94 protein-coding genes and 4 tRNA genes (1 of these 98 cut by a window edge) are annotated in these 103,185 nt (G+C 64.7%); 36 read left to right on the plus strand and 62 right to left on the minus strand.

Going from position 1 to position 103,185, the window contains the following annotated elements; genetic code table 11:
- The 8 genes from ngcE to QRN52_RS17550 all read right to left on the minus strand — a co-directional run.
- Positions 1-511, minus strand: partial view of an N-acetylglucosamine/diacetylchitobiose ABC transporter substrate-binding protein gene (ngcE, locus tag QRN52_RS17515; RefSeq protein ID WP_284754614.1) — the 5' end (the start) only. Its footprint begins 899 nt before the window's first position; the window shows 511 of its 1,410 coding nt (coding positions 1-511); it begins with the start codon at positions 509-511; its stop codon lies off the left edge, out of view.
- Positions 512-721: 210 nt separating this feature from the next.
- Positions 722-1,351, minus strand: coding sequence for a hypothetical protein (locus QRN52_RS17520; protein WP_284754615.1), 630 nt, complete (start codon positions 1,349-1,351; stop codon positions 722-724).
- 81 nt (positions 1,352-1,432) lie between these two features.
- Entirely contained in the window at positions 1,433-1,834 is a 402-nt protein-coding gene (locus QRN52_RS17525; protein WP_284754616.1) for an MmcQ/YjbR family DNA-binding protein, read from the minus strand.
- A 59-nt stretch (positions 1,835-1,893) separates the two neighbouring features.
- Positions 1,894-2,736 carry a polysaccharide deacetylase family protein gene (locus QRN52_RS17530; protein ID WP_284754617.1) on the minus strand — a complete coding sequence of 281 codons (843 nt, stop codon included), beginning with the start codon at positions 2,734-2,736 and terminating at the stop codon, positions 1,894-1,896.
- Positions 2,737-2,844: 108 nt separating this feature from the next.
- On the minus strand, positions 2,845-3,270 hold the full coding sequence (locus QRN52_RS17535; RefSeq protein ID WP_236814520.1) for a CoA-binding protein: 426 nt from the start codon (positions 3,268-3,270) through the stop codon (positions 2,845-2,847).
- 12 nt (positions 3,271-3,282) lie between these two features.
- Positions 3,283-4,083 carry a hypothetical protein gene (locus QRN52_RS17540; protein WP_284754619.1) on the minus strand — a complete coding sequence of 267 codons (801 nt, stop codon included), beginning with the start codon at positions 4,081-4,083 and terminating at the stop codon, positions 3,283-3,285.
- A complete protein-coding gene (locus QRN52_RS17545) occupies positions 4,080-4,634 on the minus strand; it encodes an RNA polymerase sigma factor (RefSeq protein WP_284754732.1) in 555 nt (184 codons plus the stop codon). The genes QRN52_RS17540 and QRN52_RS17545 overlap by 4 nt, the downstream gene beginning before the upstream one ends.
- Positions 4,635-5,028: 394 nt before the next feature.
- Complete coding sequence (locus QRN52_RS17550) at positions 5,029-6,318, minus strand: adenylosuccinate synthase (RefSeq protein ID WP_059388506.1); 1,290 nt, start codon at positions 6,316-6,318, stop codon at positions 5,029-5,031.
- 444 nt (positions 6,319-6,762) lie between these two features.
- Here QRN52_RS17550 and QRN52_RS17555 point away from each other — a divergent pair, with 444 nt between their 5' ends.
- Positions 6,763-8,454 carry a phospholipase C gene (locus tag QRN52_RS17555; RefSeq protein ID WP_284754620.1) on the plus strand — a complete coding sequence of 564 codons (1,692 nt, stop codon included), beginning with the start codon at positions 6,763-6,765 and terminating at the stop codon, positions 8,452-8,454.
- 254 nt (positions 8,455-8,708) lie between these two features.
- Complete coding sequence (locus QRN52_RS17560) at positions 8,709-9,341, plus strand: uracil-DNA glycosylase family protein (RefSeq protein ID WP_284754621.1); 633 nt, start codon at positions 8,709-8,711, stop codon at positions 9,339-9,341.
- Between the two features lie 153 nt (positions 9,342-9,494).
- Here the strand turns inward: QRN52_RS17560 and QRN52_RS17565 are convergent, their stop codons facing one another.
- The 3 genes from QRN52_RS17565 to QRN52_RS17575 are packed head-to-tail and all read right to left on the minus strand — an operon-like array spanning position 9,495 to position 11,786.
- Positions 9,495-9,914, minus strand: coding sequence for a DUF3151 domain-containing protein (locus QRN52_RS17565; RefSeq protein ID WP_284754622.1), 420 nt, complete (start codon positions 9,912-9,914; stop codon positions 9,495-9,497).
- Positions 9,914-11,029, minus strand: coding sequence for a class II fructose-bisphosphate aldolase (gene fbaA, locus QRN52_RS17570; RefSeq protein WP_350225161.1), 1,116 nt, complete (start codon positions 11,027-11,029; stop codon positions 9,914-9,916). The genes QRN52_RS17565 and fbaA overlap by 1 nt, the downstream gene beginning before the upstream one ends.
- Positions 11,030-11,081: 52 nt before the next feature.
- Positions 11,082-11,786, minus strand: a complete 705-nt coding sequence (locus QRN52_RS17575; RefSeq protein ID WP_284754624.1) for a TrmH family RNA methyltransferase — start codon at positions 11,784-11,786, stop codon at positions 11,082-11,084.
- 133 nt (positions 11,787-11,919) lie between these two features.
- Between QRN52_RS17575 and QRN52_RS17580 the strand changes: the two genes are divergently transcribed.
- Entirely contained in the window at positions 11,920-12,750 is an 831-nt protein-coding gene (locus QRN52_RS17580; RefSeq protein ID WP_284754626.1) for an HAD-IIA family hydrolase, read from the plus strand.
- An 18-nt stretch (positions 12,751-12,768) separates the two neighbouring features.
- Entirely contained in the window at positions 12,769-13,446 is a 678-nt protein-coding gene (locus QRN52_RS17585; protein WP_284754627.1) for a tyrosine-protein phosphatase, read from the plus strand.
- Positions 13,447-13,468: 22 nt separating this feature from the next.
- On the opposite strand, the gene QRN52_RS17590 is transcribed toward QRN52_RS17585, so the two are convergent.
- The gene (locus QRN52_RS17590; protein ID WP_284754629.1) at positions 13,469-14,521 is read right to left on the minus strand and encodes a thioesterase domain-containing protein; all 1,053 of its coding nucleotides are present in this window, start codon (positions 14,519-14,521) and stop codon (positions 13,469-13,471) included.
- Between the two features lie 68 nt (positions 14,522-14,589).
- Positions 14,590-15,162: an orotate phosphoribosyltransferase gene (pyrE, locus tag QRN52_RS17595; protein WP_268023778.1), complete on the minus strand. Its 573-nt coding sequence runs from the start codon at positions 15,160-15,162 to the stop codon at positions 14,590-14,592.
- A 235-nt stretch (positions 15,163-15,397) separates the two neighbouring features.
- Between pyrE and QRN52_RS17600 the strand changes: the two genes are divergently transcribed.
- Positions 15,398-16,039 carry an NADPH-dependent F420 reductase gene (locus QRN52_RS17600; RefSeq protein WP_284754630.1) on the plus strand — a complete coding sequence of 214 codons (642 nt, stop codon included), beginning with the start codon at positions 15,398-15,400 and terminating at the stop codon, positions 16,037-16,039.
- A 75-nt stretch (positions 16,040-16,114) separates the two neighbouring features.
- Here the strand turns inward: QRN52_RS17600 and QRN52_RS17605 are convergent, their stop codons facing one another.
- From QRN52_RS17605 to QRN52_RS17630, 6 genes are all read right to left on the minus strand, one after another.
- Positions 16,115-17,026: a sugar phosphate isomerase/epimerase family protein gene (locus QRN52_RS17605; protein WP_284754631.1), complete on the minus strand. Its 912-nt coding sequence runs from the start codon at positions 17,024-17,026 to the stop codon at positions 16,115-16,117.
- Positions 17,023-18,246, minus strand: coding sequence for a Gfo/Idh/MocA family protein (locus tag QRN52_RS17610; RefSeq protein ID WP_284754632.1), 1,224 nt, complete (start codon positions 18,244-18,246; stop codon positions 17,023-17,025). The genes QRN52_RS17605 and QRN52_RS17610 overlap by 4 nt, the downstream gene beginning before the upstream one ends.
- Entirely contained in the window at positions 18,243-19,088 is an 846-nt protein-coding gene (locus tag QRN52_RS17615; protein ID WP_284754633.1) for a sugar phosphate isomerase/epimerase family protein, read from the minus strand. Before QRN52_RS17615 ends, QRN52_RS17610 begins: the two co-directional genes overlap by 4 nt.
- 3 nt (positions 19,089-19,091) lie before the next feature.
- Positions 19,092-19,913 (minus strand): carbohydrate ABC transporter permease, encoded by an 822-nt coding sequence (locus QRN52_RS17620; protein ID WP_284754733.1) that lies wholly within the window; start codon positions 19,911-19,913, stop codon positions 19,092-19,094.
- Between the two features lie 95 nt (positions 19,914-20,008).
- On the minus strand, positions 20,009-21,004 hold the full coding sequence (locus QRN52_RS17625) for a carbohydrate ABC transporter permease (RefSeq protein ID WP_284754634.1): 996 nt from the start codon (positions 21,002-21,004) through the stop codon (positions 20,009-20,011).
- 12 nt (positions 21,005-21,016) lie between these two features.
- Positions 21,017-22,372 carry an ABC transporter substrate-binding protein gene (locus QRN52_RS17630; protein ID WP_284754635.1) on the minus strand — a complete coding sequence of 452 codons (1,356 nt, stop codon included), beginning with the start codon at positions 22,370-22,372 and terminating at the stop codon, positions 21,017-21,019.
- 184 nt (positions 22,373-22,556) lie between these two features.
- On the opposite strand from QRN52_RS17630, the gene QRN52_RS17635 reads away from it, so the two are divergent.
- The 4 genes from QRN52_RS17635 to QRN52_RS17650 all read left to right on the plus strand — a co-directional run bounded on the left by QRN52_RS17635 (position 22,557) and on the right by QRN52_RS17650 (position 27,261).
- Complete coding sequence (locus QRN52_RS17635; protein WP_284754636.1) at positions 22,557-23,576, plus strand: LacI family DNA-binding transcriptional regulator; 1,020 nt, start codon at positions 22,557-22,559, stop codon at positions 23,574-23,576.
- 361 nt (positions 23,577-23,937) lie between these two features.
- Positions 23,938-24,759: an NAD(+) synthase gene (nadE, locus tag QRN52_RS17640; RefSeq protein ID WP_284754637.1), complete on the plus strand. Its 822-nt coding sequence runs from the start codon at positions 23,938-23,940 to the stop codon at positions 24,757-24,759.
- 253 nt (positions 24,760-25,012) lie between these two features.
- Entirely contained in the window at positions 25,013-26,728 is a 1,716-nt protein-coding gene (locus tag QRN52_RS17645) for an AMP-binding protein (protein ID WP_284754638.1), read from the plus strand.
- Positions 26,729-26,754: 26 nt separating this feature from the next.
- On the plus strand, positions 26,755-27,261 hold the full coding sequence (locus QRN52_RS17650) for a MarR family winged helix-turn-helix transcriptional regulator (protein ID WP_284754639.1): 507 nt from the start codon (positions 26,755-26,757) through the stop codon (positions 27,259-27,261).
- On the opposite strand, the gene QRN52_RS17655 is transcribed toward QRN52_RS17650, so the two are convergent.
- Entirely contained in the window at positions 27,262-27,837 is a 576-nt protein-coding gene (locus tag QRN52_RS17655) for a dihydrofolate reductase family protein (RefSeq protein ID WP_284754640.1), read from the minus strand. It lies immediately after the preceding gene.
- 135 nt (positions 27,838-27,972) lie between these two features.
- Here QRN52_RS17655 and QRN52_RS17660 point away from each other — a divergent pair, with 135 nt between their 5' ends.
- A complete protein-coding gene (locus tag QRN52_RS17660; RefSeq protein ID WP_284754641.1) occupies positions 27,973-28,851 on the plus strand; it encodes a sulfurtransferase in 879 nt (292 codons plus the stop codon).
- A gap of 42 nt (positions 28,852-28,893) precedes the next feature.
- On the opposite strand, the gene QRN52_RS17665 is transcribed toward QRN52_RS17660, so the two are convergent.
- The 7 genes from QRN52_RS17665 to QRN52_RS17695 form a co-directional block, all read right to left on the minus strand.
- Entirely contained in the window at positions 28,894-29,673 is a 780-nt protein-coding gene (locus QRN52_RS17665) for an enoyl-CoA hydratase (RefSeq protein ID WP_284754642.1), read from the minus strand.
- A 65-nt stretch (positions 29,674-29,738) separates the two neighbouring features.
- Positions 29,739-30,662, minus strand: a complete 924-nt coding sequence (gene mmsB, locus QRN52_RS17670; protein WP_284754643.1) for a 3-hydroxyisobutyrate dehydrogenase — start codon at positions 30,660-30,662, stop codon at positions 29,739-29,741.
- Positions 30,655-31,701, minus strand: coding sequence for an enoyl-CoA hydratase/isomerase family protein (locus QRN52_RS17675; protein ID WP_284754644.1), 1,047 nt, complete (start codon positions 31,699-31,701; stop codon positions 30,655-30,657). Before QRN52_RS17675 ends, mmsB begins: the two co-directional genes overlap by 8 nt.
- Positions 31,701-33,200 (minus strand): CoA-acylating methylmalonate-semialdehyde dehydrogenase, encoded by a 1,500-nt coding sequence (locus tag QRN52_RS17680; RefSeq protein WP_284754645.1) that lies wholly within the window; start codon positions 33,198-33,200, stop codon positions 31,701-31,703. Before QRN52_RS17680 ends, QRN52_RS17675 begins: the two co-directional genes overlap by 1 nt.
- Before the next feature lie 146 nt (positions 33,201-33,346).
- Positions 33,347-34,738 (minus strand): cryptochrome/photolyase family protein, encoded by a 1,392-nt coding sequence (locus QRN52_RS17685; protein ID WP_284754646.1) that lies wholly within the window; start codon positions 34,736-34,738, stop codon positions 33,347-33,349.
- A 74-nt stretch (positions 34,739-34,812) separates the two neighbouring features.
- The gene (locus QRN52_RS17690) at positions 34,813-35,484 is read right to left on the minus strand and encodes a fasciclin domain-containing protein (RefSeq protein ID WP_284754647.1); all 672 of its coding nucleotides are present in this window, start codon (positions 35,482-35,484) and stop codon (positions 34,813-34,815) included.
- Between the two features lie 149 nt (positions 35,485-35,633).
- Complete coding sequence (locus QRN52_RS17695; RefSeq protein WP_284754649.1) at positions 35,634-36,410, minus strand: IclR family transcriptional regulator; 777 nt, start codon at positions 36,408-36,410, stop codon at positions 35,634-35,636.
- Positions 36,411-36,630: 220 nt separating this feature from the next.
- Between QRN52_RS17695 and QRN52_RS17700 the strand changes: the two genes are divergently transcribed.
- Genes QRN52_RS17700 through QRN52_RS17710 form a run of 3 tightly spaced genes read left to right on the plus strand, consistent with a single transcriptional unit; the run spans position 36,631 to position 39,278 of the window.
- On the plus strand, positions 36,631-37,344 hold the full coding sequence (locus QRN52_RS17700; protein ID WP_284754734.1) for a CoA transferase subunit A: 714 nt from the start codon (positions 36,631-36,633) through the stop codon (positions 37,342-37,344).
- 30 nt (positions 37,345-37,374) lie between these two features.
- Positions 37,375-38,064 (plus strand): CoA transferase subunit B, encoded by a 690-nt coding sequence (locus QRN52_RS17705; protein WP_284754651.1) that lies wholly within the window; start codon positions 37,375-37,377, stop codon positions 38,062-38,064.
- The gene (locus QRN52_RS17710; RefSeq protein ID WP_284754653.1) at positions 38,061-39,278 is read left to right on the plus strand and encodes an acetyl-CoA acetyltransferase; all 1,218 of its coding nucleotides are present in this window, start codon (positions 38,061-38,063) and stop codon (positions 39,276-39,278) included. Before QRN52_RS17705 ends, QRN52_RS17710 begins: the two co-directional genes overlap by 4 nt.
- 183 nt (positions 39,279-39,461) lie before the next feature.
- Here QRN52_RS17710 and QRN52_RS17715 read toward each other — a convergent pair whose 3' ends face one another.
- Positions 39,462-40,022, minus strand: coding sequence for a GlcG/HbpS family heme-binding protein (locus tag QRN52_RS17715; RefSeq protein ID WP_284754655.1), 561 nt, complete (start codon positions 40,020-40,022; stop codon positions 39,462-39,464).
- 161 nt (positions 40,023-40,183) lie between these two features.
- Between QRN52_RS17715 and QRN52_RS17720 the strand changes: the two genes are divergently transcribed.
- The 6 genes from QRN52_RS17720 (at position 40,184) to QRN52_RS17745 (ending at position 45,130) form a co-directional block, all read left to right on the plus strand.
- Positions 40,184-41,407 carry a histidine kinase gene (locus QRN52_RS17720; protein ID WP_284754657.1) on the plus strand — a complete coding sequence of 408 codons (1,224 nt, stop codon included), beginning with the start codon at positions 40,184-40,186 and terminating at the stop codon, positions 41,405-41,407.
- Entirely contained in the window at positions 41,404-42,030 is a 627-nt protein-coding gene (locus QRN52_RS17725; RefSeq protein ID WP_284754658.1) for a response regulator, read from the plus strand. Before QRN52_RS17720 ends, QRN52_RS17725 begins: the two co-directional genes overlap by 4 nt.
- A 98-nt stretch (positions 42,031-42,128) precedes the next feature.
- Positions 42,129-42,713: a dihydrofolate reductase family protein gene (locus QRN52_RS17730; RefSeq protein ID WP_284754660.1), complete on the plus strand. Its 585-nt coding sequence runs from the start codon at positions 42,129-42,131 to the stop codon at positions 42,711-42,713.
- Positions 42,714-42,790: 77 nt separating this feature from the next.
- On the plus strand, positions 42,791-43,357 hold the full coding sequence (locus QRN52_RS17735; RefSeq protein ID WP_284754662.1) for an HdeD family acid-resistance protein: 567 nt from the start codon (positions 42,791-42,793) through the stop codon (positions 43,355-43,357).
- Positions 43,358-43,421: 64 nt separating this feature from the next.
- Positions 43,422-44,228, plus strand: coding sequence for an exodeoxyribonuclease III (locus tag QRN52_RS17740; RefSeq protein ID WP_234752737.1), 807 nt, complete (start codon positions 43,422-43,424; stop codon positions 44,226-44,228).
- Between the two features lie 32 nt (positions 44,229-44,260).
- A complete protein-coding gene (locus QRN52_RS17745) occupies positions 44,261-45,130 on the plus strand; it encodes a DUF8083 family protein (RefSeq protein WP_284754665.1) in 870 nt (289 codons plus the stop codon).
- Positions 45,131-45,163: 33 nt separating this feature from the next.
- Here QRN52_RS17745 and QRN52_RS17750 read toward each other — a convergent pair whose 3' ends face one another.
- The 5 genes from QRN52_RS17750 to QRN52_RS17770 form a co-directional block, all read right to left on the minus strand.
- Positions 45,164-46,222, minus strand: coding sequence for a LacI family DNA-binding transcriptional regulator (locus QRN52_RS17750; RefSeq protein WP_284754667.1), 1,059 nt, complete (start codon positions 46,220-46,222; stop codon positions 45,164-45,166).
- Positions 46,223-46,341: 119 nt separating this feature from the next.
- Entirely contained in the window at positions 46,342-46,548 is a 207-nt protein-coding gene (locus QRN52_RS17755) for a hypothetical protein (RefSeq protein WP_502869725.1), read from the minus strand.
- 62 nt (positions 46,549-46,610) lie between these two features.
- Positions 46,611-47,486, minus strand: coding sequence for a carbohydrate ABC transporter permease (locus tag QRN52_RS17760; protein ID WP_284754671.1), 876 nt, complete (start codon positions 47,484-47,486; stop codon positions 46,611-46,613).
- Positions 47,483-48,505: a carbohydrate ABC transporter permease gene (locus tag QRN52_RS17765; RefSeq protein WP_284754673.1), complete on the minus strand. Its 1,023-nt coding sequence runs from the start codon at positions 48,503-48,505 to the stop codon at positions 47,483-47,485. Before QRN52_RS17765 ends, QRN52_RS17760 begins: the two co-directional genes overlap by 4 nt.
- 87 nt (positions 48,506-48,592) lie before the next feature.
- A complete protein-coding gene (locus QRN52_RS17770) occupies positions 48,593-49,873 on the minus strand; it encodes an ABC transporter substrate-binding protein (protein WP_284754675.1) in 1,281 nt (426 codons plus the stop codon).
- Positions 49,874-49,959: 86 nt separating this feature from the next.
- Between QRN52_RS17770 and QRN52_RS17775 the strand changes: the two genes are divergently transcribed.
- On the plus strand, positions 49,960-51,861 hold the full coding sequence (locus QRN52_RS17775) for a glycoside hydrolase family 13 protein (protein ID WP_502869726.1): 1,902 nt from the start codon (positions 49,960-49,962) through the stop codon (positions 51,859-51,861).
- Between the two features lie 123 nt (positions 51,862-51,984).
- Here QRN52_RS17775 and QRN52_RS17780 read toward each other — a convergent pair whose 3' ends face one another.
- From QRN52_RS17780 to QRN52_RS17820, 9 genes are all read right to left on the minus strand, one after another.
- Complete coding sequence (locus tag QRN52_RS17780) at positions 51,985-52,290, minus strand: hypothetical protein (RefSeq protein WP_284754677.1); 306 nt, start codon at positions 52,288-52,290, stop codon at positions 51,985-51,987.
- A gap of 201 nt (positions 52,291-52,491) precedes the next feature.
- A complete protein-coding gene (locus QRN52_RS17785) occupies positions 52,492-53,103 on the minus strand; it encodes a hypothetical protein (RefSeq protein WP_284754679.1) in 612 nt (203 codons plus the stop codon).
- A complete protein-coding gene (locus tag QRN52_RS17790; protein ID WP_284754680.1) occupies positions 53,100-53,795 on the minus strand; it encodes a DUF6286 domain-containing protein in 696 nt (231 codons plus the stop codon). The genes QRN52_RS17785 and QRN52_RS17790 overlap by 4 nt, the downstream gene beginning before the upstream one ends.
- A complete protein-coding gene (locus QRN52_RS17795; protein ID WP_284754682.1) occupies positions 53,792-54,175 on the minus strand; it encodes a hypothetical protein in 384 nt (127 codons plus the stop codon). Before QRN52_RS17795 ends, QRN52_RS17790 begins: the two co-directional genes overlap by 4 nt.
- Positions 54,172-54,363, minus strand: coding sequence for a DUF2273 domain-containing protein (locus QRN52_RS17800; RefSeq protein ID WP_284754683.1), 192 nt, complete (start codon positions 54,361-54,363; stop codon positions 54,172-54,174). The genes QRN52_RS17795 and QRN52_RS17800 overlap by 4 nt, the downstream gene beginning before the upstream one ends.
- Complete coding sequence (locus tag QRN52_RS17805; RefSeq protein ID WP_284754684.1) at positions 54,360-54,833, minus strand: Asp23/Gls24 family envelope stress response protein; 474 nt, start codon at positions 54,831-54,833, stop codon at positions 54,360-54,362. Before QRN52_RS17805 ends, QRN52_RS17800 begins: the two co-directional genes overlap by 4 nt.
- A 303-nt stretch (positions 54,834-55,136) precedes the next feature.
- Positions 55,137-55,212, minus strand: a tRNA-Phe gene (locus tag QRN52_RS17810).
- 50 nt (positions 55,213-55,262) lie between these two features.
- Positions 55,263-55,336: transfer RNA gene (locus QRN52_RS17815), tRNA-Asp, on the minus strand.
- A 100-nt stretch (positions 55,337-55,436) separates the two neighbouring features.
- Positions 55,437-55,509 (minus strand) — tRNA-Glu (locus QRN52_RS17820).
- Positions 55,510-55,772: 263 nt separating this feature from the next.
- On the opposite strand from QRN52_RS17820, the gene QRN52_RS17825 reads away from it, so the two are divergent.
- Positions 55,773-56,699 carry a DMT family transporter gene (locus tag QRN52_RS17825; RefSeq protein ID WP_284754686.1) on the plus strand — a complete coding sequence of 309 codons (927 nt, stop codon included), beginning with the start codon at positions 55,773-55,775 and terminating at the stop codon, positions 56,697-56,699.
- A 68-nt stretch (positions 56,700-56,767) separates the two neighbouring features.
- Here the strand turns inward: QRN52_RS17825 and QRN52_RS17830 are convergent, their stop codons facing one another.
- Positions 56,768-57,688: a carbohydrate kinase family protein gene (locus QRN52_RS17830; RefSeq protein ID WP_284754687.1), complete on the minus strand. Its 921-nt coding sequence runs from the start codon at positions 57,686-57,688 to the stop codon at positions 56,768-56,770.
- A gap of 28 nt (positions 57,689-57,716) precedes the next feature.
- On the minus strand, positions 57,717-58,769 hold the full coding sequence (locus QRN52_RS17835; RefSeq protein ID WP_284754688.1) for a LacI family DNA-binding transcriptional regulator: 1,053 nt from the start codon (positions 58,767-58,769) through the stop codon (positions 57,717-57,719).
- Positions 58,770-58,929: 160 nt separating this feature from the next.
- Between QRN52_RS17835 and QRN52_RS17840 the strand changes: the two genes are divergently transcribed.
- Together QRN52_RS17840 and QRN52_RS17845 are read left to right on the plus strand one after the other, a co-directional pair.
- Positions 58,930-59,412 carry a metallopeptidase family protein gene (locus QRN52_RS17840; protein ID WP_284754690.1) on the plus strand — a complete coding sequence of 161 codons (483 nt, stop codon included), beginning with the start codon at positions 58,930-58,932 and terminating at the stop codon, positions 59,410-59,412.
- 10 nt (positions 59,413-59,422) lie between these two features.
- Positions 59,423-60,343 carry a cation diffusion facilitator family transporter gene (locus tag QRN52_RS17845; RefSeq protein ID WP_284754692.1) on the plus strand — a complete coding sequence of 307 codons (921 nt, stop codon included), beginning with the start codon at positions 59,423-59,425 and terminating at the stop codon, positions 60,341-60,343.
- 9 nt (positions 60,344-60,352) lie between these two features.
- Here QRN52_RS17845 and QRN52_RS17850 read toward each other — a convergent pair whose 3' ends face one another.
- Positions 60,353-63,151 carry a PEP/pyruvate-binding domain-containing protein gene (locus QRN52_RS17850; RefSeq protein ID WP_284754695.1) on the minus strand — a complete coding sequence of 933 codons (2,799 nt, stop codon included), beginning with the start codon at positions 63,149-63,151 and terminating at the stop codon, positions 60,353-60,355.
- A 39-nt stretch (positions 63,152-63,190) separates the two neighbouring features.
- Positions 63,191-64,243 carry a universal stress protein gene (locus QRN52_RS17855; protein WP_284754696.1) on the minus strand — a complete coding sequence of 351 codons (1,053 nt, stop codon included), beginning with the start codon at positions 64,241-64,243 and terminating at the stop codon, positions 63,191-63,193.
- Between the two features lie 396 nt (positions 64,244-64,639).
- Between QRN52_RS17855 and QRN52_RS17860 the strand changes: the two genes are divergently transcribed.
- The gene (locus QRN52_RS17860; RefSeq protein WP_284754736.1) at positions 64,640-65,308 is read left to right on the plus strand and encodes an NAD(P)/FAD-dependent oxidoreductase; all 669 of its coding nucleotides are present in this window, start codon (positions 64,640-64,642) and stop codon (positions 65,306-65,308) included.
- A 38-nt stretch (positions 65,309-65,346) separates the two neighbouring features.
- Here the strand turns inward: QRN52_RS17860 and QRN52_RS17865 are convergent, their stop codons facing one another.
- The gene (locus QRN52_RS17865) at positions 65,347-66,009 is read right to left on the minus strand and encodes a copper resistance CopC family protein (RefSeq protein ID WP_284754698.1); all 663 of its coding nucleotides are present in this window, start codon (positions 66,007-66,009) and stop codon (positions 65,347-65,349) included.
- Between the two features lie 114 nt (positions 66,010-66,123).
- Between QRN52_RS17865 and QRN52_RS17870 the strand changes: the two genes are divergently transcribed.
- Positions 66,124-67,566 (plus strand): NCS2 family permease, encoded by a 1,443-nt coding sequence (locus QRN52_RS17870; protein ID WP_284754700.1) that lies wholly within the window; start codon positions 66,124-66,126, stop codon positions 67,564-67,566.
- 74 nt (positions 67,567-67,640) lie between these two features.
- Positions 67,641-68,606 carry a formimidoylglutamase gene (hutG, locus tag QRN52_RS17875; RefSeq protein ID WP_284754702.1) on the plus strand — a complete coding sequence of 322 codons (966 nt, stop codon included), beginning with the start codon at positions 67,641-67,643 and terminating at the stop codon, positions 68,604-68,606.
- 142 nt (positions 68,607-68,748) lie between these two features.
- On the opposite strand, the gene QRN52_RS17880 is transcribed toward hutG, so the two are convergent.
- The 9 genes from QRN52_RS17880 to QRN52_RS17920 form a co-directional block, all read right to left on the minus strand.
- Positions 68,749-70,521, minus strand: a complete 1,773-nt coding sequence (locus QRN52_RS17880) for a DUF5605 domain-containing protein (RefSeq protein WP_284754703.1) — start codon at positions 70,519-70,521, stop codon at positions 68,749-68,751.
- 29 nt (positions 70,522-70,550) lie between these two features.
- A complete protein-coding gene (locus QRN52_RS17885; protein WP_284754705.1) occupies positions 70,551-73,469 on the minus strand; it encodes a family 78 glycoside hydrolase catalytic domain in 2,919 nt (972 codons plus the stop codon).
- A 45-nt stretch (positions 73,470-73,514) separates the two neighbouring features.
- Positions 73,515-75,059, minus strand: a complete 1,545-nt coding sequence (locus QRN52_RS17890) for a glycoside hydrolase family 43 protein (RefSeq protein ID WP_284754706.1) — start codon at positions 75,057-75,059, stop codon at positions 73,515-73,517.
- A complete protein-coding gene (locus QRN52_RS17895; protein ID WP_284754737.1) occupies positions 75,056-77,557 on the minus strand; it encodes a glycoside hydrolase family 3 C-terminal domain-containing protein in 2,502 nt (833 codons plus the stop codon). Before QRN52_RS17895 ends, QRN52_RS17890 begins: the two co-directional genes overlap by 4 nt.
- A 41-nt stretch (positions 77,558-77,598) precedes the next feature.
- Positions 77,599-79,035: a GH1 family beta-glucosidase gene (locus tag QRN52_RS17900; protein ID WP_284754707.1), complete on the minus strand. Its 1,437-nt coding sequence runs from the start codon at positions 79,033-79,035 to the stop codon at positions 77,599-77,601.
- Between the two features lie 52 nt (positions 79,036-79,087).
- The gene (locus QRN52_RS17905; RefSeq protein ID WP_269994194.1) at positions 79,088-79,948 is read right to left on the minus strand and encodes an ATP-binding cassette domain-containing protein; all 861 of its coding nucleotides are present in this window, start codon (positions 79,946-79,948) and stop codon (positions 79,088-79,090) included.
- Positions 79,945-81,795 (minus strand): dipeptide/oligopeptide/nickel ABC transporter permease/ATP-binding protein, encoded by a 1,851-nt coding sequence (locus QRN52_RS17910; protein WP_284754709.1) that lies wholly within the window; start codon positions 81,793-81,795, stop codon positions 79,945-79,947. The genes QRN52_RS17905 and QRN52_RS17910 overlap by 4 nt, the downstream gene beginning before the upstream one ends.
- Positions 81,792-82,733, minus strand: coding sequence for an ABC transporter permease (locus tag QRN52_RS17915; protein ID WP_284754710.1), 942 nt, complete (start codon positions 82,731-82,733; stop codon positions 81,792-81,794). The genes QRN52_RS17910 and QRN52_RS17915 overlap by 4 nt, the downstream gene beginning before the upstream one ends.
- An 84-nt stretch (positions 82,734-82,817) precedes the next feature.
- Positions 82,818-84,341, minus strand: coding sequence for an ABC transporter substrate-binding protein (locus QRN52_RS17920; RefSeq protein WP_059388462.1), 1,524 nt, complete (start codon positions 84,339-84,341; stop codon positions 82,818-82,820).
- A gap of 185 nt (positions 84,342-84,526) precedes the next feature.
- Between QRN52_RS17920 and QRN52_RS17925 the strand changes: the two genes are divergently transcribed.
- Positions 84,527-85,162, plus strand: coding sequence for a TetR/AcrR family transcriptional regulator (locus QRN52_RS17925; protein ID WP_284754712.1), 636 nt, complete (start codon positions 84,527-84,529; stop codon positions 85,160-85,162).
- A 113-nt stretch (positions 85,163-85,275) separates the two neighbouring features.
- Here the strand turns inward: QRN52_RS17925 and QRN52_RS17930 are convergent, their stop codons facing one another.
- Both QRN52_RS17930 and QRN52_RS17935 read right to left on the minus strand, forming a co-directional pair.
- Positions 85,276-86,031 (minus strand): SDR family NAD(P)-dependent oxidoreductase, encoded by a 756-nt coding sequence (locus QRN52_RS17930; RefSeq protein ID WP_284754714.1) that lies wholly within the window; start codon positions 86,029-86,031, stop codon positions 85,276-85,278.
- Between the two features lie 18 nt (positions 86,032-86,049).
- Positions 86,050-87,774, minus strand: a complete 1,725-nt coding sequence (locus QRN52_RS17935; protein ID WP_284754716.1) for a D-apionate lactonase family protein — start codon at positions 87,772-87,774, stop codon at positions 86,050-86,052.
- Positions 87,775-87,986: 212 nt separating this feature from the next.
- Here QRN52_RS17935 and QRN52_RS17940 point away from each other — a divergent pair.
- Positions 87,987-88,057: transfer RNA gene (locus QRN52_RS17940), tRNA-Cys, on the plus strand.
- 38 nt (positions 88,058-88,095) lie between these two features.
- Here the strand turns inward: QRN52_RS17940 and QRN52_RS17945 are convergent.
- Positions 88,096-88,839, minus strand: coding sequence for a FadR/GntR family transcriptional regulator (locus tag QRN52_RS17945; protein ID WP_284754718.1), 744 nt, complete (start codon positions 88,837-88,839; stop codon positions 88,096-88,098).
- 247 nt (positions 88,840-89,086) lie between these two features.
- Between QRN52_RS17945 and QRN52_RS17950 the strand changes: the two genes are divergently transcribed.
- The 8 genes from QRN52_RS17950 to QRN52_RS17985 all read left to right on the plus strand — a co-directional run bounded on the left by QRN52_RS17950 (position 89,087) and on the right by QRN52_RS17985 (position 100,700).
- Complete coding sequence (locus tag QRN52_RS17950) at positions 89,087-90,454, plus strand: MFS transporter (protein WP_284754720.1); 1,368 nt, start codon at positions 89,087-89,089, stop codon at positions 90,452-90,454.
- A 140-nt stretch (positions 90,455-90,594) separates the two neighbouring features.
- The gene (locus tag QRN52_RS17955) at positions 90,595-92,364 is read left to right on the plus strand and encodes a dihydroxyacetone kinase family protein (RefSeq protein ID WP_284754723.1); all 1,770 of its coding nucleotides are present in this window, start codon (positions 90,595-90,597) and stop codon (positions 92,362-92,364) included.
- Positions 92,361-92,831, plus strand: a complete 471-nt coding sequence (locus QRN52_RS17960; RefSeq protein ID WP_284754724.1) for a ribose-5-phosphate isomerase — start codon at positions 92,361-92,363, stop codon at positions 92,829-92,831. The genes QRN52_RS17955 and QRN52_RS17960 overlap by 4 nt, the downstream gene beginning before the upstream one ends.
- Positions 92,815-93,657 carry a triose-phosphate isomerase family protein gene (locus QRN52_RS17965; protein WP_284754725.1) on the plus strand — a complete coding sequence of 281 codons (843 nt, stop codon included), beginning with the start codon at positions 92,815-92,817 and terminating at the stop codon, positions 93,655-93,657. Before QRN52_RS17960 ends, QRN52_RS17965 begins: the two co-directional genes overlap by 17 nt.
- A complete protein-coding gene (locus QRN52_RS17970; protein WP_284754726.1) occupies positions 93,654-94,454 on the plus strand; it encodes a sugar phosphate isomerase/epimerase family protein in 801 nt (266 codons plus the stop codon). The genes QRN52_RS17965 and QRN52_RS17970 overlap by 4 nt, the downstream gene beginning before the upstream one ends.
- Position 94,455: 1 nt before the next feature.
- The gene (locus QRN52_RS17975; RefSeq protein ID WP_284754727.1) at positions 94,456-95,316 is read left to right on the plus strand and encodes a phosphogluconate dehydrogenase C-terminal domain-containing protein; all 861 of its coding nucleotides are present in this window, start codon (positions 94,456-94,458) and stop codon (positions 95,314-95,316) included.
- A 176-nt stretch (positions 95,317-95,492) separates the two neighbouring features.
- Complete coding sequence (locus QRN52_RS17980; protein ID WP_284754728.1) at positions 95,493-100,379, plus strand: NAD-glutamate dehydrogenase; 4,887 nt, start codon at positions 95,493-95,495, stop codon at positions 100,377-100,379.
- A gap of 99 nt (positions 100,380-100,478) precedes the next feature.
- A complete protein-coding gene (locus tag QRN52_RS17985; RefSeq protein ID WP_284754729.1) occupies positions 100,479-100,700 on the plus strand; it encodes a hypothetical protein in 222 nt (73 codons plus the stop codon).
- A 117-nt stretch (positions 100,701-100,817) separates the two neighbouring features.
- Here the strand turns inward: QRN52_RS17985 and QRN52_RS17990 are convergent, their stop codons facing one another.
- From QRN52_RS17990 to QRN52_RS18000, 3 genes are all read right to left on the minus strand, one after another.
- Complete coding sequence (locus QRN52_RS17990; protein WP_059388455.1) at positions 100,818-101,066, minus strand: hypothetical protein; 249 nt, start codon at positions 101,064-101,066, stop codon at positions 100,818-100,820.
- A gap of 193 nt (positions 101,067-101,259) precedes the next feature.
- A complete protein-coding gene (gene hutH, locus QRN52_RS17995; RefSeq protein WP_284754730.1) occupies positions 101,260-102,852 on the minus strand; it encodes a histidine ammonia-lyase in 1,593 nt (530 codons plus the stop codon).
- A 94-nt stretch (positions 102,853-102,946) separates the two neighbouring features.
- Positions 102,947-103,185: urocanase-related protein (locus QRN52_RS18000; protein ID WP_502869727.1), on the minus strand; the 239-nt coding region annotated here is incomplete at its 5' end.

The following is a 103,185-nucleotide window of genomic DNA, read 5'->3' on the forward strand; positions in this document are numbered from 1 at the left end:
CGGCCAGCTTGCCATTGAAAGTACCCGGGGCGAGCACTCCAGCGTAGAGGGTGTCCTTGATGACCTTGCCTTCGAGGTTCTTGGCCTCGACCACGCTGGTGAGGTCTTCGAGCTGGGCCAGGATGGTGCTGAAGCCGATTGCCTTGGCTCCGGAGTTGTCGATCAGGTCCGGGGGGTTGCCACCGACGAATCGCGGCTGGAGCTCCTGCGCGATATCGGTGGAGGGGGAAATCTTGGCGGTGGAACCTGAATGTGCGTTTTCGAAGGCCTTGCCCGCGAAGTCAACATAGTCGATTCCGTAGCCGCCCTTGAAAATCACGGCGTCAACGGTGGACTTGTCTGCCATGCCGAACGGATTGGTATCTGAAACGGTCCCCGTAGGACCGGTGGATCCTCCGCCGCCACCGGCTGCGCAGGAGGCCATCGAGCCGGCCAACGGCACAAGCACGGCCGCGGCAAGCGCGCCGCGGAGGAAACCGCGCCGTGCAAAGGACTGCTGCTGAACGTTCATCCTAAAACCCTCCAGAGACTCGTAGTACCGAACTCTGACGGCGCCTCGGCCGGCAGTCGATCGGTCCGGGCACCGCCGCTGCGACGCGCCCTTCGTGTGACATACTTCACCACGAGTGATTGAAAAGCAATATTTTGGGGCAGTTTCAATCAACTTTTGTCAAAATGTGATCTGACAATCCTTCCGTTCCAGAGGGGTCATTTGGGCCGTTTAGCCCCGTAAATTCAAGGATTTTGCGCACTGGGCGATGGCCTCGCGCGCCCATTGCTGCTGTTGCTCGGTTCCTACCCGCTCGGCCCACTGCTCAGCGAGCTGGAACTCCACCATCGCCTCGGTGCGCCGCCCGTCGTCGTACATCGCCCAACCGAGGTTGTTGTGCAGTGAAACCATCCACCGTTTGGTGCGGGAATCGTCGACGGCGGAGGCGTACTCAAGCGCGCTGCGCGTCCATGATTCCTGGTGCCCGGAGTCCGCGATGGCCAGCATGTGAAGTGCGTCCACAGCGAGGAAATCTTCACCCAGAAGGTCTCCCATCTCGGCGGCCTGTTCAAAGAGCGGAACGGCCATGGCCGGGTGGCCCGCCGAGTTGAGCAGGCGGCCGCGCTCCAGGAGGATCCGCACCGCAATGGTTGGCTCCTCTTCGGCGTCGAGGGCGTCCAGGAGGGCATCCGCCTCCTCGAAGCGGCCCTGGAGTCCGATGGCCCGGCCCAATTGGGTGGCGAGCTCGGCCCGTTCAAAGGCGTCGTAGGCCGGATCAGTCATGGCTTCGCGGAAGCGGGCTTCCGACAACGCGGGGTCCTCAAAATTCCACAGCTCATCGAGGGTCTTTTGTTCCAGCATCTGGCTCCTCCTGATTGCTTCGAGGGATGGAAGGCGCGGTCCACTCACAATCTAGCCGAAGCAGCAGACAGGGTCCGCGTGTCAGTCCTTGGCCAGCCGGGCCCAGCCCAGTTGCGCCTGCTGCTTGCGGGTCAACGAAGAAACCACCAGGTCGTACGAGTCCTCCACCATGTCCCGGATCATGGCGTCGGGGAGGTCACCGTCCAAGCGCACCCCGTTCCAGTGCGTCTTGTTCATGTGCCAGGCCCCGGTGATTTCAGGATGGGCCGAGCGAAGCTGCGCGGCCAGGGCGGGATCGCATTTGAGGCTTACTGCCAAGTTCTGGTCATCCAAAGCAGACGCGGCGAACATCTTGCCTTCCTGCTTGGATCCGCCGGACACGGCTGATCGGACCTTGAAAACCGACGTTTCCGGGCCGAACGGGAAGTCTTCATAACTCCCTGGGAAGCCAAGGCAGATTTGGCGGAGTGTGGCAGCGTCCATGTAGCGAGACTAGCGGAGTAGGACGATTAGCGGACCGACCGCCTTACGCAACGCCCAGGTCACGCAACGCCCAGGAAGTCCTCGAGAAGCACCACTTCCAGGCCGGCAGCCACTTGTGCCGAGCGGAACGCCTCGAAGTCCGCGGCGAATTCGGGGCGGAAGTGCATCAGGACGATGTCGCCGGGACGGAGGGAATTTCCGTACTGGTAGTCCATGCGCCCGGCATTGGCCTTTGCCTCCCACGTGATGATCGCCTTCAGGCCGGCGGCGGCCACGGCTTGCCGCATAGCCGTCGAATAGGCACCTCCGGGAGGCCTGAACAGGGTGGGCTTGCGGCCGTATTGCTGGACGGCGAAATCCTGCATGCCTGCGATGTCATCAAGCTGCCGTTGGTAACCCCATTGCGTGGTCATGTTGACGTTGTGGCTGACCGTATGGTTTTCAACCAGGCTCCCCTGCGCCATGAACGCCTTGAAGAATGCAGGGTTGTCGCGGACCGTGTTGCTCGTCAGGAACAGGGTCGCCGGGTAGTCGTTCTCCTTGAGGAGCCGGACGCTCTCCGGCGATTTGACCAGTCCGTCGTCGATCGTGAGGAACACCACGGGATGTTTGGTGGGGATCTTGGTAATCACGGGCGCCAGTCCGCCTTGGATCGGCGGCAACGTGAAGTCCGGGTCGAAGGGGTTCCGTAGCCGCCCGGGGCCTGCGGGGCTCGGCGTGGGGCTCATTGCGGTGCTTGCGGACGACGACGGCGACGGGCCCGCCGCGCCGGGGGCCGCCGTCGGGCCTTCTGCCGACGGGGTTCCGGGGGCGGCGCATGCTCCCAGCCCGGCTACGAGGGAAGCCCCGAGGAGCCCGAGCGCGGTGCGTCGGCTGGCGGTGGAGGGGTGGTCGTCACACATGGGGATTCCTGGTCTCGAAGGGTGATTGCACCCGAAACATACCAGCGGCCGGTTAACAGAAAGCGATGCTAACTGGACCTGCGGTGCTGGCGTCGCCGTCGGCTGCCGCTAGATGCCGCTCCGCCAGCCCATCTGTGCTGGACAAGCGTTCATCACTACGTCCAGGCCCGCAGCTTTGGCCCGTTCCGCTGCGTCCTCGTCAATTACTCCGAGCTGGAGCCATACGGCTTTCGCTCCCACGGCAATCGCTTCGTCCACTACCGCACCGACGCGCGAGGAGTTCACAAAGCAGTCGACGACGTCGATGGGCTGCTTCTCGAACGGCACGTCGGCAAGGAATTTGTAGCCGGTCTCGCCGTGGACGTCTTCGCCCTTTTGGTTGATCGGGATGATCTCCATGCCCATGGTGTCGCGAACGTAGAGGGCTACTTCGAACGCTGAGCGCCACTCATTCGTGCTGAGTCCCACGATTGCCCAGCGGCCCTTTGTTCGCATAAGCCGGTCAATGACTGCCGGATCGTTGACATGTGTCATAGCTCAAGCCTACTAGCGGGATAGCAGTCCCAGGAGCCAACGCAGCGAAGCTCCGGCAGGCCTCAGGGACACGTCGTCCTGGGTGCCCTGCACGGCTTGTTGGACCCCGTTTTGGAGATCCTTCGCAGTCGCCGTGGAGGGGATGTTGGACGGCGGGAGGATTCCCTGGGGGTCGTTCTTAGGCTCCGTGTGTGCTGCTGCCTTCGGGGCTTCGGACTGCCCCTCGGCCTGCTGGCGTCCGGGAGCGGGAACGGCTTCTGGCGCTGCTGGCTCGTGCACCGCCTCGCCGGCGCTGGCCGGAGCGGACGCCCCTGGGTCGGCCGAAGGGCCTGCCATCAGGGGTGCCGCCGGCGGCACATCGACGGGAGCCGGGTGCGTCGTGACCTTCGGGGAGTCCTGGGCGGGGGCTGGAGGAACCAGCGACGGCGGAGCACTAGTCCAACCCGGCGCCCAGCCGGAGATCAGCGTCTGCATGAATTCCGGGGTTCCCTTGCTGAATCCGCCACTCGCGGCCGCAACGCCACCAACACCCAAGCCCATGGCGGTCAGGACGGCTGCACCAATGACGACGGGGCGATGCTTGCGCAACTGACGCCGTTTGCCGAGCTCGTCGAGGGGAGGGTTGTCACCCGCTGCCGGGCCAGCCAGCATCGCCGCGAGTGCGGGCCCTGGGACCGGCGCGGGCATGGACGCAAACGATTCCAGCGCTTTCAACGAGTCCGTGAGTTCGGGGGTGTCCGTGAGGCCAGCCTCAAGCATGAGCTCGAGGATGACCGCGTCGCGGTCAATATCCTTGCAATCCCAACGCATCATGGGGCCACGTATTCCTTTACTACCGAGTGCTCGCGGAGTGCTTTCAACGCCCGGCGCTGCAATTGCTTGACTGCGCCTTGGCTTTTCCCCATGATTTCAGCTGCCTGGTCCACGGTCAGACCGGCAACGATACGAAGCGTCAGGACTTCCCGCTGATCTTCTCGAAGGAGATCCAGTAGCGCCAGGACTTCGCCGGGCGCCACACGATCCATCGCTTCGGATTCCGCCGAACTCGACTGGCGCGTGTCACGCTCAGGTTCAAACTCGTGGTGCTCAGGCGCCCTGCTTTGCCGGCGGTGGCCATCCACCATCCGGGCGTGGGCCACCGAGAATACAAAGGTGCGCAGACCGCTGACGCCGCCCGTGATCGTGTCAACGCGCGGCAGGACGGCAAGAAAAACGTCCTGTGTGACAGCTTCGGGATCCGAAACACCTTTTGCTGTCAGGTAGCCGAGCACCTGGCCCGCGAAGGCCTGATAGACGGCGCTGAACAGTTCAACTTCCCGGCCTCGAAGGGCCAGCAATGCTGCATCGGTCAAGGCGTCGGTCACTGAAGCGTGGCTTTCGTTGAGGAGCGATCGTCCGGATCCAAGCGAGATCCTCGGTGCCGCCCAAACGCCGCAGGGCCGGGCAACCCCACCTAGCTTAACCGCTGCTCCCGCTATGCCCAAGGACCAGCCTTCGGTTGCGGAGGCCTGCCTCTCCAAGACATTCTGCACATCCACGAAACCCCCTCAGACATGAAAAAGGGCCGAGCTGAAACATGATGGGGGACAAATTTCAGCTCGGCCTTTCAAAGAGGTAATCGTCGGGGCACCCCAAAGGGTTACGCGGATTCCAAAAGTTTTTTTCACGCCTGTTTTTTGGCTCGTTTGGCGCGGAAACGACGACGGCGGGCCGCCCCTGAAAGGGCGACCCGCCGTCGTCGTGATTCGGCTTTGGTGACTAGTCCTCGATGAGGTCGTGCACCACGATCGTCTGGTCCCGGTCCGGGCCGACGCCGATCGCGGAGAAGCGCGTGCCGGAGAGCTTCTCGAGGGCCAGCACATATCTGCGGGCGTTCTCGGGCAGGTCTTCCAGCGTCTTAGCGCCGGTGATGTCCTCGGTCCAGCCGTCGAAGTACTCGAAAATCGGCACCGCGTGGTGGAATTCGGTCTGGGTCATGGGCATTTCGTCGTGGCGGACGCCGTCGACGTCGTAGGCCACGCAGACCGGAATCTGCTCGATGCCCGTGAGAACGTCCAGCTTGGTGACGAAGTAATCCGTGAAGCCGTTGACGCGGGAGGCGTGGCGGGCCAGGACGGCGTCGTACCAACCGCAGCGGCGCGGGCGGCCGGTGTTGACGCCGAACTCGCCGCCGGTCTTCTGCAGGTACATGCCCATCTCGTCGAAGAGTTCCGTGGGGAACGGACCTGCGCCGACGCGGGTGGTGTAGGCCTTGATGATGCCGATGGAGCGCGAGATGCGGGTAGGTCCGATACCCGAGCCAACAGACGCGCCGCCGGCTGTCGGGTTGGATGACGTCACGAACGGGTAGGTGCCGTGGTCGACGTCCAGGAACGTGGCCTGGCCGCCTTCCATGAGGACCACCTTGCCCTCATCCAGTGCGTTGTTGAGGACCAAGGTGCTGTCAATGACCAGCGGCCGCAGGCGCTCGGCGTAGGACAGGAAATACTCCACGATCTCGTCCACCACCACATTGCGGCGGTTGTAGACCTTGACCAGGAGCTCGTTCTTTTGGCGCAGGGAGCCTTCCACCTTCTGGCGGAGGATCGACTCATCGAAGACATCCTGGACGCGGATACCCAGGCGGGCCACCTTGTCCATGTAGGCCGGGCCAATGCCCCGGCCGGTGGTGCCAATGGCGCGGCTGCCGAGGAAGCGCTCCGTGACCTTGTCCAACACCTGGTGGTACGGCGCTACGAGGTGGGCGTTGGCCGAGACGCGCAAACGGGACGTGTCGGCGCCGCGGGCTTCCAGGCCGTCGATCTCCTGGAACAGCGCCTCAAGGTTCACCACACAGCCGTTGCCGATGATCGGAATCGCGTTCGGGCTCAGAATGCCGGCAGGAAGGAGCTTGAGCTCATACTTCTCACCGCCCACCACAACGGTGTGCCCGGCGTTGTTGCCGCCATTGGGCTTGACCACGTAGTCAACGCGGCCACCGAGCAGGTCGGTTGCTTTGCCTTTGCCTTCGTCGCCCCACTGGGCTCCGACGATCACGATAGCTGGCATGGGATCCTCCCCCATTCTTTCGGGCCGGTCCTGGCGGGATCACCAAGGCTCAGCGCCGTACATGAGAACGCCCCGAATCTTTCGGCCCTGCCCGCAGACTTTCGCAAAAGTTCACCGGCGGGATCAGCAAGAGTTCCGGGGCTCTTACCAGCCAAGTTTAGCCGATGTGGCTCTGGGACCCGTTGTCACACGACCGGAGGGCGACATGAACACAGTGATGGCGCACTCGAAGTTCCCTGTTAGCAGAATATGAACTCTTCCCAAACAGTCCGCTTTGAGCTCCCAAATCGGCCTTCGGGCCCCAGGCGAGCGGCTACATTCTTTGTGAATCCTTACCCCCAACACTCCCAACTGACTCGCATTTGTTGTCGTTATGAGCCCTCTAAACGACAACAAATGCGAGTCAGTTGGGTGGGCACTGCTCGTGAATCCGAAGGGAACCCCTTGAAAACTCGAAACAAGCGCTTTTTGCTGGCCAGCGGGGCGACAGCACTCGCAGCATCCACGATCGCTGCCGGCATGATCGGGTTCGGCATGACGCCGGCCTCTGCCAATAGCGACCAAAAGGGAACCGCGACTCCCATCAAGCACGTCGTCGTAATTTTCGGCGAAAACGTCTCCTTCGACCACTACTTCGCGACATATCCGCAAGCGGCCAACACCCCCGGCGAAGCCCAGCAAGGCACCGGCGCAGCAGCTCCGGCGTTCACGGCGGCCAAGAACACGCCGAAGAACATCGCCACCCTCGCCAACGACAAGCTGTTGGCACCCAACAATCCCAACTCGGTCCAGCCCCAGCGTCTGACGCCCGGCCAGGCAATCACGTGCGACCAGGACCATGAATACACCGCGGAGCAGAAGGCCTACAACGGTGGCCTGATGAACAAGTTCGTCGAGAACACCAGCATGGATACCTGTTCTGGTGGCCAGTTCGGCCGTCCGGGCCTCACCATGGACTATTACGACGGCAACACTGTGACCGGGATCTGGAACTATGCCCAGAACTTCGCCATGAGCGACTCCCACTTCAGCACCGTTTTCGGCCCGTCCAGCCCCGGCGCGCTCAACCTCGTGTCCGGCCAGACCCACGGCGTCACCGAATTCACCGCCGCCGGACAGCCGGTCACACCCGCGAGCAGCGACTACACAGTCAAGTTCCCTGACGCCAACGGCGTCGGCACCATGACGGAAGACCCGGATCCGGTCTATGACGACTGCTCCAACAAGAGCCACGCGAGCAAGAACAACCTTGCCGGCATGCAGGGCAAGAACATCGGCGACCTGCTCAACGACAAGGGCGTCAGCTGGGGCTGGTTCCAGGGCGGCTTCGCCCCGACGACGCCGGCCACGGACACCACCCCTGCAGCCTGCATGACCACCCACACCAACATTGCCGGTGCCACCGTGACGGACTACAACCCGCACCACCAGCCGTTCCAGTACTACAAGTCAACGTCCAACCCGCACCACCTTGCTCCGGCCAGCGTGGACGAGATCGGACACAACGGCCAGGCCAACCACCAGTACGACACCACGGACTTCGCCAAAGTGGTCAACTCGGACAACATGCCTGCCGTCTCCTTCCTGAAGGCGGGAAACTACCAGGACGGCCACGCCGGCTACTCCGATCCCCTGGATGAGCAGAAGTTCATCACGCAGCAGGTGAACGCCATCCAGAACTCGAAGAACTGGGAAAACACTGCCATCGTCCTGGCGTACGATGACTCTGACGGCTGGTACGACCATGTCGCGGCCGGCGTGAAGAACTCCTCCAACACCACCGACGACGCCGCATGGTGCCTCAACGCCTACAACAAAGGTGTCCCGATGGCCGGAGGCTATGCCGACCGTTGCGGCCCCGGCCCCCGCCAGCCGCTCGTGGTGATCTCGCCCTTCGCGAAGAAGAACTTCGTGGACCACACCCAGACGGACCAGTCATCCATCCTTCGCTTCATCGAGGACAACTGGCACACCGGCCAGATCGGCGACTCCTCGGCAGACGCCAAGGCCGGATCCATCAACGCGATGTTCAACTTTGACAACGGGCGGGACGTGAAGCTCATCCTCAACGAATCGAACGGCACCGTGGTCTCCCGGACCAAGGAAAGCGACGACCAGAACGAGAACAAGCAGTAGCAGGCATTTCAGAAACGGCACCGTCCCGAATCCATCGGGACGGTGCCGTTTCAGTTAATGCGGTGCCGCATCATGCCGGAAGCCGGCTCCCGCCGTCGAGAGACCCACCACAGATCTCCCGATTCACCCCACAGGTCATCGCCGTTCCGGTAGAGTTAACCAGCCCCCAACACTGCACCCAATCTGACCGGTCGTGGCCAACCGCTCCCGGCCGGATAAGTGCGCCTTGCTACACGTAGGAGACCCAAGCCCATATGCAAGACCTGGCGACTGAATTACCCGAAGAGCAGCTCTGGAACCGACGTTTCGAACCCCACATTGCCGAGGTCACCGGGCTTTGCGATTCCCTCAAAGAACAGAAGCCGGGCAGCGAAGTCCTCTACGTGGACCCCGCCCACAGCGTTGACGAATGCCGCATCATCAGCCTTTTCTCCAACACCCGCACCACGGAGGGCTCGGGTTTCATCGTCCCGGGTGACGCGGATGCCACGGCCCGCATGCTGGGAATGCAGTGGCAGTTGGGCCTGCGTCCGGAACTCATGATGCCGTGGAACGTTTACCCGTGGATCGAGCCCGACGGCGAACCGGGCAAGCTGACTCCCGCCAACATCACCGAAGGCCTCAAGCCGCTCCTCCGCCTGCTCGCGATCGCGCCGCGCACCTCCGCCCTGGTGGCCCACGGCAATGAAGCCCATCGTTTGGCAGACCAGCTCATGAAGGCCGCGCCGCAGAGCATCCACCGCCGTGGTTTCAAGACATTCAAGGTCCGCTCGCTGGGCGGACGCTCCTTCGCCGGCTCCCCCGCGCGCCAGCAGGAATACCTCGACATCATCCATGGCGCCTACGCCGAGGCCATGGCCCGGACAGGCCTCACCCCGGTCTCCTAGGACCTTTAAAGCCCGACCCAACTACCTCGCATTTGTTGTCGTTTTGACGCCTCATAACGACGTTAACTGCGAGTCAGTTGGGTGGGGAAAGCGCGACGGCGGCCGCCCACCTTCCCGGTGGGCGGCCGCCGTCGGCGTTTAACTCAGTTTGTCCTAGCCTTCGATCGCTGCCTTCGCGGCGGGATCGGAGTCGTTCAGGAACTTCTGGATCCGCTCCGGTTCCTCAGCTTCGCCGATGGCGGCGGATGCCCGGCCGAGGGAATACAGAGCGCGCAGGAATCCCCTGTTGGGCTCGTGCTCCCACGGGATGGGCCCGACGCCGCGCCAACCGTTACGGCGCAGCGAATCCAGTCCGCGGTGGTAACCCACGCGGGAATACGCGTAGGAATCGATGGTCCGGCCTTCAGCCCAGGCTTCCTCGGCCAGGATTGCCCACAGCAACGAAGATGTAGGGTACTTGGCTACGAGGTCCAGGGCCTCCTGCCCCAACGCAAGGTGCTGGTACACCTCGGTCTCGGCAGGAAGAAGCGTGGGCTCCGGGCCCATCAGGTTCTTGCGGAATTCGTCGGACATTAGAAGGTCTTGCCGACCGAACCGAGCTGCTTCGCGGCTTCCACGATGCGGGCAGCCATGCCGGCCTCGGCGGAGGCGCCCCAGACGCGGGGGTCATAGGTCTTCTTGTTGCCCATTTCGCCGTCGACCTTCAGGACGCCGTCGTAGTTCGAGAACATGTGTCCGGCAACCGGGCGGGTGAACGCGTACTGGGTGTCGGTGTCGATGTTCATCTTGATGACACCGTAGGAAACAGCATCCGCGATTTCCTGCTCGGTGGAACCGGAGCCGCCGTGGAAGACGAGGTCGAACGGGTTTTCCTTGCCGATCTTGGCACCGACCTCGGCCTGGATCTGCTTGAGCAGCTCGGGGCGGAGCTTGACGTTGCCCGGCTTGTACACGCCGTGCACGTTGCCGAAGGTGAGGGCGGTCAGGTAGCGGCCGTTCTCGCCGGCACCGAGGGCCTCAATGGTGGCGAGGGCGTCTGCGGTGGTGGTGTAGAGCTTTTCGTTGATCTCGTTCTCGACGCCATCTTCCTCGCCGCCGACCGTGCCGATTTCAACCTCAAGGATGATCTTGGCCGCAGCCGCACGCTCCAGGAGTTCACGGCCGATCCGCAGGTTGTCTTCCAGGGTCTCGTGCGAGCCATCCCACATGTGCGAGTTGAAGATCGGGTCCTTGCCGGCCTTGACGGCTTCCTCGGAAGCAGCCAGCAGCGGCAGTACGAAATCAGCCAGCTTGTCCTGCGGGCAGTGGTCCGTGTGCAGGGCGATGTTCACGTTGTAGTTCTTGGCGACCTCGCGGGCGAAAGCCGCGAAGCCCAGGGAGCCGGCAACCATGTCCTTGACGGAGGCGCCGGACCAGTAAGCCGCACCACCGGTGGAGACCTGGATGATGCCGTCCGACTCGGCCTCGGCAAAGCCGCGGATGGCGGCGTTCAGGGTCTGCGACGAGGTGACGTTCACTGCCGGGAACGCGTATCCACCGGCCTTCGCGCGGTCGATCATCTCGGAGTAAATCTCTGGGGTTGCGATGGGCATGCTGACTCCTATGCTGATTTTCGTCTGTGGGTTTTGTTGACCCTGGAGTAGACCTATACGGCTAGGCACCATCCTAGCGACTGAAGAATCCGACATCGTGTTTCCGGTCACGGAGACGGGTAACACTTGCGGACTGTTGCGGTGCCCCCTAAGAGGTGCCCCCTGAGGAAACCCTCTGGCCGAAGTTATGCCGGCGGATCCAGGCGTGCATGGCAATGGCTGCGGCCGAGGCCGCGTTCATCGACCGCGTGGAGCCGTACTGCTCGATCGAAAGGGTGGCGACGGCGGCGTCGTGCACCTCGGGAGTCAGGCCGGGGCCTTCCTGCCCGAACACGAGCACGCAGTTGCGCGGAAGGTCGTAGGTTTCCAGCGGTACTGAATCCGGGAAGATGTCGATGCCGATGATAGCCAGCCCCTCCCCCTGCGCCCACTCCACGAAGTCCTCCACGGTGGGGTGGTGGCGTACGTGCTGGTAGCGGTCGGTGACCATGGCCCCGCGACGGTTCCACCGGCGTCGTCCGATGATGTGGACCTCCTTGGCGAGGAACGCATTGGCGGTACGCACCACGGTGCCGATGTTCAGGTCGTGCTGCCAGTTCTCAATGGCAATGTGGAAATCGTGCCGGTGGGCGTCCAGGTCCGCGACGATCGCTTCGTGCTTCCAATACCGGTACTTGTCCACCACGTTCCGGCGGTCGCCGTCCGCCAGGAGGTCCGGGTCCCAATGCTCGCCTTCCGGCCAGTCGCCTTCCCAGGGCCCGACGCCGACCTCGGGTTTCGCTTCGGACTCACCCTCGGCAGACGCGACGGGAGTGGAGTCGGTGGGGGCAGGGTTCTGGGGCCGGTCAGTCACTACTCAACCCTAGCCCGGGCAGCACTGCCCGCGGCGCCGAAACCCAGTGCTGTAACGCAGGACACCCGGGTGTCTCGGAGACCGAAAGATGAAAGACTTGGGACGAGAAACAGCCACTACGCGGAGGAAAAGCATGGAGAACGCAACCGAGGCCCCCAAGAGCTCAACCCTTTACCGCAACGGACATGAAATCGAATGCTGGCTCACGGATATGGACGGTGTCCTCGTCCACGAAAACCAGGCGGTCCCCGGAGCGGCTGAACTGATCCAGCGCTGGGTGGACACCTCCAAGCGATTCCTCGTCCTCACGAACAACTCCATCTTCACGCCGCGGGACCTGGCGGCCCGGCTGAGCTCTTCCGGCTTGGAAATCCCGGAGGAGAACATCTGGACGTCGGCCTTGGCCACGGCACAATTCCTCAAGGACCAAGTGCAGGGCTCGGAGTCCGGGAACCGCGCCTACACGATCGGAGAGGCAGGGCTCACGACGGCGCTGCACGAGGCCGGCTTCATCCTCACCGACCAGAACCCGGACTTCGTGGTGCTCGGCGAAACCCGTACTTACTCGTTCGAAGCGATCACCATGGCCATCCGGCTGATCCTCGCCGGGGCGCGTTTCATCGCCACCAACCCGGATGCCACCGGCCCCTCGAAGGACGGACCGATGCCCGCCACCGGCGCCATCGCCGCGCTCATCTCCAAGGCGACCGGCCGCGAGCCATACATTGTGGGCAAGCCGAACCCCATGATGTTCCGTTCCGCGATGAACCAGATCGACGCCCACTCGGAGACAACGGCAATGATCGGTGACCGCATGGACACCGATATCATCGCGGGCATGGAAGCCGGGCTGCACACCGTCCTGGTGCTCAGCGGCATCACCCAGCGCGAGGACATCGCGGCCTTCCCGTTCCGGCCTAACCAGGTCCTGAACTCGGTAGCGGACCTCAAGAACCAAATTTAAGGAAAAGGGGCTGGTGCCATGGCTGTGCTGAACCTCCGGTCCCTGGCCGGTGGCCGTATCCTGAGGGGCAGCCAGCCGTTTGGCATGGACACCGCGGCGACGTCCGACTTCCTGGAACTTCATGGCATCCAGACGGTTGTGGATCTCCGGAGCGAGTACGAGCGCGCCATCGTGCCGTGGCAACTGGCCAACGGCGCGGTGGAGCTCGTGGAGAACCCCCTCGATCCACGGACCGCTTCTGCTGGGCTCCAATCGATCCACACGGCCGAAGACCTTGGCGAGCTCTACCTTGGCTGGGTGCGCACCCGCCCGGATTGGGTGGCCGAATCGCTGCGTCCCGCGGCCCAAGGCAAGAGGACGCTCATCCATTGCTCGCTCGGCAAGGACCGCACCGGCGTCGTATCCGCTTTGGCACTCCTCGCGACGGGCGCTCACCACGCGGCCGTTGTGGCGGACTACGCCGCAAGCACCGCTGCCCTCCCCACGATGCTGGAGACCATGGCGGCGGCGTGGCGGCTGGCAGTCCCGGAGGTTCCGGAGGAGGCATTCAGTCCCTCGCTCATGCTGCTGCAATCCCCCGAAGCTGCGATGGAATACTTCCTGGACCGTTTCGGGCACGAGTTCGGCAGCGCCGCGGACTACCTCCGCGACGCTGGACTCAGCGGTTCCGAGCTGGATGGACTGCGGCCCAGGTAGCGGCGTCTGTAGCGAGCACCGGTCAGTAGAACACCACCCGCGAGCCGGCCCGCGGCAGCGGAAAGAGATCGTTTTCCAGGTCTTCGATGATCGGATTGTAGATAAAGGGATTCCACTGGGGGCTCGCATGGGCGGGTCGGGCGCCGTCGGTCCTGCGGCCCGTGGACGCGATGTTCAGGGGGAAGGTCTTGGCCCACGCTGCCCGGGCCGTCGCGTAGTTCACCGTGTCATCATTCGGGTTTCCAATGAACGCCATGCGGGTATCCCCCAGCCTGTCGACAAACCGCGTGCCGTCGAAATGGTAGATGTAGTCCGATTCGCTCTGGATCAGGACGCTCGACGGCGCGATCGGCGAGAGCTGCTCCAGGGTCTGGTCCCAGATCTGCCCCCAGGTGCGTTCGTGCTTGTTCACCACGCGTTCGCCCAGCTCATAGCCGCCGCGGAGGACCGATGGAACCTGGAAGCCGCTCTCGTACAAGAACACCACGCCGTCGAACCAGCTTTGGTCGAGGATGTCGTATTTACTGAACGGCGAAGAATCCAACAGGATCAGCTTGACGCCGATGCCGTTCCGTTCACGCAGGAGCGCTGCCACTTCGGTGGCCAACATCCCGCCGAAACTGTGGCCATAGAAATAGAGGGTGTTCAGCTTTCGCTCATTGATGTAGGCCAGCACTGTGTCCGCCACCTCAGCGACTTCCAACCCCAGGTTGGAGTATCCGACGGCGGCCATCTGGCCCCGCTGCCGGAGCGAACCGCGGAGCGAGTTGAGGATCCATTGGGCCTCTTCCCAGCTGGTCTTGTAACCCGGAAAGAGAATCCAACTCGAGTTGGGGTAGTACGACTCGGCAAAATCGTCCCCCACCGGAAGGATCTTGGTGGTGCGGCGTTCCGCCTGGACCTGGCGGGTGAACAGCATATCCGCTGCGAGGGCCGTGGAAGCACCCGCTCCGATCAGGAAGGAACGGCGGGAAAAGCTCTTCAGCTCGGCGGCTTGGCGGAGAACCCGGGCAAGGGAGCCCGGGTCCTGCCAGCGCTGCTGATTCCGGGGGAATTTCCCCGCCCGATAGTTCACGCAGCCAGCTTAGGCGCTTCGGACAACGGGCACACGGTCCCCTTGAAACCCGCTCAGGCTTGGGAGAGTTAGTCGAGTCCCAGCTCGTCCTTGCCGAAAGCGAAGAGGTACGGCACGCCGGTTTCGGCCTCGATCTTTTCCTTGGCGCCAGTGTTGCGGTCCACAATGACGGCCACGGCCACCACGTTGCCACCGGCCTTGCGGACGCCTTCGACGGCGGTCAGTGCCGAGCCGCCGGTGGTGGAGGTGTCCTCGAGGACCACGACGTTGCGGCCTTCCACCGAGGGACCCTCAACCTGGCGTCCCATGCCGTAGGACTTTTGGGCTTTGCGCACCACGAAGGCATCGACGGCACGGCCGGCGTCGGCGGCGGCGTGCATCACGGCAGTACCGACCGGGTCCGCACCCATGGTCAGGCCGCCGGCGCACTCAACGGCGATTCCGGCGTCGTCGATCATGGAGAGCATCACCTGGCCGACCAGCTTCGAAGCCTCGTGGTGGAGGGTGATGCGCCGCAAGTCGATGTAGTAGTCCGCCTCGGCACCGCTGGAAAGGATCACCTTGCCGCGGACGACCGCCAGTTCTTTGATCAATTCAAGGAGGCGGGCACGGGCAGCGGCAGTGTCAACAGCGGGAGTCATGGTGCCCATTCTACGTAAAGCCGTTCGACGCAAGGGAATGGCCGGCGTCATGGAAAGTCCGCGACGCGCATCCTGCCCTGCGCCTCGATGAATCCCTGGCGACACCGGAATCCCGGGGGCGTGAGGCTCTTTGGGTGACGCCGAGAAAATTCCGCGTCGCCAGCGCCCCGCGAAGACCCGCGTCACTCGCCGTAACCTGTGAAATATCTGCGCGGGAGGCGGTGTTGCCGGAAATATGACAACAATCGGAATCATCGGTGCAGGACACATTGGCAGCCAAGTCGCCCGCAAAGCGGTCGAACTCGGCTATGACGTAGTGATCAGCAACTCGCGGGGACCGGAAACCCTGGCGGAACTGGTGGCGGAGCTTGGCGAACATGCCCGGGCCGCAACACCGGCCGAGGCAGCAGCGGCGGGCGATTTCGCCGTCGTGACGGTTCCCCTCAGGAGCTACCAGGACATTCCCGTGGAGCCGCTCGCGGGCAAGATTGTGATCGACACCAACAACTATTACTGGGAGCGGGACGGCCGCATCCCGGAGCTGGACAAGGGAGAGGCCACCACGTCCGGCCTGCTCCAGAAGCACTTGCCCACGTCCAAGGTCGCCAAGGGCTTCAACCACATCATGGCGAAGGAGATCGGCACAGACGGAACCCCGTCCGGCACCGAGAACCGCCGCGCATTGGCCACCGCCAGCGACTACCCCGAGGCCGCCGAGCTCGTGGCGAAGCTCTACGACGAGTTCGGCTTCGACACCGTGAACATCGGGCAGCTTGATGAGAGCTGGCGCGTGGAGCGTGACCGCCCGGCCTATGTGGTGCGGCAGAACGCTGCGGAACTGAAGGACAACCTGGCCAAGGCACCGCGCACCATCTAGAAACGCAGCGCAGCAGCCGCTTGCCTCAGAAGGCAAGCGGCTGCTGCTGTGTTTAAGAGCCGAAGACCGGACCCGTCAGGGTGCCGAAGCGGGGTCGACGACGGCGAACCCCGCCAACGCGGCTGCCTTGCGGACGTACGCCAGGTTCGAGGCCGTCCGTTCTTCCAAGGGAAGCTCGGTGGAAAAGTCCTCCAGCGTGACCCACGAGTCGTAGCCGACTTCAGCGAGCGCCCGGAAGTAGGCGAGGACACTTGCTTGGCCTTCGGCCAGGGGAGCCCATTCGTTGACCCACACAGCCGCACCCGATTCGTCCTTCGACCCGGTGCGGACCCAGCGCGCGTTCTTCACATGGACATGTGCCAAATAGGGGCCCAGGAGCTGGAGTGCGGGCAACGGTGATTCCCAGCCCTCGATCAGTAGGTTGCCGAGGTCATGGATAACGCCGACGTGCTGCGGATCCAGACCTTCCAGCAACCGACGGGCCGAGGAGGCCGAGGCCGTCACTGTTCCATGGTGCAGTTCCACGAGGGCTTTGACGCCGTGGTGTGCTGCGCGGGAAGCGACCCACTCGTAGTGTTCCCGGGTTGCCGCAAAGAGCTCCGGGTAGGGCAGACCGGCGGGTTCCTGGCCGCCCATGTTCGAGTTGCCGAGCGGCAGCACGTTCACTCGGACTTGTTTGGCACCCAAGGCTGCGGTCGCCGCGAGGACTCGATCGACGTCGTCGTGGTTGTCGCAGCGGGCGTAGCCGCCGAGGCCGGAGAATTCCAGCCCTGATTCGGCGGTGAGGCGGGCAATCTCCGGGATCGAATCTTCCAGGCCCGTCATGGGCCAGGTAGCACGGTTCCCTGCCCAGAAGCCCGGTTCTGCCGCCTCCGCCTGGTCCGTGACGCGCCATTCGATGCCGTCCCACCCCTGGGCGGCAAGCTTCGTGGCGGCTTCCTGGGGCGACCACTCGGGCGTGGATGCGGTGAAGACGGAGAACTTCATGCCGATACCTCTTCGCGGGCGTCCGGGTGGGAAGCGGTCCCGCCGGTGCGGACCTCCACGTTGTTGTACTTGCCGGCTATGACATCGTCGATCAGCACAGGCTGGCCCAAGGTGGCCGAGACATACAGGGCACGCACGGTAGCCAGGGCGGTCACGGCGTCACGGACGGTGACGCCGGCGGGGCGTCCTGCGCGGATCGCCGCGATGATGTCGCGGTACTGCCGGACATGTCCAGCCGGGTACACCGTGGGATCCAGTGCCTCGACGGTATCGTCCGGGTATTTGGCGAGCTCGACGGCGGCCTGGTTGCCACCGCCGAGGATGCCCATGGCGCTGCTTTCCGATGGATCGGCGGCGTCGGACGCGTGGAAGTACGCGAGGTCGTCGTTGTCGATCACTGCGGATCCCTTGTTGCCCATCACCTGGAGGCGGACCGTCAAGCCCGGGTACGCCGCCGTCGTCGCGTGCAACACGGCAAGGGCACCGGACTCGAAGGCGACCGTCGCTACGGCGGTGTCCTCCACCTCAACGCCTTCGTGGGCGAGGAGCGCGGTTTTGGCGCTGATCTCAACGGGCCGGCCGAGGAACCATAAGAGCAGATCCACGGTGTGGACGCCCTGGTTCATGATGGCGCCACCGCCGTCCATGGCCCAGGTTCCGCGCCACGCGCCCGAATCGTAGTAGCCCTGGCTCCGCCACCAGCTGACCGAGGCCACGGCGGAAGTCAGCGTACCGAAGCGTCCGGCTCGGCGGGCCTCGTCCACCACCCGGCTGGCCGGATCGAAACGGTGCTGGCTGATCACCGTGGCCACCAAACCCTTGGCCTCGGCGGCCTTGGCCGCAGCCAGGATCTCGTCCGCCTTGCTCAAGTCAACGTCAAGGGGCTTTTCGATCACGACGTGCTTGCCGGCGTCGAGCGCTTCCAGCGCTTGCTGGATGTGCAGGCCGCTGGGCGTCGAAATGATGACCAGGTCCACGGGTGCGGCGGCGAGCGCCTCGGCCAGCGTGCGGAAAACTGTCGGCTTCGGGTCGCCCTGGGCTTCGATCTTGGCGGCAAGCGCCTCGGATGCCTCGGCAACTACATCCACAAGGGCCGTGATGACGAGCTCTGGGAACTCGCGGACCGCGGCCGAGTGGGTGCGGCCGATGACGCCGCACCCTACGATTGCGGCGCGGATCTCGGCGCCGGGAGTGCCCGGAGCGTTTGCGACTTCGCTCACTTCGTCTCCACTCCTGCTTCATTGAGGACTTTCGCGAACGCCCTTGCCGCAATGCCAAACGCGGTCGGGCCGGAGAATCCGCCCAGCCCATGGGCGCCGGCCAAGTGCGGCTCGAGGCTAGCGAAGCCGGTGTACCCGTCGGCCTTCAAGGCCTCAACCGTGCGGAGGACATCGCCGTCGCCCTCGCCCGCCGGGACCACCCTGGCATTCGAGAACAAGGCATCCTTCACCTGCAGGTATTCAAGGTGTGGGCGGAGCTTGGCGTAGCCGTCCTCGAAAGGCTTGACGCCCACTTGGACGAAGTTCGCAGCATCCCAGGCCACCTTGAGCGCGGGAGAGGAGACGGTTTCGATGATGTCCAGGACCCGTTCGGGGATGTCCCCATAGATGTCCTTCTCGTTTTCGTGCAGCAGGACGACGCCGGACTCTTCCGCCACGTCCGCGAGGGCACGCATGCGTTCGATGACCGCTTCCCGGATGCTCTCCACCGCCACGTCCTCGCCGTAGTAGAAGGAGAAGATCCGGACGTAGCGGGATTCCAGGACCTGTGCGGCGTTGACTGCGCGGCGGAGCCGTTCCACCTCGTGTTCGACGGGGAGGGACATGTCCACTTTCCCGATCGGCGAGGCGATCGCGGAAACCTTCATGTCCGCGGCATCCAGCAAGGACTTCAGTTCACGGAGCTGCGCCTCATCAAGGTCCACGATGTTGGTGCCCCAGGCGCTGCGGACTTCAATGTGGTTGGCTCCCAGTGCCTGCATCACGGCAATCTGGATCTTGGGGTCGTCGTCGATCTCGTCGCCGAAGCCCGAGAGCTCCCATTCAACAGCTGGCGTGCTCATAAGTTACTTGACTCCTCCGGCGGTCAGGCCGCCCACTAGGTAACGCTGGAAAATCAGATACAGGATGACCACCGGGGCAGCACACACGAGGGAGGCCGCCATCATCTGGCCGTAGAAGGGAATCGCGCCGCCTTCCTGCGAGGCACCGAAGACCTGGAGCGCGACGGCGGCCGTCTGGCTTTCGGGCCGCGTCATGACTGAGGCGAACAAGACGTCGTTCCAACCGAGCAGGAAGGCGAAAATACCGGAAACCACGACGCCGGGCCAGCTCAGCGGGAGGATGATCCGCACCAGCACGCCCAGGTTGCTGGCGCCGTCGATCCTTGCCGCCTCTTCGAGTTCGCGCGGCAGGCCGCGCAGATAGGTGACCATCACCCAGGTGGAGAACGGCATCGCGAACGTCAGGTAGGTGACGAACAAGCCCCATTGCGTGCCAATGACCTGGATGCCCAGGTAGGTCGCGGACGATGAGAACAGCACGAAAACCGGAAGCACCATGAGCGTGCCGGGAACAGACTGGAGTCCCAGCAGCCCGCGAAGGATCGTCAGGCGGCCACGGAACTGGTAGCGGACCAGGACGTAGGCGGTGGCAATCGACATCAGCGCAGAGACCACGGCGGTGGAACCGGCCACGAGAACGCTGTTGGCCAGGCCCGTGGCCAGTCCAACGCTCGTCCAGATTGTGGAGTAGTTCTCAAAGGAGAAGCTGGACGGGAAAAACTCGCCCCGGGCCACGCCGATGTCCGAGTTCACGGACGCCAGGAAGATGTACGCCACCGGAATGAGCACCAGGGCACACAACACCGTCAGGATGATGGCGAGCATCGGCCCTGGCAGGAGCTTGGTGACTTCGTGCTGGCGTTTGGAGCCCGGGCGGAAGTTCTCGCTCGTTCGGCGTCCGACGGCGGTAGGTGCGGTGCTCACTTTTTGCCTCCGGGGGTTTCGGCGTCGTCGAGTTTGACGGCCCGCAGGTAGACGAACAAGGGGATCGCGATCAGGATCAGCGAAATGAACGCCATGGCCGCGCTGAGCCCGAACCTGAAGCTCTGGAAGCTCGTGACGTAGGTGAGGATCGGGAGCAGCTCCACATCGGAAGGAGCAGGTACCCCGAACAGGACGAACGGCAAGGTGAAGTTGTTGATGTGGTGCAGCATGCCGATCAGGAACGCCAAGGAGAGCGGACCCTTGAGGTAGGGGAAGACCACGTAGCGGAGTTTGTTCCACCACAGGGCACCGTCAAGGGCCGAGGCTTCGTGGACCTCATGGTCCACAGACTGGAGCCCGGACAACGCCAGCAGGTAGACAAACGGCCACGATGCCCAGATCTGGACCAGGATCAGCGTCCAATAAGACTGGGGACCGTTGAGCCACAGGCCTGGGTCGATGCCCACCGAATGCAGCACGGAGTCGACGACGCTGCCCGGCTGGAACATGGTCCGCCACACCGTCGCCACCACGAAGGACGGAAGGACGTAGGGGATCAGGAACACGGAGCGGATCACAGCCCGGCCCTTGAACGCGTTCTGGGTGGCGACGGCACCGGCGATGCCGAGCGGGATAGTCACCACCATGGCGAGCAAGGAGTAGCTGACGCTGAGCCAGATGGCGTGCAGCAGAGGCGATGCGGTCAGCGCTTCGACGAAGTTCTGGACTCCGATGAACGGAGCGCTGACCCACTTGCGCAGCGAATACTGGTCCAGGTCCAGCCCCGACATGAAGATGCCGAGCAGGAGGGGCACCACGATGATGATCACCATCAGCAGGCCGCCCGGAATCAGCATCCACAAGGGGCGGTTGCGTTCGCTCAGCCCCTTGCGGCGCCGGGGTGTGTCGTCCGGCGACTGCGGGTCCGGCTTTGCAGCGCGGGACGACTTGCGGCGCGTGGACTTGCCCGCAGTCAATGAATCGGTGGACATGTCAGTTCCTACTTACTTTGATGCCCGGTCAAGTGAGGCCTGGCCCTTGGTTTGTGCGTCCTTGAGGCGCGCCTGGAGGCTCGAGTCGTCCACGGAACCCTTGGAGAGGTCCGGGATCGACTGGACCACTACGTTGACGAGGGCCAACTGAATGTCGCCCCAAGCGCCGGTGAAGGGCGTTGCCTTGGACTTGGCGGCGGTATCGGCAACCGGTTGGAGTATCGGGTTATTCAGAGACTTCAGCGCCTCGGCATTGGCGGGCAGATCTCCGAAGATCTTCTGGTAGTTCAGCTGCTCGTCCTTGGACGTGATGAGGTTGATGTAAGCGAAGGCCAAGTCCTTTTGCTTCGAGTAATCAGCAACAACCACGTTGTCACCGGAGAGGATGCTGGCAGCATTCGCGGCGTCGCCCTGCGGAGACGTCTGGCCCGGGGCCGTCGTCGGCATGGCTGTGTAGGCGTACTTGCCGGCGACAGCCGACTTCTCGAGCGTCGGGACGGAGCTCGACGTCGTCATCATCAGATAGCCGGCCTTGCCGCTCGCGAATGCTGCCAGGGCGTTGCTGTTGCTCCAGCCAACTGAGGCCGGATCGACAACTTTGTCCTTGGTGAGCCATCCGAAGTAGGTTTCGTAGGCCTTCTTGACGGTCGGGTCGTCGAGCTTGAGTGTCTTGCCGTCCACTAGCGGGTTGCCTGCCTGGACGGACATAGCCCAGATGAATTTCCACGGATCAAAGTTGTCCTTGTACCCGGTAGCGAGCCCAAAAGTTCCGGTGGCCGGGTTGGTCATCTTCTTGGCCTGGGCTGCGAGCTCGTCCCAGCTGGTGGCGGGCTTATCGATCCCCGCCGCCTTCAGGATGTCCTTGTTGTAGGCCATCACGAACGGCCGGCTGACGAACGGAATCCCCGCTTGGTGCTGTGCATCCGGGCCGGAGATGCCCAGGGCTGCCTGGTTGAACCGGTCCTTACCGCCCACCTTCTTCCAGTCGTCATCGGACAACGTCACAAAGGCCTTGGTTGCATAGGCCGTGGGCGTGAACGTGGTACCGAGGCTGTAGACGTCCGGGCCTTGACCCGACACCACGGAGGTCTGGATCCGTGTGAGTTCGTCATTTCCCGACGCGAACGTTTCGAATTCAACGTCGGCACCGGTCTGTGCCTTGAACTTGGCGGCAATATCCGTGAACCACTGCTTCTGCTGTGCCGGATAGTTTGCGTTGGAGTTGACCAGGACACTCAGCTTCTTGCCCTTCCCGTCAACGGGACCGGCGCTCCCCCCGGAGCTGGTGCTGCCGCCTCCGCAGGCGGTCAAAGCTAAGGCGGCTGTTAGGGCAACAGCGGCAAATTTGGCGGACGATGCAAACTTCATTGTTTTCCTCCCTGGAGACCCGATGGCCTCGTTGGCGTGGTGCGCGTCACATCGGGTGATTTCTCCGAGTCTAGGCATGCGCAACAAGGATGACAAGCGATTGCCAAAAATTGTCATCGGTGCTGCAATTGTGGGACAAGTCACTCGTTGTTGAGGGGCTGCGGCAGATGAGGAACACCTAGACATGGCAGAACTCCAGCTCCAGTCACCGGGCAGGCAGCCCACGATCCGCGACGTCGCGGAGCTTGCGGGAGTGGCAACATCGACAGTCTCGAGGGCCCTGAGCAATCCCGGGCGGGTGAACCACGTGACGCGCGAGCGGATCGAAGAAGCGGCCGCGCAATTGAACTACATTCCCAGCTCCCAGGCCCGCGGGCTCAGCTCCGGACGCACCCAGACCGTTGCCGTCCTGGTTCCGGACATCACCAATCCGTTCTACTTCGACATCATCCGCGGGACGCAGCACCAGCTGAAGGCTGCCGGCTACACGCAACTCCTCGTGGACACCGAGGAATCCGCGGAAATGGAGGCGGATGCCCTGCAGAAAATGCGGCGTTCAGCAGACGGTTTCATCCTTGCCGCCTCCCGCCTGACGGACGCGCAACTGGCCGAGGCCGCGGCGCAGCAGCCCCTCGTCACCATCAACCGGGCTCCGGCAATCGCACCCACTGTGGTGATCGATACGCCGTCGGCCATCATCCAGGCGCTGGAACACCTGGTCTCGCTGGGGCACACGAGGATTTGCTTCGTCGGGGGCCCGGCCACCTCCTGGTCCAACGCCAAGCGGTGGCAAGCGTTCCAGGAAGAAACCGCCGAACGGAAGCTGACCACGTTCAGCGTGGGGCCGTTCGCGCCCAAGACCACATCCGGCGCAGCCGCAGCGGACGCCGCAGTGCATACGGGCGCCACTGCATGCATCGTCTTCAATGACCTGCTGGCCATCGGGATGCTGCAACGCTTGCGCGAACGCGGTATCCGGGTGCCCGACGACATGAGCATCGTCGGTTGCGACGACATCTTCGGAGCCGATTTCTGCAACCCTCCGTTGACCACCATGGCGTCTCCCATTGAACAAGCCGGGCGGGTAGCCGTCTCCATGCTCCTGTCCCGGCTGAATCCCCAGTACGGCGGCACCAGCCGGCGCCTTGCGGTCATGCCCACGCACCTCACCGTCAGGGCATCGACGGGCGCCGCGCCGTCGTAATCCCCATCGACGCTCGCTCACTTATGGTGCGTTTTGGCGCGACCCTCGCTCACATCATCTGAGCGAGCGATCGTCGATTGGCGCCCATATCTGAGCGAGCGATCGTCGATTAACGCCCATATCTGAGCGAGCGATCGTCGAAGTAGCTCGGGGTGGTGACAAACAGCCCGGACACACGACGGCGCAGCCCCTCCCAGGACGCTCGCTCACTTATAGCGCGTTTTGGCGCGACCCTCGCTCACATCATCTGAGCGAGCGATCGTCGATTGGCGCCCATATCTGAGCGAGCGTTCCTCGATTGGCGTGACACTTGAGGTGACACAGTTGAGTGTTTCAAGCGCTGGTTACTAGTGTTGGGGACATGCGCACACTCCAGGCCACGATCATTGCCGAAATGGGCGTCCAGCCCCGGATCGACGCTGCCGAGGAGGTCCGCAAACGCATTACGTTCCTGAAGGAATACCTCAAGGCAACGCACACCAAGGGTTTTGTCCTGGGCATTTCCGGCGGACTCGATTCTTCCCTCGCCGGACGTCTTGCCCAACTGGCGGTCGAGGAGCTTGAGGCCGAGGGCGTCGAAGCGAACTTCGTGGCGGTCCGGCTCCCCTACGGAGCCCAGCACGACGAGGACGACGCCCAGGCCGCGCTCGACTTTATCCAGGCCAAGACCGAGTGGACATTCAACATCTCCCGCGCAGTAGACGGTTTCGAGGATGAGTTCGAAAAGACCACGGGCGCGCGCATCTCGGATTTCCACAAGGGCAACACCAAGGCCCGGGCCCGCATGACCGCGCAATACGCCCTCGCGGGCGAACACAATTACCTGGTGATCGGCACGGACCACGGAGCCGAATCCGTCACTGGATTCTTCACCAAGTTCGGCGACGGCGGCGCGGACATCCTGCCGCTCTTCGGCCTCAATAAGCGGCAGAACCGTGCACTCCTCGCGGAGTTGGGCGCCCCGTCCCGCATTTGGGACAAGGTCCCCACGGCCGACCTCCTGGACGGCACGCCTGGCCGCACCGACGAGGACGAACTCGGCATCAAGTACGAGCAAATCGACGACTACCTCGAAGGCCGGGAGGTCTCCGACGAGGTGGCGGAGACCATCGAGCAGAAGTACCTGCGCACGCGGCACAAGCGCACTGTTCCGGTCACGATTTTCGACACGTGGTGGAAGTAGCAATCGCCCTAACCGGGGCCCCACCGTCACGCTGAGCGACTTTTTGCAGCGCACGACGGCGGTCTGCCGCACCGTGGCGGGGGCGCCGCCGTCGTAATCCCGCAAGAGTGTGTCCGGCGTGACGGAGCGCGGCCGCACCTCGTCGCCTCTTCCAAACCCTTGGATGTCCTAGTATATTGCAGGTGAGGCGGATCACACGGCCAGCTCGTTCCCGGTCCGCGCTGACCCATCCACGCAGGGCGAAAGGCAGACAATGACAGTCACCGACGACTTCCGTGCAGCCCGCGACCGGCTCCTTGAGCTGCGCACCAACTACGCCCAGGCACACAGCGAATTCCAGTGGCCCCGTTTCACCGAGTTCAACTTCGCCCTCGATTGGTTCGACCAGATCGCGGCCAACCCTGGCACGGCCAATGACCCTGCGCTGGTGATCGTCGAGCAGGACGGCAGCTCCACCCGCCGAAGCTTCGCCGAACTCTCCGCACGGTCCTCGCAGATCGCCAACTGGCTCCGCGGCAAGGGCGTCCGCCGCGGCGACCGCATGATCATCATGCTTGGCAACCAGGTGGAACTGTGGGAACTCATGCTGGCCGGAATCAAACTCGGCGTGGTCCTGATTCCCACCACCACGCTCATGGGCCCACGCGACATCACGGATCGCGTGGAACGCGGCGGCGCCCGCTGGGCCGCCGTCGGGAGCGCCAATATTGCCAAGTTCGCCGGGGTCCCGGGCGATTACACCCTCATTGAAGTGGGCGGCAGGCAGAACACCGGCGCCCTTCAATACGTCGAAGCGGATTCCGCGGAGACCGTTTTCGTCCCGGAAGCCCCCACCGCCGCCGACGAAACCATGCTCCTCTACTTCACCTCGGGCACCACGTCGCGGGCCAAACTGGTGGAGCACACCCACACCTCATACCCGGTGGGGCACCTCTCCACGATGTACTGGATCGGCCTGGAACCCGGAGACGTCCACCTCAATGTGGCTTCCCCCGGCTGGGCCAAGCACGCGTGGTCGAACGTTTTCACGCCGTGGATCGCCGAGGCCTGCGTCTTCGTCTACAACTACGATCGCTTCGATGCCAAGGCCCTCATGGAGCAGATGGGGCGAGAAGGCGTCACGAGTTTCTGCGCCCCGCCCACCGTTTGGCGGATGCTCATCCAGGCTGACCTGACCCTGCTCAAAACCCCGCCCACCAAGGTGGTTTCGGCGGGCGAACCCCTCAACGCCGAGGTCATCGGGCAAGTGGAGAGGGCCTGGGGTCAGACCATCCGCGACGGTTTCGGCCAGACGGAGTCAACCGTCCAGGTCGCCAATACCCCGGGGCAACCGGTCAAGACCGGCTCCATGGGACGGCCGCTGCCTGGTTACGACGTGGTGCTTGTTGATCCGACCACCGGCGAAGAGGCCGACGACGGCGAACTGTGCTTGCGCTTGGACCCCCGCCCCGTGGGGCTCATGAAGTCCTACTTCGGCGACCCGGAAAAGACGGCCGAGGCTTTCCGCGAGGGTTACTACCACACGGGCGACATGGCCAGCCGGGACGGGAACGGCGTCATTACCTACGTGGGCCGCGGAGACGATGTCTTCAAATCCTCCGACTACCGTTTGTCACCTTTCGAACTCGAAAGCGTCCTGATCGAACACCCCGCAGTGGCGGAGGCCGCCGTCGTGCCCTCTCCTGATCCAGTCAAGCTTTCGGTGCCCAAAGCCTTCGTAGTGCTCGCCGCCGGGTACGAGCCCGGCCCGGCCGTGGCGGAGGACATCCTCAGGTACTGCCGGCAGCACCTGGCGCCGTTCAAGCGCATCCGTCGGCTCGAATTCGGCGAGTTGCCCAAGACGATTTCCGGCAAAATCCGGCGTGTCGAACTTCGAGGCACGGAGGTGGCCCGCCACGGCGACGGGCCGCTGCCCGCCGGACTGGGCGTCGAGTACACCGAGGACGAGTTCCCGAGTCTGAAAGAATAGGCAGCCAAGCAATGTCAGGAGGCACCGTGGGCAGCCCGCTCCCCCGCGACCCCATCGCCGACGCCCAGCGAAACTGGGAACGCCACGGCTGGGGCGAAGTCGCCGCGCCCATGGCGGCCATCACCGCGATCATGCGCACGCAGCAGATCCTGCTGGCGCGGATCGAGGGCGTATTGAAGCCGTTCGGCCTGACCTTCGCGCGCTACGAGCTCCTGGCGCTGCTGAGTTTCGCGCGCAGCGGCGCGTTGCCCATGAACAAAGCCAGCGCGCTGCTCCAGGTGCATCCGACGTCGGTGACCAACGCCGTCGACCGCCTCGAAAAGGCGGCACTCGTGGTCCGCTCCCCGCACCCCACTGACGGGCGCACCACGCTGATCGAGCTCACCGCGGAGGGCCGCACCATCGCGAAGCGCGCGACGACGGCACTCAACAGCGAGGTGTTCGGCCAGTCCGGTTTCGGGGACGACGACGTCGAGCACCTGATCCGCGTGCTCGGAGACTTCCGCAAGGCCGCGGGCGACTTTACCGACTGATTACTTGGGGCGGACCCTGTACTCGAGTTCGATCAACCCCTGATCGTAGGTATTCGCGCCCGTCAGGCTCAGCAACGCCGGGGCCTGGCCGGCGGGATACACGCCGCGTCCCGCCCCGATCGCCACAGGCATGACCACGAGGCGCAGGACATCCACTTCGCCGGCCTTGAAGAACGCTTCACTCAAGGTGAGGCTGCCCCAGAGGACAATGGCGCCGTCGGTCTCGCGCTTGATTCTGCGGATCGCCTCCACAGCATCACCGCCTTCAACGGTGGCCTCCGGAAAATCGCCCCATGGCGCCTTCTCAAGGGTCCTTGAAAACACGTATCGGCGCAGCCCGTTCAGCGCAGGTGCGATGATTTCCCCTGCCGATGCCGGCGTCGGCCAGAACTCCGCGAACATGCGGTAGGTCGAGCCGCCAAGCACCATGGCGTCCACGGAGTCCAGCCACTCCAGTTGGTTGCGGTCGAATTCGGCGGTCCCTCCTTCGAGCAATTCGTAGGCTCTGAACTCATTGTTGGCATCGGCTGCAAAACCGTCCGCCGTCACGAATTCCTGAACAACCAGCTGCCCCATGGTCCACTCCTCGCATCGATTGGCAGCTGGACCCTACGCCGGGCTTGCGATGGCCACAAGGCTCTAATTGCACCGGCCGACCACATTATGAGATTCATATATCAAATAGTGAGACTCCGTCCTAGCATTGTGGCTATGCAGAATTCAGCTGTGGAACCCTTTGTCGATCTCGAATGGTTGTCTCAAAACCGTCGCCGCGTGGTGCTGGCCGATGTGCGCTGGTACCTCGACGGACGCTCCGGCCGGGAAGCTTACGACCGCGGGCACATCCCCGGCGCCGTCTTTGTCGACCTGGATCGATGGCTCTCGGTGGAGGGATCGCCACTCGAAGGACGGAACCCGCTGCCCGCGTCGCATGATTTCGCCCTGGGGATGCGGGAATTGGGAATCAGCGACGACAATATCGTGGTGGCTTACGACGACGCCGGCGGGGTCATCGCCGCACGCTTGGTCTGGATGCTGCGCGCCACAGGCCACAGCTCAGCTCTTCTGGATGGTGGGCTGGGCAGCTACGAAGGGCCCCTGGAAACCGAACACCCTTCGAGGCCCGCGGGTGATTTCACTGCCAAACCGTGGCCGAGCAACCGACTGGCGGAGATCCACGAACTCTCGATCGAAACGAACCTCGCGGTGGACGCACGCAACCGTGACCGCTTCGAGGGCAGGCAGGACCCCATCGATCCACGGCCGGGGCATGTGCCCGGCGCGAGGAACGTCCCGTGCAGGGAGAACCTTGGCCCCGCCGGGAAACTGCGCAGCAAGGCCGAGTTGCTGCGCATCTTCGCCAAGGCGGGTATCACGTCTGCAGAGAACGTCATCAGCTATTGCGGCTCCGGGGTGACGGCTTGCCACAATCTCTTGGCCTTGGAGTATGCCGGTCTTGGACACGGCCGGCTCTTCACGGGCGGCTGGTCCCAATACGGCCACGCGCTCGAACTCCCGGTCGAGCTCGGAGCCGCGAATGGGCCATCCACTGCTCCCCACCGGCCCCCCTCGCCTCACAAGTTCGGCTAGGGAACCCTGCCGGCGTGGGCCCAGCGCCGTTTTGGGCGGACCCTAAAGGTGTTTGAACTCCGGCTGACGCTTCTCGTTGAACGCAGCCATGCCCTCTTTTTGGTCCTCGGTGGCGAACAATGAGTGGAAGATCCGACGCTCAAACAAAACGCCCTGGGAGAGGCCGGTTTCGAAGGCGGCATTGACGGCTTCCTTCGCCACCATGGCAACCGGTTTGGACTTGGATGCGATCACTTCGGCGGCCTTCAGTGCCTCTTCCACCACGGAATCGGCCGGCACGACGCGGGAAACAAGTCCGGCCCGTTCCGCTTCCTCGGCGCCCATGAACCGGCCCGTGAGGACCATGTCCATCGCCTTGGCCTTGCCCACGGCATGGGTCAACCGCTGCGAGCCGCCCATGCCGGGAATGACACCGAGGTTGATTTCCGGTTGGCCGAACTTGGCGTTGTCCCCGGCAATGATGAAATCGCACATCATGGCAAGTTCACAACCTCCACCCAAGGCAAAGCCCGACACTGCGGCAATCACGGGAATGCGCAGGCGGGTGAGGTTTTCCCAACCACGGAACCAGTCGGCGGCGTACATTTCCATGTACCCCTTGGATGCCATCTCCTTGATGTCGGCTCCGGCCGCGAAGGCCTTTTCCGAGCCGGTGATCACCACGGCACCCACTCCGGGATCCGCGTCCATGTCCGACACGGCGGCCACGATCTCATTCATGGTGGCCTGGTTCAACGCATTGAGCGCCTTCGGCCGGTTCAGGGTCACCAAACCCACCCGTCCACGGAGTTCCACCAGGATGTTTTCATACTGCTGCGCCAAGCCGTGCCCCTTTTAGTCGGTTGCTCAGTTTTGTCGGTTGCCCAGTTGTGTCCTACCCGCCAAGGCTACTTGGCGGCCTTGTCCCGGATGTCCGTGATGATGCCGGAGAAGTCACGTCCGGCTCCGCCTTCGGCCGCGAAAGCGTCGTAAATCTTCGATGCCAGGTGCCCCATTTGCCCGTCCACTCCGGTGCTCTCAAGCGCGTTGACCGCGAGCCGAAGATCCTTCGCCATGAGCGCTCCGGCGAATCCGGGTTGGTAGTCGCGGTTGGCCGGGCTCGTGGGAACCGGTCCGGGAACCGGGCAGTTGGTGGTCAACGCCCAGCACTGCCCGGAGGCGTTGGAGGCGACATCGAACAACGCTTGGTGCGTCAGGCCCAGCTTCTCGCCCAGGACGAACGCCTCGCTAACGGCGATCATGGACACGCCCAGGATCATGTTGTTGCAGACCTTGGCGGCCTGCCCGGCTCCGTGGTCTCCGCAGTGCACGATCCTCCGGCCCATGAGTTCCAGGATCGGCTTCACCGTTTCGAAGTCCTCGGGCAGCGCCCCCACCATGAAGGTCAGGGTTCCTGCTTCGGCACCCACCACGCCTCCGGAAACGGGCGCGTCCACGGAGCGGTGGCCGGCGTCCAGGGCAATGGCTGCTGCCTCGCGGGCCTCGTCGACGTTGATGGTGGAGCAGTCGAGGAACAGTGTGTCCGGGGCAGCCACGGAGAGCAGGCCGGGCGCCCCGTCCACTCCTCGGTAAGCGTCCAGGACGTGCTTGCCACTGGGCAGCATCGTCAGGACAACGGATGCCCCCACAACGGCTTCGGAAGCGGAATCCACCGTGGCAATGCCGTGTTCACGGGCCGCCTCAAGTGCTGCCGTGACGGGATCGTACGCCACCACTTGATGCCCGGCTTTGACAAGATTCACGGCCATGGGGCCGCCCATGTGGCCAAGGCCGAGGAAAGCGATGGTGTCGGAAGCTGCGTTTTCAGACATGGTCGGACTCCTTTGAATGAAGTTTGAGTTCACGGTCGCCGAGCGATGCGAAGAAGCCCTCGACGGCGGCTGGCGACACCTCCGCCAGGGAGGCTGGCTTCCACTGGGGGTTGCGGTCCTTGTCCACCACTTGGGCGCGGATCCCCTCGCGAAAATCCGGTCCGGTCAGGCATCGCAAGCCAACGCGGTATTCCTGTTCCAAGGCTTCCTCGAGGGAGAGCCCCCGGACGCGCCGCAACGATTCCAGGGTGACTTTCACGGCCGTGGGCGACTTCGTCTCGATCGTGTCTGCGGCGGCAGCGGCATCCCCGTCGGCGTCGCGCAGCCTGGCGATAATTTCCTCAGCGTCGTCGGAGGCATAGGCGGCATCGATCCACTCGCGCTGGCCGGACAGTGCCGAGGCCGGCGGTTCCTGCACAAAGCGCCCGACGGCGGCCTCCGCCGTCGAGCTTTCCAGCGCTTCCGCGAGCGCGGACAGGCTTTCGGACGGGACGAAGTGGTCCGCGAGCCCAAGAAACAGGGCGTCGGCCCCGCTCAAGTGGGCACCCGTGAGGGCTGCGTGGGTGCCAGACTCGCCCGGTGAGCGGGACAACAGAAGGGTTCCGCCGACGTCGGGCACAAAACCGATAGTGGTTTCCGGCATGCCGGTACGGGTCCGCTCGGTGACCACACGGACGGAGCCGTGGGCCGAGATCCCGACCCCGCCACCAAGGACCAGCCCGTCCATGAAAGCCACGTACGGCTTCGGGTACCGGGCAATGAGCGAGTTCAGGCGGTACTCCGCAGCCCAGAAGTCGGCGGTCTGGTCGCCGTGGCGCAGCATGTCGTCGTAGATCGCCACGATGTCTCCGCCCGCGCATAACCCGCGGTCCCCGGCGCCGTGCACCAAAACTGTCTTGATGTCGTCGTCGACCGCCCAGGCCGTGAGCTGCTCCAGCATGGCGTGCACCATGCCGGCTGTGAGCGCGTTGACCGCCTGGGGACGGTTCAAAGTAACGACGCCGAGGTGGCCCCGCTTCTCGAACAAAACCTCCGCCATTAGCTGCCGGCCGGCATCACGAAGCTGGCGCCCTGGCGGATGCCGGAGGGCCAACGGGTGGTGACCGTCTTGGTCTTGGTGTAGAAGCGGAAGGCGTCCGCGCCGTGCTGGTTCAGGTCGCCGAAGCCCGAGGCCTTCCAGCCACCGAAGGTGTAGTAGGCAATCGGCACGGGGATGGGCACGTTGATGCCCACCATGCCGACCTCGACGCGGCTCGCGAAGTCGCGGGCGGCGTCGCCGTCGCGGGTGAAGATCGCGACGCCGTTGCCGAACTCGTGCTCGGAGCAGAGCCGCAGCGCTTCTTCGTAGTCAGCTGCGCGGAGGACGCTCAGGACCGGGCCGAAGATCTCCTCCTTGTAGATGGACATGTCCTTCGTGACGTTGTCGAAGAGGGTCGGGCCAACCCAGAAACCTCCGGCGTAGCCGTCCACCTTCAGGTCGCGCCCATCGGTGACGAGTGTGGCGCCCTGGTCGACACCCGCTTGGATGTATCCCTCGATACGGTGCTTCGCCGAGGCGGCGACGACAGGTCCGAAGTCCGAATCCGCGGCCAGGCTGGGACCCACCTTCAGGGCCTTGATGCGGTCCTGCAACTTGGAGACGAGCTGATCAGCCGTCTCCTGGCCAACGGGTACGGCCACCGAAATCGCCATGCAACGCTCGCCGGCGGAGCCGAAGCCGGCACCGATGAGGGCATCCGCGGCCATGTCGAGATCGGCGTCGGGCATGATCACCATGTGGTTCTTGGCGCCGCCGAAGCACTGGGCGCGCTTCCCGTGGGTCGCGGCGGTGGCGTAAATGTACTGGGCAATCGGCGTGGATCCGACGAAGCCGATGGCCTTCACGCGCGGATCCTCGAGGAGGGTATCCACGGCTTCCTTGTCGCCGTTGATGACGTTGAAGACGCCGTCCGGCAATCCCGCCTCGGTGAAAAGTTCTGCCAGGCGCAGCGGCACGGACGGATCACGCTCAGAAGGCTTGAGGATGAAGGCGTTGCCGGCAGCCAGCGCGGGGCCGGACTTCCAGAGTGGAATCATGGCAGGGAAGTTGAAAGGCGTAATGCCCGCGACGACACCGAGCGGCTGGCGCAATGAGTGGACGTCGATGCCTGTGCCTGCGTTGTCCGAGAATTCACCCTTGAGCAGGTGGGGCGCGCCGGCGGCGAACTCCACCACCTCGATGCCGCGCTGGATGTCACCCTTGGCATCGGGGAAGGTCTTGCCGTGCTCGGAGGAAAGGAGCGTGGCGAGTTCGTCCATGTGTTCGTTGACCAGGTCCACGAACTTCAGCAGGATCCGGCCACGGCGCTGCGGGTTCATGGCGCCCCATTCGAGCTGGCCTTTCTCCGCGCTCGCAATGGCGTTCCTGACCTCGTCAGCACTGGCCAAGGGAAGCCGTGCCTGGACCTCGCCGGTGCAAGGATTGTAGACATCGCCAAAGCGAGTGGAGGTCCCGTCGATCCTCTGGCCGTCAATGTAGTGGGAAAGTTCGCGCACCATGGAATGCTCCTTTGCATAGGGGGAATGCCCGCCATCGGCCTCGAAAGCACATGTCCAACTGCGCTCCGGGACGTCTTTGATCCCGAATATACTCGGACTTCCTACTAATTTCTAGAGGACTTCAGTTGCTGCCAAGGCGGCCCTGCTCAACGCGGGAGCGAGGCGTAGGCATCCAGCGCCTCCCGCCGCGAGGCTTTAAGGTCAACCACCGGCTCCGGATAGTCCGCCGTGGACAGCTCGGGGATCCACTGGCCAACGTAGCTGCCGTGGGGATCGAATTTCGCGGCCTGGGTCTCCGGGTTGAAGATCCTGAAGAAGGGTGAAGCGTCCGCACCGGAACCCGCTACCCACTGCCAGTTCGCAGGATTCGAGGCAGGATCGGCATCCACCAGGGTGTCCCAGAACCATTGCTCGCCCACTTGCCAGTGCACGCCAAGGTTCTTCACCAAAAGGCTGGCGGAGACCATGCGAACCCGGTTGTGCATCCATCCCGAGTGCCACAATTGCCGCTGGCCGGCGTCCACCAAGGGGAACCCGGTGCGGCCCTCCTGCCATGCGCGGAGGAAGGTGGTTTCCTGGGCGGCGGCATCTGGTGAGCCGGCACCCTGGCCACCGGGCCAAGCCCACGGATAGTGGTCGAACCCCGGCCGCAAATTGGCCGTTGCCAGGTCCGGGTGATGGAAGTATTGGTGCCAGCAGAATTCACGCCACCCAAGTTCCGAGGCGAAGACGGCGGCGCCATCGCCCAGTTCCCGACGCCGGCCCTGCTGGGCATGCCATACCTCGAACGGGCTGAGCTGCCCCCAGCGCAAGAAGGGCGACAATCGGCTACTGCCCGGCAGGTCCGGACGATCCCGGTTCACCGAATAGTCCGCCAGCCCATGCTCCAGGAAGTCATCAAGAAGTTCATGGGCCTGGGCCGAACCCGGCTGCCAGCTTTCGGACAATCCGGCAGACCAATCCGGGTTCCGCGGTAACAATCCCCAGGTGTCCAATTCCTCGGATTCAGGCAGTTGGCCGGAGAATCCCCGGCCCGGTTCCGGGGCTTCCAGCGGTTCTCGGAAATCCAAGCCGGACACGGTCCGCCAAAAAGGCGTGAAGACCTTGAAGGGTCCACCTTGCTTCGTGGTGACGGCCCACGGCTCGTGCAGCAAGGAGGCTTGGAAACTCTCCGCGTGCATCCCGGACTCTCGCGCCGAGGTCTTGATGCCGGCGTCGAGCATTCGTTCTGGCTCGCCATAACGGCGGTTCCAGTACAGCGATCCAGATCCCATCGCCGTCGCGGTTTCCCGGACGATCTCGGCCACCGGTCCGCGGCGCAACAAGAGCGGCACGCCCAGGGCCGCGAGGTCTTCGCGAAGGGAAAGCAGGGAATGATGCAGCCACCAGCAGGAAGCGCCGCCGAGCGGCCTGATGCCCGGCGATTCCTCGTCGAGGACATAGAGCGCGACGGCGGCACCGTCGTCAGCTGCCGCCCGCAGCGCCGGGTTGTCCGTGGCCCGGAGGTCGTCCCGGAACCACACGATTGACGGCTTCACTATTTCCCCTCGGGTTTGCTGCAAAGGTCATGCCCCTCAAGACGAATCCTAAGGGGCATGATCTGTGTTGATATTTACTTCGGCATCAGGACGCTGTCAACCAAGTACACCATGGCGTTGGCGGTGTGGACGCCACCGCAGATCACGGCAGAGCCTCCGTCAACCTTGAGTGCGTCCTTGGTTCCCGTAACGGTCACGGAGTCGCCCTCAACCGTCTTGTGGGTTCCCACGATCTGGTCCGAGGTCAGCTGGCCGGGGATGACGTGGTAGGTGAGGATCTTGCTCAAGAGAGCGTCGTCGGTCTTGAGGCTGTCGATGGTGGCGGCGGGGATCTTGGCGAAGGCGCTGTCCACAGGAGCGAAGACAGTGAACTGGCTGCCGTTGAGCGTGTCCACCAGGTTCACCTTGGGGTTCAGCTTGCCGGACACAGCGGCCGTGAGGGTCTTGAGCAGCGGGTTGTTGGAAGCGGCCACGGCTACGGGGTCGAGAGCCATGCCGGCAACGGAACCTGCACCGCTGGGAACCTGGGAAGCGTAAGCTGCACAGCCCGGGCCAACCAGGTCTTTGCTCGGGTCCATCGCGGCGCTTGCAGAAGCGGAGGGGGTCGCCGCCATGGTGGACGACGAGCTCGGAGCGGCCGACGACGGTGAAGCCGTGGAGGCGGAGCCGCCACAAGCGGTGAGGCCCAGCAGAGCGGAAGCGGCGAGACCGGCGATCGCAAAAGACGTGCGCTTTGTAGCAAGCATGACATTTCTCCTTCAAACGGACTGACATTCGGTGCCGGTTGATTCCGGCGTGAAAGCACTTCACCTTTGCGGGGCTAAGTCCTTATGCCAGCTATTCGGAGGTGCGGGCTGCGGGGATGGGTGAGTTTCAAAACTTAATCTGGAAGGCCTCAAGCGGAGCTCATCCGGTGCGCTTCTTCCATGAGCAACTTGCCGAGGAATTCCTGGCGTTCAGGACGGAACCGCGGCTCGATGCCCGTGAGGGACAAGGCGCCGATTGGCCGGCCCAGTTGGTCGAAAACGGCGGCGGCCATCCCCCAACTTCCTTCAAGCACCAACCCGGGATTCACCGAATACCCGACCATTCGGGTCTGCTCAAGGTTCCGACGCACCACCCTCTCGGTATGGCCCGTAGCGAATTCTCCAGCGTGCTGTCCCCAGTTGGACAAGACGAGTTCCTGCTCCTCGTCCGGCAGGAAAGCCATGATCGCGGTGCCCGCCGACGCCACGCCGAGCGGGAACCTGACGCCCTCGTGCAACACGAACGAGCGCACGGGAAAGCTGCCTTCTTCGCGGAGCACGCATACCGTTTCGTGGCCACGACGGATGGAATAGAAGGCGCTTTCCCCGCTCTCCCCGGCCAGGCGGCGCAGGCTGGGCCGGGCCAAACCCTCAAACGGGAAACGCGCCGCCGCCACGGACCCCAACAGGAAAATCTCAGGCCCCAGGATCCAGTTGCCGGTCCCCTGCTCGTGGTCCAGCAGGCCTTCGGCGGCAAGGGACGCGAGCAAGCGGTGTACCGTCGGGCGCGTCAACCCCGACTCGCGGACCAGGCCAGCGATGGACATGCCCTCCGGCTTGCGTCCCACGAGCCTGAGGAGCGCGGCGACCCGCCCCACCACCTGGGCGCCCTGCACGGGTTTGATTTGTGGCTGCTGAGTCGGCAACTCCAACCCTCTCCAAAGATTTCCTCCACAATGTGGACACTTAAAAGACTAGCGTCCACACTGTGCGAATTCAGCCTCACTGCCCATAGGACGCCGTTGACCCTTCGCCCAGGCCACCATATGCTCCTTGCCAAACGACCAGCCCAGACGACTAGCTCAGCACAGTGTCCACAAAGTGGATAACTGCCGAGTGACCCTACTCAAAGACGAGGACAACGCCATGGCCAAAATCCATCCCAGCGCAGCCGTTGCACTGCAGGACGTCCTGCGCGACGGCCAGACGATCGCCGTCGGCGGCTTCGGGCTCAGCGGCATCCCTGCGGACCTCATCGATGCCGTCCGCGATTCGGGGGTCAAGGACCTGACTGTGGTCTCCAACAACATGGGCATTGACGGCAAGGGACTCGGCGTCCTCATCGAAGCCGGCCAGGTCCGCAAGGTCATCGCCTCGTACGTGGGCGAGAACAAGCTTTTCGCCGAGCAGTATCTCTCCGGCCAGCTTGAGGTCGAGTTCGCTCCCCAGGGCACCCTCGCGGAGCGACTCCGCGCGGGAGGCGCCGGAATCCCCGCCTTCTACACGCGGACCGGCGTCGGAACCCTGGTTGCCGAAGGCAAGCCGCTCGAAGAGTTCGACGGCGTCACGTACGTCCGAGAGCGCGGGATCGTCGCCGACGTCGCGCTGGTCCACGCCCACACCGCGGACACGGACGGCAACCTGATCTACCGCTACACGGCCCGGAACTTCAACCCGGTCGTGGCGACAGCGGGAATCGTGACCATCGCCGAGGCCGAAGTGATCGTGGAGCCCGGCGAGCTGGACCCCAACAACATCGTGACGCCCGGCGTCTACGTCCAACGGCTGGTCCAGGCGAGCGGCCGGGCGAAGGACATCGAGCAGCGCACCGTCCGCCAGCGCGCTGACGCCCTGGCCTGACCGCAAACAACCCAGCGAAGGAGTACCACCATGGCATGGACCCGCGACGAGATGGCCGCCATTGCGGCCCAGGAACTCAACGACGGTGATTACGTCAATCTCGGCATCGGCATTCCCACCCTTGTTGCCAACAACCTGCCTGAAGGTGTGCGGGTTGTCCTGCAAAGCGAGAACGGACTGCTCGGCATGGGGCCCTTCCCCTATGAAGGCGAGGAAGACGCCGACCTCATCAACGCCGGCAAGCAGACCGTGACGGTCCTGCCCGGCGGCAGCATCTTCGACTCCGCGACGTCTTTCGGGATGATCCGGGGCGGACACGTCAAGGTTGCCATCCTCGGCGCCATGCAGGTTTCCGGCAACGGCGACCTCGCCAACTGGACCATTCCGGGAAAGATGGTCAAGGGCATGGGCGGCGCCATGGACCTGGTCGCCGGGACCCCGCGCGTCGTGGTCCTCACCGAGCACAACGCCAAGGACGGGAGCGCCAAGATCGTCCGGGAATGCACCCTGCCGTTGACCGGGTTGGGGGTTGTGGACCGGATTGTCAGCGACCTCGCGGTATTTGATCTCGTGCGGAACGTACCAGAAACAGACGGCGGGCGGCAGCTCACGCTGAGCCGCCTCGCGCCCGGGATCACCGTGGAGGAGATCCGTAGCAAGACGGAGGCCGCATTCACGGTCTCCTTGGAGGAACCCGCTCTCGAAGGAGCCACAGCATGAGCCTGAAAGACCAGTTCGGCAAAGATGTCCTGCTCACCGGCTGGGGACACAGCAAGTTCGGCAAGCTCACGGACGAGACGCTCGAGTCCCTGATCGTCCAGGTGTCCGCGGAGGCCATCCAGAACTCAGGCCTTGAGCCCCGGGACATCGACGAGATATACCTCGGCCAGTTCAACTCCGGCATGCAGCCCCTGGGCTTCACGTCCTCGCTTGCCCTCCAGCTGTCCGAAGATCTTTCCAACGTGCCCGCAACCAGGACCGAAAACGCCTGCGCTTCCGGTTCCGCAGCGTTCCAGCAGGGCGTGAAGGCCGTGCTGGCCGGCACTGCCCGCAACGTCCTGGTGATCGGGGCCGAGAAGATGACGGATGCGGGGGCGGACGTCGTTGGCGCAGCCCTCCTCGGCGCGTCCTACGAAATGGCAGGCAAGGCATCCACCACTGGCTTCACGGGACTGTTCGCCGAGGTGGCCAAGCACTACGACAAGCGGTATGCCGCGGGCATCGAAGGCTCTGGTTTTGCCGGCGGCTTGGGCGACATCCTTGGTTCCATCGCCGCCAAGAACCACCGCAACGGCATGGACAACCCCTACGCGCAGATGCATCGGGACTTCGGCGAGGAGTTCTGCCGGACGGTTTCCGAGAAAAACCCCATGGTCGCCGAACCGCTGCGCCGCACCGACTGCTCCCCCGTGTCCGACGGCGCCGCCGCCGTCGTGCTATCCCTCGGCACGGCGTCGGGCGCTGCTACCGAACCCGTACGGTTGGCGGGCTTCGGGCACGCGAACGACTTCTTCCCGCCAGAGCGCCGCGACCCCACGGAGTTCGCCGCTACGCGGGTCTCCTGGGAGCGCGCGCTGGGGATGGCGGGCATCGGGATCGACGGACTGGACTTCGCCGAAGTGCACGATTGCTTCACGATCGCCGAACTGATCATGTACGAGGCCATGGGACTCACGCCGCGCGGCGAAGGCTCCAGGGCAGTGCAGGAGGGCTGGGTCTACAAGGACGGCAAGCTGCCCATCAACGTCTCCGGCGGCCTGAAGGCCAAGGGCCACCCCGTGGGCGCCACCGGCGTATCGCAGCACGTCATCGCGGCCATGCAGCTCACCGGAACCGCCGGCGCCATGCAACTGCCCAACGCCCGCCGCGGCGCCGTACAGAACATGGGCGGCGTTGGCATCGCGAACTACGTGAGTGTCCTAGAAGCAGTCTAGCCTCGGTATTTCACAGGGCGGCCAACCCAACTGACTCGCAGTTGTTGTCGTTATCAGCCCGCATAACGACAACAACTGCGTGGGCCCACACCGCCAGGGTTCCCTGGCCGAGCTTGCGAGGCGAGGGTGGCGGTGGGGATTAATTGGGCACCCGGCGGGGAAGGGGCCGCCCCCTCGAAAGCCCTACTGCGCCGCAAGCACCGCCGCACCGGCTGCTGCACACGCTTCGTCAAGGGCGCCGTCCGGTGCGCCGCCGACGCCGATTCCCGCCACCGAGACGCCGTTCACCTTGAGCGGCACGCCACCCGGGAGGAAAAGAGTGCCCGGGAGGTCGGCGATCGACGGTCCGTTGCCATTGATCCTCTTGGCCAGTTCGCTCGTCGGGGCACCGAAGGCGGCTGCGGTGTAGGCCTTCTGCTTGGCGGCCTCGATGGTGTGTTCGGCCGCGTTGTCGCCGCGGAGTACGGCTTGGACTGTTCCGAAGCGGTCCACGAGGGCAACCGTGACGAACGGAAGCTTGTCGGCCTGGCACTTCGCCAAAGCAGCGTTGACTGCCTGGCTGGATGCACCGACGGTGATGCGGTTCTGGGAGACAACGTTTTCCGCCGAGGGATTGATGTCGACGGCGGCCGTCGCGGTTTTGGCGGCGGCGGGCGTCACGGCATTCGCGACGGCGGTTGCCCCGCCGGTCAGGAGCAAAGCTCCTGCGGCAGCGACGGCGAAGATCTTGTTGGACTTCTTCATGGTGGTCCTCCGGGAGGTCGGCAACGGGTACATTTCCATGCTTCCGGCAGGGCTTCCTCCGCACATCCGGCGCTCGTCGCGCCTGGCCTCATCCTTTCCGCTCCCGGTATCAGCCAAAAGGCGGAGAGACCGGCGACCGGAACGCGCCTAGCATGGGAAGAATGCCGGAATCTCCGAACGGGACGGCCTCCCGCGCCGCTGCCTTCCGCCCCACCCTGGGCCCGATTGATGCAGTGGTTCACCTCAGCTTCGCCGTGCTCATGGTGGCATCCGGCGTGCGCTACGTCCTGCGGCACAGCCCGGCCGACAATCTCTGGACAGTGGCCCTGGCGGCCGCGGTCTGCATTCTCTATGCAGTGGTGGCGGTGCTGGCCAAGCGGCGCCAGCCGTGGCTGTTGTGGATGGTGGCGCTCGTGCTCGCCTGGGCTGTGCTGGTCATCGCCGCACCGAGTTTTGCGTGGTGCTCCTTGGCTTTGTTTTTCCTGTCCCGCGCGGCCTTCAGCGGTTGGATCGCCTATCTGGCCGCGGGTTTGACGGCAATTGCCACGGCCATCGGGCTGTTCCGCCTCAGCGGCGACACCGACGTAGCCATGCTGCTCGGGCCCATAGCCGCTGCGGTTCTGCTCACGTTGATCTACGACCGAATCGAGCAGGACGCCGCGCTGCAACGCCGACTCCATGCCGACGTCTCCCAAGCACAGGAACGCCTGGCCGCCAGCGAACGCGCAGCCGGGATCACCGCGGAGCGCGAGCGTGTTTCGCGGGAAATCCATGACACCGTCACGCAAGGCCTCGCCAGCAGCCTGCTCCTGCTCGAAGCCGCGCAACGGTCGTGGCCTGAAGACGGAGCGAAAGCGGAAGTGCAGAGGGCCGGGACCCTCCTACGGCAGAACCTGGCCGACACCCGCAGCCTGGTCCACGAACTTTCCGCTCCCGGGCTGGAGAACGGACCGCTGCCCCAGGCCCTCGAACAGGCCGCCCGCCAATACCTCGGCTCCGTGATCCTCCACGTCACCGGCGATCCCCGCCCGGTGCCCGACGAGGTCCGCCATGCCCTGGTGCGCGTGACCCAAAGCGCGGCGGCCAACATCAAACTCCACGCCCACGCTGAACAGGCCAGTTTGACGCTGGGATTCCTTCCCGGGGCTGTCACCCTTGACGTGTTCGACGACGGCCGCGGCTTTGATCCCGCTGCTGTACCTCCGCCTTCGGAAAAGGGAGGTTACGGTCTACGTGCCATGCGCCAACGGGTGGAACAACTCGGCGGAGTATTTTCAGTGGAGAGCTCGCCTGGGGAAGGAACCGTCGTGGCCGCGCAACTGCCGCTGCCCGTTATGGAACCCAGCAGGGCAAACCAGGCGCCCATCAAGAAAGACACTCCATGAACCCCATTTCGGTCCTGCTCGTCGATGACCATTTGGTGGTCCGCAGCGGACTCAAGGCCTTGCTCGGCACCCAGCCGGACATCACCGTCGTCGCAGAAGCCGCATCCGGAGAGGAAGCCCTCGCTGTAGCGCAACAGCACCCGGCCGACGTCGTCATGATGGACCTCGCCATGGGCCAGGGCATGGACGGAATCGAGGCGATCAAGCGCCTGCGTCAAGCGAGCAAGCAGCAAGCGGTACTGGTGTTCACTACCTATGATTCCGATGCCGACATCGTGAGGGCCGTGGACGCAGGTGCCATGGGCTACGTGCTCAAGGACGCCGCGCCGGAGGAGATCTTCGCTGCGGTCCGGGGCGCGGCGCAAGGCAAGAGCGTCATGAGCGCACCTGTGGCCAGCAAGTTGTTCCAGCAATTGCGCAACCCGGACGAGGTCCTCACCCCGCGGGAAGCCGAACTGCTCAGCCTCCTCATTCAAGGCCTCAGCAACCGTGAGCTCGGCAAACGCCTGTTCATTTCCGAGGCCACGGTCAAAACGCATTTGGCGCACATCTACGCCAAGCTCGGCGTCGAGACACGGGCGGCCGCGATTGCGGTGGCCATTCGCCGCGAGGGGATGCGCTAAGAAAAAATTCGGATGCTGGTGTCGATTTGGCCGGTCGCCATTCGTATAGGGGGTGACCGGGCCGCAGAGAGCGGTCCGCAGAAGCAAGGGAGCACGTCATGCGCCAGATCAATGCCACGTTGTCCATCACCCTCGACGGAGTCATCCAGGGACTGGGCCGTCCGGACGAGGACACCCGCGGTGGCTTCACCCACGGTGGGTGGGGCGGCAAGTACAACGACGAGGTCATGGGCCGTGAGATGGGCAAGGGCATGGCGAAACCCACGGACATGCTGTTCGGACACCGGACCTGGACCGACTTCATCACCGCCTGGAGCACCCGCGCCGACGTCAACCCGTTCACCGCGTACATGAACGCAGCCACGAAGTACGTTGTGTCAAGGACGCTGGAGAACGCCGATGCCTGGCAGAACTCCGTTCTGCTCTCAGGCGAGGCCGCCGAGACGGTGGCCAAGCTCAAGGCCGAGCCGGGCAACGATCTGACGATCATCGGCAGCGCGTCGCTTGTCCGCTCCCTGCACGCCGCCGGGCTCATCGACAACTTCACGCTGCTGATCCACCCACTGACCCTGGGTACCGGGACGCGGCTGTTCGAAGGCCCAGCCCCGCTGACCGAGTTCGAGCTCACCGACTCCGTCACCACCACCAAGGGCGTGATCATCGCCCACTACACCCGCCGATAACTGAGCGGTGGTTCCGTGCAGTAGACGAAGACCGCTGGCCACTTCACCAGCTACCGCGCCGGGTCTAAACTGACCCTATGTCCGACACTGCAGGACGCAAGTTGTTCCAGCATTCAGGAACGGCGCTCATCTTCCGGGGAGCCTTGGCCCTTCTCTTGGCCTTCTTGGTTGCCTCCCTGCCGGTCGCCACGGTATTTGCCCTCGTCTATGTGTTCGGCGTCTACGCCATCACCGACGGACTCACTGACATGGCCCACTACTTCTACGACCCTGCGCGCCACTCCCGCTGGAGCATGATTGGCGGCTTCATCTCCGTCGCGACCGGGCTCGTGGCGGTTTCTTGGCCGGGCATCACCGCCGCGGCGCTTGGCTTCCTCATCGGAGCATGGGCCTTGATCCTCGGGATTTCGCAGATCATCCTTGCGAGGGACATCAGGACGACAGTCAGGGCTTGGTGGATCTGGATGTTGACCGGGTTGGTCACCACCGTGTTTGGACTTTTTGTGCTCGTCAATCAGGGCGCGGGATTCCTGGGCGTGGTGGCGCTTCTCGCGACATATGCCGCGGTCAGTGGCGTTCTGTTGATCGCCTCCGGCATCAAACTCCGCAGGCGCGCTTCCTCTTCGGTGATGCTCGCCCATTAGCCCCTGCGGGAGCAATCCACCCCAGGGGGATGCGCCAGGTCCCAAGTTCGGTAAGTTAGTGGCTGTGAAGATAGCTACCTGGAATGTGAATTCGCTCCGCGCACGTGCCGACCGCGTCGAGGCTTGGCTGCAGCGCAGTGACTGCGACGTCTTGGCCATGCAGGAAACCAAGTGCAAAGATGACAACTTTCCGTGGGAGCTCTTCGAGCGCATGGGCTACGAGGTTGCGCACTTCGGCCTGAGCCAATGGAACGGTGTGGCGATCGCCTCGCGTGTAGGGCTCGACGACGTCGAACGCACCTTTGTTGACCAGCCCGCCTTCGGAAAGGCCGGCAAGGATCCTGTCCAGGAAGCCCGTGCCATTGCCGCAACGTGTGGCGGGGTCCGGGTGTGGAGCCTGTACGTTCCCAACGGCCGTTCCCTGGATGACGAACACATGCCGTACAAGCTCAAGTGGCTGGACACCCTGAAGGGCCATGCCGCCGGCTGGATCACGGAGAACCCAGAGACCCAGGTGGCGCTCATGGGCGACTGGAACATCGCGCCGCTGGACGAGGATGTCTGGGACATCGACTATTTCAGGGCGAACGCACTCACCCACGTCAGCGAACCCGAGCGCGAGGCCTTCCGGGCGTTCGAAGCGGCCGGTTTCACCGACGTCGCCCGCGCTTACACTCCAGGTCCCGGCGTCTACACCTACTGGGACTACACGCAGCTGCGGTTCCCCAAGAAAGAGGGCATGCGCATCGACTTCGTCATGGCCTCCCCCGCGCTGGCCGCGCGCGTCACGGGAGCGTCGATCGACCGCGAGGAGCGCAAGGGCAAGGGCGCCTCGGACCACGCTCCTGTGATCGTGGAGCTTACGGACTGAGCAGCAACAATGACGGAGGAGGCGGGCCCGCTATGAGCGGAAAGCTATATGGAAGCCAGGCAGGGCTGCCCTTCTCTTCAGCGTTGCGCGTCTACGAACCGCTCGAGGCGTTCCCCGAGGACCAGCGGCAGCAGCTCGTGGCGAGCGGTACCCGCAGCGGTTCGCGGGCCGCCGTCGAAAATGCCGAGCTGCTCGCCTCCCTCGGACGGGTCACCCGCAAGGGCGGGGACCCTTTCCCCACCGGCAGCACCGATCTGGTCCGCATCACCCGGGTTCCTTCCGGAGATCGGAACGACCCCGACGCCGGACGGCTGCTTTACTGCCCCAGCCAGCTGGTCATCCGGGCAGGATTGGCGGCCAACGCCCTCATGGAAGGTATCCACGGACCGCTCGCGGACCTTCTTATCCCCGTGGACCAGCGAGACCGCCATCAGGCACGCATCGACCGAATCAACGCCAGTCACGACGCGAAGCGCGTGCACACGAGGGCTTCCACGTGGGGCATCCCCTTCAGCTGGTTCTCGCTGTTCCAGGAATCGGACCGCAAGGATGTCGTGGAATCAGGCGGCCGCATCCTGACGGTCAGGGTCTGGGCCTCGCTGACGGATGCCTTGGACCGGGCACGCTTTGCCGTAGCCAATCTCGCCCTCGCCGCACCGGACCTGGACATGCTGGACGACCTCACCCAGCTCACCGAATGGCTTGAGTTGTTCCATGTGCAGTCAATGGTCGAGCTGGATTATGGCGCCGTTGCGGACAAGGTGTACCCGGACGAGTCGCCTATGGATGTCAGGCTCGGCATCGAATGCCTGGCCGAGGGAGACATGACGGGAGCGGCCGCTGCTTATCGGAGGCTGGCTTCCCGCTGGATCCCCATCAGGCAGTTGGCCCGGGCTTCCTAGCTCTGTTCGCGGCGTCTTGGCTCGCGGAGCGGGTTAGTCCCTGGGGCGGGGCGGTGCGGTGGTTTCCCTCACGATCAGCCGGTGGGGTGCTTTCATGGACCGCACGGAACCCGCGGCCCCGGCCAATTCGTCCAACAGCATGCGCGTGCCCAGTTGGCCTTGTTCAACGGGGTCCTGGGCCACGGTTGTCAGGCCCATGGCCTCGGCGAATTCATGGTTGTCAATCCCGATGATGGACAATTCTTCCGGTACACGGACGCCACGGCGCCGCGCCTGCAACATGGCTCCCATGGCCATTTCATCGGAAGCACAGAAGATCGCCGTCGGTTTTGGCCCGGGCTTGCTCCAGAGCTCGTCGAAGGCTTCCTGGCCGCTGCCCACAGTGAAGTTTCCGAAAATGTCCCATTCCGGAGGCATGGAGAAGCCCGCGCTCGTCATGGCATCCGTGAAGCCGTCAACGCGCAGTCGCGGCACGGTGAAGTTCAGGTCGGAATCGTCCTGGCCATGGAGCAGCGCGATCTCCCGGTGGCCGAGATTCAACAGATGCATGGTGGCTTCCACCGAGGCAGCGTAATCGTCGATGCCGATGCTCGGGCAGTCCTCCACTGGACCGCCGACAATCACCAAGGGGATTTCGATCCTTTGGAGATCGGCGATTTCCTCGGACGTCAGGGACATACAGAGGACCAGGAGAGCATCGATCTGCTTATAGACCATCGTCTTGCTGAAGAGCCGTTCCCGCGCTCCGCGCTGCCCGCCAAGGTTGAACAAGGAGAGGTTGTAGCCGCGAGCGTGGAGCTCGCGGTCTACACCCTCGATCGCCTTGAAGAAGAACCAGCGGTCCACGTAAGGGGCCAGGACACCGATCGTCTTGGTGCGGCCCGTGGCCAGTCCCGACGCGGACGACGACGCCACATACCCGAGTTCTCCCGCGACCCGCAGGATCTTCTCCCGGGTAGCAGGAGACACCCGGGGAAGGCCGCGCACTGCGCGGGAAACGGTGGCGGTGGAAACGCCTGCGGCCTGTGCGACGTCCTCAATGCTGGCTCCTGCGTGGCCGCCACGCTGGGACCGTTCACTCGTTTTTGCCACTCAAGCCCCCTCAAAGAATCCGTGCGGAAGCCGGGGGTTCCTTCCCAGACGGCAGATAACCAGCGTATTCCGCTTGGTTGCCTTCCGCCGATTCCGCGCTACTTATTTCCGCTCGCTACTCACGTGATGCGCCTGGATGTCCGCGCGGGGAGCCGCCGGCGAAGCCGAAGCATCCCCCACAGGGCCAGCAACACTGCGAGCAGGCCCAGTGCCCAGCCCAATGCGGGCTGGGCCGTGAGCTCGGCAGCCACCGTGATCACCAGCAGGACCAAGGCCCAAAAGCCGAGAAAACCTATCACGAGGTCGAAATCTTCCGCCGATTTCACTCGCGTGTGCTGCTCCTTGGCTGGGCCGCCGAGGGACGGCCCGGCCGAATCCGGAGTTTGCGTCATTTGACGGCGCCGGCTGTCAGGCCCGCCACGATCTTGCGCTGGAAGATCAGCACGAGGATCACCAGCGGAATCGTCACAACTGTTCCGGCTGCCATGACGGCGGTGTACGGCTCCTGGTGGGCCTGGGCACCGGCGAAGTAGGCGATAGCCACCGTAACGGTCTTGGTCTGGTCATTGGACAGCTGGCTCGCGATGAGGAACTCATTCCACGAAGCGATGAACGCCAGGATGGCTGTGGTGAACACGGCAGGCGCCGCGAGCGGCATGATCACCTTGCGGAATGCCTGACCCTGGGTGCAGCCATCAATCCGGGCTGATTCCTCCAGCTCCCACGGCATTTCCCGGAAGAAGGACGTCAAGGTGTAGACCGTCAGGGGGAGCACAAACGAGATGTTTGGAATAATCAGCGCCTGATAGGTGCCGTACCAGCCGATGTTGGTGAACAGCTGGAACAACGGCGTCACCAAGGCCACGCCCGGGAACATCGATGCCCCGAGGACAAAGCCGAGGACCAGGAACTTGAAGCGGAATTCGAGCCTGGACAAGGCATACGCCGCGAACACCCCGAAGAGCAGGGCAACCAAGGTGGTTACCCCTGCCACGAAGAGCGAGTTCAAGAGGTTCCGGCCGAAGTGGTTGCCCAGGCTTTCAGAGAAGACCGTGTTGAAGTTGTCCCACGTGACGTGGGTGAAGAAAGGCGTCGAATCAAAGGTATATCCAACGTCGCGGAACGCGGTCACGATCATCCAGTAGAAGGGAATCAAGCACCAGATGAAGATGAGCGCTGCGCTGATGTACGTGCGCCCGCTCGCCCAGCGTTCCCGCCGTCGGGCAGCTGTCTTAGGCGCGGAGTCAATGCTCACGGCGGTCATTTGTCCTGCCCCTTGGTGGTCTTGGGTGTGGCTGAGGCGACTGCGTTGGCTCCCAGGAAACGAACGAAAATGAACGCGACGAGGAAGATGATCAAGAAGGTGATGGTGGACAGGGCCGCTGCTGAGTTGAATCCCTGACGGATCTGGTCAACCACCAGGATGGACAGCGTTGTTGTGCCGTTCGAGCCCTGGGTCATGATGGCCGGGAGGTCATACATACGCAGTGCGTCAAGGACACGGAACAGGACAGCCACCATGAGCGCCGGCTTCACCAGCGGCAAGGTGATCTGGGTGAAACGCTGCCATGCCGAGGCACCGTCGACCTTCGCGGCTTCGTATACTTCCGCCGGGATGATCTGCAGGCCAGCCAAAATCAGCAGGGCCATGAACGGCGTCGTCTTCCAAACGTCTGAAATGATGATCGCCCAACGGGCCGGCCATTCGCTGCCTGTCCACAGGATTGCCGTGCCAAAGAGCTTGTTGGCGATTCCGTCGAAAGCGAAGATGAAGAACCACAGCTTCGCGGTTACGGCCGTTGGAATGGCCCACGGAACCAGGACAGCGGCACGAAGGGCACTGCGGCCGCGGAACGTCCGCGCCATGATGATGGCCATCCAGAACCCGAGGACCGTCTCCAAGACAACGGTGACCGCCGTAAAGAAGAACGTCGTTCCCACGGCGCTCCAGAATTGGGCGCCAAGAGTGCCAGGTGCACAGGCTGCGGAGCCACACTGCTGTGCCAACCAGTGGACGAAGTTATCGAAGCCGGCGGGTCCGCCCTGGACGAAGACCTTGGTCACCGGATCCAGGCCCTGGTCCTTCTGGAACGCCATGATAATCGCGTTGACCACCGGGTACACGATGACAACGGCGAGCAATACCAAAGCAGGGGAAATCAACCAGAACGCCCACCGGCCTTGAGACGTGGCCGCCCGGTCCTGTCCTACTTCTTTTTGAACTTTTTTGGTTTTGGGGCTTGGTGTCTCTGGCGCCCGCTTAGGCTGCGCAAGGGTGGACATTTCCCCTCCTTCCGGAAATTGATAGCGTGCCCCTCGGGCGGCTGGTCGCGTGAAGCGCCAGCCGCCCGAGGTTCACTGTAGGTGTCGCTATTGGCTGGCCGAGTTGATGGCCGTGTCCATATCCGTCATTGCCTGATCGACGGACTTGTCACCCTTGATGGCAGCGTAGGCATTGTCCTGAATGGCCTTGGTGACTGCTGGGTAGAACGGCGTGACCGGGCGCGGCACGGCATTCTGAATTGAGGTCTTCAGCACCGGAAGGTACGGCAGCTGCTGGACCAGGGTGGGGTCGTCGTACAAGGAACTCAGGACCGGGGCCAGCGAGCCCTGCGTGGCGTAGAACTTTTCAGTCTCTTCGCTGGTCATGAAGGTCAGGAAGTCCTTGGCCGTTGCCTTGTGTGCCGAGTAGACGCTGACGGCGAGGTTGTGTCCACCGAGGGATGAGGCGCCAGGGCCGCTCTTACCGGGGAGCGGAGCCATGCCGAAGGTGTCCTTCACCTTGGACGAACCGTCCGTCTTGGCGAGGTTGTAGACGTAGGGCCAGTTGCGCAGGAAGAGGAGCTTGCCGTCTTCGAAGGACTGCCTGCCCTGTTCCTCCTGGTAGGTGACGCCCTGCGTGGGGATGTTTCCGTTCTTGTAGGCGGTGACCAGGTTGTTGAGGCCAGCCTTGGCGGCCGCAGAAGTCACCGTCGATTTGCCGTCGTCTCCAACGATCGTGCCGCCGGCCGAGTTGATGGCTTCAGCCGCGTTCACGGTGAGGCCTTCATACTTGGCGAACTGTCCTGCGTAGCAGTCGATGCCGTGCTGCTTCGCGATGGAGCACATGCTCATCATCTCGTCCCAGGTCTTGGGCGGGGTGGGCACCAGGTCCTTGCGGTAGTAGAGGATGCCGCCGTCCGAGGTCTGGGGTGCCGCGAACAGCGTGTTGTTGTACGTTGCCGTCTTGACGGTGGCAGGCAGCATCTTGGACGTGTCGATGCTCATCTTGTCGGTGAGCGGCTGCAGCCAGCCCTTCGCCGCAAACTCGGCGGTCCAGATGACGTCCACGTCAACGACGTCGTAATTGACGTTCTTGGCCTGGAAGTTCTGGACCAAATCGTCGTGCTGCTGGTCCGCCTGGTCGGACTGCTCCTTGAAGGTGACCTTCTGGTCCGGGTGCGCCGCATTCCACTTATCGACGAGCGGGCGGACAACGTTGCTGTTGTCTTTGCCCTGGACGTAGGTGATTGGACCACGTCCGTCGAGGTTTGCTGCGGCATCTCCGCCGCTTGAGGCGGTGCTGCCGCCACCGCCGCCACCACAGGCGGACAGGGACATGGCTAGCACGCCGGCGACAGCTGCCGGCAAAAGGTACTTGCGTGTGTTCATGCTGGGAACTCCTCAGTGAGTGGACCAGGTATTTCCGCAGTGCGGTTGATGTGGTGAGCCTCACATTAGTAAGCTTCCGGGTAGTAATGCAAGCGTTTACACAAAAATGTGTCATCGAGAGGAATCCAGTGCCGCACTCCCCGATCCCAACCCCCGGTTCCAACAATTCCGCGTGGTGGGCCAGCGCCGTCGTCTACCAGATCTATCCCCGCTCTTTCGCCGATGCCAACGGCGACGGCATGGGCGACCTTGCCGGGGTCACGGCGAAACTGCCCTATCTGCAAAGTTTGGGCGTGGATGCCGTGTGGCTCTCCCCGTTCTACAAGTCGCCGCAAGCTGACGCCGGATACGACGTGGCGGACTACCGGGCCGTGGATCCCCTCTTCGGCACCCTGGATGACTTCGACGCCATGCTGGAGAAGGCACATAGCCTGGGCATCAAAGTGATTGTCGACCTCGTGCCCAACCACACCTCGGACGAGCACGCATGGTTCCGCGAAGCCCTCGCAGCCGCCCCCGGCTCCCCCGAACGCGAGCGCTACATGTTCCACCCGGGCAAAGACTCCAAGCCGGGTTCCGGGGACGGGGCTTTGGCCCCCAACAATTGGAAATCCATCTTCGGCGGCCCTGCGTGGACGCGCCTAACGAACGACGACGGCACTCCCGGCGAGTGGTACCTGCACCTTTTCGATACGAAGCAGCCCGATCTCAACTGGGAGAACCCCGAGGTCCATGATGAGATGCGTTCGGTACTTCGCTTTTGGCTGGACCGCGGAGTTGACGGGTTCCGGGTGGATGTTGCCCACGGCCTGGTCAAAGAAGCCGGATTGCCGGACTGGGACGGCGCTGCCGCCATGGTTGAAGGTGGTTTATCCGCACCAGGCGCCCACAGCGAAGCCGTCGAACCGCACACGGCCAGGCTGCACATTGTCCCCGCAGCCGATAACTCCGCCGGGCCCGTCGCGACCGCCGTCGAGCACAAGGTCAAGCCGCCGCTGGACCCGCCGTCGCCCTTCTTCGACCAGGACGGCGTCCACGAGATCTACCGCGAATGGCACAGAGTCCTCGCCGAGTACGACGGCGACCGCATGCTGGTTGCCGAGGCCTGGGTGGAGCCTGCTGAGCGCTTGGCCCGGTACGTGCGCAAGGATGAAATGCAGCAGGCCTTCAACTTCGATTTCCTCTTGGCAGGCTGGGACGCGGAGCGCATGGCGGAGGCAATCGAATCTTCGTTGGACGCGGCGGGATCCGTCGAGGCTCCTTCCACTTGGGTCTTGAGCAACCACGACACGGTCCGACACCCCAGCCGCTTCGGGCTGGAAGATCCCACCACTTTCCCCAAGGGAATAGCGGCGGAAGACGAACAGCCCGACGCCGCCCTGGGCCTCGCGCGGGCGCGCGCGGCATCCATGGTGTCGTTCGCCCTGCCTGGCTCGGCCTATTTGTACCAGGGTGAGGAACTCGGCCTTCCGGAGCACACGTCCCTGCCGGCCGAGGCTCGCCAGGACCCATCATTCTTCCGTACCAAGGGCGTGGAGCGCGGCCGCGATGGGTGCCGCGTGCCGCTGCCCTGGAAATCCGCGGAACCCGGCTTCGGATTCTCGGAAGCGGCGTCGGCAGGTACGGGCGGAGCCGGTACTGCCGGTGGAGCGCCTGCGGCGCCCTGGCTGCCCCAGCCCGAAGCGTTCGGCGAGCTGGCGGCGGACGTCCAGGCCGGCGTCGGGGGCTCCACCCTGGAGCTGTACCGCTCCGTCCTCGCATTCCGCAGGGCCCACGGGCTGGGTTCGGGCACGTTCCAGTGGGCCGAGGAGCACGATCCCGCCAACGGAGTCCTGGCCTTCCACAACCGGGACGTGCTGGTAGTGGTCAACATGGGGACTGCAGCTCTCCCCGTACCGGCAGGGCTCCGGGTGGAGCTGTCCAGCGATGGCGGCTCGGGCGGGGCTTCGATTGTCCCGAACAGCGGGGCGTACATCGTGGCGCTTTAGGGGACGTCGTTCCTGACCTTCTTTCGCACGGAAACGGGGCCGACACGCAGCAAGTTGTGCGTGTCGGCCCCGTTCTCTAGCCAAAGAGGGTCAGGAAGGCGCCGTAATGATCCGGCGTGGAGCCTACTTGCCGCCCTTGAAGAAGCCGGCGATCTTGGAGCCGAGGCCCTTGGCGTTCTCGGCCACGTCACCAGCGAGGTCCTTGGCGTTGCCGGCAACGTCACCCGCGATTTCCTTGGCTTTCTCAGCCACGTCACCCGAGAGGAACTCCTTGACGTGCTCCGCGGCGTCGCCGGCAAATTCCTTCGCATTCCCGACCGCCTCGCCGGCAAATTCCTTGACGTGCTCAGCGGCATCGCCTGTTGCGTGCTTGGCCTGTTCAGCTGCGGCTTCGGCGCTTTGCTTGATGTTGTTGACTTCTTCGCTCATGGTTTTCTCCTTGTTCCTGGTCCAAAGTGTTCTGGTCCATCGGCTTGACTCGGACCCAAGGTCCGGTGCCGGCCGGGGCAAGCCCAACCAAAGGGAAGAGTTCCCCCTACCCTTCAAACTATGGCCCCACGGACACCTCTGCAACGCAAAACGCCCGGGAAAGGAACATGGCTATCCGATTAACAACGGTTGCGTGTCAGTTCAACGAACGCGCTCGGCCTTGCTGAACCTGGTCCTCGCGCCGGCCCCGATATGAATCAACACGGGAGTCTTGCGTCCCACCACTATGTCCAACGCCTCCACGAGCCTGGAGACGTCAGCGGCCAGCGTGTGCGGGGAAACGCCTTGACGGGGCTGGACCCTGATCCGGAGCCCGGGACTACCGTTGACCTCGTAGGTTGCCACCGTGACGCCCGCGAGATCCGTACGTTCCGCGAGGGCCGCCTTGAGCGCCTGTTCGGCAAGGTTCCCGCCGATGCTGACATCGCCGGCGGTCCGGGCGTCATCGTACTCGGACACGATGAGGTTTGCCCGGCCTTTGCCTTGCTGCGACACCCAGGCCACCATGAGCACGATCACGACAACCAGCACCGCTGCTGCGGCAACCCAGAGCCAGCTTTCCTCCCGTCCTGGAATGCGGGTCTGCTCAGAGAGGTACTTGGCGTGTTCCCAGAGCCCGGTGGACCAGCCTTGCCACCAACTTCCCACGGCGGGAACAGTGGCGAGCAGCATCAGGAGAATGCCGATGGCCAGCAGCTTCAGGCCAAGGATGCCGATCAGGATGCGGTTGAGGACGTGCGGAGTGCCGTTCATGCCCCGATCACCCCCGACGTAGCGACATTGACACGGACCGAAGGCATGGGCGAAGGGGCCATCTTTTGAAGTTCATCCTCGACGGCGGCAAGGACCCGTTCCTCGTGCAAGGGCACGCCCGAGGTGGGACGGACGTTGACCACAACCAGCCGTTGGGAAACCACCACCATGACTTGCTCCTGGGTGACATTCGCCGCCGTCCGGGCAGCGCGGGCCAGTGCAGAAGCGATGACCTCGTCGTCCACCACAACTCCGGCCCGGGGATCCTCAAGCAAGTGGCGGGACTTTCGGCCGGGCAGGACCGCGTTCAAGAAGAAAATCAGGCCCACCATGGCCACGACGCCGCCGAGGGAACCGAGCAGCAAAGGGGAAATCCCTCCTGGCAGGGCGGTGAGCCGTTCAGCAGCCGTCTGCGGATCGATGAGCCACGGTGGTTGGCCAATGGCGCGCAAAGCGGATTCGAGAAGCGCATAGACACAGGCCGCGATCACAACGGCCGCGGCCAGCCCCGCCATTCCCGCGCGGGAGGAACGGGTCTCGCGCTTGAGGATGCGCCGGAGTCCGACGTCGATGCGGTCGCCGAAATCGGTGGTCCCTGGTGTCTGGATGCCGGGGGTCTCGCCGTCGGCCGTCTGCGCGTGCGTAGCGTCCGCGTGGCTGCGCCGGGCGTGCGGGGTCTGGGCGTGGCTCATCGGACGCGAGCTCCTTCGCTGATGCGTGCGCCGCTGATCCGGATATCCACGCGGCTCAAGGTGGAACCACTGAGTTGGGTGACGCGCTCAAGAATGGCCGTTTTGGCAGCTACGGCCCGCTCCCAGACCGTGCCCCGATATCCCGCTACCCGCAGGGGGTCCCTGAGGACTTCCGTCAGCGAGGGCACACGGATCGGGGCGACAACCGAGAGTGCCAGGAGGCCGTCGTCGTCCGACCATTCGGCCCGGACATCCTGCGCCGAGACACCGAGCGCTTCCGCGGCGGCCGCCTGGGCCAAAGTGGTGAGGGCCTGGGTGCTGATTCGGTTGTGGCCAGCCAGGGAGACGGCTGGCTGCACAGCCTCAGCCGTGGAACTCATGACGATGAACGGCGGCCGGTGAGGGCATCCAGCACGGTGCGCAGGTCAAGCTTTCCGTCCGCGGCGCGGCCGAGAAGCGCACCGATGCCCATGAAGAGAAGGGCGATGATAAAACCCCACAGCCCGAATTGGAAAGCCATAAACGCCACGAAGGCGCCGATCCCGATCCCGACAACAGTCATGCTCACTGGAGTGGCTCCCTTTCCGATAATGCGCCTTTTGTTCCGGCTTTGATGGGCGGAGCGACGTAGACGTCGTTGATCTCAACGTTGACCTCAATGACTTCCAGGCCCACCAACGATTCGACCGCCCGATAGACGGCCGCGCGGACCTGGTTGGCGACATCATGCAAAGGGTATCCATAGACGGCCACAAGATTGATGTCCACGGCCACCTGGGTTTCTCCGACCTCGGCGCGGACACCCGCAGCATGGTCCTGGCTGCCGACGGCATCGCGGATGGCTCCGAGGGCGCGCGAAGGAGCCGATCCGAGGGAATAGACACCTGGAACAGCCCTGGCGGCAATACCGGCAACCTTGGCGACAGCGGAATCCGAGATCACTGTGCGGCCACTTCCTGCCACCGTTTGCCGGTCCTCGGATACCGGAGCCCCAACGGCTTCCGGTTCAGGCGCGGTGTAGCTTTCCTGCTGGTCCATTTAGCCCTCCCCTTCTCTTGAGTACCACCCTAGCGCTTGGCCAAGACAAGGCGGAGACAAGCCGGCCGTCGCCGTGAGATTCTGCTGGATCACTCCGAGTCGTGTAGGTGGCCGGCCGCGTGATTCCAAGGCTCCGGGGTTTGTCCATTCGAGTGATTGAGCAGAATCCGTCGCGTAGGCGTGAAAATGGCGCGTGCGCATGGATATATTCGCCCTTTTAGGCACAAACTGAATAACCCCAGGCTTTTCCACTGCAGGTTAAATGAAGAAAAGCGCCAGTTCCGAAGAACTGACGCTTCCCAGTGGTGGCTCCGACCGGCGTCGATCCGGTGACCTTTCGATTTTCAGTCGAACGCTCTACCAACTGAGCTACAGAGCCTTAGGTGACAATGTCACCATGATTGCCGGAATTCCTTCCGGCAATCAAAGCGACCCTGACGGGACTTGAACCCGCGACCTCCGCCGTGACAGGGCGGCGCGCTAACCAACTGCGCTACAGGGCCTTGCTTGTAGTATCTCTACTACGCTTGCAGTATCTCTACCGCTTTTTTCAAGGCTTCCAGCTTACCAGACTTTTCAGCCTGACTTGACCAGTTCCTTGCGTACCCCCAACGGGATTCGAACCCGTGCCGCCGCCGTGAAAGGGCGGTGTCCTAGGCCGCTAGACGATGGGGGCCTGGAACAATCCGAATTCGCGACGGTCAACAACGCTATGCGTTTACCGCTTCTCGCTCGTCCGAACTGGACTCTAAAACTTTAGAGCATAGTCGGGGATATTCCCAAATCGCACGTCGCGGAACGCAAACCAGGACGCAAACCAGAACGCAAACCGGCCTCAACACCCGGTTCAAATCCACTGCACCAGAGTTGGCGGTTTCTTGTTGAAAGACGTCCGAATTCCGCCAGTCCGTGGTGCCCCTCGCGGGCTAGATTGGCATCATGGCCGCAAGCACCCCAATCTCTCCGGCGACCACTCCCTCCCGGACCATCAGTAAGCTCGGCATCGCCGCCGTCATCGTCACCGTTGTCCTCTGGGCATCCGCCTTCGTAGGCATCCGCGCCGTGGGACCCAGCTTCTCCCCCGGCTCCCTGACGCTCGGACGGCTGGTGGTTGCCGCCGTCGCGCTCGGCTTTGTCGCCCTGCCCCGGCTCAAGCGCTGGCCCAGAGGCCGCGAATGGCTTCCGATCCTGGCCTATGGCGTCATGTGGTTCGCGGGCTACAACCTCGCCCTGAACGCCGCCGAGCACATGCTCGATGCCGGAACGAGCGCCATGCTCATCAACGTCTCGCCGATCCTGATCGCCGTCCTCGCCGGCGTCGTCCTGAAAGAAGGCTTCCCGCGCTGGCTGATCATCGGCAGCCTTGTGGCATTCGGCGGTGTTGCGCTGATCGCGCTCGGTTCGGGACAGCGCTCGACGGCGGATGTCGCCGGAGTGTTGTTGTGCCTCCTTGCCGCTGTGCTTGCCGCTGTGAGCGTGATTGTCCAGAAGCCCGTGCTGCGCACGTTCTCCGCGGCACAGGCCACCTGGTTTGGCATCATGGTGGGGGCCGTGTGCTGCCTGCCGTGGGCCGGCCAACTGGTGGCCGAAGTGCAGGCAGCGCCCCTTCCAGCCACTCTCGGCTTGGTGTATCTGGGGATCTTCCCCACGGCAATCGCTTTCACGACGTGGGCCTATGCGCTGTCCCTCATCGAGGCCGGGAAACTCGCCGCCACGACGTACCTGGTTCCGGGCACCACGATCCTGATTTCCTGGGCGGTCCTCAAGGAGATCCCCACCATCTGGGGCCTCGTGGGCGGCGTTATCTGCCTCGTGGGTGTCGGGCTGACGCGGCGCCGCTCCCCCAAAGGAAGCCGCTCCCGCTAAGGTTCGGCGTCAAGAAGCCGGGCGACCCGGGGCCAAGGAGCCCCGCCGCCGTCGAACCCCTGCCGCTGCTACCTTGCCATCCCGGCAAGAAGCTCGCGGTGCGTGGGCGGGTTGGCTCCAGGCCGCCCCACGGTAATGGCTGCGGCCATGGAGGCGGTCTGCCCGATGCGTTCGAGGACCGTGGGCGCAAGCCCTTGGCTTCCGCGCAGCAGCAGCCCAAGAATCAGCGCAGACATGTAGGAATCGCCGGCGCCGATCGTGTCCGCCACCACCGAGGTCACAGCGGGAACCGTCAACTGAGTGTGCGGCGTCGCCATCAAGGAGCCTTCGGCGCCTCGCGTGACCACCGCCAGGCCGGCACCGAGGCCCAGGATGTGCTTGGCAGTCTCTTCCAAGGACTTGCCGGGGTAGAGCCAGAACGCGTCGTCGTCGCTGAGCTTCACCACGCTGGTCAGCGGTATGAGCTCCTCGAAAATGCGGAGAGCCTCACTGTGGCTGCCGAGGAGGTCCGCGCGGATATTGGGGTCGTACGTGACGATGCAGCCACCTTGCGCCTGCTCCAAAAGGTTCCTGACGACGCCGGCCCCGGGCTCGAGGAAGGTAGCGATCGAACCCGTGTGCAGCACCTTCGGGGCGTAAGGGAGTGCCGCAGGAGCCAGCTTCCACTCAATGTCGAAGGTGTACTCGGCCGAACCGTCCGCGGCGATCTCCGCCGTCGCCGTCGCGGTCTTCGCGAGCGATTGCGAACCCGGCAGGACAACCACACCGGCGCTTGCCAGATGCGCCGCAATCGACTCGCCACGGGAATCGCGCCCGACGGCGGTCAGCAGCCCGGCTTTCACGTCGAGCCGCCCGAGGCCGTAGGCGACGTTCGCCGGCGAGCCGCCGGGGTATTCCGTCTGCCCTCCGGGCGAGTTCACGATGTCGATGAGCGCTTCGCCGACCACGACGACGTCGAGCGGCTCGGACGCAAGGTGCGAGTGGTTCATGCGTTTCCTGTTCCTTGGTTGGGGAGTTTCAGTGGCTAATAGTGGTTTTCAGGGGCGCCGCCACGGAATGGCGTTCGACGAGGGGACATTCAAAGTATTCGGTACTGCCGTCGCGTTCGGCACCGGCCAGCAGCAGTTCGATGGCGCGCCGGCCCATCTCAAGGAAAGGCAGTTCCAGCGTGGTCAGCCCGGGCCGCAAGTGCGGGGCGAGCGTTTCCTGGTTGTCGAACCCCACCAGCGACACATCGTGCGGGATCGACAGTCCGAGTTGGGCAAGCGCCTGGTAGCTGCCCCACGCGGTGCGGTCGTTGGCGCAGAAGATGGCAGTGGGCGGCTGCGGACCCGTCATGAGTGCCAAGGCGTTGTCGAAACCGCCGGATTCATGCCCATCGCCGATGCGGTGGAGCCAGGGGTCGGGATGGAGGCCAGCCTCCTTGAGCGCTCGGAGATAGCCCGCATGGCGTCCGACGGCGGCAGGAAGCTCGCCGTCCACCGCGCCGATATTGATCATCGCGATACGCCGGTGACCGGCGTCCACCAGCCGTTTGGTGGCGGCGTACCCGCCCAGCTCCTCTTGCGGGGCGATGCTTGGAAAGCGTCCGGATCGGTCGCGCGAATTGAGCACGACGGCGGGCACCTCCGCCAGGACGTCCGGCACGTCAAGGACCCGGTGGTACATGGCGGCGTAGACCACTCCGGCCACCTTGTAGGACAGCATGGTCTCCAGCGAAGCGGCCTCGAGGGCTTTGTCCCCGCCCGTGTTGACGGTCAGGAGGAGCAGCCCGGCCTCCCAAGCCCGGGCTTGGGCACCCTCGATGATCTTGCCCGCGAATGGCGCCGTGGCCACGAAGTCGCCGACGAAGCCGATCATCCCGGCAACGCCGTCGCGGAGCACTTTGGCGTGGGCGTTGGTCCGGTACCCCAGTTCGACGGCGGCAGCATGGACCCTTTGCCGGGTTTCCTCCGAGAACCTGGTTCCCGCGGCGTCGTTGAGCACCAGCGAAACCGTGGCCTGGGAAACACCGGCCGCGGCAGCGACGTCATTCATTGTCGTGCCGGAGCGGCTGCCGGGTCGGGTCATGGGCTGGCCTGTCTGCTGGGAACTCGGGTGTGCTTGTCACAGGATCCGCACGACTGGCTGGGCTTAACCTGGGGCCCGGTTATACGAATTACCAGCCCGGAAAACTGTAGCTGTCATCACATCCGGCGTCAATGGCCGGGCTGCGGACTAGAGTCAGAACATGCCCGCGAACTTACCTCCCGGCCTGCCGATCGTTCCCGACGGCGATGCCCCTGGCGGCCAGCGCATTTCCTCCCCGCTCCCTGGGGCGGGTGCGGTCTCGTTCAATACCGTTCCGTTCGAGATGTCGCCGGAAGACTTCGAGGCGGCCGTCAGCGATGCCCTGCTCCTCATCCCGGACAAGGCGGCCCGGGCCATGGACAACGTGGCCATCTTCATCGAGGACGACTACATCCCGCAGCCCGGGGACGCACCGGACACCGTACTCCTGGGCCTGTATGAGGGCGTGCCATTGACGGAACGGGACTCTTGGTGGGATGCCGGTTCCCTCCCGGACCGGATCACCATCTTCCGGCAACCGATCCTGGATATCTGCGAATCCCGCCAGGAAGTGATCGACGAGGTGGCCATCACGGTGATCCATGAGATCGCCCACCACTTCGGCATCGGCGACGACCGTTTGCACGAACTAGGCTGGGGATAGCCTTGTAGGCATGGGGCACGATCACGACCACTCGCACGGCGGCACCGCAACCGGAAAGCATCGGAAGCGGCTGATCGCTGTCCTGGCCATCACCCTCGGAGTGGTCCTCGTCCAGGTGGCGGGCGCCGTCGTCTCCGGTTCCCTCGCGCTGCTGGCTGACGCGGGCCACATGCTCTCCGACGCCGCCGGCGTCTTCATCGCGTTGCTTGCCGCCTGGATAGCCACCCGGCCGGCGAGTGATCAACGCACCTACGGGTACCAGCGCGCCGAGGTCCTGGCCGCGCTGGCCAACGCCCTCATCCTGATCGTGATCTCAGTGGTGATCTTCATCGAGGCACTCCGCCGTTTCGGGGAGGCACCGGAAATCCGCACCGACGTCATGCTCTTTGCCGCCATTCTGGGTGCTGTCGCCAACCTGGTCTCGCTCCTCATCCTGCGAGGAGCCCAGAAGGAGAGCCTGAACGTCCGCGGCGCCTACCTCGAAGTCCTCGGTGACCTTTTGGGTTCGTTCGCTGTCATCGTGGCTGCGATTGTCATCATGGTCACCGATTTCCGGGCGGCAGACCCCATCGCCTCGATCCTGATCTCGCTCATGATCCTGCCCCGCGCCTGGCACCTTTTGCGCGATGTGGTTGATGTCCTGCTGGAGGCCACGCCCAAGGGTGTCGAAGTCAAAATGATCCGCGAACACATCCTCTCCGTTGAGGGCGTGGTGGCCGTTCACGACATCCACATCTGGACGATCACCTCGGGCGTTCCGGTCTTCTCGGCCCACGTGGTGGTTGAGGACCGGATCCTGGACGCCACCGGTGCCGACCGGCTCCTGGACCAACTCGGTTCCTGCCTCGGCTCGCATTTCGACACCGAGCACTGCACCTTCCAACTGGAACCGGCCGGCCACTCGGCGCACGAAACCCACCAGCACGCGTAGGGGCCCAGCCTAGCGGGGCTGGATGGCCACCGTCCCCGTGGCGCCATCCACCGTGACCGTATCGCCTGAACTGATCCGGGAAGTGGCATCCGGGACGCCCACGACTGCGGGAATCCCGTACTCACGGGCCACGACGGCTCCATGGGAGTTGGGCCCTCCCATCTCCATCACGAGCCCTCCGGCGGTCAGGAAGAGCGGCGTCCAGCCGGGATCCGTAGAGGGGGCCACCAGGATTTCTCCCGGTTCGAGATGCGCGCCCACCGGGTCCATGATCACCCGGGCAACTGCCGTCACCGTTCCCGCCGAAGCCGGGGTTCCCAGTAGCGTGCCGTCGGGCAGCGCGCCATCCGACGCTGCGGCCCCCGACGCCGGAGCCCCAGTCCCGCTGCGCAGGAAACCGGCGGGCAGGGCTTCCGGCTCGGTGCCGTCGGAGAGCAACACGCGTGGCACATGCCGGCGCCTGAGTTCAAGGTCATAAGACTCGCGCCGCCGTGCCACCAACTCGTGGAGATCCGTGCCATCCAAGCCGCGGCGGGCGTCGTTGAAATCCAGGAAGAAGACGTCGCCCGCGTCTCCGATGACTCCCGCTTCCGCCAAGGTCTCCCCTACTTCCGAAACCTGGGCGCGGACCGCGGCGAAGCCAAGCACAAGGTGGTACTTGGGAAGCTCGCGGAGTCCCGCAAACATGCGTGTCCGTTCGAGTGCCATTTTCACGATCCTGGCGTGGAGCGGACTCTTGGACCGCGCACGGGCCACCAGAACGGCGAGCTGCTCCTCGGCGTCGTGGGCTGCTTTTTCGAACTGTTTGTCCGGCGCAAGGCGGGGATCGTCGAGGCGAAGGTAATTCACCAGCACTCCGATGATGTGGGTGGGGTCGTCGGACCAGCGGGGCATGCCCAGGTCGATTTCCGCGACGGCCCGGTGCCCATAGTCGCGCAGGAACGAGGCCAATTCCAATTGCGCGACTGCGGGCAGCCCGCCGTCGCGGTAGCTCTGCGCGAGCACAGCGGGATCGCCGCCGGTAAAGGCCTCCGCTGAAGCGGGGTCGTCGCGGATGCTGGTCGAGAGCCGCCACAGGGCAAGGTCCATTTCGGTGGTGATGTTGTTGGGCAGTCCGCGGATGATGGTTTGTAGCTCACCCCAGGAGGCCTGTTCGCCAAGTATCTTCCGGACTAGCCCCATCATCGCGAAGCCGAGCGCTACCGGGGGCAGGATATTGGGCAGTATGGGGAACAATTCCTCGCGCAGTATCCGCTCGGCGTGGTCCAGCTTTTCACGAGGGGTCGCATCGGCGGGGACTTCATGCGTGGCCTTCAGCTTCCCGCCCAGCCGTTCCACCTTGTCGAGGGCAACGTCGGGTCGAAAGAGCGCCCGCAGCAGCGTCTCGGGGAGGCGGAAGCGGAGCACGATCGGCCCAACGTGCCTGAGCAGTTTGAAAGGCGTCTTGCTGGTGACGGCGAACCGCGGGTCGTCGAACAGGGCGCGTACGATGGCCGCCGAACGTGCTTCCATGACGTCGAAAATCCTGGGCACAATGGCGCGCCCGGCCTTGCTCCGGAGCACCGAAGTGAGGTCAAAATAGATCCGTTGTCCCGCCTCGTAATAGGGCGAAGGCCCGTCCCGCGGCTCGGTGACCCGGAATCCCGCCGCGCCGGCCACCGAGGACCCCATGAGCCTGATGCCCGCGAGGCCCATGGGAGTCAGGGGACGGGTGAGGCCCTGGGCGAGGCTGAAGCAAAGGTATGCGTGCGGGCCGGGGACTGCGGGTTGCCGGGTCATTTGCGGGTAGAGCGTGGTGATGGGGCGCGCTTGGGTGAGCCACAGTTTGCCGTCGCCATCGATGGCCCATTCAGTGTCCTGCGGTGCTCCGTAATGCTCCTCGACGCGCTGGCCGAGGACAGCGAGCGCCCTGATCTGGGAGTCGGCAAGGCAAGCGTCCCCGGCGGTTCCGTCTTCGGTTCGCGGAGGCGCGCCGAAGGTTCCGGGCGAATCGAGCCTTTCGGTCCCGCCGCCAGGAATGGAGCGAATCACCAGTTTCCGGTCGCCGATCCGTCGTTCCGTGATCCTGCCGGTGAGCGAATCCACCACAAAGTGGTCCGGATTCACGGCGCCCGAGACGACGGCCTCACCAAGCCCGGGATTAGCGTCGATGACCGCCTCGCGGCGCCGCCCGGTCACCGGATTGGCCGTGAACAACACCCCTGCAGCCTCAGCGTCCACCATCCGTTGGACGACGACGGCGAGCGTCACCGTGGCGTGGTCGATCCCGTTGCTTGACCGGTAGCTGACTGCCCGGTCCGTCCACAGGGAGGCCCAGCACTTCCGGACGGCCTGCAGCACGGCGTCGGCCCCCACGATGTTCAGGTAGGTGTCCTGCTGTCCCGCGAAACTCGCAAAGGGCAGGTCCTCGGCGGTGGCGGAGGACCTAACGGCCACCGGGGCTTCCGGGCCCAGTGCGGAGTAGGCCAAGCGAACGGCACGTTCGACGTCGGCGGGCATGCCGGCGTCGAGCACTGCTTCCCTGGCGCGGGCCGCGAGGGAAGCGAGCCCCTCAAGGTCGCGGGGTTCCACGGCCTCAAGGCCACGGAGAAGGTTTGGGAGCGCAGACTCGGGGCTTCCATCGGGCTGAAGCGCGCGCCGGTAAGCCTCGGTGGTCAGGCAGAATCCGGGCGGGACCGGTAGTCCCGCCCAGATCATTTCGCCGAGATTGGCAGCTTTGCCGCCGACCTCTGGAAGCATGGTTGCCCGGATCCGGCGCAGCTCGACGATTAAGCGCGATGCTTCCCCGGGCTGTGCGTGCTCCGCCATTGCCGTCCGCCTGCGTCCACCGGTCCTTGGGCTTGCCTGCTATGCGGCGCCGAGCATGGGACCGAATTTGACGCGGTCCGCCAGCCTGGGATCCTCGCGGTCGGGAACAACGAGCACGGGCCCTTTGGCATGGTGCAGGACTCCGTCCGACGTCGATCCGAGGAGCATTCCTGCGAAGCCGCCGCGCCCACGCGTACCCAGCACCACGAGTTCGACCCCGCGGCTCACTTCCACGAGGACTTCCACGGGCGAACCATCAAGGAGTTGCGTTTCCGCCGGGAGCTTGGGGAAGTGGCTCTTGAGCCACGCCAAGCCTGCGTCCAGCTGAACCCTGATGTCCTTGAAGAGTGCCTCCCGGTCCAGGGGTGCCGGAACCCACGCCAAGGAGCCGCTGTACTCGGGGACGGCGCAAATAACGCGTAGCTTCGCGCCCATGCGTTGGGCCTGCTCTGCTGCCTCCAAGACGGCGACGCGGGCCTGTTCCGAGCCGTCCACGCCCACCGCGACCACATTCTCAACAACGCGGGAGCCGGCCTTCGCACGCTCGGCCTTGATGTGCTTGTCCTCTGTGGTTTCACCCAATCGGTCCGCGCAGAAGAGCGGGACCGTCACGGTGGGGCACTTGGAGTGCGCCGGCAAGGCACTGCTCACGGAGCCCAGGAGCCTGCCCACGAACCCTCCGCGTCCCCGCGTACCGAAGACCAGGAGCTCGGCCGTTTCGGACAGATCGAGCAGCACGCCGGAGGCGTCTCCGTTCTCCACCGAGCCATCGACGTCAATGGCGTAGCCGGAGACCTTCTCAAGGGCTTGCTTGACTATTGCTTCCGCACCGTCCCGGATAACGGAGTCATCCACTGTGGCATAGCCGCCGTCCAGGCCGGAAGCCGCGAAGATGGGCACGGAGTAGGCCGTGACTACATGCAGGGGAAGCTGCCTGCGTTCGGCCTCGCGGGCGGCCCAAATAAGGGCGCATTGGCCGTGTTCGCTGCCGTCAACGCCCACCACAATTCCGCCGGGGGCAATGGATGATTCCTCTCCGTTGCCTTCGGTCTCTGGTTCATGGCTCTCAGAGTGTTTGCCGTGCTGGTCCATGGGGCCTGCCTCCTCGCACTGCTGGCTGATGTTGCGGCTATTCTGCCAGAGGCCGCGCCCACAACGTGTTTCTCGCTTGACTGCAGTGAGTTGCGGTCTCCAATGCTCACTATTCTCGTTTGCAAGGGCCGAATCAAGCCGGAAGAAGCCTATGTGGAAACCCGCCAGGGGTGTGGAAATCTGCCGAACCGTGGCGCGAAAAACGTGGCGGCAGACATGCCGATGCGGGGGCTATCCACCACGCGATTTCTTCTGTAATGTTCGAGGCACTGGTGACCGGGGATCGTGTTTTTCAACACATCAACGGCCATCATTCGCGACCGCTTGGGGACCCGGACGCCACCCCGGTGTTGCTTCGGCAACGCACCTTCAAAGAGGAGCCAAGCTGTGTCAACCATGCCTGCTGCGAGTACGGAACGCACCACCACCGTGGTCATCGGTGCCGGCATGCCCGGCCTGGCCGTGGCAAGCGAGCTCAGCCGTTACGGCGTAGACGCCATCGTGGTGGACGGGATGTATGTCCCCGGACCTTTGCAGGCGCTCAACACCGGCATCCTGCAGCGCTGCGACGCCGCCGACGCCGCGTGCCTCCAGGAGCGCAGCGAAATCCTGAGGCACCTGCGCAATTACGCAGCCAGTCACGGCCTCGATGTGCGGAGTACCACCCGGGCTGTCCGCCTCGATCGCCTGGACGAAGCTGCCGTGGGGACCGTGATTTCCGGATCGGTAGTTTCAGGCTCCTCGGGTGTCTCCTCGTACCAGTGGGCCGTCCACACCGCCAACGGAGTGCTGCTGGCCGACCACGTCGTTGTCACCCGCTGCGGGCAGAGCCAGTTGCGGCGAATGCTTGCCGAACTCGGCATCGCCATCGGCCAGAACCTCGTCGCGGCCATGCGCGCAATCGGAATGTACTTGGTTGGGGTCGGCGAACTTGCCACACCCACACCAAAGGAAGTCTTGCGCCAAGCCAAGGTGGTGGGCCAGGCGATTTCCGCCAAGGTCCACCCGGACAGCGTCCACGGGGCCCTGACGGGTACCTTTGCAGCTATTCCTGCCCTGGCCTAGAAAGAGTCCGCACAGAAAACCGAGGTTTGGGCGGACTCCTATGAGTCCTTGGAGTCCTCGTCCCCAGCAGCATCAGAGTCGCCGGAATCATCGGCATCCCCGGAATCCGCACCGGCCAGCCGGCGCCGTGCAGTGATGCCCAGGAAGACCAGCAGGCCCGCGGCCACCACCGCGAAGACCACAATGCTCCAGGGGAACGGCTGGGAGGCATCGGGCACCTTCTCGGGCGTCGTCGTCGAACCCGGCGCCGCAGTCCCGGCCGTGGGCACCTCCACCGAAGGTGCCGTGCTCGCGGAGCCGCCGCCCGCCGTCGTACTTCCTGCTTTGGCGGTGAAGGTGAAGGTGCCTTCGATCGGGTGTGAATCCGAACTGACAACTCGCCAGATGACGGTGAATACCCCGGCAGGAGCGCCAGGACGCAGCTTCTGCGACACCACGGCGTCCACAATCTCGACGGAACCATCTGCCCAGTTCTGGCCTGAGGCGTCGTTCACCCGGATCTGTGAGCCGAGCAGGAGCGGCCGGTTGTTGAAGGTGATGGACACGGAGTCCGGGACGCTGGCAACCGTTGAGCCGTTGGCCGGTGACGTTGACTCGGCGACGTCGTGCGCGAAGGCCGGTGCCGCCGAGAACAGGGCGGCAGAGAAAAGAACCGCTGTGGCAGCGACGACGACGGCCAGCAGCTGGCGGATAGGGCGCATGAGCGAATGACTCCCTTGGTGTTGGATTCCTTACAGACTAGGCGAATTCGTGGGAGGGCCGAAGCCACGGGCATAGGATTTGAGAGCACACTTCCCCGATCCCCGGAGACTTCCATGCTCAAGCAGGGCTCAGCCATCGACCGCTACTTCAAGATTTCGGAACGCGGATCCAACTACTCGCGAGAAATCCGAGGCGGCTTCGCGACGTTCTTTGCCATGAGCTACATCGTGGTGCTCAATCCTTTGATCCTCTCCGGGGCGGACTCGAGTGGCGCTTCCCTTGGCTTCGCCGCCGTCGCCGCCACCACGGCCTTCGTAGCCGGCATCCTGACGATCCTCATGGGAGCCTGGGCCAAGCACCCCTTCGCCATAGCTACCGGGCTTGGCGTCAACGCCTTCGTGGCAGTCACGATCGCCTCACATCCGGGCCTGACGTGGCCGGACATGATGGGCCTGGTGATGCTTTCGGGCCTGACCATGCTGATCCTGGTGCTCACGGGTTTCCGGACCGCGGTCTTCAAAGCGGTACCTGAGGCACTGAAAACCGCGATCGTGGTGGGCATCGGCCTCTTCATCGCGCTGATCGGCCTGGTCAATGCGGGCTTCGTGCGCCGTATCCCGGACGCCGCCGGCACCACGGTCCCGCTAGGCCTGGGCGTCGACGGGAAGCTGCTTGGCTGGCCCACCCTGGTATTCGTCGTCGGCCTTGTGCTGACCATCGCATTGGTGGTCCGCAAGGTGCGTGGCGCGATCCTGATCGGCATCATCGTCTCCACGGCCCTCGCGGCCATCCTGGAATTCACCCTGCACATCGGTCCGAGTTTCGATGGCAAGACCTACAATCCCCGCGGCTGGTCCCTGGTTGCGCCCAAGTTCACCGAGTGGGCCGCTCCGGACTTGTCCCTGATCGGCAAGGCGAACCCCCTCGGCGCGTTCCAGCATCTTGGCATCATCGCCGCCACGCTTCTGGCATTCGTGATCCTGCTCAGCATCTTCTTCGACGCCATGGGCACCATGGTGGGCTTGGCCAGGGAAGCAGGGAACATCGACAAGCACGGAAACATCCCCAACGTGGACCGTGTCCTGCAGGTGGACGCGCTCGGCGCAATCATCGGTGGCGGCTCGTCCGTGTCCTCCAACCAGATCTTCGTGGAATCCGGTGCCGGCATCGGCGAAGGTGCCCGCACCGGCCTGGCTTCGGTGGTGACCGGCCTGCTGTTCCTGGTGGCCATGTTCTTCACCCCGCTCATCAACCTGGTCCCGTTCGAGGCCGTCGCTCCCGCCTTGGTGGTGGTTGGTTTCATGATGGTGTCCCAGGTAGGCAAGATCCACTGGCAGGACTGGGGCCTTGGCATTCCCGCGTTCCTGACCATGTCCCTCATGCCGTTCACCTACTCGATCGCCAACGGCCTGGGCGCAGGGTTCATCTCCTTCGCACTCATCCGCACCTTCCAGGGCCGGGCCCGCGAAGTCCATCCGCTCATGTGGGCCGTGGCCGCGGCGTTCCTGCTGTTCTTCGGGATCGGCCCGGTCGAGGAACTCCTGGGCGTCAAGTAGGCCTTTCCGGAATACCGGACACCCGCGGCGTGCAAGCCGTGTTTTTCGGTACCGTCATGCGCTGAGCTTGAATCATGGAGATTTCCCCCGCTATCGCCGATGTCCGCCCGATGCCGTGGACCGGCCGATTCGACGGCGACGGCGATGAGCACCGCCGCTGGTGGCAGGCCGTGGCGCCCCACACTCCCGATGCAGCCGCCCCTGGCGCGGCGGGAGCGGGCTCCCGGCCCGCCGTCGTCGTGGGCTTCCGCAGTGACGAGGGCGTGCGGCGCAACAAAGGCCGTGTTGGCGCGGCGGCCGCCCCGGAGGCGATCCGGCATGCTTTGGGTCCGCTGGCTTTCCACCTGGACCGGGACGTGTTCGACGCCGGAGACGTCGTTGTGGAGGACGGCTCGCTGGAGGCGGGCCAGGAGCGCGCGGGCCGCGTGATTTCGGAATTGCTCGACGCCGGCAAGCTCACGGTGCTGCTTGGCGGCGGGCACGAAACTGCTTTCGCCAGCTACCTGGGCGTGGCTGGCTCGGAGGCCGTGAGGGGCGGCAAGCGCCTCGGAGTCCTGAACCTGGACGCGCATTTCGACCTGCGGGATGAGCCTGTGCCGAGCTCGGGCACACCGTTCCTGCAGATGGCTCGAGCGGAAGCCGCCGAGGGCCGCGAACTGAACTACGCCGTCGTCGGAATCTCTGAGCCCAACAACACGCGCACCCTCTTCAATACTGCGGACCGGCTGGGCGTTAAATACCTGCTGGACGAGGACTGCTCCGCCGAGGCCGTGCACAATTTCGTGGCGCAGTTCCTGGACACCGTTGACGTGTTGTACCTGACGATCGACCTGGACGTGCTGCCGGCGTCGGTGGCTCCCGGGGTGAGCGCGCCGGCGGCCTATGGCGTGCCGCTACCCATCATCAGCGCCGTGTGCAAGCAGCTTGGCGCGAGCGGCAAGCTGCTGCACTTGGACGTCGCCGAGCTCAACCCCGAGTTCGATATCGACTCGCGGACCGCCAAGGTGGCGGCGCGCTTGGTGAACACGCTGCTGGCGTAGGCGTTCCCCGTAGCGCCCGGGCCACCCACCCGGGCCACCCAACTGGCTCGCATTTGTTGTCGTTATGAGCCCTCAAAACGACATTAAGTGCTAGTTAGTTGGGCTGAGGCGCGGCAGTCGGGCCGCCGCGCGTGAAGCCGGCTCAGCCGACGGCGCGGAGCCTGACGGCGATGAACTGACGGCCGGGCAGCTCCAAGCGGAAGCGTCCTTCTGCTGCGTCCGGCAAGGTGTCGATGGTCATGTTCCAGGTGTCGATGATGTCCACCTCGTATTTCCGGCCGGCGGGCATCACGAAGTTCCGGTACGTGGGCTGGTTGAACCCGAAATAGCTGATCTCGTACTCGTGCCGGATGCCGGCGGTGGGGACGTCCCAGGCGCTGGGCAGAGGCTCGAGGAATCCGCCCGGGGTTTCCTCGAGGATGCGGCGCAGGAAGGCGATCCGCTCCGGGCTGCTGCCATGGAATTCGCCGCCCTTGGCCCACCACAGCACGTCAGCCGGGTGCATGTAGGTCTCGCCGTGGCCCACGTAGCCGCCCCGGACGGCCCCTTCCCAGAACCGCCGTGTCATTTCCTCGCCGGTGATGTTTCCCCAGCCCTGGTCGATGTTGCCCTCGTAGGCGCATTCGTCGATGACCACCGGTTTCTGCCAGCGCTCCCGCCATTCCCCGGTGAATTCGGCCGTCTTGTGGACGTCCTGGCGCTGGATGCTGCTGTGCGTGATCCACGGCCGGGAATAGTCGTAGAACGCATGGCAATTGTGGATGGACAGCAGGTGCCCGTTGGGATCGTTGGCCTGGACGATGCCCGCGAAGCGTTCCCAGTCCTCGGTGGTCTTGCGGAACAGGAGATCGTACTCGTTGGCCAGGGCCCACCAGATGTTCCGGTGCGAAGCCAGCCGGGCCACGACATATTTCAGGTAGCGGTCATCCTGGCCCGGGCTCATCGTGGAGAAGCCCCAGCGGTCGTACGCGTGGAACAGGATCAGGTCCGCCTCGATCCCCAGCTCCTCCAACTGCCCGATCCTGTGTTCCAGGTGCCGGTAGAACTCCGGGTTGGGCCGGTCATAGTCGAAGCCGGCAGCGAGCGATCCTTCGAAGGGGTAGAACTCCGGTTCGTTCTCGTTGAACAGGTAGGACTTCGGAAAAACGCACATGCGCATCTTGTTGAACGGACCAGCCGCCAAAGTATCCAGGGTCTGCTTCTCCAGCGCGTCGCCCTGGTGCGTCCACGCGTAGGACGTAGTGCCGATGGGCAGGTACGGGGTCCCATTTTCGTAGGCGAAGTGGAAGGTTTCGGCCACCCGGACCACGCCCTTCGCCCCTGCAACCGGCTCAGCGGCCATGAACACGCCGGCGACGCCGTCCAGCGAGCGCGCGTTGCTGGTGGTGGTGAACGTCCACTCCCCCGGGCCCGGAATCAGGAGCCGGACCTTGTAGCTCCCGTCGCCGTCATAGAAACCGGGCACACTCAGCGTGTCACCGGACGGCGCGGTGAACACGGCCCGGAGTTCGACGTCGGTGAACGGGTTGCCGTGCGAGGGCCCGGCCAGGGTGAGCTCGAAGCGCTCAAGGGCGGCCGCCGTCGTCGGGTACTCCGCCGCTGCGCTGCCGCGCACCACCGAGCCCGGCTCATAGTCCCCCGCCGGCGCGGGAAGATCGGCCGCCGCCTCAGCGGCCCGCTGGGCAACAAGATCCTCGGGTTCCAACTCGCCGAGGAGGCGCAGGATTTCCGCGGTTTCCCCGGGCTTCCCCTGCAGAGCGCCCTCGGTTCCCAGGATGGTGCCCACCTCGTGGAAGTAGAGCGTGTGCAGCGCCGGGCTGTTCACAAGCGTGGGGACGCGTTCGCTCAGGATGCGGTTGCCTTTCGCGTGCCGCATCACGAAGTACAGGGGGCTTTCAGCGGTGAAAGTGGTCATCTTTGCCTTCTCGGTTCAGTGTTCTCAGGTCAGTGTTCTCGTGGAGCAAGGGACGGGACAGCAGCGCGTGTGCCGCTCAGTGCAGACAATGCGGAGCCGATGTCTTCCTTGATGGGCGCTGGAGTGAAGATCAGCCCCTGGTTCAGGGAGGTCTGGCGGTACCACACGGTGTCCTTGCGGAATTGGGCGGCCGCGGCGGGATCGTGCGCGTCGATGGCCTGCCAGACTGCCGCATATGCCTCGGGATCGTCCATGATGGCGGACAGCGGCGAGTCCAGGGACAGGGCACCGTGCGCCGCGGCAGGAGCGGCGTCGGGCACGTCCCAGGAGTACCGGCCGGATCCCACCTCGAACTTTTCGGATCCGTCCGGCAAGGAAACGACGGCGGTAGTCCCCGGAGGCACGACGGCTTCCACGAGGATCCGCTCGCCGGAACGTTTCCAGGCCACGCTGGCCAGGCCGTACGGCGTCTCGTGTGAGGTGCCGGCATTCTGCAGGCTGCGGAGCGGACGCGGAGCGATGTGCTGTTTCCGGTAGCCCGGCGCAGCAGGAGCCAGGCCGGCAACGGTCCGGTGCATCCAATCGGCAATGGCACCGAGCGCGTAGTGGTTGAAGGAGGTCATTTCGCCGGGGTTGACCGTGCCGTCCTCCAGGATGGAGTCCCAGCGTTCCCAGATGGTGGTGGCGCCCTTGGTGACCGGGTAAAGCCAGGAGGGGCATTCGGTCTGGGTGAGCAAACGCTCGGCGGCCTCCATGTGCCCGGTGACGGTGAGGGCGTCCGCGATGAGGGGCGTGCCGACGAAGCCGGTGGCGATCCTGTAGCCGCCCAGCCGAACGAGTTCGGCGAGCCGGTCACCAAGTGCCTGGCGCTGAACGGGATCCGTGCTGATCCCGAACATGAGTGCCAGCGAGTAGGCCGTTTGCGCATCGGAAACAATGCGGCCGGAGGGCGTGACGTATTCGGCGAGGAACGCGCTGCGCACGTCTTCGGCGAGAGTTGAGTATTTGCCGTGGTCGTCGTCGGCGCCCAGCACGGCCGCGGCCTTGGCCGTGAGCTCGAGGGAACGGAAAAGGTAGGCGCTGGCCACGATGTCTCCATGGGTGCGGGCGGCGCCGGGCTTGTCCGGCGGTGCTGCCGGGTCCAGCCAGTCGCCCAGCTGCATTTGGCCCTGCCACAACCCGGAGCTGTCGCGGACGCGGAGCAACGCATCGGCCCAATCGCGCATGCTTTGGTACTGCCGGCCCAGCAATCCGCGGTCGCCGAAGCGTTCATAGAGCACCCACGGAACCACGGTGGCAGCGTCACCCCAGGCGGCCACCGGCGATTCCAGCATGCCGAGCACCGCCGGAACGACAATGGGCACCACGCCATTACGGTGGCTTTGCTCGATGGCGAGATCCTGCAGCCAGGAGCTGAGGAACCCCAAGGAGTCGTAGAGGTAGCTGGCCGTCGGGCTGAAGACCTGGATGTCTCCGGCCCACCCCAGGCGCTCATCCCGTTGCGGGCAGTCCGTGGGCAGCGCCAGGAAGTTGCCGCGCATTCCCCACAAGGCATTCTCGTGCAGTCGGTTCAGCATCGGGTCCGAACACTCGAACCAGCCGGTGCGGCGCATGTCGTTGTGGATGACGACGGCGGTGATCGCCGCCGGGTCCAGCTCGCCTGGCCAGTTGTCTACTTGTGCATAGCGGAACCCGTGGAACGTGAAGCGAGGCTCCCATTCCTCCTCCCCGCCGCCGGCGAGCGTGAAGCTGTCCGTAGCGGCAGCGAGGCGAAGCGGACGAAGGGACAGTTCACCTTCCTCCAGGACCTCAGCGTGGCGGAGCATGATCCGATGTCCTGCATCGCCGCTGACCCGGATCCGCAGGCGTCCGACCAGGTTCTGGCCGAAGTCCAGGACGGTGGCGCCGGAAGGCGTGGTCAGGACTTCCCTGACAGGCAGTTCTTCGATCCGACGGACCGGAGGCGCCACGGCGGGAGTTGCTTCCACCCATGACTTGGAGTCCGCAGCCCTGGAATTCACTGCTCCGGAGTCCAAGGAAGCGGGAAGCCAGTGCGAATCGTCGAAGCCCGGCGATGACCAGGAGGCCTCGATGCGCCGCGCATCGAAGGCTTCTCCCGCGTAGATGCCGCTGGAAACGAGTGGGCCCGCTGTGGTTCCCCGCCAGTCCGGTCCGCTGGCCACGGTTTGACGTGTGCCGTCGGCGTATTCGAGATGCAGTTCCACTTTGACGGCCGGTTGCTCGCCGTAGATCGGCTTGGCGAAGCCGTGGAAACCGTACTTTTCCGTGTACCAGCCTCCCGCGAGCCACACACCAATGGCGTTGGCCCCCGCTTGGAGGAGCGCGGTGACGTCGGTGGTTTCGTGGTTGAGACGGTCGGCGTAGGCAGTCCAGCCCGGTTTCAGAACTTGGTCATCCACTTCCGAGCCGTTGATTTCGGCCTGGTACACACCATGCGCAGTCGCGAACAGGGTGGCTTTGGCCAAGTCCGGGCCCACCGTGAATTCGTGCCGCAATTGGCCGGGCTGTCCGAGCGGAATCTCCACTCCGGCAAGGAAGGGCAGCCCGATTGCCTTGGCCTGCCACGGCCCGTCAAGGTAACCCCCCGCCAAAGTCAGGGGTTCGCTCCAAGCGGTTGTGCCGCCGTCGTTCCCCGAGACCCGCACCTCGACTGCCACCTGCTCCCCGGCGGCGATGGCCGCAAAAGGCCACTCCACCAGCACCGATTCAGGGCCTTCGTGCACTGCCGACTCGACAGCGCCCGCGCGGGTCAAGCGCAGTTCGGCACGGGCCTGCTGCCAATCTGTGCCGTCCGTGGCGACGACCCAGCTGAGCCGCGGCCGCGGATTGGCCACGAAGGCGGTATCAGTCCGGTACTCAGCGCTGAACCGGCTGACAGAAGTCTGGCGGAGACATGCTGGCTGCGGTGCCAGGGAGGTTGATGTCACGGATGGGCCTTTCGGAAAACGGTGGGTGGGTGGGCGCTGGAGTTCCTAGTGTGGTTCGCGGCCTTCGCTACGGAACCAGTCGAACGTGACCGTGCCGCGGCTCGCGAAGACGCCGGAAACGCGTCCCGTGAAGGAGGCGGCGGTTTCCGCCGAGAGGTAGCGGCCGTCCAGTTCGGCCAAAGTGAGCAGTTCGCCGTCGACAACTGCCTGGAGGGCGATGGTGTCCGAGCTCAGGTGCCCGAATCCCGCGCCGGATTCCGGCTGGCGGGTTTCGATGCGAAGTTCCAGCGGCCCGGCGGGAACCTGTCGCGTCCAGCTCTGTTCGATCGAGGAGATCCGGGCCCTTGCTGTGAGGGTGGTCCCGTTCAGTTCGATGGAGTAGTGGTGGGCCTCGTCATAACGGACGGCGAGGCCGCCGGCGTTCCCCTTCCCCGCGCTCTCCTCCGCGGCAAGGGGATCCAGTTCCTCGGACGATCCGGTGTCCACCAGGGCAGAGATGGTCTCCACCTGGTACCGCTGGCGGCGGCCCAGGAAGGAAGGCCGGGGATCATCCAGGCCGGTGCCGTCGCTGACCAGGGTGAGGCGCCCGGGGTTCTTCTCGGTGGAGGCGAACGTGCCGGGGAATCGCCGCACGGCGATCCAGCCGCCGTCGAGCTCCGAGTCCGCAAAGTGGTCCTCGAATTTGCCGCTGCCGGGGCGGGGGTTGAGGATGACCGGTTCGACCACCGGCCAGCCGTCCTCCCACGTGACCGGAGTGATGAAGGTTTCCCGGCCCAAGGCGGAGAAGGCCCGGGTCATGCCCTTGGGCCGCATGCCCAACAGCACCATGGCCCAGCCGCCGTCGGGCGTCTGCACGAGGTCGCCGTGGCCGGTGTTCTGGATGGGACGCTCGGTGCTGCGGGCGCTCAAGATGGGGTTGGCCGGGTTGCCCTCGAAAGGACCGGCCGGCGACGTCCCGCGGGCAATGCTGACGCTGTGTCCGCGCTCAGTGCCGCCCTCGGCGATCATGAGGTACCAGTAGTCGCCGTGCCGGTACAGATGAGGTGCCTCGGGGAACATCAGCCCGGTACCGGACCACACGCTCCGGGGCTCCTCAACGGCCTTGCCCGCTTCCAAATCCACGCGGACCTGGAGGATGCCGCCGTGCTCGCCGATGTTCCCGGTGACCGTGTCGAGTCCCGAGTACGTCATGTAGGCGGTGCCGTCCTCGTCCCAGGCAAGGTCCTGGTCGATGCCGATGGCTCCCTCAATGACGAGTCCGTCGCTCCACGGGCCGGAGGGGTTCTCGGCCGTGAACACCAGGGTCCCGCGTGCCATCGCGTCGGTGACAGCGACGTAGAAGAGGCCGTCGTGGAAACGGATTGTGGGTGCCCACGCGCCTCCAAGGGTCGGCACGTCCGTTGAGTCGAGCTGCCCTTCCCGGTCCACCACGTGGCCGATCCGGTCCCAGTTGACCAGGTCGGTGCTGTGGTAGATCGGGATGCCGGGGAGGTATTCGAAGGTGGAGGTCGCGAGGTAGTAGTCCTCGCCGACCTTGACGATGCTGGGATCGGGGTTGAAGCCCGGAATCAGTGGGTTAGGGAAGTTCATGCAACACCGTCCTGGTTTGAGTCGGTCTGGGTTGCGTCGGTCAGGGTGAGAACGGTTTCGAGCGGCAGATCGCTGACTGACGTGCCGATGCGGAGGCGGTAGCCACCGGGTTCGTACGTCCAGCCGTTGTCCCAGTAGGCCAGCAGCCTGGTGGGCACGTCGATTGCCGCGGTGAGCGTTTCGCCGGGTTCGGCCCACACGGGGGCGGAGGCGACGAGCCAGCGCACGGGACGGTCCACGACGGAGCCGGGCCGTTCGGCATAGACCTGCACCACCTGCTTGCCGGCGCGGTTGCCGGTGTTGGACAGCGTTACGGTCAGGGGCACGACGGCGCCGGGAACCTCGGTGCCGGGCGCTTCGGCGGCGTCGAGGGTCCAGTCGGTGTAGCCGAGTCCGTGCCCGAATTCGTAGGCCGGTTCCGTCCCTGCTTTGAGCCAGGCCCGGTAGCCGATGTGGATGCCTTCGGTATAGGCGAGTTCCCCGTTCGCGTCCGGGGTGGTGTTGATGACCGGCACGTCCTCCTGGGTCGCGGGCCAGGTGGTCGGAAGCCGGCCGCCGGGTTCGGCCGCGCCAGTGAGGATGTCGGCGAGGGCGGTGCCGAATTCCTGCCCGCCGAAGTACCCGATGAGGGTCGCGGCGACCTCGTCGCGCCAGGGCAGCAGCACCGGGGACCCGGAGTTTACCACCACCACGGTGCGCGGGTTGGCCGCCGCGACGGCATGGACCAGGCGGTCCTGCAGGCCCGGAAGCTCCAGGGTGGTGCGGTCGTAGCCTTCGGATTCGACGCGCGAGTTCGTACCGACCACGACGACGGCGACATGCGCCGCTTTCGCCGCTTCGACGGCGTCGTTGATGAGGGCCTCGGGGTCCGTGTTGTCCGCTTCGAGCCCGATGGTCACAGCCAGGGCGTTGCCCAGGGCGCCGCTGCGCCCGGCGAGGTCCAGTTCCACCGTCACTTCCAGCGGAACACCCGCCGTGGCCGCGAGCGAAACGGAGGCAGAGGGCGGGGCCAGGAACGCAGCGCCCAGGTCCGTGCCCGTCGCCTCGATGGATGCCTCATGCGCAAGGACCCCGTCCACGAAGATCCGCCCATGCCCCACGGTGGAGAAGCCCAGACGGATGGTGCCGGTCTCCTCCGGCGTGTAGTGGGTATGGAACTGGACCATGGAGGACTCCGCGATGGGGGCGTCCCCGCCGAACCAGACCAGCGCGGTGGAGCGGCGGTCCTCCGCGAAGAGTTCCTTTCCGGTGGACGCAAAGAAGCGTACCCGCAGCCCAGGGCCGCCGGTCACCGGGTTGGTGAGCTGATCGAGGGGCAGTTCGGCGATGCCTTCCTGCACCACCGCGCCCACGTTGTAGCTGACGTTCTCCGGGCCGAACGCTTCACGGATCCCGTCCAGCGGGGTGACGATCCTTTCCGGGACCACGGTCGCGGACCCGCCGCCCTGGGTCCTGGCATGGCGGGCATTGTGCCCGATCACCGCGACGCTGGTGACAGAGCCGGGAGCCAGCGGCAGCACGCCGTCGTTCTTTACCATCACGGTCCCGGCCACGGATGCTTCCCGGGCGAACGCGACCGGATCCTCCCGGTCCACCGGCTCCGCTGCCACGGGTTCGAAACCTTCCAAGGCGCCCACCCGGGCGGCGAGCTGCAGGATCCGCAACACCTTCCGGTCAACCGCGGCCTCCGAAACAGTTCCGCACTTCACCGCCAGCACGAGCGCCGAACCCCAGGGCCCGTCCGGACCCGGCATCACCAAGTCCTGGGAGTGCTTCGCGCTTTCCACGCTGCGCACCGCGGTCCAGTCGCTGATCACCACGCCGTCGAAACCCCACTCAGTGTTCAGCGGCGACTCGAGCAGCACGTTCTCCGTGGCCGTGGCGCCGTTGACCGAGTTGTACGCGCTCATCACAAGCCACGCCTTCGAGTCCACGATGGCCTTCTCGAACGCCAGCAGATACAGCTCCCGCAGGGCCCGTCCCCCCACCTTCACATCCACCGTGAACCGGTCCGTCTCCGAATCATTGGCCACGTAATGCTTCGGGGTCGCACCGACGCCGTTGCGCTGCACCCCGGCCACATACGCCGCCGCGAGCTCGGCAGTCAGGACCGGGTCCTCGCTGAACGCCTCGAAATGCCGGCCGCCCAGCGGGGAACGGTGCAGGTTGATCGTCGGGCCCAGCACGACGTCGACGCCCTTGCGGCGGGCCTCGACCGCCGACGCAGCCCCCAGACGGTCCGCCATCGCGGGATCCCAGGACGAGCTGATCGCCGTCGCGGACGGGAAGTTCATCGACGGCTGCCGCTCATCCCACACCTCACCGCGCACCCCGGTAGGCCCATCCGAGAACAACATCCGCCGCAGACCGATCTTCTCCACCGGCCAGGTGGTCCAGAAGTCCCGGCCCGTCAGCAACCGCACCTTCTCCTCCAGGCTCAGCTGGGCCAGGAGGGACTCAAGGCGTTGGTCGATGGTCTGGTCGGTGAGGAGTTCCATGGTGGCTTTCTTGTCTGTCTTGAGGGATGAAGTGTCGATGCTCATGCGGTGGCACCTGTGGTGACTGCGGCCCCGGCGGCTTCGCGCCGGGCGGCAATGATGTCCCGGTACCAGTACGCACTCCACTTGGGGATGCGGGCCTGGGTGCCGTAGTCCACGTAGACCAGCCCGAAGCGCTTGTCGTAGCCTTCGGCCCATTCGAAGTTGTCCATGAAGGACCACGCGAAGTAGCCGCGGACGTCCACGCCGTCGGCGATCGCCTCGCCCACCGCGGAAATGTAGCCGCGCAGGTAGTCGATGCGTTCGGGGTCGCGGACCTCGCCGTTCGGATCCACGTAGTCGTGGAACGTGACGCCGTTTTCCGTGACGTACAGCGGAAGGGAGGTGTACTCGGCGGCGACCCGCTTGAGTACCGCCTTGAGTGCCGCGGGCGTATTGGACCAACCGAACGACGACGGCGCAGGCTGCACATGCGTCCAGCTTGCCCCTCCCGGGGCTGCTTCGTCCGCGGAAACCAGCATGTTGGTGTAGTGGTTGATGCCGGCAAAGTCGCCGGGTGCCGAGATGATGGCCAGGTCGCCGGGCTGGACGAGGTCGTCGGCCGAGGCCCCTTGGCCCGTGGCGGTCAGGCCGTACTGGCCGTAGGCTGCGATGGTGGCGTCCGCGTAGCGACCCCGGTAGACAGGCTCCAGGAAGATCCGGTTGCTGACGGCGTCCCAGTATTCCGTAGCCTTGCGGTCGGCTTCGGAATCGCTGGCCGGGTTGAGGTTGCCGATGATATTGGTGATGCCCACTTTGGCCTCGGGGCGGCGGGCACGGAATTCGGCCAGCGCCAGGCCATGGGCCAGGAGCAAGTGATGGGCTGCACGCACCGCAAGGCGGTCATCCTTGAAGCCCGGGGCCTGCATTCCCCAGGAGTGGCCAAGGAAGGCCGCGCACATCGGCTCGTTGATGGTGATCCAATGCTCGGCGAGGTCGCCGAGGGCCTCGGCCACGAGTCCGGAGTACTCCGCGAAACGGTAGGCCGTGTGCCGGGCCGGCCAACCGCCGTCGTCCTGCAGTGTTTGCGGCAGGTCCCAGTGGTAGAGCGTCACGTACGGGGTGATACCGCGGGCGACGCAGCCTGCCAGCAGATCACGGTAGAAGCGCACGCCCTCGGGGTTGAGCGGACCGACGCCGGTGGGCTGCAGGCGGGACCAGGACAAGGACAGCCGATAGGACGGGATGCCCAGTTCGGCCATGAGGTCGAGATCAGCTTCCCAGCGGTGGAAGTGGTCGCAGGCGATGTCTCCGTTGTCACCGTGGATGGTGGTGCCCGGCTGGTGGGAGAAGGTGTCCCAAATGCTCTGGCCGCGTCCGCCCTCGTTGACTGCACCCTCGATTTGGTAGGCCGCGGTGGCCACGCCCCAGGCGAAGTCGGCGGGAAAAGCGGCGGCCGGGGAGAGTTCCGGGCTCGCGGACAGTGGCGGCTGCGTCATGGGCTCGCCTTTCGTGTGTCTGTGTTGCTCTGAAGGTGGGACTTGCGGCGGGTCAGGCCACGCCGGCTTGGACGTTCTGCTGGTGCTGGATGTCCAGCAAGCGGAGGCGGTCGGCGCGGCGTTGGGCTTGCCGGTCCGGATCCGGGACCGGGGCGGCCATGAAGAGTCGCTGGGTGTAGGGATGCTCTGGTTCTCCGGTGACTTGCTCGCCGTCGCCCCATTCCACGATTTCGCCGTGATACATCACGGCCACGCGGTGGCTGAGGTGGCGGACCACCGCGAGGTCGTGGGAGACAAAGAGGTAGGCGACGCCGGTGCGTTCCTGGATCTCGATGAAAAGGTCCAGCACCGTGGCTTGGGTGGAGAGGTCCAGGGCCGAGACGGGTTCGTCGCACACGATCAACTTCGGATCCAGTGCCAATGCCCGGGCGATGGCGATGCGTTGGCGCTGCCCGCCGGAGAACTCGCGTGGCAGCCGGTGGGCGGCGCCGTGCGGCAACCGGACCTGGTCCAGGAGCTCGGCGACCCGCTTGTTGGCGGCCTGGCGTTCCACTTTCCGGACCGTGAGCGGCTCGGTGAGGATCTGCTCGATGGTCATGGACGGGTTGAGTGAGGTGTACGGGTCCTGGAACACCACCTGGATCTCGTGGCTGAGCTCCTTGCGCTGGGCGCGGGTGGCTTTGGAGATTTCCTGGCCGCGGTATTTGATGCTTCCACCGGTGACCGGGGCGAGCCCCAGCACGGCGCGGCCCAGCGTGGTCTTGCCGGAGCCCGACTCCCCCACCAGGCCCACCGTCTCGCCAGGCCGGATGTCGAGGGAGACGCCCTTGAGGGCCTTGAACGGTTCCTTCCGGAAGCCCTTGAGGGGATATTCGACGACGACGTCCCGGACGTCGAGCAGTGTTTCGGTCATGGCTTCACTCCTGTCAGGCTGGTGAGGGATCCGTCTTTGCTCGGCCGTGCATTGCTTGTGAGGGGGCCACGCGGCGCTGCGTCCTCGAGGATCGCTTCCAGCAACTGCTTGGTATAAGGGTGGCGGGCGTCCTTGAAGATGGTCCGGACGGGCCCGGTTTCCACGACGCGGCCTGTCTGCATCACGGTCACGCGATCGCACAGATCGGCGACGACACCGAAGTTGTGGGTCACCAGGATGACGCCCATTTTCAGCTCGTCCTGGAGTTCGCGCAGCAGGTCAAGCACTTCGGCCTGCACGGTGACGTCCAATGCCGTAGTGGGCTCGTCCGCGATAAGCAGGTCCGGCTCGCAGGAAACCGCGCCGGCGATCAGCACCCGTTGGGCCATGCCTCCGGAGATCTCGTGCGGGTAGGCGTTGAAGGTCCGTTCGGGGTGGGGAATCCCCACTTTGGCCAGCAGGGCCAGTGCGCGCTTCCGTGCCTCCGCTTTGGATATGCCCAGGCATACCCGCATGGGCTCCATGAGCTGGCTGCCGATCGTGAACGCGGCGTCCAGGTTACTCATGGGTTCCTGCGGGATATAGGCGATGCGCTTGCCGCGGACCTTCGTCATTTCCTTCTCGGAGAGGCGGGCCAGGTCCGTGCCGTCGAAGACGATGGAGCCGCCGGTGACGCGTCCGCCCTGCGGCAGGAGCCGGAGGATAGAGAAAGCAGTCTGGGTCTTGCCCGAGCCGGACTCGCCCACCAGACCATGAACCTCTCCGCGGCGGACCGTGAGGCCCACATGGTTCACCACATGGGTGGTGGAACCGTCGGGCTGATCGTAGCCGACGCCCAGGTCGGTCACCTCCAGAAGGACCTCACCGGCGCTAGCAGTGCGTGCACCGGCGGGTGTTTCGGGATGCACCACGGCGGGCTCGCCGCGCTTGGCGGCAGCTTCTGCGGAATCGGCGACGGCGGCCCCCTTGCGGCGGCGCTTTACCGGCCCGCGGCTGCGCTCGAGTTCGTCGCGCATCGCATTGGCCAGCAGGGTCAGTGCGATGCAGACGACGCCGAGGACGAGGCTTGGCCACAACACCAGGGTGGGTGCCTTGTAGAGGTTGATGAAGCCGTCGTTGAGCATGCTCCCCCACGTGGGGATGTTCAGATCGCCCAGGCCAAGGAATTCCAAGCCGGCCTGGATGGCGATGGCGATGCCAAGGACCATGGCGGACTGGATGATGACGGGCGCGCGCACCACGGTGAGGATGTGGCGGCCGATGATCCGGAAGTCGCTGAGCCCGGAGACCCGCGCCGCGTCGACGTACAGTTCGTTGCGCACCGCCGTCACGCAGGCGTACACCAGGCGGAAGTAGGCCGGGGAAAGCAGGACGCCGAAGATCATCATGGACAGCCACATCGAGGGTCCGACGACGGCCCGTGCGGCCAACAGGATGACAATGCCGGGCATTGCCATGAGCAGGCCGGTGAGCCAGGAGGACGCCGAATCGAACCAGCCGCCGTAGTATCCGGCGACCAGGCCGCCCGTGACGCCGATCGCGACGGCGACCACGAGCGCCAACAGCGCCCCGGCCAGGCTGAACTGCCCCGCGAAGAGCAGTCGGCTGAAGACGTCGCGCCCGGCACTGTCCGCTCCCAGCACGTGGTCCGGGCTGGACTTGGCCAGGACCGACTGCAGGCTGGCCAGGCCGGGGTCATGCGTTGCGAGCACAGGTGCAAGCACCGCGGCCAAGGCCACGATCGCGAGGACCAGCATGGATACGGCGCCGGTGGGGTTCGTGAGGAGCTTGCGGAACAAGGAGACTTTGGCTGCCTGGGTGGGCAACGCGATGGAAGTGTCGATCATGACAGCCGAACTTTCGGGTTGAGCCAGCCTTGGGCGAGGTCGATGATGAGGTTGACGATCACCACGATGGCGGCGGTGGCGACGACGACGCCCATCACCACCGGGATGTCCCCCTGGCTGGTGGCGGCAACGGCGATCTGCCCGAGGCCGGGCAGGGCGAAAATCTGTTCAACGATCACGGCACCGCCGAGCAGGCCGATGAACTGGACCGCGAGGACTGCCAGGGCAGGACCGCCGGCGTTGCGCAGTACATGCCTGTACACCACCCGGTTGAAGGAGAGGCCGCGGGCCCGGAGCGTGCGGACATAGTCTTGGCGGAGGGCATCGATCAGGGATCCCCGGACCTGCTGGACCACCGAGGCGATGCAGCCGATCGAAAGGGCGATGATCGGCAAGGTGACCGTGGCCGCCCAACCGCCGAACGACGTCGTAATCGGTACATAACCGGTGGCCTTGAACCACTTGAGGTTCAAGGCGAACAGGGACACGAGTCCCAAAGCGATCAGGAAGCCGGGAATCGCGAAGCCCAGAACGCCCACGAACTGGACCACACGGTCCGCCCAGCCCCGGCGCACTGCGGCCAGGACAGCGATGACCACGGAGATCACCGCCGCGATGATGGTGGCGCCCAACACCAGCGAGAGGGTCACGGACACCCGGCTGGTGACGCCGGTGCTGACCAGCTGGCCGTTGAACCACGAGCGTCCAAGGTCGCCAGTGAGGGCGTGGGTGAGCCAATCCCAGTACTGGACCACGAGCGGGCGGTTCAGTCCTAGCTGGGAGGCCTTCAGTGTCACCTGGGCCTGGCTGGCTGTGGGGCCCACGATGCGGCGGGCGATATCGCCGCCACCCGCGTACAGCAGCAAGTAGGCGACCGTTGTAATGACGAACAGCAGGAGGACGCCCGAAAGCAGGCGGCGCAGCACGAAACGGTACATCAAAGTTCCTTAAGGGAAGGTTCCTGGGGCCGCCGGGACCGGGCCGCTTGTGTCAGCAAGTGGTCCGGTCCCGGCAGCTGTCCGCTAGGAGGCGGGAGAGAAGGACCAGATGAACGGGTAGGCGTTACCCGTCTGGACCTCGACCTTGGTCTTGGCATCGGTGACGAAGCTGGACTGCGGGCGGTACCACGGAGCGAACCATGCTTGCTCCACGATGTACTTGTTCAGTTCCTTAGCGGCGGCCGTCTGCTCATCCGTAGAACCGACGTGGATCTTGTTGATCAGCTCGTCCACTTTCGGGTCCTCGTACTTGTACGGGTTCCACGGGGCACCGGGAGCGATCTTCATGTTGATCAGCTGCCAGTCGGACTGCTGCTCCAGGATCATGTAGCTCACGCCATACTTCGGCGCCAGGAGGTCGGCGATGAAGTTGTTGCCGGTGTCCGTGAACTCAGCCGTGATGCCGACATCCTTGAGCTGCTGGGTGATCAGAGCCGGGAGGGTGTTGCCCATGAGCGCCGAGGACGGCAGCTTCAAGGTCAGCCCGCTGGCGTATCCGGCCTGGGCAAGCAGTTCCTTGGCCTTGGCGGGGTTGTAGGCGTAGCGGGAGTCCAGGGACTTGTCATAGGCAGCCGACGACGGCGGGAACACCTGGGTGGTCAGCTCGCCATAGCCCTGGCCGATTGACTGCAGCATCGCCTTGGTGTCGAAGGCGTAGTTGAGTGCCTGGCGGACGCGGACGTCCTTGAGCGCGGGGTTGGTGGTACCGGCCCGATCAAACAGGATGAGCCCTGCCCAGTTGAGCTGGAGTGGGTTGACCTTGTAACCGGCAGCCTGGATCTCCGTGAGGGTGTTGTTGTCAGCGGTGTTGGCGGCGTTGAGCTGCCCGGACTTGATGGCGTTCAGCAGGGAGGTCTGGTCGCCGTAGACGTTGAGGACCAGGTTGTCGTAGTGCACCAGGCTCTTGTCCCAGTAATTCGGGTTGCGGTGGTAGCTGTAGGACGTGCCGGTCACGGTGGCTGCGGTATCCAGCACATACGGACCGGAGCCTACGGGCTTGGTGGCGATGTCGGCGTTGCCGAAGGACGCCGGGCTCTGCATGAAGGACGCGTCCTTGGACAGGTAGTTCAGGAACGCCGGGTCCGGGGCGGACAGGGTCAGTTCCAGGGTGGTTGCGTCCACGGCTTTGGCAGTCTTCAGTGCCGCCATGAACTGTGCATCCGGAGACGTTCCTGCCTTGAAGCGTTCAAGGTTTTGCTTCGCGGCGTCGGCGTTGAAGGGGGTGCCGTCGGTGAACTTGACGTCATCACGCAGGGTGAGTGTCAGGACGGTCTTGTCCGCGTTGTACTTCCAGTCTTTGGCCAGCATCGGAACGAGCGAGCCATCCGGCTTCATCCGGATCAAAGTGTCGTACACGGCCTGGTAGAACGGCGAGAGGTTGGCGAACTCGGACTGGTTTGCAGCGAAGGTCTTGGGCGCCAACAGCGCGCCCAGGGTCAGGGTTTGGGAGGACTGGTCCTGGGGGGCGGCGGCTCCGCCACCACCACAAGCAGTGAGCCCCAGGGCAACAGCCGCAATGACTGCGGCCATTCGCTTGGATCGGAACATCTTTGGTCCCTTTCACGATCAGTGGCGTCCACCATGGACGGCCATTGGGAAAGACCGTAACATCAAAAACCTAGCGACCACTAGGTTTTTGACGAACTTTTTGAATCGTTATGAAATGTGACGATGCGCACAGCGGTTGACCAATTGATGGACTTATTAGAAATCGACGTTGTTAGGGTGGATTCATGAAAGAGACTGTGGGCGGCACCCCGCCCGAAACGGTGCGTCGAGGGCGCCGCGGCACTTATGCCAAGACGGAGGCGCGGAGGCAGGAAATCCTGAAGGCCGCTTTCGACGTCTTTTCATCCTCGGGCTACCGCTCAGGCTCGCTGAAAGACGTGGCGGACAAAGTGGGCCTGACCCAAGCCGGGCTCCTGCACCACTTTCCGAGCAAGGAAGCCTTGCTTGAGGCGCTCTTGACCTTCCGCGACGACGAGTCCGCAATCTACACCGGAGCCTTGGATGCCAAGGGTGCGGACCTGATGCATGCCATGGTGGATCTTTCCCGGCACAACACCACCATCCCAGGCCTCGTGGCCCTGTACTGCGTACTGTCCGCGGAAGCCACCGACCCCGAGCACCCGGCCCACCAGTACTTCCTTGACCGGTACGAGCGGGTACGCCACTTGCTGAGCGATGCCTTCTCGCATATGGCAAACGAGGGCAAGCTACGGCCGGGCATCGTGCCCACCGCAGCCGCACGCCAATTGATCGCGCTCATGGACGGTTTGCAGGTCCAGTGGCTTCTCGACAACGATTCCGTGGACATGCCCTCCGAAGTCGCGGCCTACTTGAACGCCGTCACGACAGAAAGCTTCTAACCCACCCAACTAGCTCGCATTTGTTGTCGTTTTGAGCCCTCTAAACGACAACAACTGCGAGTTAGTTGGGTAAGGCGGGGCGGCGGGGCTCCGGCTAAGGCGGGTGCCTCGCGTCACAGCGCCGTCAGGCCGCCATCCACGGTGAACAGCCCGCCAGTGGCGTACGCGGAGTCGTCGCTGGCGAGGAACACCATGATGCCTTCGACGTCGGCCGCGGTTCCGGGCCGGCCCAGCATCGTGGAATCCACCAGCCCGGCACGGCTCACGGGATCGTCCGCGATGGTCCGAACAAGCGGGGTCTCGGTGTAGCCCGGCACCACGGTGTTGACCCGGATGCCCGCGGCGGCGTAGTCGGCGGCAACAACCCGCGCCAAGCCATGTACCCCGGCCTTGGAACTCGTATACGCGGTGAAGGTTTGCCCGCAAGCCACCACGGCGGTGGGGCTGCCTGTGCAAATGATCGACCCGCCACGACCCTCCATGGCACGGATTGCGTGCTTGAGGGTCAGGAAGGTCCCGCGCTGGTTGATCGCGACGGTCTTCTCCCAGACCGCCAGGTCCAGGTCCCCCACGCGGGCATCTTGCCCGAACAACTGCACCCCGGCATTGGCCACGACGACGTCGAGCGCTCCGCCTTCCGCCACGGCAGCGTAGGCCGCAGACACGCTTGCTTCGTCCGAGATATCCATGCGCAAAGCCTGTGCGAGGGCTGATCCCGTGACAGCGGCAGCCTTCTCGGCGGCTTCCAGGTTGATGTCGGCGAAATACACCCGGGCGCCCTCGGCAACGAAGCGCTGGGCCACCGCCAGTCCGATGCCGGAGCCTGCTCCCGTGACAAGGGCGGTCTTGCCGTCCAGCCGTTTACTCATTGTGGTTCCTCTTTCAGTTCAGTCGACGCGGCGGACAACAGCAGTCCACGGCTCAAGTTCAAGATTGGTACTGTCGCCGCCCGGCAGCCGCACGACGACGCTCAGCGATTTGGCAGTGAGGTTAGCGGCAAACAAAACCGTCCGGCCGCCGTCGCGCACGGGATACAACACGACGCCGGGCACCTCGCCGGCCACGTCAAGGACCTCGCACCCGCGCACGGCCGCGACGGCGGCCAGCAGCTCGCCCGCGGGCGTGAGGCCGCCGGTTTCACGGATACCGCGCGGTCCTGTTGCCTCGAAATAGCTGACGGATTCGACGCCGGGAACGCTGAGCGCCGCGATGCTTCCCATCAGCCAGGCGGCTGTAAATGTCTCAGGCTGCAGCGGGTCGGTGGCTTCGGCTGCCGCTTCGTCGCCTTCGGTGGCGACGGCGTTGAACCGCGCCTTCAGGGTCACCGGCCCGAGGTGCAGCGGCCGTCCCGAGCCGATCCGGAGTGCGTTGAGCGCGACGAGCCGCTGCATTGGCAGGGTTTCGACGACGTGCGGCACCTCGGTGGCGTGCATCTGCGGGGTGATGCTGAAGGACACGGCGTCGGCGTCCGGGGGGAGGCGGCCCGCGTTGCGGTTCAGCTCGGTGAAGTGCGATCGCGCACCGGCAAGCAGTGCGCCGCTAAATCCGCGCTGCCGAGCCTGGTCCTTGAGTTCATCCCAGAGCCCTGGCTCCGTGACGTGGCTGAAAGCGTCGAACACCGCGAGCCGCAGCACTTTGTCCAAGGGGAGGAGATCGAGGAGTTCACCGATGCGATCCGGCGAATCGACGGACAGGCGCACATCCAACGGAACGTCCAGATCCATGGCCTCATCCGTGGCCCGCCGGATCGAGCCCTCAGCGTCGGGCCCGGGCGCGAGCTCCAGAAGCAGCGCGTCCAGGCCGGGAATGGGCTCGGAACGGGTTCTGGGTGCTGTGGCCGAAGTAGCCGAAAGCGAAAGCGCCGGCACCCGGGCCGTGCCGCCGTCGAGTACCGTGAGCACACGTTCCGGACCCGGTCGAAGAACAGGCACCACAGGCCCGGGCGTCGCCGTCAGGAGCACCGACTGGTGGACGCGGTCGCCGGCGGAAACATCCACCGGAAACGGCTTCGAAAGCGGCGTGCTGTACGTCTTGAACGAGGCGTCCGTCCAGTTCCGCTGGTCTTCGGTTTCGAAGACGTCGCCATGGAAGTCGAGCCTGAACCGCGTTCCGTCGCGCTCCCATTCCATCAAAGAAACGTCCAGGAAGGGTTGGTGCGGACTGATGTCCTTGGGGAAGAACGACGGCGAGCTGGCGCCGCCGGGACTGCCGATGGTCACCGCAAGGCCGGCGTCGTCTGGGCTGTGCAGCACCACGAGTCCGATCCGGTTGCTGCGGAAGGCAGCGGGAGCGACGCCGTCGAACGTCACCTTGACGCTGTCCTTCATGAGGTGAATGGCGAGCTCGCCGGTGTAGCTGGAACCGAAACCGGCGAAGTCGATGTCGAGTAGGAGCGTGGTGGCACCGTCGGCGTGTTGCGCGACCCGGCTGACAGTAGGCCCGAGGGTGCGCCAGTCGTGGTCGCGGACCACTGCGCGAATGGCCCGGAGTACCGGTATGCCGTTGAACGTGATGTCCGAGAGTTCATCGTTGCGTAGCTCGGCCCGCCAAGCTGCCGCTTCCACCGTTTCCGACGGGGCGAACAGCCTGGAGTGGTTTTCGTCATTGATCACAGCAGGCCTTTGCAGCGAGGAGGGAAGTAAGCGCAATCGGATTCAATTGTGATGCGCACCATGCGACGAGTCAACCGGTTGACCAATATTTGGGAGCTCATGCGATGCAACCCGCGTCGCGGAAGGTCACCCGAAGCAACGCCGCGAAACCTAGCGAAAGGCTTCGAAACCATTATTGGTTCGCGCACTGCAGCCTGCCTAACCTCGATGCACGTGGTGTACCCAAGAGGCCAGGGAGCTGCCTGCAAAGCAGCGCACGCGGGTTCGAATCCCGCCACCACGTCTCATGTGTTGTCCTGGGCGAAACGCCCAGGGGCCGAGCTATTGGGCTGCGTCGTAGCCCGCCAGCAGGCGGCGAGACGCTGTGCCCATGTGCGAGACCATGGCCTCTGTCACCAAGGCGGCGTCCCGGGACTCGAGGGCCTTGAAGATCGCGCGATGCTCGGCGAGCGCGGCGGCGGCATGGCCTTCATCGGTCAGCGCCCGGTCCACCCAAATTCGCAAGAGCGACCTAATGCTCTGCAGGAGTTCCTGGAGGACCTGGTTCCCGGAAGCGGTCGCGATTTCCTTATGGAATGCGGCGTCGGCCTCGACAAAAACAGCGAGGTTGTCCAGCCCGGCCTCCATCGAGTCAAGGTTGGTTCGCATGCGCCCCAACGCCTCGTCAGTAATGCGGGCTGCGGCCAACTGAACCGCCTGGACCTCCAGTCCACTGCGCAGCTCGACGAGTTCGCGTGTGCGTGGCTCGCCCAGCATGAGTCCCCAACTGAGGGTGCGGGGCAGCAATTCGGAGACGCCGTCGCGCAAGTAGGTCCCGGAACCCGGCCGGACGATGACGATGCCGAGGATTTCCAACGCGGCCAACGCCTCGCGAACCGCCGAACGCCCAACGCCGAGCGAAGCCGCCAGTTGCCGCTCAGCCGGGAGGCGGGTCCCCGCCGCGATGTCGCCGCTCGTGAAGTACGCGAGCAGCCTCTCTGCAACCTCGGAGACCACGGAGCCGTGCTCCATGGGGGCAAGGGCTGCCGTCATATGAGCCGCTGCGGCGGCGGAATTCGCTGACATCTTCACAGCGTAGCAACCGGATGACCAATTTCTCCCGCACCCAAGCACCCCGCGATCGAGCGCGAGTGCGGTGCGCGAAAATTAGGATCAGTCAACCGGTTGACCAATTTGCTCTCGAGGGCTTATGGTTTTTATCACACGCTTAGCTCGGTCCTGCGGCATCGAAGTCCACGGATCGGCACTAAGAAAACCCGAGCCGCCTGGTCCTCAGAAGGACAACGCGCTCCGGCAACCTCTAGGAGTCAATGTGGACACCACACAATCGGTGGTCGAAAGATCGGCCATCAAAAAGGTCGCGATCCGGCTGGTGCCGTTTGTCGCCTTGATGTTCTTCATCAATTACCTGGACCGGACAGCCATCTCGTTCGCCGGCCCCAACGGCATGAACAAGGACCTTGCGCTCTCCGCAGCGCAGTTCGGCTTCGCGTCCGGAGTCTTCTTCATCGGCTACATCCTGCTCGAGGTGCCTAGCAACCTGGCCTTGCACAAGTTCGGCGCACGCCGCTGGCTGGCCCGAATCATGGTCAGCTGGGGGATTGTGTCCCTCGTGTTCACCTGGGTGGGCAACGTGGATCAGCTCTACGTCCTCCGTTTCATCCTTGGTGTGGCCGAGGCCGGATTCTTCCCTGGCGCAATCCTCTTCCTAAGCCTCTGGGTCCCCGCAAAGCACCGAAGCAAGATCCTGGCGCTCTTCTACTTGGCACAGCCCCTGACCACGGTGATCGGCGCTCCGCTGGCCGGCGCGTTGATCCAGCAGCACGGCGTGTTCTTCGGCCTTGAAGGCTGGCGGTTCATGTTCTTCGGCGTCGCCATTCCGGCGATCGTCATCGGCGTCATCTCCTGGTTCTACCTGGCCGACTCCCCCGCCAAGGCCAAGTGGCTGACGTCGGAGGAAAAGACCTGGCTGACCGGTGCCCTTGCAAAGGAAAAGGAAGCAACCGCTGCCAGCAACAAGCACGTCAGCGTCCGCACAGTGTTCGGCAACGGCCGCGTTTGGATGCTCTCCCTGATCTACTTCGGATTCATTTACGGCCTCTACGCCCTCGGCTTCTTCCTGCCGACCATCATCAAGGGTTTCGAGTCCCAGTTCGGAACGAAGTTCGACGTCTTCCAGCAAGGCCTCATCACGGCTATCCCGTACTTGCCTGCCGCCGTCGCCCTGTACTTCTGGTCCAGGGACGCCACCAAGCGCGGCGTCAAGACGTGGCACATTGCGCTTCCCGCACTGACCGGCGCCGTCAGCATCCCGTTGGCACTGTTCGCAGGATCCCCGGCCGCAACGATCGCCGTCATCACCATCACCGCCATGTCCATTTTCGCGGCGTTGCCGAACTTCTGGACGGTGCCCACGCAGTTCCTCACCGGCGCGGCAGCCGCAGCTGGCATCGCGCTGATCAACACGGTCGGTAATCTCGCGGGCTTCAGCGCCGGTTACATCACCGGCTGGCTCAAGGACTGGACCGGCAGCTATACGGCGCCGCTGTTCGTGGTGGGCGGGTTCATGCTCCTGTCCTCGATCCTCATGGTTGTCCTCAGCCGCCGGGGCAAGGCCAGCGACGGCATCCCCGCAGAGGCACTGGATCCCGCAGGCGCCGGCCACCACGCAGAGCCCTAACCCGGCCCGGCCCGCCCAACTAACTCGCAGTTGTTGTCGTTTTGAGCCCCCATAACGACAACAACTGCCAGTCAGTTGGGCCACACCGCCCCGCCATCCGGCACCATACCAATCCTCGCTATTAGGTCCAGGAGTTCCGCATGACCCGCTTGTTCAATGAACCCGCAGCCTTCGCTGACGAAATGATCGAAGGTTTCGTCGCATCGCACGGCCGCTGGGTACGGCGCGTGTCCGGCGGCGTTGCCCGCAGCACCCGGAGCACTCCCGGCACGGTAGCACTGGTGATCGGTGGCGGTTCGGGCCACTACCCGGCTTTCGGGGGTCTCGTCGGCCAGGGCCTGGCGCACGGCGCGGCGATGGGCAACCTCTTCGCCTCACCGTCCGCGCAGCAGGTCTACAACGTGGCCAAGGCGTCGGACAACGGCGGCGGCGTGCTCCTGGGCTACGGCAACTACGCCGGCGATGTCCTGCATTTCACCCAGGCGCAGGAGAAGCTCCGGAAGGAGGGAATCGACTGCCGCAGCATCGCCGTGACGGACGACATCTCCTCCGCCCCCGCAAGTGAGATGCACAAGCGCCGTGGTATCGCCGGTGACCTGACCGTCTTCAAGGTCGCCGCCGCAGCCTCCGAAGCCGGCCACTCTATGGACGACGTCGTGCAGATCGCCGAACGTGCCAACCACCGCACCCGTTCCTTCGGCGTCGCGTTCACCGGGTGCACGCTGCCCGGCGCGGAACGGCCGCTCTTCACCGTCCCCGAGGGCCGGATGGCCGTCGGCATGGGAATCCACGGCGAACCGGGCATCGGCGAAACCGACATTCCGACGGCGGATGAGCTCGCCGAGCTGATGGTCGCCAAGCTCCTCGCCGAAATCCCCGAAGGGGTCGGGATCAACGGTGCCCGCGTCGTCCCCATCCTCAACGGCCTGGGCAGCGTGAAGTACGAGGAACTGTTCGTGGTCTACCGCCGCGTAGCGAAGCTCCTTGCAGAAGCAGGGCTCGACGTCGTGGATCCCCAGGTGGGCGAGCTCGTGACCAGCTTCGACATGGCAGGCACATCCCTGACGCTCTTCTGGCTGGACGAAGAACTCGAACAGCTCTGGCTGGCGCCGGCCGACGCCCCTGCCTTCCGCCGCGGCGCGATCACTTCGCAAGCCCTGGCAGCCGACGCCGCAGGCACAGACAACAGCGGGCTGGCCGACGTCGAACTCTCCATCCCTGACGCCACGGCTGAGTCCCGCGTGGCCGCCGTTCGCGTCCTCGCCGCACTTGGCGCCGCGAAAGCCGTCGTGGACGCCAACGCCGAGGAACTCGGCCGCATCGATGCGATCGCCGGCGACGGCGACCACGGCATCGGCATGGAACGCGGAGTCCGCGCCGCCGTGGAAGCCGCGGCAGACGCCGTCGTACGCGGCGCCGGTGCGGCCACGACTTTGCATTTCGCCGGGGATGCCTGGGCCGATAAGGCCGGCGGAACCTCCGGCGCGCTCTGGGGCATGGCACTGCGGGCCGTCGGTGACGCCTTGGGGAACGTCAACGCGCCCGACGGCGGTGCTGTCGCCACCGGCGTCACGGACGCCGCCGCGGCCATCATGAACTTCGGCAAGGCCAAGGTGGGCGACAAGACCCTGGTGGATGTCCTGGTCCCGTTCCGCGACGCGCTCGAAGCCGGCGTGCAGGACGGCAGGTCCCTGACGGACGCGTGGGGCGCCGCTGTCGTCGCAGCCCAACAGGCCGCCGAGGATACCGCGAACCTGCTGCCGCTCATGGGCCGCGCCCGCCCGCATGCCGAGAAGAGCCTGGGAACCCCGGACGCCGGAGCCGTCTCGATGGCCCTGATCGTCCAGGCAATCCACGAGTCCCTCCTCCAGGAGAACACCATCGAAAACAGCATCAAGGAGACAGCATGAGCACCAAACTGCGCCTGGTCATCGGATCGGACGACGCCGGATTCGAGTACAAGGAAGCCCTCAAGGCCGACCTCGAGGCCAGTGAACTGGTCGAATCCGTGACCGACGTCGGAGTGGACGCCATCAGCCACACCCCCTACCCCTCCGTGGCCATCGCCGCCGCCGAGCTCATCGCCGCGGGCAAGGCCGACCGTGCACTCCTGGTGTGCGGCACGGGACTGGGGGTGGCCATCGCTGCCAACAAGGTCCCCGGCATCCGCGCCGTCACCGCCCACGATTCCTTCTCCGTGGAACGGGCCGTCCTGAGCAACAACGCCCAGGTCCTCACCTTCGGCCAGCGCGTCGTCGGCCTGGAACTGGCCCGCCGCCTCGCCGGGGAGTGGCTCACCTACACCTTCGACGAGTCCTCAGCCTCCGCCGAGAAGGTCACACTCATTAAGGACTACGAGGGTGTCACTTCCTGCTAAACCCGCCGTCGGCGGGACGAATGAGAAGGCGATCATCGGCGTCAGCCTGAAGATGTACTTCGGCTACGAACGCACGCTCGAATACTGCCGGGAAGTAGCGTCCATCGCGGCCGCGCATCCCGCAGTCCGGCGCGGCGAGATCGAGTTGTTCATCCTGCCGGCCTTCCCGGTGCTGGCCGAAGCGGCGCGGATCCTCTGCACTGCCGGCGTCGGCACGGGGACCCAGGACATCTTCTGGGAAGACGAAGGCGCGTACACCGGTGAAGTCAGCGGGAAGATGGTGGCCGAGATCGGCGGCTCCTACGTCGAAATCGGGCACGCCGAACGCCGCAGGATCTTCGGCGAGGACCACCGGGTCATCGGACTCAAGACCGCGGCGGCCTACCGCAACGGCCTCACCCCGGTTCTGTGCGTCGGCGAACTGAACTCCGGTTCAGCCGAAGAAGCCATCGCCCATTGCACCGCCGAGATCGACGCCGGACTCAAACGGGCGCAATCGCTCGGTCCCGCAGGCCGGACCATCGTGGCCTACGAACCCCAATGGGCCATCGGCGCACCGGAACCCGCCACCCCGGACTACATCAGCGCCGTGGTCCGGGGCCTCGACGAGCACCTCCGCTCGTTGCCGGGCCAGTCCGAGAGCAGGGTCATTTACGGCGGCAGCGCGGGCCCCGGACTGATCAGCCAGTTGGACATGTCCGTTGCCGGCTTGTTCCTCGGCCGCTTCGCGCACGATCCGGAAGCCCTCAAGACCATCCTGGACGAGGCTGCCGCACGCCTCGTTGCGTCCGCACCGGCAAGGGCGGGGAAAGGGGTGGCAGTATGAGCTCAACCATCGGCCTGAGCAGCTACGCGTTCTTCTGGCAACTCTCGGACGCCGTCTCAGCACCGCTGAGCATCCACGACGCGCTGGCGCGCACCGCGGAACTGGGCGTGGAGCTGTTCCAGATGTGCGACTACGCTCCCCTGGAGCACATGTCCGACGACGAACTAACTGCCGTCCGCGCCACCGCGGACTCCCTGGGCATCACGCTGGAACTCGGCACGAAGGGCATCCGCCCGGAGCACCTGGGCAAGTTCCTGCACATCGCCCGGATCCTCGGCTCGGACCTCCTCAGGACCATGTTCAAAGTCCCCGGCCACGCGCCCGACGCCGACGAAGCCACCGCGATCTTCACCGAGGTCCTGCCGGCCTTCGAAGCGGCAGGCGTGCGGATCGCCGTCGAAACCTACGAACAGGTGCCCACCGCACGGATCCTGGACGTGATCCGCCGGGTGGACAACCCGTACCTCGGGATCTGCAGCGACCCCGCCAATACCGTCGCGGCGCTGGAGATGCCCCGCGAGGTGATTGACGCCGTCGCTCCCTATGTCCTGAACATGCACATCAAAGACTTTGCGTTCAGCCGCAAGGAGGGGTGGGTCGGGTTCACGTACTCCGGCGCGCCGCTCGGCGAAGGCCTCCTGGACTACGACTACATGGCCGGCAAGATCCAGCCCTCGCAAAGAAGCATCAACCAGATCGTCGAACACTGGCTGCCCTGGCAGGACACCGAGACGGAAACCATCCGCATCGAAAACCAGTGGACCCAACAAAGCCTCGAATTCCTAAGGAGCAAGTGAAATGTCAGCAGAACAATTGACCGTCGCCGTTGTCGGAGCCGGTGGCAAGATGGGGATGCGCGTTTCCGCCAACCTCCAGAAGAGCAACCACACCGTCACCTACAGCGAGAACTCCCCCGCCGGCCAGGACCGCGTCCGCGCCGAGGGCCGCGAGATCACCGCCACCGACGACGCCGTCAAGGGCGCCGACGTCGTGATCCTCGCCGTGCCGGACACCGTCCTCGGCATCGTCTCCGAAGGCGTCGTCCCGCAGATGAAGCCCGGCTCGATCCTCCTTACCCTGGACCCGGCCGCTGCATATGCCGGACTGCTGGCCAAGCGCGACGACGTCGTCCAGGCCGTAGCCCACCCGTGCCACCCGTCCGTGTTCCTCGAGCGCACCACCAAGGAAGAATGGGCCGACACCTTCGGCGGCCAGGGCGCCCCGCAGAACGTCGTGGCCGCGATCGACGAGGACGCCCCGGCAGCGACCCGCGACGCAGCCGAAGCGACCATCCGCACCATCTACGCCCCCGTCATCGACGTCCACTGGGTCACCGTGAAGCAGCTCGCCATCCTGGAACCCACCCTCGTGGAAACCGTGGCCTGCATGATCGGCACCCTGCTCAACGAAGCCCTCCACGAAACCGTGCACACCGCCGGCGTCCCCGAAGAAGCGGCCAAGGCCATGCTGTTCGGCCACGTGCAGATCGCCCTGACCAACGCCCTGCGCGGCTCCAACCCGTTCTCCGAGGCCTGCGAAATCGCCATCCAGTACGGCAAGGACACCATCATCAAGGACGACTGGAAGAAGATCTTCGACGACTCCGAGCTCGACGGCGTCATCGCCAAGATGCTCAAGCTGGACGCCGTCAAGCGCTAGGCACGGCATCACCACCCTCGAGATTGCACATCACGGCAATACTGCCGCGAAGTGCCGTCTCGCGGTGCATTCCAGGGGTTTACGCCCCGCCCCGCGCCAGCCATCATGAAATCAGGCGCAGGACTTCGCCGACCGCTAAAGTACGGCCGCTCCTTGCGCGGCGGAGGCGCAGCGACATGTCACCCAGGATCGAGCCCGCGGACCACGCCTTGGGCACTTCCCCCGGCGCCCCCGAGCGATTCCTGAGCGACTACTACGAGCACGTGGCCGATGACGATGTCCGCAACTACACCACGGACACGCTCCTGGAGCGTGCCCGCTACCACCGCTCATTGGCGGAACGGCGGGCTCCCGGGCAAGCTGTGATCGGCGTCCTGAACGAGGCCGACGCGAGCCTCGTAGCGATTGTCACCGATGACATGCCCTACCTGGTTCCGTCGGTCACCGCGGAAATCGCCAGGGACAACGCCTCCATCCGGCTCCTGGTCCACCCCACTTTTACTGTCACCCGGGATCCAGCCACCCACCGCCTGACCGACGTCCACCGCCGCCCCCTGCGGACGGGACTGCCGTCCGGTGTCGAGCCTTCCGCTTCGGTCACCCCTGTGGACCACGACGACGGCGGCCCGCTCGCGGAGGCGTGGATCGCCGTCGAGATCTCCAGGCTTCCGGACGAAACGAGCGCCGAACGCCTCGTTGAACGGCTGCAGACCGTCCTTGGCGATGTCCGGGCCGCCGCGGAAGACGCGGCTGCCATCCACCAGGAACTTGCCAATGAAGTCCGCCGCCTGGAGGGGGTCCCCGCAGCGCAGGAGGTCCAGGAGTTGCTGCGCTGGCTGGACGACGGGAATTTCGTGTTCCTCGGCTACCGTGGCCTGCGGGGTTTGGGGTTGCTCCGGAATGTGGCGGCCGACGTGTCCAATGCCGTGCCGTCCGAAGCCGGTCCGTCCGCAAGGCCTGGCGCGGCACCCCTCCTCACCCTCACCAAGTCGACGCTCCGCTCGACGGTCCTCCGGCGCGCCTACCTCGACGAAATCAGCCTGACCACGGGTGACACAAGCGGCGAGCGCACCTTCGTCGGCCTCTTCGCTCCCAGCTCGGCATCCCGCTCGGCACTCCTGATTCCCGTCATCCGGGACACTGTCGACGAGGTGCTGCGGACGTTCGGCTACCCGCCCGCGTCACACCGAGGCAAGGAACTCCTGGCGGTGGTGGAGGCCTATCCGCGCGATGAACTCTTCCATATCGACGCGCGGCAGCTGGCCGAGCACGCGCGGGACATCCTGCGCCTCCAAGAACGCCACAGCACACGGTTGTTCCTGCGTCCGGACTCGCACAACCGCTTCATGGCGGCGCTGGTCTTCCTGCCGCGGCAACGCTACAGTACGGCCGTCCGGCTCAACATTGAACGCGAACTTCGCGAGGCCTTCGGCTCCGAGGCCATCGAGTTCGAGCTCCGCCTTGGCGAATCCTCCATGGCCCGCGTGTTCTTCCGGGTCCTGTTGCCACGCGAGGGGGCGCCCGCCGTCGTCGACCCTGCGGTACTGGAGCAGCGGATTATCGCCGCAACGAGGTCATGGGCGGAAGGCCTGGACGAAGCCTTGCGGGCAAGGTTCCCCGCGAACGAGGCCGCCCGGCTGTCCCGGCAATGGGCCACCGCCTTTCCGGCCAGCTACAAGGCCGATTACGAGGTGGAAGACGCGGTTCAGGACATCGTCCGGTTCGAGAGTTTCGCGCCCCCGGACGCGGACCTGGCAGACGGCGACACCGCCGACCCTTTGCTCACGGTCTACAGGCGCCCGGGAACCACCGTCCTCACCGAAGATGCACGGATTCGGCTGTATTTGACCCGTCCGCAGAGCCTGAGCGAGATTCTGCCGTTCTTCCACAACCTGGGCTTGCGCGTCCTGGACCAGCGGCCGTTCGATGTGCAGCGTGCCGATGGGCGGTCCTTCTTCCTATACGACCTCGGCCTCGTCTATCCGCGCGGTGTTGATCCCGTGGGAACCGGCGGGCTCCTGGCCGCTTCGTTCTGTGCCGCGATGCGGGGAGATGCGGAGTCCGACGCCTTCGATGCCTTGGTCATCCGGGAGGGGATCGACTGGCGGCGGACGGCCATCCTGCGGGCCTATGCGAAGTACCTTCGGCAGCTGGGGAGCACCAATTCCTATGGGTTCATCGCGGATACCCTTCGCGAGAATGTGCGTGCAACCCGCGCCTTGCTTTCGCTCTTCGAGGCGAAGTTCGATCCGGACCGGTTCGAACCCGATCTGTTCGATCCTGAACTGCGCGCGCCGGCGCCAGCCGGGCCGACGCCTGCTGAGCAGATGGCGGCCGGAGGCGACCTGTTCGAAACGGACGGCGGCAAGTACAGCTCCCGGACACAGGCCACGAACGCGGCCCGGAAGGAACTGGCGGAAGCGATCGACGCTGTACCGGTCCTCGACGCCGACCGCCTGTTGCGTTCGCTCGCGAGCCTCGTGGAGGCCACGCTGCGCACCAACTTCTACCTCAACAAGCCGTATTTGAGTTTCAAGCTCAACCCCGCTTCCATCCCCGCCGCACCGGCGCCCCGGCCACAGTTCGAAATCTGGGTCTACTCGCCGCGGGTGGAAGGCGTCCACTTGCGTTTCGGCGCCATTGCCCGCGGCGGCTTGCGTTGGTCCGACCGCCGTGAGGACTTCCGCACGGAGGTCCTGGGGCTCGTGAAAGCCCAGACCGTGAAGAACGCCGTCATCGTTCCCACGGGAGCCAAAGGCGGCTTCTATCCCAAGCAGCTCCCGGACCCCGCCGAAGACCGGGCGGCTTGGCTGGCCGAGGGCCAGGAAAGCTACCGGATCTTCGTTCGTGGACTGCTGGACATCACGGACAACCTGGTTGCCGAGCGGGTCGTCCCGCCCGCCCGCGTGGTGAGGCACGACGGCGACGACTACTACCTCGTGGTGGCCGCGGACAAGGGCACGGCCACGTTCTCCGACATCGCCAACGACCTCGCGGCGGGGTACGGATTCTGGCTGGGCGACGCGTTCGCGTCCGGCGGTTCAGTGGGTTATGACCACAAGCAGATGGGCATCACGGCCCGCGGCGCCTGGGAGTCCGTGCGGCACCATTTCAGCGAACTGCTCATCGACTCCCGGACCGAGGATTTCACCGTGGTGGGCATCGGCGACATGAGCGGCGATGTGTTCGGCAACGGCATGCTGCTCTCGAACCACATCAAGCTGGTGGCGGCCTTCGATCACCGGCACATCTTCCTGGACCCCGCCCCGGACCCGGCCACTTCCTTCACCGAGCGGAAACGGCTCTTCAAGCTCCCGCGCTCATCCTGGGCCGACTACAACCCCGCGAAGCTCAGTCCCGGCGGAGGAGTGTTCTCCCGGGCCGAGAAGTCAATCAGCATCACCGAACCGGTCCGCCTCGCCTTGGGATTGGATGAAGGCACAACGGCGATGAGCCCGCCCGATCTGCTCAGGGCCGTCCTCACGGCCCCCGTCGACCTGCTGTACAACGGCGGAATCGGCACCTACGTCAAGGCTTCCACCGAGACGCATGCCGACGTCGGAGACAAGTCAAACGATGCCATCCGGGTCGACGCCGCCCAACTGCGTACCCGGATCATCGCCGAGGGCGGCAATCTCGGCATCACCCAACGTGGCAGGATCGAGGCCGCACTGGCCGGAATCCTCGTGAACACCGATGCCATCGACAACTCCGCCGGCGTGGACTGCTCGGACCACGAGGTGAACATCAAGATTTTCCTGGACCGGATGATCGCCGCGGGCAAGATGTCCCCCAACGAAAGGACGAAGTTCCTGCACTCACTCCAGGACGAGGTGGGGCGCCTCGTCCTGGAAACCAACGTTGACCAAAACGTCCTCCTGCTCAATGACAGGCAACTGGTCCTCGAGTGGAGCCCGAGCTTCGAACGGACCATGGACTGGCTCGACTCGGCCACTGACCTGGACCGGGAGCTCGAATGCCTGCCGACTACCCAGGAAATCCAGGCACGAGTAGGGACCGGAGTTGGACTGACCTCGCCCGAACTGGCCGTGCTGGCGGCTTATGCCAAGATCGAGCTGGCCCGGGAGCTGACTGAAGGCGGGCTCGCGGACGATCCATGGTTTTCGCAAACGCTGCGTGAGTATTTCCCCCGCCAGCTCTCGGAACGGTTCGGCGAGGACCTCTCCACTCATCCCTTGCGGCGCCAAATCGTCGCCACGGTGGTTGCCAACGACATGATCAACCTCGGCGGCATAGCCTTCGCGTTTCGCGCCATGGAGGAGACCACCGTTTCGGCGGCCGCGGTGGCGCGTGGATTCGTGGTCATGCGCCGAATCTGGGACCTCGATTCAGTCACGGAGGCCCTGGCCCAAGTACCGGCAAGCATCCCCAGCGAACATGGGTGCGCCGTCGCCCTGGATATGCGCCGCCTCCTCGACCGGTCCACCCGCTGGTATGTCACCCACGATTTCCGCGACAAGCCCATTGCCGACGCCCTCGCACGGCTCGAACGGCCCATGTCGCTGATGCGGGCAAATTTCACGCGCTTCCTGCACGGGATCAACCTGCAACACTCGTTGACGCGCCTTGCCCATTCGGATTCGGTGGGCTTGCCACACGAGCTGGGCCTTCGAGCCTCGGAACTCCTCGTCAGCTACGGCCTTCTGGACATTTCCGCGATTGCCGAGGAATTGCAGGAGCCCGTTGAGGACGTGGCAGAGGTCTACTTCGCCGTGTTTGAACGGATCTCGGCCATTCCCTTGTTGGAACACATCACGCTTTTGCCGCGCGAAACCCACTGGGAGGCCTTGGCGCGGGCAGCCCTCCGCGACGACATGTACTTGGTCCTTGCCGACATGACCAAGGCCGTTGTCCGGCACACGCCCCGCTCCTCGGAGGCGGCCGCCGACCCGGTGGAGCGGATCATGGATTGGGAGCGCGGAAACATCGAACAACTCGCCCGCATCCAGGACACCATCAAGGAAGCCATCAAACCCGGCCCGGTGGACATTGCGGCACTCTCCGTCGCAGTGAAGCTCTTGCGCGCTATGGTCCGCCGGTGATCCAGCTCCCAGAATGACAGACATCCGACGACTCTTTGCTATCTTTTTATGCAGGAATTGCCGCTCCCCCCTGCGGCACCCTGCAGAAGGAGCCCCCCAATGAACACCGCAACAATAGAACCCAAGGAAATCCATTTGTCCTTTGCGTCCGTCGACGAAGTCCACGCCGGACTTGACGAAGCCGTCGGCACGCTCATCGAAGCCGCTGCCGAAGACGGTCGCTGCGGGATCCTGGTGACCCGCCGGGAACCCGGAAGCTACACGGTTGCCTTGGACGAGTCGGTCCCGTTCGGCCAGACCCGCGAGGTCCTCGCCGCCTAGGACAGGTCCTGGAAACAGGCACGGACAACAGAACCGGGGCTTGTTTCCCAGACCACGACAGGACGGCGCGGAATGGGAAACAAGCCCCGGTTCTTTATCTCGGTTGTTAAGCGGTCACTACACCCGGCGCAGCTCCACGCCGTCGGACTTCATGAAAAGCTGTTTGGCGGCTTCATCGGCGCCAGGTCCTGCGGGTTCAAGCCACACAACGTTGCCGCTGCCCGAGACTTCCTGCACCTCCCCCGCCGCGACCACGTGTGCGTGCCTTACGACTTCGATCCGCTCCCCCACCTTCAACGTTCCCCAGTTGGAAACGACGGCGGACTGTGCGATTCGCCTGGACAGGACTGTCCCGCGTGCCTTCATTGAACTTCTACCCCTTTGTGGATGTTCGTTGTTTCAGTTGTGAACGGATATTCTCCGGCAGGCCCACGACATCGTCGGCGTGGACATGCCGTACCTCATAAGTTCTACTACACAGAAAGCGCCCCGGGGCACGTATTGCCAAACATTTCCGGGGCGCTTCCTATTGTTCACTCGAACAGCATTTTGTTCGGCGTCAGGCGAGAATTCCGACGGCGGATTCGGCCGCTGCTCGCACCTCGCCGGCGCCTACAAGCCGGTCCGCCGCTTCCAGCTCAGGTGAGAGGAAACGGTCAGTTCCGGGACCATCGACGACGCCGCGCAGCACCTCGATCACGGCGGTGCCGGCAGGCCCAGGAGTGAGTTCGCCACCAGACAATTTGGTGCGGATGTCGAGGGCACGCGCGCTCGTCACGAGTTCCACAGCCAGGACACGGCGCAGGTTCTCAATGGCCTTGCGGAGCTTCCGGGCAGCGTGCCAACCCATGGAGACGTGGTCTTCCTGCATAGCGGAGCTCGGGATGGAGTCCACTGAAGCCGGGACGGCCAGGCGCTTGTTATCCGAGACGAGGCCGGCCTGGGTGTACTGGGCGATCATGAGGCCCGAGTCCACGCCGGGATCGTCGGCAAGGAACGCCGGCAGACCGTGTGAGCGGGCCGGGTCCAGCATGCGGTCCGTGCGGCGCTCGGAGATGGAAGACAAGTCGGCCACCGCGATCGCCAGGAAGTCCAGCACGTAGGCCACCGGGGCGCCGTGGAAGTTGCCGTTGGAGGACACGCGGCCGTCCGGGAGCACCACGGGGTTGTCGATGGCTGCAGCCAACTCACGGGAGGCCACGAGTTCGGCGTGCGTCACGGTGTCGCGGACCGCGCCGGCAACCTGGGGTGCGCAGCGGAGCGAGTACGCGTCCTGGACCTTGGTGTCGTTGACGCGGTGCGAAGCAACGATCGGCGAGTTGGAAAGCACGCGCAGCATGTTGTCCGCGCTTGCAGCCTGGCCCGGGTGGGGCCGCAGGGCCGCGTGCAGCTCCGGCAGGAACACCTGGTCCGTGCCGAGCAGCGCCTCGACGCTGAGCGCGGCGGTGACGTCCGCCGTCGTAAGCAGCAGGTGCAGGTCGGCGATGGCCATCAGGAGCATGCCGAGCATGCCCTCGGTGCCGTTGACCAGGGCCAGGCCTTCCTTTTCCGCGAGGACCACCGGCTCGATGCCGTGTGCGGCGAGGAGCTCGGCAACCGGCTTCGTTCCGGCGGCGCCGTAGAGCTCGCCGTCGGGCCCGGTGGCTTCGCCTTCGCCCATCAGGACCAGTGCGCAGTGGGACAGCGGGGCGAGGTCGCCGGAGCAACCCAGGGAGCCGAATTCACGGACAACGGGGGTGATACCGGCGTTGAGTACGTCCACCATGGTCTGCAGAACCACGGGACGAACGCCCGTGCGGCCCGAGGCCAGGGTCTTGGCGCGCAGGAACATGATGCCACGGACCACTTCGCGCTCCACTGCCGGGCCCATGCCGGCGGCGTGGCTGCGGATGAGCGACTTCTGCAGCTGCGTGCGGAGTTCGTGGGGGATGTGGCGGTTGGCCAGGGCACCGAAGCCAGTGGAGACGCCGTAAGCCGGAACTTCGCTGTGGGCGAGGCCGTCGATGTGGGCGCGGACCTTGGCGACCGTGTCCAAGGCTTCCTGGGAGATGGTCACCTTGGCGTCGTGACGTGCGACGGCGACGACGTCCTCCGGCGTGACTCCGCTGGAGCCGAGGGTGACGGTCAGCGGTTCGTGGGTGGTGAGAGTCATTTTTCCTCGTTCTTCCCAACTGGCTCGCAGTTGTTGTCGTTTTGGGGTCCCATAACGACAACTAATGCGAGCTAGTTGGGGGTGTGGGGTCTGGTTAGTTGGTTTCCGTCATGGGGATGCGGACGCCGCGTTCGTGGGCGACTTCGATGGCGCGGTCGTAGCCGGCGTCGGCGTGGCGGATGACGCCCATGCCGGGGTCGTTGGTGAGGAGGCGTTCGAGTTTCTGCGCGGCGAGTTCGGTGCCGTCGGCGACGGAGACCTGGCCGGTGTGGATGGAACGGCCGATGCCCACGCCGCCGCCGTGGTGGATGGAGACCCAGGTCGCGCCGGAGG

The organism is Arthrobacter sp. efr-133-R2A-120, assembly GCF_030209835.1.
Taxonomy (GTDB): Bacteria; Actinomycetota; Actinomycetes; order Actinomycetales; family Micrococcaceae; genus Arthrobacter.

Coding starts and splice junctions, on each gene's coding strand:
- QRN52_RS17605 (WP_284754631.1), bottom strand. CDS start 17,026: ATGAAGTTCTCCGTCTTCACCGCATCCACGCCCGAGTGGTCGCCCCAG.
- QRN52_RS17805 (WP_284754684.1), bottom strand. CDS start 54,833: ATGGACCAGCAGGAAAGCTACACCGCGCCTGAACCGGAAGCCGTTGGG.
- QRN52_RS17615 (WP_284754633.1), bottom strand. CDS start 19,088: ATGAGCACGCCAGCTGTTGAATGGGAGCTCTCGGGCTTCGGCGACGAG.
- QRN52_RS17985 (WP_284754729.1), top strand. CDS start 100,479: ATGAACACCGCAACAATAGAACCCAAGGAAATCCATTTGTCCTTTGCG.
- QRN52_RS17550 (WP_059388506.1), bottom strand. CDS start 6,318: ATGCCAGCTATCGTGATCGTCGGAGCCCAGTGGGGCGACGAAGGCAAA.
- QRN52_RS17855 (WP_284754696.1), bottom strand. CDS start 64,243: ATGGACCAGCACGGCAAACACTCTGAGAGCCATGAACCAGAGACCGAA.
- QRN52_RS17760 (WP_284754671.1), bottom strand. CDS start 47,486: ATGACCGCCGTGAGCATTGACTCCGCGCCTAAGACAGCTGCCCGACGG.
- hutG (WP_284754702.1), top strand. CDS start 67,641: ATGGAGATTTCCCCCGCTATCGCCGATGTCCGCCCGATGCCGTGGACC.
- QRN52_RS17585 (WP_284754627.1), top strand. CDS start 12,769: ATGGCTGTGCTGAACCTCCGGTCCCTGGCCGGTGGCCGTATCCTGAGG.
- QRN52_RS17920 (WP_059388462.1), bottom strand. CDS start 84,341: ATGTTCCGATCCAAGCGAATGGCCGCAGTCATTGCGGCTGTTGCCCTG.
- QRN52_RS17870 (WP_284754700.1), top strand. CDS start 66,124: ATGCTCAAGCAGGGCTCAGCCATCGACCGCTACTTCAAGATTTCGGAA.
- QRN52_RS17730 (WP_284754660.1), top strand. CDS start 42,129: ATGCGCCAGATCAATGCCACGTTGTCCATCACCCTCGACGGAGTCATC.
- QRN52_RS17780 (WP_284754677.1), bottom strand. CDS start 52,290: ATGAGCGAAGAAGTCAACAACATCAAGCAAAGCGCCGAAGCCGCAGCT.
- QRN52_RS17560 (WP_284754621.1), top strand. CDS start 8,709: ATGCAAGACCTGGCGACTGAATTACCCGAAGAGCAGCTCTGGAACCGA.
- QRN52_RS17890 (WP_284754706.1), bottom strand. CDS start 75,059: ATGAACTTCCCTAACCCACTGATTCCGGGCTTCAACCCCGATCCCAGC.
- QRN52_RS17535 (WP_236814520.1), bottom strand. CDS start 3,270: ATGACACATGTCAACGATCCGGCAGTCATTGACCGGCTTATGCGAACA.
- QRN52_RS17770 (WP_284754675.1), bottom strand. CDS start 49,873: ATGAACACACGCAAGTACCTTTTGCCGGCAGCTGTCGCCGGCGTGCTA.
- QRN52_RS17850 (WP_284754695.1), bottom strand. CDS start 63,151: ATGGCGGAGCACGCACAGCCCGGGGAAGCATCGCGCTTAATCGTCGAG.
- QRN52_RS17680 (WP_284754645.1), bottom strand. CDS start 33,200: ATGGTGCGCGAACTTTCCCACTACATTGACGGCCAGAGGATCGACGGG.
- QRN52_RS17655 (WP_284754640.1), bottom strand. CDS start 27,837: ATGGGGCAGCTGGTTGTTCAGGAATTCGTGACGGCGGACGGTTTTGCA.
- QRN52_RS17960 (WP_284754724.1), top strand. CDS start 92,361: ATGAGCACCAAACTGCGCCTGGTCATCGGATCGGACGACGCCGGATTC.
- hutH (WP_284754730.1), bottom strand. CDS start 102,852: ATGACTCTCACCACCCACGAACCGCTGACCGTCACCCTCGGCTCCAGC.
- QRN52_RS17630 (WP_284754635.1), bottom strand. CDS start 22,372: ATGAAGTTTGCATCGTCCGCCAAATTTGCCGCTGTTGCCCTAACAGCC.
- QRN52_RS17895 (WP_284754737.1), bottom strand. CDS start 77,557: ATGGAACTCCTCACCGACCAGACCATCGACCAACGCCTTGAGTCCCTC.
- QRN52_RS17795 (WP_284754682.1), bottom strand. CDS start 54,175: ATGAGTTCCACGGCTGAGGCTGTGCAGCCAGCCGTCTCCCTGGCTGGC.
- QRN52_RS17745 (WP_284754665.1), top strand. CDS start 44,261: ATGAGCGGAAAGCTATATGGAAGCCAGGCAGGGCTGCCCTTCTCTTCA.
- QRN52_RS17975 (WP_284754727.1), top strand. CDS start 94,456: ATGTCAGCAGAACAATTGACCGTCGCCGTTGTCGGAGCCGGTGGCAAG.
- QRN52_RS17880 (WP_284754703.1), bottom strand. CDS start 70,521: ATGACCACTTTCACCGCTGAAAGCCCCCTGTACTTCGTGATGCGGCAC.
- QRN52_RS17705 (WP_284754651.1), top strand. CDS start 37,375: ATGGCATGGACCCGCGACGAGATGGCCGCCATTGCGGCCCAGGAACTC.
- QRN52_RS17900 (WP_284754707.1), bottom strand. CDS start 79,035: ATGACGCAGCCGCCACTGTCCGCGAGCCCGGAACTCTCCCCGGCCGCC.
- QRN52_RS17925 (WP_284754712.1), top strand. CDS start 84,527: ATGAAAGAGACTGTGGGCGGCACCCCGCCCGAAACGGTGCGTCGAGGG.
- QRN52_RS17955 (WP_284754723.1), top strand. CDS start 90,595: ATGACCCGCTTGTTCAATGAACCCGCAGCCTTCGCTGACGAAATGATC.
- QRN52_RS17525 (WP_284754616.1), bottom strand. CDS start 1,834: ATGGACGCTGCCACACTCCGCCAAATCTGCCTTGGCTTCCCAGGGAGT.
- QRN52_RS17970 (WP_284754726.1), top strand. CDS start 93,654: ATGAGCTCAACCATCGGCCTGAGCAGCTACGCGTTCTTCTGGCAACTC.
- nadE (WP_284754637.1), top strand. CDS start 23,938: ATGCGCACACTCCAGGCCACGATCATTGCCGAAATGGGCGTCCAGCCC.
- QRN52_RS17765 (WP_284754673.1), bottom strand. CDS start 48,505: ATGTCCACCCTTGCGCAGCCTAAGCGGGCGCCAGAGACACCAAGCCCC.
- QRN52_RS17835 (WP_284754688.1), bottom strand. CDS start 58,769: ATGACCCGACCCGGCAGCCGCTCCGGCACGACAATGAATGACGTCGCT.
- QRN52_RS17825 (WP_284754686.1), top strand. CDS start 55,773: ATGGCCGCAAGCACCCCAATCTCTCCGGCGACCACTCCCTCCCGGACC.
- QRN52_RS17790 (WP_284754680.1), bottom strand. CDS start 53,795: ATGAGCCACGCCCAGACCCCGCACGCCCGGCGCAGCCACGCGGACGCT.
- QRN52_RS17840 (WP_284754690.1), top strand. CDS start 58,930: ATGCCCGCGAACTTACCTCCCGGCCTGCCGATCGTTCCCGACGGCGAT.
- QRN52_RS17710 (WP_284754653.1), top strand. CDS start 38,061: ATGAGCCTGAAAGACCAGTTCGGCAAAGATGTCCTGCTCACCGGCTGG.
- QRN52_RS17725 (WP_284754658.1), top strand. CDS start 41,404: ATGAACCCCATTTCGGTCCTGCTCGTCGATGACCATTTGGTGGTCCGC.
- QRN52_RS17520 (WP_284754615.1), bottom strand. CDS start 1,351: ATGCTGGAACAAAAGACCCTCGATGAGCTGTGGAATTTTGAGGACCCC.
- QRN52_RS17700 (WP_284754734.1), top strand. CDS start 36,631: ATGGCCAAAATCCATCCCAGCGCAGCCGTTGCACTGCAGGACGTCCTG.
- QRN52_RS17625 (WP_284754634.1), bottom strand. CDS start 21,004: ATGTCCACCGATTCATTGACTGCGGGCAAGTCCACGCGCCGCAAGTCG.
- QRN52_RS17930 (WP_284754714.1), bottom strand. CDS start 86,031: ATGAGTAAACGGCTGGACGGCAAGACCGCCCTTGTCACGGGAGCAGGC.
- QRN52_RS17830 (WP_284754687.1), bottom strand. CDS start 57,688: ATGAACCACTCGCACCTTGCGTCCGAGCCGCTCGACGTCGTCGTGGTC.
- QRN52_RS17990 (WP_059388455.1), bottom strand. CDS start 101,066: ATGAAGGCACGCGGGACAGTCCTGTCCAGGCGAATCGCACAGTCCGCC.
- QRN52_RS17865 (WP_284754698.1), bottom strand. CDS start 66,009: ATGCGCCCTATCCGCCAGCTGCTGGCCGTCGTCGTCGCTGCCACAGCG.
- QRN52_RS17635 (WP_284754636.1), top strand. CDS start 22,557: ATGGCAGAACTCCAGCTCCAGTCACCGGGCAGGCAGCCCACGATCCGC.
- QRN52_RS17600 (WP_284754630.1), top strand. CDS start 15,398: ATGACAACAATCGGAATCATCGGTGCAGGACACATTGGCAGCCAAGTC.
- QRN52_RS17580 (WP_284754626.1), top strand. CDS start 11,920: ATGGAGAACGCAACCGAGGCCCCCAAGAGCTCAACCCTTTACCGCAAC.
- QRN52_RS17910 (WP_284754709.1), bottom strand. CDS start 81,795: ATGATCGACACTTCCATCGCGTTGCCCACCCAGGCAGCCAAAGTCTCC.
- QRN52_RS17735 (WP_284754662.1), top strand. CDS start 42,791: ATGTCCGACACTGCAGGACGCAAGTTGTTCCAGCATTCAGGAACGGCG.
- QRN52_RS17980 (WP_284754728.1), top strand. CDS start 95,493: ATGTCACCCAGGATCGAGCCCGCGGACCACGCCTTGGGCACTTCCCCC.
- QRN52_RS17785 (WP_284754679.1), bottom strand. CDS start 53,103: ATGAACGGCACTCCGCACGTCCTCAACCGCATCCTGATCGGCATCCTT.
- QRN52_RS17620 (WP_284754733.1), bottom strand. CDS start 19,913: ATGCTCGCCATCATCCTGACGGTGTTGTGTGCCCTGGTGCTCATTCCG.
- pyrE (WP_268023778.1), bottom strand. CDS start 15,162: ATGACTCCCGCTGTTGACACTGCCGCTGCCCGTGCCCGCCTCCTTGAA.
- QRN52_RS17645 (WP_284754638.1), top strand. CDS start 25,013: ATGACAGTCACCGACGACTTCCGTGCAGCCCGCGACCGGCTCCTTGAG.
- QRN52_RS17530 (WP_284754617.1), bottom strand. CDS start 2,736: ATGTGTGACGACCACCCCTCCACCGCCAGCCGACGCACCGCGCTCGGG.
- QRN52_RS17675 (WP_284754644.1), bottom strand. CDS start 31,701: ATGGCGGAGGTTTTGTTCGAGAAGCGGGGCCACCTCGGCGTCGTTACT.
- QRN52_RS17860 (WP_284754736.1), top strand. CDS start 64,640: ATGCCTGCTGCGAGTACGGAACGCACCACCACCGTGGTCATCGGTGCC.
- QRN52_RS17540 (WP_284754619.1), bottom strand. CDS start 4,083: ATGATGCGTTGGGATTGCAAGGATATTGACCGCGACGCGGTCATCCTC.
- mmsB (WP_284754643.1), bottom strand. CDS start 30,662: ATGTCTGAAAACGCAGCTTCCGACACCATCGCTTTCCTCGGCCTTGGC.
- QRN52_RS17720 (WP_284754657.1), top strand. CDS start 40,184: ATGCCGGAATCTCCGAACGGGACGGCCTCCCGCGCCGCTGCCTTCCGC.
- QRN52_RS17915 (WP_284754710.1), bottom strand. CDS start 82,733: ATGTACCGTTTCGTGCTGCGCCGCCTGCTTTCGGGCGTCCTCCTGCTG.
- QRN52_RS17845 (WP_284754692.1), top strand. CDS start 59,423: ATGGGGCACGATCACGACCACTCGCACGGCGGCACCGCAACCGGAAAG.
- QRN52_RS17945 (WP_284754718.1), bottom strand. CDS start 88,839: ATGTCAGCGAATTCCGCCGCCGCAGCGGCTCATATGACGGCAGCCCTT.
- QRN52_RS17715 (WP_284754655.1), bottom strand. CDS start 40,022: ATGAAGAAGTCCAACAAGATCTTCGCCGTCGCTGCCGCAGGAGCTTTG.
- fbaA (WP_350225161.1), bottom strand. CDS start 11,029: ATGTCGGATTCTTCAGTCGCTAGGATGGTGCCTAGCCGTATAGGTCTA.
- QRN52_RS17905 (WP_269994194.1), bottom strand. CDS start 79,948: ATGACCGAAACACTGCTCGACGTCCGGGACGTCGTCGTCGAATATCCC.
- QRN52_RS17565 (WP_284754622.1), bottom strand. CDS start 9,914: ATGTCCGACGAATTCCGCAAGAACCTGATGGGCCCGGAGCCCACGCTT.
- QRN52_RS17660 (WP_284754641.1), top strand. CDS start 27,973: ATGCAGAATTCAGCTGTGGAACCCTTTGTCGATCTCGAATGGTTGTCT.
- QRN52_RS17775 (WP_502869726.1), top strand. CDS start 49,960: ATGCAAGCGTTTACACAAAAATGTGTCATCGAGAGGAATCCAGTGCCG.
- QRN52_RS17690 (WP_284754647.1), bottom strand. CDS start 35,484: ATGCTTGCTACAAAGCGCACGTCTTTTGCGATCGCCGGTCTCGCCGCT.